This window comes from Polynucleobacter sp. es-GGE-1 (assembly GCF_018882005.1).
GTDB lineage: Bacteria > Pseudomonadota > Gammaproteobacteria > Burkholderiales > Burkholderiaceae > Polynucleobacter.
The window spans coordinates 56472-171431 of record NZ_JACVPE010000006.1 but is presented as its reverse complement, the minus strand read 5'-3'; the positions used below and the strand labels follow the sequence as shown (position 1 = coordinate 171431).

Below are 114960 nucleotides of genomic sequence, written 5' to 3'. Positions count from 1 at the left end.
TTTCACGCTATCAGCCTTTTGATGCCTTCGGTAGTTGGAAGGGTCGCACTCTTGGCTAAGGCACCCGTTGTCATTATTGGTGGGGGCATAGGTGGATTGACCTGCGCACTCGACCTCGCATCTTCTGGGGTTGAGGTGATCTTGATTGAAAAAGAATCTCAAGTTGGCGGCAAGATTCGACAACTGAATTGCTCAAAGGATCTGATCAAGCCTGCACTCATTGATTCTGGCCCAACCGTCTTCACAATGCGCTGGGTATTTGATGCCCTCTTTCAAAAGGCAGGCACCTCACTAGAGTCTGAGTTAAAGCTTGAAAAATTAAATATCCTAGCAAGGCACGCCTGGAGTAAAGATGAAAGGCTCGATTTATTTTCTGATGTAGAACAATCTGCGCAAGCCATTGCAGCATTTTCCTCTCCAGCGGAAGCAAAACGCTTTCTACAATTTTCCGATCAATGTCGCAGACTGTATAAGGCGCTAGAAAAGCCTTATATGCTGTCTGCTAAACCAAACTTTGCCGGAATGATTTCGGATTTGGGAATGTCTGGATCCAAAGTCTTATATGAAATTGGTTTGTTTAATAATCTCTGGAAATCACTCGGCAACTATTTCAATGACCCAAGGTTGCGTCAGTTGTTTGGTCGCTATGCTACTTATTGTGGATCCTCACCCTATCAAGCGCCAGCAACGCTCATGCTGATTGCCGATGTTGAAGCACAGGGTGTCTGGGCGCTGGAAGGTGGCATGTATTCATTAGTAAAAACGATTCGCAAATTAGCCGAAGCTAAAGGTGTGCAATTTTTAACCGGGCAAGCATGCGAAGAAATCTTGTTAGATCACGGTCGTATATCAGGTGTCAGGCTTACGGATGGAACTGTTCTGCATACTGAATCTGTCGTTTTTAATGGCGATCTTGCAGCACTGCAAACTGGCTTACTCAATTCAGAAGGAAGCAAAGCGCTGAGCGCAAAAATGATTCCCCCTTCACCTGCTAAGAGATCTCTTTCTGCAATTACCTGGTCGATGAATGCTAAGACAGATGGCCTCCCTTTGGTACGGCACAATGTGTTCTTTAATCAAAATTATCATGCAGAGTTTGATGATATTTTTAGCAAGAGACGTCTCCCTGTAAAACCAACAGTCTACGTTTGCGCTCAAGATCAAAGTGATGTTTATCAATCATCCTCAAATACTCAAAGGCTACTTTGCCTGGTAAATGCTCCCGCAAACGGCGATCAATCAGAATTTAATGCTCAAGAAATTGACGCATGCGAACACGAAACTTTTGGTCTTCTGCAACAATGTGGTCTCAACATCGACTTGGATAGCGCAATATGTCAACGTACAACGCCCTCCCTTTTCAACCAGCTCTTTCCGGGAACGGGGGGAGCCCTTTACGGCCAAGCCAATCATGGTTGGATGAAAACTTTTGGGCGAGCTTCAGCGCAAAGCCCGATTCCGGGCCTCTACCTAGCGGGTGGCAGCGTGCATCCGGGTCCGGGAGTGCCGATGGCCGCGCTCTCGGGACGAATGGCGGCCGCAACACTGATGGATCACCTCGGTTTGATCAAGCTGTCGGGCAGAACGCTTATCTCTGGTGGTACATCGACGCTCTAAGCGATGACGGTAAGCACGGCATAGTCCTGATTGCATTTGTTGGTAGCGTATTTTCACCTTACTATGCGTGGGCTAGAAGAGGTAATGCCACTGTTAATCCAGAAAATCATTGCTCATTGAATGTTGCCATTTATAGCCGAGGAAAAAATCGTTGGGCGATGACTGAGCGAGGAGAAAAACAAGTTTCCCGCAATGCTACTGAATTTATGATTGGCCCCAGTAATCTGCGTTGGGATGGAGAAAAATTAATCGTTCATATCGAAGAGCGCGCAGTGCCTTTTGGTCAAAAAGTTTCAGGTACGGTTGAACTCTATCCAAATACCTTATTCAACTTTAGTACGCCTTTAGATGCTGCTGGCAAACATCGTTGGGGCCCTCTTGCCCCTTCAGCACGGGTCAAGGTGCGCTTAAACTCCCCAGATTTACAGTGGGCAGGTAACGCTTATTTAGACTCAAATGAAGGTGATGAACCGATCAGTCAATCTTTTCATGAGTGGGACTGGTCCAGAGCGGAGATGAGTGGTGGTCGAACTGCTGTCATTTACGATATACGAGAAAAGAGTGCTCAAGAAAAGATATTGGCATTGACCTTTAATCCTAATGGAACGATTGACCATTTTGAACCTCCGCCAAGACAGGCTTTGCCAAAAACCATTTGGGGTATTCGAGGGCATATGCGCAATCAAAGCTCTAAAGGTTTAGAGGTAGTTCAGGTTTTAGAAAACACGCCTTTTTATACACGTTCCGTTTTAAATTCTGAACTGCTGGGTGAAAAGGTGCTTTCGTTTCATGAAACCCTCAGCGTGCCAAAGCTAACGCTGACCTCAACTCAATTGATGCTGCCTTGGAGAATGCCTCGGATTACGTGGTAATTGGCAACTGAAGTTAATACGTTTACTGTAAAGCTCTGCCACTCTTGCGAGGATTGCGACGACGTTCTTGTCTCTCCATGAGATCAACAAACCACAGCAAACGATCGTGAGCCGTTCCTTCAAAACGCTTTTCATGAGGCACTTCAATTACCGCATCTACTAAATACTGAATGGCTTTATCTGCATCCACTTTCAGCTGTCTAGAAAATATTTTAGAGATCGCTGTAAAGGCTTCAGCCAAAAGGATCACTTTTCTCTTGGAAGGCACAAAGGCTCTGGTCGAAATAGAATCCAAATTGAGTTTTTCTACTTGGCGACCAATTTCGGAATAAATGAGTCTAGCTGCCTGAATCGCTGGACGGCAATCCCAGGGCAAATCAGAAATCCCGTTCTCTGAACGCGAGTACAACACATCTGCATGCTTTAAGAGACGAGCAATCACACTAGCAATTTGGTCATTAAACTCAGGTTTACTTAACCAAACCTTGGGATCTAGCCCTGCTTCTCTTAGCCAATCTAGAGGTAAGTATATCCGCCCATTAGCAGCATCCTCACCAACATCACGAGCAATATTCGTAAGCTGCATCGCCAAACCTAACTCACAGGCTCTCGCTAAAGTTTCTGGCTCTCTGCGATCCATGATAACGCACATCATTGCTCCTACAGTACCGGCAACTCTCGCACAATAATCCAATAAGTCTTCTAAGGTATCGTAGGTTTTAAACTGAGTATCCCACTCATAGCCCTCTATTAATGCAAGAGGCAAGCTGATAGGTAAATCAAATTCCTTCACCACAATCGATAAAGCACGATCAGCAGAAATATCATCGGGACAGCCTCGATAGATTCGATCTAAGCGTTCACGCAACTTGACAATCGCATCCGGCTTTGCATCTACCGCATCAGCGACATCGTCAGTAATCCGACAAAATGCGTAAAGGGCTGTCGCGGGATCTCTGACCCTTTGAGGCAAAATTCTGGAGGCGGCAAAGAAGGACTTTGATCCATCTCGCATGGTTGCAACGCACTCTTGAAGATCACTCATATTTTGATTCATGCTTCACGCTTTGCTGTAAGGAATTTATTAAACTGATTCAATCTTTATGCAGTGACTGTTTTAGGTTCCACTACTACAGACATTAATGCTTTTGCTGAAGATAAAACACCGGGGATACCCGCACCGGGGTGGGTACCAGCTCCAACCATATAAAGACCCTGAATATCTTCACTGCGGTTATGCGGTCTAAACCAAGCACTTTGAAGCAAGAGTGGCTCAAAGCCAAAGGCAGCCCCTTTAACTGACAAGAGACGATCCTGAAAATCTTGAGGAGTCATGAGGAAGGATGTTTTGAGGTGCTTTTCAAATCCAGGCAAAACACTTTTATCTAAATATTTAGCAATCGCTTGACGATAAGGCTCAGCCTCTTTAGCCCAATCTGTGCCACTTGCTAAATTGGGCACTGGGGCTAATACATAAAATGCATCGCCTCCAGCAGGTGCCAAGGATGGATCTGTAGCGGTTGGTCTATGCAAATACAGACTAAAGTCATCTGCTAGTTTATGTTTCTTAAAAATATCTGTGAGTAATTCTTTATAACGCTTACCCAACAAGATCATATGGTGAGGAACATCGGGGTATTGATTATCTGTACCAAAGTACCAAACAAAAAGACTCATCGAGTATTTACTCTTATCAACTTTGGCGTCGGTCCATACTTTTCGATGTTCTGGCGCGATGAGTTTTTTGTACGTCCAAGCCGCATCCGCATTAGAGACCACAATATCAGAGGAAATAAATTCACCATTGGCCAGAGTTACACCTTGAGTCTTGCCATCCACCACTTCAATGCGCTTCACTTCGGAGTTCAGACGAATTTGTACTCCTCTACCTGCCAATAAGCCAGCCATGCCCTTAATTAGAGAGCCTGTTCCACCCATCGCAGAATGGACTCCATGACGTCGCTCCAAAGAGTTGATCAGCGCATAGACAGCTGTCACAGAAAAAGGATTGCCGCCAATCAGAAGCGGATGAAAACTCATCACTTGACGTATCTTGTCATTCTTTAAATGACGTGCCACTAATTTATAAATGCTCTCCCATGCCCGCATCTTAATCATCGATGGAATTGCACGAATTAAATCCCCAATCGAGTCAAATGCCGTAGAACTTAACTCTTGAAATCCAAGCTTGTAGCATTTTTCTGCTTCTGCTAAAAATCGCTCATAGCCTAGTAAGTCTTCTGGTGCAAACTTCGCGACTTCAGCGCGCATTCTAGCGGGGTCACCTGTGTAGTCAAAATGTGTTCCATCATCAAAACGAATACGATAAAAAGGGTCCATCGGGCGCAGATCAACGTCATCTGACATCTTCTTGCCACATAGCTCCCATAATTCTTCGAGTAAGAATGGTGCAGTAATGATGGTGGGGCCGGCGTCAAAGGTATAGCCATCGCGATAATGGACGTAAGCTCTGCCCCCAGGGGCATCCAGCTTCTCTATAACAATGACCCTATAACCCTTACAAGATAGCCGAATCGCAGATGCCAGCCCACCAAATCCACTTCCAATCACAATGGCAGTCGATACTTGATCTTCTTTAAATACCGCTTTTTTTAACATTTAACCAAACCAAATTTTCTACAAAAAAAATAGCGTCATATTGACCGTATGACGCTATTGGTTGCCCTCTATCTAGATCACTTCATTGCTACAGATTTTGGTGAAGGAACCGCATCCGTAGATTTCTGTGTTGTCTTGGCCGGCCCGGTCAAATAAGGATAGTCAGGCAACATCGATACCCCGTAAAGTGGCTTATAAGCACCTTGATGACAAGTTGCGCAGTTAGCTTTAGCAACATCACCAGTTGGGCCTAAACGATGGGGCGGAAATAATCCTGTAATCGGCACCATGTAATTATTATTAATGTCTTGAGCCATCCGAATGGCATACCAAGCTTTCGTTTTTTGTGGTGGGCTCTGTTCCCAAGAAGCTACAGATCGCGTGTTATGACAATAGGTGCAGTTAACACCTAAAGATCTTGAGAAATGCATCATTAATCCATAGGTACTCTCAGTTGCATTAATACTGCTCTTATTTCCTGTGGGTAATGCAGTCTCACCATTGACACGAATCTTCTCATTATTTAGTAAATACGATGCAAAGGTATTTTTCGGTAATGATGCATAGCCAGAACTATCAACTGGGGTATTTTGACCATTCTTATTTCCCAACATGCCATTACCGACCTTTTGAATAGGGTCTTTAAACCACACATTTTGTGGAATATTGTTACCGCGGTGACAGGTATAGCAAGTAACGCCTGTCTGGGCGACGTGGTTTTGCCATTGAGTATTTACACGCTGAGTCATCAGAATCATATTGCGAGCGACATTCTTTGTGTAGAGTGAATCATCAGCAAAGTTAGCAGCGTTATGACAGTAGGTACAGCCCTGCTCTGGCGCAACCCAGCTAGTCATGGCTACCATAAAGGAGCTAAATTGTGCAACGCTCAAATTATTGAGTACCTTGACATTTTGATATACGACCCCTGCTTTTGGCCCCTCCGCTGAGGCGGGACCGTTAGAGGCAGGCACTGCATTTTTTTCGGCTTGGCCAGCTAAGATCCGCGGGTTGTAAATGATATCCATGGCAGTTCCACGGTAACCATGCTGAACAGCTTCAATGGGAGGTCTCTCGCAGCCCGATAAGACTAAAGCACTGAGCAATAAAGCCGGCAATATCAGAAATTTTCTCAATTGCTTCATGGCTTAACTCCTATTCCTATGTAAGTAGGTGCAGCAGGTGGCACAAATCCAGTAGTGGCAGGATCAGGAAGTGGAGTCCCAAAAACATAAGGATAAGAGGGTGCCACGTGATGTTTGACTGCCCATAAATACCAGTTATCTACTACTGTGCCAGTAAGCAAAATACCAATACCACCAACTAAAGGAGTGAGTACTGCAAACCACCAAGCCCAACGGTGTATTGATTCCATGGTGGCATTAAAGCCCATAGTCCATCTCCAGAACAAAGCTGCTCTCTCTGAAGCAGTACCACGATCCACGATTTGTTCGATCTCGCGTTCGCCACCAAAGCGACTCACTGCCAAAATCGTTGCGCCATGCATAGCAAACAAGAGCGCTGAGCCATAGAGGAAAACAATCGAGAGCATGTGGAATGGGTTATAAAATAAATTTCCATAACGTAGTGAAAAAGCAGCAGTCCAATCTAAGTGTGAGAAGACTCCAAATGGTACTGCTTCGCTCCAGCTACCCATCATGATGGGACGAATGAATCCTAATACCAGATACAGCCAGATAGCTGCTAAGAAACCCCAAGCAATGTGAGTTCCCATACCTAGAGCAACAGCACGTCGATACATCCTTCCCCACCATAACAAAATCGATACGGTCAGAAAGAAGCCTGCCATCATCCACCAACCACCTTCATTAAGGGGCATGAATAAAGATAGGCCATGTTTTGGTAAAGGAGGATCTAAAGATAACCAAAATAATTGGCGTACAAATTGAATCGGACTCCAATTTACTGAGGCCAACATATTCCAGCCAATAATCTGAAAGGCAATTATCCCGAAAAATAAAGAAGCAATACCTAGTCGCCCTAGATAAATTGGGCCTAGCTGGGCATTACCAAGGCGGCCAAAGAGGTGATAAAGCTTAGGCTCTCCAAAACGTTCACGCTCATCATAGGGGTCTATCGACACACCATGATGTGGGGGTGCAACTACTTGGACTTGAGTAAAAAGGTTTTGATATTCCATGATTTTTATACACCCCCTTTTATCGCCAGATCGGCAGGTTCAACCACCAGCCCCACCACTCAGGCCAACCACGAGTCCAGAATGGACCACTAATCACAATACAAACTGCACTCCAGAAAACTGCTGCTAAAGCCAAAAATAATCCAAGGCGATGAATACCTAGAGTGCCGATTGAATAACCGATCGAATCTCTAAAGAAAGTATCTTCATGCTCAGGCGTTTTAACAAACTGCCCTTTCTGCGGATTGGTAGATGACAAGACTAAGCCACCATGTAATACCAAAGCAAAGGTGGTTGCAAAGAATAAGGACACAGCGATCATATGCGCTGGGTTGTAATGAAAATGTAAGTACTGATAGCCCGTATTGGACACCCAATCAAGATGGCTCAAGATGCCGTAAGGAAAACCATGACCCCAAGCACCCATAAGCACAGGTCTAATGACTACCAAAGTGAAATAAGCAAACACCGCCATTAAGTACGCGAAAGGTACATGAAGACCCATACCGAGTTTTCGGCAAATTTCAATTTCACGTAAAGCCCATGAGAAGAATGCGCCGAGAGCACATACAGTCACAAGCTGCCATAAGCCTCCTTTTAATAGGGGGGCAAAACCTAATCCATAACTAAGGTCAGGGGGCGCAATATTAATTTGCCAAGGGTTCCAGGTTGGACCCTGTGAAGCACCCCATAAAATGAGTGCGGTACCTAAAAAAGAAAAGAGGACAGTAGTAACGCCAAAAAATCCAACATAAAACGGCCCTACCCAAAAGTCGAATAAGTCCCCACCAACTAAGGTGCCGCCTCGTACCCGGTACTTTCTCTCAAAACTTAGCATGGCCATTTTTTATATTCTCCAATGAATGGATAAATAGGGTTGAGCTAACAAGTTATTTAGCCTAACCCTATTCACCATTTTTATACAAATTACTTTCCTGCTGGAACAGAAGGAGGCATTGCAGAGCCTTCTTTTGCTTCCATCGCCTTAAACTGGGCTTGGCTCAAACCATCCAACCAATTAAAACGAACACTACTCAGCAAAATCAAATGAATCATTGCTGCAAGACCAAATAGAAAAATACCTTGAACAACCATTGCTCGCAAAGGATCATACAGTTTCCAAATTCTCCACATAATCTTCTCCTAATTTAAGTAAGACATAAAACCATAAACAGCGGACTTCGTACCATCGATAAGTGATTTTTCTTCAGCTCCTGGAAGCCAAGAACTCCACTTGTTTGGCAAAATCTGGGTAAATAAAGAAATAACAAAGCACACTAAAAAACACAAAATAAAAATAAGATTGAAAGAAATAGAATCTTCTCTAATCATATTTTTTTCCCTGCTCATAACGTGATCATTTTTCATTTCATCCCCCTAAGATTGAGTCCTATTTCAGTGGAACCAAGGACGCCAAGCCCAAACCAAAATATGGGCTACTACTGCTATCGAAACAAAACCAACTAAACCTTGGACGTACAACTGGTGAAACTCCTTGGCTTCGTCATCAGTAAGGCCGGATATTGAACCTGTTCTGTGGTCGCTCATAACCTAATACCTCCTTCAAAAATAGCCTTGCGGCCGTTACCGCGCTTAACCCGCGCGACATGGGCTGTAGCGTACGGCATGCCACATTCCGTTTTCAACAAATCAATTGATTTGTTGTAGTTAACTTTTGCCAATGAAGTCATCATGCTTCGACCTCTTCAATAATTTCTTTACAGGATGACTTCACTCTGGCAGCGGTGATTCTTTCTTCGCCAGCTTTTTCTGCTTCTTGCTCTACACGATCACGCATTTCTTTAGCAGCAGAAATCTGAACCAACACTTGCCTGGTTTTAATATAGTCAGCTACCAATTTCTGAGCATCTTGATCCCAAGGCAGAGCATTCGAACGATAAGTACGCGTTAGCGAAGCATCGACCTTATCCATATCGGTACCCAAGGGCAGGATATAAAAGAGCGCATCGAATAGTCCGTTACAAAATTCTTGAATGATGTAGGTTGCGCCGGCGTAGCCCATAAATGGAGTACCGGTATGGCGACGAATAATGGCGCCAGGGAATGATGAGGGAATATAAGAGGCTTTGCTGCCGTTTTCAGCCAAATACATTCTTTCGTTATAGCTACCAAACATGACTAGCGGTGGCTTTTCTTTGGTTAACTTACGTACGTCTTGATTATTGGTTTTCTCACCAGGCTTTCGTGGAACAGCAAAGCTGCAAGGTAGGCCCATCTCATCGGATAAGAAATGACGAATGCCTCTGGTGTAAGTTTCATTAGCGACTACTGCATAACTTGCAGTACTGAAAAAGTCTTGGGTTACCGAACGCCACAAGTCCCAGATCGGTTTAATGGTGGTATGTTTCTCGCGTTCAATAAATGGCTCTGGATCTACACCAAGCAATTCACCGAGTTTGCGCAAGAATTGAGTAGTGCTATGTAAACCCAGTGGTGCTTGCAAATAAGGGCGCTCCAAAGCTTCGCAAAGCATGCGTCCAAACTCACGGTACATGCAGATGTTCACATCGGCATTGACTAAGTTCTCAACTTCAGCCAAATGGGATCCCAATGGGAAGACCATATTAATTTCAGCACCAATACCTTCGACCAAACGACGGATTTCTGCTAAATCACTCGGCATATTAAAGGTGCCATAACAAGGTCCAATAATATTGACACGTGGCTTTTCACCTTCTGCTCTGGGTTTACGCTCTGGAATCTTACGAACGCCATACTCGCTCCATAACCAATACATGGCGCGATTAGCACATTGCCATTGATCTTCATCGATGGTTCTTGGTAAGAAACGAGCAATATTCATGCCTTCAGGAGTAACGCCACCGCCAATCATTTCTGCAATGGAACCTGTCACTACGACTGCTGGTAAGTCTGGGTCTAAGGTAGCATGCGCACGCTTCATGGCGCCTTCAGTACCTTCACGCCCTAACTGCTCTTCCTCTAAGCCAGTAACGACAATCGGTAACTCGTGAGGAGGTAATGCATCGGTGTAATGCAAAACAGAAGTTACCGGTAAGTTTTCGCAACCCACAGGACCGTCAATAACTACTTGCAGACCTTTGATAGCAGTAAATACGTATACTGCTCCCCAATATCCACCGGCGCGATCATGATCGATGACAAACATTACATCATCTCCTCAGCTTTACGCTTCTTGATTTTCTTCTCTAGTTTGCGACGCACTTCAGCTTTGAACTCTGGATGATCTTGAGGAACATTCTCCCAAACACCAGACTTAAATCCAGATCCAACATCACCAAAGAATGCTTTCATCTCATCAAAACGCGCTTGATTACCAATTGCGGCATTGATTACTTGCGCTAATGAACCTGCACCGGCAGGACCCATCAACGGTCTTGCTGAAATCAAATTCGTAAAATACAGAGAGGGGATTGATGCTTGCTTAGCAGCTTGCACTACTGGGGTAGTACCAATCGCCAAGTCTGGTTTGAATTCTTTCATTGCCGCCAAATCTTGCTCCAATGAAGCGCGGAATTGAACGTGCACCCCTTTGGCCTCCAACCATTCACGATCTTCATCGCTCCATGGCGTGCGAGGACAGGCAGAGCCAACATAACGAACATCGGCACCACTCTCAATCAGCAGACGGGCTACGATGAGCTCCGAACCTTCATAGCCACTTAAGGTAATACGGCCCTTAATTGGTGCCGCAGCAAGCACGCCTTTAATGGCTGGAAGAATCTTGTTTTGTGCAGCAGCGATCAGATCCTGCGGAGTATTGGTTGATTTACCAATGGCCTCTAACCAACGCGCTGTACCTTCATAACCTACTGGAGCTGAGCCAACAATGGAACGTCCTGCTGCTTCAAACTCACGAATACAAGAGGTATAAAACGGATGTAGTGCAGCAACGGTTACACAATCGAGCGCTTGATACATTTCACGCCATTCACGAGTAGGCACTGAAGCACCAACTGCCAAGCCCATTGGCTCAATCATCATACCGATGCCAACAGGATCTGCTGGGAAAATTTCACCTAATAGAGTAATCGTTGGCTTGCTTGAGCGACCAGCACGAGGCGCTTGCACTGGACCCGACATGGCTTCATTGCGAGCGTAATTGAGCATTGCACCGGCTAGAACATCTTTTGCTTCAGCATGGGTTGGCACACCAAAGCCTGGCACATCAATCCCAATAATCCTGACACCATTAATTTCTTTTGGCAGCAACTGAAGTGGAACACCACTGGCTGTTGGTACGCATAAATTAATAATGACGATCGCGTCATATTTTTCTGGATCCGCTTCTTGGTAGACAGAGTCACGAATATCTTCAAACAACTTACCAGTCACGAGGGTCTCTGAATTAAACGGCACATAACCCACGCTACGACGGGCGCCATAAAAATGAGAAGTGAAAGTTAAACCATAAACACAGCAGGCAGAACCAGAAAGAATCGTGGCAGTTCTACGCATCCGCAAACCTACGCGCAATGCTCCAAATGCAGGGCACATACTTTGTGGTTGGTCATGCGGGCCCTTAGGATAGTCTTTGGCATATTGCTGCAAAGTCTCCGACTTACCCGCTGCTTTAGCAGCAGCGAGCATCTCTGCTTCACCGGAGTGACAGCCCAGACCATCACCTAAAGTAGGATCGGTCTTTAACTTTTCCTCGGGAGTAATCGGAATGATCGTTTTAGTCATAGCAGCAGATTGCTCTCTATCTCTTTAAGCTTGATCGTAAATAACCTCGAGTGTTTTCTTAACGACTTCGTCTTTACCCATCATGTCCTTAACGGTAGCGGGCTTCAAAACAATGTCGCGACCAGTCACTTCTGAAGAGAACAAGCCTAGTAACTCATCTTGACTTAATGGTTTAGGACGAACTGGCGGAGCTTCTGAAACATTGGTAGCCAGCTCTTCGAATAGTGGGGCCCACTGCGTGCCAGGCTGACCAATAATTTCATAGCTAGCACTCTTGCGACGAATATCTTCGTTCGCAGGAATAGCTGCTAGTACTGGAATACCAGCCTTTTCAGCAAACGCTTGAGCTTCACCGGTGAGGTCATCTTTATTGATCACCATACCTGCTACGCCCACGTTACCACCTAATTTACGGAAGTACTCCACCGCTGAACAAACGTTGTTAGCAACATAGAGAGATTGCAAATCGTTACTAGCAACCACAATGACCTTTTGGCACATATCACGTGCGATTGGCAAACCGAAGCCGCCGCAAACCACGTCACCCAAGAAATCAAGGAGCACATAGTCAAAGCCCCAATCATGAAAGCCCAATTTTTCTAAAGTTTCAAAGCCATGAATAATGCCGCGACCACCGCAGCCACGACCTACTTCTGGACCACCGAGCTCCATCGCAAATACACCATCACGAATAAAGCAAACATCGCCAATCGATACTGACTCACCAGCTAATTTTTTCTTCGATGAGGTTTCAATAATGGTTGGGCAAGCTTTGCCGCCAAATAGGAGAGAAGTAGTATCGCTTTTAGGGTCGCAACCAATCAACAACACTTTCTTGCCTTGCTGAGCCATCATGTAAGACAGATTCGCAAGCGTAAAGCTCTTACCGATTCCGCCCTTGCCATAAATAGCAATGATTTGGGTTTCTTTGGTCACTGGACCTGTGGAAACTGGATCGGGCTCAATTGCAGCCTCTTTCTTGAGGTCCATGAATTGCACTGTTGCTGTTGCTGGGATGCTTGATGAACTCATTGTAGATTTCTCCAATCTAGAACCATTTTTAAACAATCGATATTGTTGAAAGCCGTATGATAGGCCTCATTTGCATCATTAGGTGAAGAGCGATGCGTAATCAAGCCATCTAAACTTAACTTGCCCGACTCCACCAAATCTTTAATTGCAACTAAATCTCCAGGCGCCCACTGTGCTGCAATACGAATACGCGCTTCCCGCATAAATGCTTGCGGAAACGAAAAAGAAATCGTGTCATAAAATCCTGCCAAAACAATTTCACCGCCAGGAGTAAGGCAGCTGATCAATGTATCCACTAATTTCGCATCGCCACTCACATCGACAATCGTTTTGTACTTCTTAATCTGGTCGTCTTTAGGATCTATGGCGTCATAACCTACGGCGCCTTCTCGGCGCCCTGCATTGGTCTCCCAAACTACTGGGCGCTTGCCTTTAGCAACTGCAATCCTCGCAATCAAACGACCTAATACGCCATGTCCAACAATTAAATCTGGTTGCTCCTGACCAGGACCAGAGGTCACGTGATAACCAGTCGCAGCCAAAGCAAAGAGGATTGCCTCTTCGCCTAAATGATCTTGAATCGCAATCACGCGATTACTATCAACAATCACTCGTGAAGCTGCGCCACCGAACAGGCCTCGAATTTCTCCATAGCATTTAGCTCCTGGAACAAATACTCTTTGTCCCACCTTCAGATTCGAGTCAGTACCTGCTTTGACTACCCTACCTACAGACTCATAACCGGGCACGAGCGGATAACCCATGCCAGGAAAGTTGGGCATTTTTCCGGTCCACAATAATTTTTCTGTACCAGTACTAATGCCGCTCCACTCCATATCTACCAAGACATCGATGGGGGTCATGGGCGTTAATTCAAGATCAGCAAGAATGACACTTTCTGGCTTTTCTAGAACAATTGCCCTGGTTTGATACTTATCGGTCATGTCTCTTGGGTCATTCAATTTTTGATTAAATGTGTAAAAAAATATTTACACTTTAGTTTTTAATCCTTAATTGCCCACTTGTCATCTAGGGGTTTTCTCTACTAAATTGAGTATTTAGAGAGACTTCTATGGATATGTTTTTGAGGTGCGTCTTACGTACCCTAAAGAGCAGGTTTACTGCACTGCAATATTTGTGCATTTAAGGGCATATAGGAATTTAATAATTGAATACCAGTAAAACCTGCATCGCCCAGTAAGCGTCTTATTTCAATTTCAGTTCTCGGTCTGCCCCTACCCATTGCCAACAAATAAAAACCAAAATAGGCGTGACCCATTGCCTCAAAACCTTTGGTCTCAGCCATTGGCTCTGCTAGCAATAAAGTGCCGCCAGGATTAAGGGCATCAAATACATTGGCTAGTAACTGCCTTACGCGAGCATCATCATGATCAAAAATAACCCGCACCAGGGTGGCAAGATCGCACCCTCTTGGCAAGGGATCTTGAAAAAAGTTACCGCCAATCGCTTGCGCGCGCCCAGAAAGTCCAATGTCTTTGAAGTGAGCATTGGAGAGCTCTGCTACTCCAGGGATGTCAAATAATTTGAACTGCAAATGAGGGTAACGCGCGGCCAACCTTTTAATAAAGGCGCCCTGCCCACCACCAATATCAAGAACCGTTTGATGCTTACCCATAGAATAGGCATCGATAATTTCATCCGTTACCAGTGATTGCGTATGCGCCATCAATTTGGAGTAAGCGGCAACCTTTTCAGCAGACAAGTTTTCTGGTGCAGCACCCTTTTCAGAAGTGATATAGGGCCAGTATTCGTTGAGCGAAGCAGAACTGGTATCGCCCTGCAAGAGCGCGATTGGGTCAGCGAGATCACGATAAAAATCGGCATGGTGTTTAACCATATCCAAAATAGCAATATTTCCAACCAATGGGGCGCTCTTCATGCTGAGGGCATAACGATCTTCGCTACGTTTTACAAGCAACTCAATAGCAACAGCTGCATCCAATAAGCGCCTCAGGCCAGCAGGTTTTAATGGGATTTGTTGTTGCAGTTCATCAAAACTGAGAGCGCCCTTCGCCAAAATATCAAACAGGTTGATTTGAGTGCAGGCTAATAGGACTTGGGTATAAACAAACCCAGCCATTAAATCAAAAATATCGGATGCTTGTTTTTTGACTAACCAGCGAGTAAGGGGGAAGCGTGTAGCCCAGCGCTGAAAGCTGGGTGAAGCAATGAGTCGATTTCGCCAATCGAAGAAAATTTCCATGAATGGCAATTCAGAAATTAATTAAGAGTGGTAATGGGATTAAGAATGACTGGTTTGACGAAATAAAATTTTTCTTTTTGCATCTTTAAACCAATCAGAAGGCACAAGACGTTCAGATTCTTGAGTAACAAGAGCACGTAACATCTTCTCACCTTTGCAATGTGGTATAGAGGCAATAGCCTTCCTTACTAATTCATCAAAGCGTTGCACGGCACCACTAAGACCCAAATCCCTAGCAGAGCTCGGACGATCATGAGCTATATCCTGGCCAGCAGGCTTTCCTAATTCTGCTTGATCAGCTACGACATCACGTATGTCATCTGCTACTTGATAAGCCTCACCGAGCCATTCACCAAGTGGCCTCCAGGTGGCAGCATCAGCACCGGCTGCTTGTGCACCAGCAGCAGTTGCTGCCTCGAACAAAGAGCCTGTTTTAGCACGTTGATAGTCGCTCAAATCGACTTTTGGCTCACACTCCCACGCTTGACCTGCAACAATTCCATGGGGTGAACCGACACTCATCGCAATCGTATTCATGAGAGGGCCCAAGCGGAAGATAGAGCGTGTACCAGAACTAGCTAAGCACTGAAATGCCAACACAATGAGTGCATCTCCAGCGAGTACTGCAATACGCTCGCCATAGGCAGCGTGCACAGAGGGTCTGCCACGTCGTAACTCTGCATCGTCAAAGCAAGGTAAATCATCATGCACTAAAGATGCACAATGCAATAATTCAATGGCACTAGCAGCCGCATTTGATAAAGCAGGATCATCATCACCACACGCTGCAGCAACAGCTAAACATAATTGCGGACGAATTCTGGCTCCGCCTGGAAACACTGAGTAATGCATTGCCTCTTGCAAGAGCTGTGGCCCCTGTTTGGATTGAGCCAAATGCATCGCATCCTCAAGACTTTGATTAATTCGCTCTAATATGCTCATATTAAATTTTGTATTCAAGTATTGTGTTTAAGAAAGAGTTTTAGCCACTGAAAATCATTAAGCCGCTAAAGAGTTATTGTCGTAAATGCCCTCTAAGCGATCCTCTAGCTCGTCATTAGCCTCTTGCATCGCTTTGAGCATTTCTGGCTCAGGCTGCCAGTAATTTCTTTGCGACGCTTCAGTCAAACGATTCGCTAAACGAGCAGCAGCAGTAGGATTTAGTTTTGCTAAACGCTCACGCATTTCAGGGTTCAGCATAAAAGTCTCTGTTAACTGCTTATAGACCCAAGGCTGCACTTGACCCGTAGTCGCAGACCAGCCCATGGTGTTGGTGATATGCACCTCAATTTGTCGCACACCCTCATAACCACTTTCCAACATGCCTTCGTACCATTTTGGATTGAGCATCCGAGTACGAGTTTCTAGAGAAACTTGTTCAGAGAGTGTTCTGACTGCACCCTCACCTTTTGTCTGATCACCAATAAAGACTGGGACGTCGGCACCACCCTTGGCACGCTTCACTGCTCTCGTAATTCCGCCCAAGGTATCAAAGTAGTTATCAATTGTTGTTACACCTAACTCCATCGAGTCAAGATTTTGATAAGTCATTTGCACATCGGATAAAACGCTCTTTAACAAAGCGTTATTTTGAATCGGTACACCAGCGCGTCCGAAAGCAAAACCTTTTCTACGGGTGTAGGTTTCAGCTAATTCATCTTCCTCTTCCCACACGCTGTTTTCAACCATATTGCTAACGTTAGAACCATAAGCGCCATCGGCGTTTCCATAAACACGCAATGAAGCTGTTTCTAAATCACAACCATGTTCTTTTTGGTAAGCCAAAGCATGCCTACGAATAAAGTTTTGTTCCAGCGGCTCATCTTCCGCAGAAGCTGCCATAAATGCTGCCTCAGCTAGCAACTTAATTTGCAAAGGTAGTAAATCGCGGAATATGCCAGACAAGGTAATGACTACGTCAACCCTTGGACGACCCAGCTCACTTAAAGGAATTAATTGTGCGCCTGCTAGACGACCATAACTATCGAAGCGTGGTTTTGCGCCCATCAATGCAAGCGCTTGACCAATTTGACCGCCTTCAGATTTCAAGTTATCACTGCCCCACAAAACCATCGCAATCGATTCTGGAAGTGAGTTGCCATCTTCTTGGTATTTATCCAAAATGCGCTGAGCCTGTTTAGCCCCATCTTTCACGGCAAATACGCTGGGAATACGGAATGGATCAAAGCCATGTAGGTTGCGACCCGTTGGCAATACTTCAGGATTGCGCATCACATCGCCACCAGCTGCTGGGCGAATAAAGCGTCCATCTAACGCATCTAACATACCAGCCACTTCAGTCTCTGCAGACATCAACTCATTGGACTGCACCATCTTGCCAAACAAATCTTCTAATATCTCGCGAGTACCAAGCTCTAATAGCTTAGGATGAGCATCAATCACTTTGTCAAACTTCTCACCATTCGTCAGGGCTTCTACCACCGCATCTTCAACTGGATGATCCAGAGCTACATCAGCCATCGCTTTTAATAATCCAAAGCGCTCAGCTAAAGGTGGCACAGCACCAACCACATGCAAGCCATGAGGAATTAAGGTGTACTCGAGCTCGAGTAATTCATTAAAGAGATTACTGACGATATTTTGCAAACCATCTAGATCTGTTTTATCCCAGACAGGCTCGGCTTTGCATAGATCAATCTCTGCTGCTTGGGCCTGAATCAGATCTCCCAAATCTATCCGCTCCTGATTTGCATCAACATCTAAAGATCTAAAGCGCTCAATCGATGCTTTGAGATCAGCCAAGCCGGCATATAAACCGGCTTGCGTTACTGGCGGAGTAAGGTAACTAATCAGGGTTGCACCAGAGCGGCGTTTAGCAATCGCGCCCTCAGAAGGATTGTTCGATGCATACAAATAAATATTAGGCAGATCATTGATTAAACGGTCTGGCCAACATGCGCCACTCATGCCAGTTTGCTTACCAGGCATGAACTCTAATGCGCCATGCGTACCAAAGTGAATGACTGCTGTAGCAGCAAAGTCTTCCCGCAAGTAACGATAGTAAGCAGAGAATGCATGGGTTGGCGCAAAACCACGTTCAAATAGCAAGCGCATCGGATCACCTTCATAACCAAACGAAGGTTGTACTGAAATCAGTACATTGCCAAACTGCTTACCAAGGACAAAGATGGAGCTTCCGTTAGAGAGTTGCTTACCTGGAGCTGGACCCCATTGCGCTTCAATTTCTTTTAACCAAGGTTCACGCCGAACATGATCATCTACAGGAATTAAGGTGTGCACGTTTGCATCTGCGCCATACTGCTGGGCATTACCTTTTAAGATTGAATCACGCAACTCATCTACGGACTTGGGAACGTCAACGGTGTAGCCACGCTCCTTCATGCCAATTAATAAATTTTGGACCGATTGGAAGACGCTCAAGTAAGCAGCGCTACCAATATTGCCGGCATTCGGTGGGAAATTGAACAATACAATGCCAACCTTACGTTGCGCACGCTCCGAACGACGCAAGTCAACTAACTTTCCAACCCGTGCGGCCAGCATTCCAACACGCTCGGTGCAGGTAAACATATCCTGTGGATTATGGTCATCTGTAAATGAACACTGCTTATGGCAACCTGTACAGGTGGTACCAGATGCACCGGGTCGCCCACCATACACCATCGGAATGGTTGAGCCATCTAGTTCAGGGATCGCAACCATGATGGTGCTCTCTACAGGGAGCAAACCACGCTCAGAACCTCCCCACTGCTCAAGATTTTGAAACTCAACAGGGTGAGCCGCAATATAAGGAATATCTAATTTAGCCAACACCTCTTCAGCCGCATGAGCGTCGTTATAGGCTGGTCCACCCACCAAAGAGAAGCCTGTTAGAGAAACCATGACATCAATCGTTGGCTTGCCCTCTTTTGTAAAGTAATCATCAATAGCTGGGCGAGCATCTAAACCGGCCGCAAAAGCAGGCACTACTTGTAAACCTTGCGCTTCTAATGCGGCAATGACCGGATCATAGTGACCACTGTTACCAGAGACCAAGTAAGAACGCAGAACCAAAAGTCCGACTCTTCCGCGCGCTTTTGCATCTGGCACTACCTTAGGCAAATCACTTAAATTACTACTCAAGCGATTTTTCATGCGTGGGTGATACACCCCAGAATCTGGATATTCGACTGGATCAAGGGCCTTCGCATTTTTACGCAAGACCTCACGTGAACCAGCTGCATAACGATTAATCAGATTAACCATCATGTTGTACATGTTCTCTTGAGAACCACCCAGCCAATACTGCAATGACAAGAAATAAGCCCTGAGGTCTTGAGCAGTTCCAGGCACAAAGCGCAGCATTTGCGGAATCACACGCAACATCTTCATTTGCTTTGCGCCAGCAGTCGAACTCTTGCTATTGCCATCTTTGTCTTTTGCGCTTGGACGGAGCTTTTTCAGCATGGCCATCAAGCCACTGGCTGGTTGACTCATATCGAGCTTGCCAATTTTCGTTAACTTAGTAACGTCTCCTGCAGACATGGCACAAACCATGGCATCACAATGGTCTCGCCTTGCTTTAAGATCTTCCAAAATTGGTAAATAGTGATCCTCTAGGAACAACATGGTGGCAATCACGATGTCGCCACTAGCAATGTCGTCCTTACAGTGTTGTAAATGCTCTGGATTACCGGCAAATTCACTGGCTGAATGGATGCTCAGCGTTGCTCCCGGAATAGTCTTCTTGAGATCCTCATAGGCACGGTTTGCAGCGCTATTTAAATGAGTATCCATCGTCACAAGCACTAACTTAATAGGCTCATGCATATTGGAAGATTTTGTTTTGGTAAGCATTCAATAAGTGTTATTAAAAAGATTAAATTTAAAAAAATTTACTTTTTAGTTTTTACTTTCTATCTCTGATTGATTCTTGAAGAATCCTACAATACTGTCAACCAAATTAGACACCTATTTCGCCTCAAAACTATCCTTTAAGGGTATCTCCTAATAAAAACTCAATACCAGTATATTTAAAGAATTGAGCACTCATCAATTGATTTGCTGCTATGCAATAAATCAATTCATTAGGCTCGTATTAAACAATTTCAAGGAATCTGAATGGCACGTAATTACCCTTTCTCTGCAATTGTTGGGCAAGAGGATATGAAGCTGGCAATCTTGATTGCGGCACTCGATTCCAGTGTTGGGGGAGTATTAGTGATGGGCGACCGTGGTACAGGAAAATCCACGGCAGTTCGTGCACTTGCAGCATTGCTTCCGGAGATGAGCTCAGTTCAAGATTGTGTATATGCCTGTGATCCGAATGCTGCACCAGGAACTTGTCCTGTATGCGATGAATTAAGAGCCAAGCTCAAGGTTGGTGGAAAACTCAAAGCCATTAAGAAAGCAGTGCCAGTAGTGGACTTGCCATTGGGCGCTACGGAAGATCGGGTTATTGGCGCATTAGATATCGAAAAAGCACTGAGCTCCGGAGAAAAAGCATATGAACCCGGCCTTCTTGCTAAAGCACATCGAGGCTTCCTGTATATAGACGAAGTGAATCTTTTAGAAGACCACTTAGTCGACTTATTAATCGACGTTGCTGCTTCTGGAGCCAACGTGGTCGAAAGAGAGGGTCTCAGTATTCGTCACCCTGCAAAATTTGTTCTAGTCGGCAGTGGTAACCCAGAGGAAGGTGAATTACGTCCACAACTACTCGATCGCTTTGGTCTTGCTGTTGAAGTGAAGACTCCTCAAGAATCAAAGTCTCGAGTAGAAATTATCAAACGACGCGATGAGTTTGAGCGCAATCAAGCGAAGTTCATGGAGACTTGGGAAAAAGAAGATGACATCATTCGACAGCAAATTCAAGCTGGGAAAAAGAAATTGCCTTCAGTCAAAGTGGATGATGCGATGCTCGAAAAAGTAACCCAGCTTTGCAGTCACCTAGGAACTGATGGTCTACGTGGGGAGTTAACCCTGCTGCGCGCAACTCGAGCTTATGCCGCACTCTGCGGAAAAAATCAGGTAACGATCGAGCATCTGAAAAAGATAGCAGTACCCGCCTTACAGCATCGACTCAGACGCAATCCTTTGGATGACTCTAGCTCTGCCGTTCGAGTCAAAAGAGCTTTAGAAGAATTGTTTCCTGAAAAAAGTAAGTAAAAATACTCAATCAGCAAATACTGTCTTTTGGAAAATCTAGCACAAACGCAAGAGATTAGTAAGAGCACCAAACTCGAAACTTGGTTGCGGGCGCTCCAGGTTGCCCAACTCTTAGCTATTCATCCGCATGGTTTGGGTGGCGTAATTTTGCGTGCACGCTCAGGACCAGTCAGAGATCGTTGGCTAAGCTATCTCAATACCGTCGCTCAATTGGGAGGTATGCGCCTGCCTTTACGCAAAATGCCTCTTGGCATCTCAGATGAAAATCTGATTGGTGGTATCGATCTCGATCAAACACTACGCACAGGCAAAGCCGTTCTCAGGCAGGGACTCCTCGCGCAATGCGATCAACAGTTATTACTCATGCCAATGGCAGAGAGGGTTGAAGTAGGCGCTGTAGCGAAAGTGGTAAGTGCTTTGGATAATGGATTTATTGCAATTGAGCGTGATGGTCAAAGCCGCAGAATTGAAAGTCAATTTGGAGTTGTGGCTTTGGATGAGGGTATCGAAGATGACGAACAACCCAATGAAAAAATTCGGCAGAGAACCGCATTTCTGTTGAACCTCGATATTCTCGGCTGGAGAGATCTACCAGAAACTGATGATGATTTTCTGCCTGATGCCCAAACACTTCAATATGCACGTGAAAACTTCTCTGCAGTCACTGTGAGTGAAGATAGTCTCAATGCATTAGTTGGTGTTGCTGAACAGTTGGGGGTGATATCGATACGTGCCCTTAATCTGGCTATGAATACTGCGAAGTGTTTAGCAGCTTTTGATAGAGAAGATGAAGTGACTAGCATGCATTTGCAACAAGCGATTGCATTAGTTTTATCCCCACGCGCTACGAGACTGCCGCAAAGTGCTCCGCCCGAAGAGGAAGAGATTCCACCTGAACCAGAGTCAGATGAACAACCTGAAAGTGAGCAAGATCCCTTAGATCAAGAGCCGCCGCCTCCACCCGATCCGAGTGAAGACCAGGACAGGAATGAAGATGAGGGGGAGGAACAGGAAAATAATGCAGAAAATCCACAAGCGCTTGAAGATGAAATTTTAGAAGCCGCTCAAGCAGCAATCCCTGCAGACCTCTTGGCGCGCTTGGCAGATTTAGCTGACTTAAAAACACCTAAAGGTATGGGTGGCAAAACTGGCGCTATCAAAGTCGGCCGCATACGTGGTCGTCCACTCGGAAATATACCCGGCATGCCCGAGGGTGGCAAAACTCTGAGCATCATTGATACGCTGCATGCTGCTGTTCCTTGGCAAGCTGTACGCAGAGCAGAAATGAAGGCAGCTGGCAAAACAATCCCTCTTGGGAAAATTTTGATTCGCAAAGAAGATTTTCGGATTAAGCGCTATCAAGAGCGCACTCAAACCTTAACGATGTTTATCGTAGATGCATCTGGCTCCTCCGCGATGCATCGCCTTGCAGAAGCGAAGGGTGCAGTGGAATTGCTATTAGCCGAATGCTACGTAAGACGAGATCAGGTAGCAGTGATGTCATTTAGAGGTAGTGCTGCCGAACTCGTCCTCGCCCCTACGCGTTCATTAGTCAAGGCTAAACGAGCCCTCAGTGGTCTGCCTGGCGGTGGCGGGACCCCCTTATCACGTGCGATTGATGAATCTTTTGAAGTTGCTAGCGCATCGATGCGAAAAGGACTTACCCCCGCCTTAGTCTTCTTAACGGATGGCCGAGCCAATATTGCTAAAGATGGCTCTCCTGGAAGACCAAAGGCAATGGAAGATGCGCAGCAGTCAGCACGTGCTGCATCTCATTACTCTTTTAAGTCCTTATGGATTGATACTTCACCGCAAGCTCGAGACGAAGGTAAAGCCATGGCTGCAATGCTGGGGTCTATGTACTTGCCACTACCGAATGCAGGCGCTAATGAGGTTTCACAAGCGATCATGCAAGGCCTGAAAAAGGCTTAATCGCCAGACTCAGTCTTCAAGCCTTCGAGAATCAGTTGTGCCACTTTGTTCGGCTCCAGCTCATGCATGATGTGACCACCTTCCCATTTCACAATCTCTGCAGCAGGAAAATAATCCAGAATAATCTTTTCTAAAGGTTTTACTGGAATCCACGCATCCTGATTACCTAAGACGCAAATTAATTTACCGCGATATAAATTTGCTTCAACTAAAACTTTGTGAATATCTGCTGCTGCCATGAAATTCATGGAGCCGCGTACATGTTCTGAACGCTCAAAGAGTTTACGGTAATAAACTCTGCGAGTCTCCGGCAAAATCGTATTCGTTGAGTCTAGCAGCTTATCGACCATTCCTAAACTAGGTGAAAGTGAAGCAAGCAAGCTAGAAAGCGTTGAGGATCGGGTAATGGGACCTAAGAGTGGTCCAAAGAAACTAGTGTACACAGTTGGCGGCGGTATAAAAGAGGGATTCAAAGCAATCACTAGCTTAGGTGGCTTTGATGAACCTACGGCAAAACGCAATGCTAAAGGTGCGCCAGCAGAATGCCCGACTACGATCGAGGGTGCTTCAATCCCTAATTGCTCAATGAGTAGCTGTAAAGAGTTTGCTATTTCATCAAGTGTTAAGTCTTCTAATTTTGCGCCTAAGGTAAAAGCATGTCCTGGTAAATCCGGCACTAAGACTTGTGCATCGGCTTCTAACAGAGGAATCAGATCAGACCAAGAATGGGTTGAGCTACCAGTACCATGCAATAACAAAACAACAGGGCCCTTACCAGTGAGTTGCACATGCCAATCTAAACCTCCAACAGAGACGGTACTACTATGTTGTCGATTGGGCCAATCTGAGGGTATTCGTTTCATTGCTTATAAGAACTCTTTGAGTGCCTGAAGTCCAATTGTAGGTTGCTCTTCTTGTGGCAAGTGGCCAATATTAGGCAAGGATACTCTCTTCACATTAGGCATTACCTTCAAGTAATCGTTTGAATTTGCAATCGGGATAAAAGCATCTTGCTCACCCCAGATCAATAAAGTTGGTGCTTTGATATTGGTCAAAGAGGGCACTGGATCTTGTAAGACAGTTTGCTGCATACGAGCCAAAATGGCACCTCTTACCCCAGGGGCTAACATCAGGTCGTAGTAACGATTTACTAAAGCATCATTTAATGTTTTTGGATTCGCGTAAGCTGGTTCAAGGTTCATTGCTAAAAAAGTTTTAGAAAAGAAATAGCAATAGAGCTGAGCAATTGCAGGGACTTCAGTCTTTTTGCCGTACTCAATTCCTAGGCTAGCATACCCATCCGGTGAGATGAGCACCAACTTCGCAACCTGATCCGGATACCGCGCGGCAAATTGCCAAGCAAACTTGCCGCCCATCGAATTGCCTACCAACACCACCTTTGGAATTTGTAGCGCTTTCATGAAAGCCTCAAGCACCTCTACACTTCTCTCATCGGTATAGACGCCACTTGGATCTTCTCCGGTAAGACCAAATCCTGGCAAGTCTACAGAAATCACACGGTAGTCCTGACTTAAAGCTTCTGACCAAGCATCCCAAGTCTGCAAACTTGCACCAAAGCCATGCAAAAATAGAATGGGTATCGGGTTTTTGGAAGGGCCAGTATCTTGATAATGAATGTTGACTCCCAATGCACTGACATATGCATTTTTAGGAGAGCCATACATTTTTTCTAACTCTGTTTTAGACTTATCGGGAGCCCATAAATAGAGGGCTGCAAAAAAGATGAAGGTTGTTAATACCAGAGCAATGATCTTGAACGCTTTGAGGAGCATCGATTTCTAGCCTTAAAATAACAATGATGAATTTCTACCAAAACTAAGACTGTAATAGAAAAATGCCTGCCAATACTACTCAACCCCTTGCCATTATTACTGGAGCCTCATCTGGAGTTGGCTTATATGCCGCCAAAGCTCTGCTGGCTCGTCATTGGCGACTGATACTGGCAGTCCGAGACCCTCAAAAAATGGAGTTAACCGCCAAGGCACATCAATTTGATCCAAGCCAATATGAAATCTGGCAACTAGACCTTGGAAATCTCGATAGCGTTAAAGCATTTGTCCAACGCTTTAATGAAAGCGGTCAAAAGCTTAACGCTTTGCTCTGTAATGCGGCGACTTATTTACCACTCTTAAAAGAACCTGCCCGCTCTCCTCAAGGATTTGAAATTAGCGTAGCAACGAATTATTTTGGGCACTACGTTCTGAGCAGAATGCTGCTGGACAAGTTAATCCAAACTGCCAAACAATATGAGCATGCACGTCTGATTACCTTAGGCACTGTGACCGCCAACTCAGAAGAATTCGGCGGCAAAGTACCTATTCCTGCCCCCGCAGATATTGGTGCTTTAGAAGGTCTCATGTCTGGCTTTAAAGCACCGATTGCCATGATCAATGGAAAACCCTTTAAACCTGGCAAGGCATACAAAGATAGCAAGCTATGCAATATGGTCATGAATCGAGAGCTACAAAAAAGATATCACGCTAGTACTGGCGTGATCTTTAATACCCTATATCCTGGATGTGTAGCTGAGACGGCGCTCTTTAGAGACACTCCGCCACTCTTTCAAAAAATATTTCCCTGGTTTCAGAAAAACATTACCAAGGGTTATGTGAGCCAAGAGCTTGCTGGAGAACGTGTTGCTCAAGTGGTTGCAGATCCACGCTTTACCCAATCAGGCGTTCATTGGAGTTGGGGCAATCGCAACTCAGCTATTAGAGAGCCTTTCGCCCAAGAGCTTTCTATGAAAGCCAAGAGCGAAAAATTAAGCAAAGATCTCTGGGAAATTACAGCCAAGCTCGTTGGCATGCCCAGTAATTAACTAAGCAGATTAATCAAAGCCAAGTAAATCAAATATATCTCTGTCCTTCATTGGTATTGAAGGCAAGGGATCTGCTCCGGCCCAAAGTGCTGCAGCTAAACGCATGTACTCTTGCTGGACTTTTTCAAGCTCAGGAGAGTACTCCATCTCAAATAAAGTTGACTTTTTAAGACGACTACGACGAATCACATCCAAGTCAGGGAAGTGAGCCATCGTTTTTAATCCAACCTGTTCATTGAATTTGTCGATTTGATCGGTATCCTTACTGCGATTCGCAATCACACCACCTAAGCGAACGTTATAGTTTTTCGCTTTTGCACCAATAGCTTGAATAATGCGATTCATCGCAAAAATAGAATCAAAGTCATTGGCAGTCACGATGAGCGCGCGATCAGCATGCTGCAGTGGCGCAGCAAAGCCACCACAAACTACGTCGCCCAAGACGTCAAAAATCACGACATCGGTATCGTCCAGTAAATGATGTTCCTTCAGAAGTTTCACAGTTTGCCCAACCACATAGCCTCCACAACCTGTTCCTGCTGGAGGTCCGCCTGCTTCTACACACATCACGCCGTTATAACCTTCATACACAAAATCTTCGATGCGTAACTCTTCGGAATGAAAATCCACTTTCTCCAGCACATCAATTACCGTAGGCATCAGCTTTTTGGTGAGGGTAAATGTTGAATCATGTTTAGGATCGCATCCAATTTGGATGACGCGTTTTCCTAATTTAGAGAAAGCAACCGATAAGTTAGATGAGGTAGTGCTCTTACCAATCCCACCCTTACCGTAAATCGCAAAGACCTTCGCTTTACCAATTTTCAAATTGGGATCTAGCTGAACTTGAAGGCTTCCTTCACCATCAGGTGGTGGACTGCGAAAATCTGAAACGGGTATGTTAATTGCTTTCATTTTGGATTGCTTTCACTGTTTTTGACTAGATGTCACTATTTAACTTTTAAAGTGTGCCTTTGCATCATACAAAGTTTCTAAGGTAATACTCAAAAGTCCTTGCTCAACTGCATAACGCTCTGTATTTCTTCTGGCCTTGCCTCTCACAAAAAATGGGATTTTATTGAGTTCTTTTTCAGCATCATTTTCCCAGGAAGGCGCTCCATTCTTGACAGTAATCATCGAAGGGGCATGCTCTGAGGCCTCTTTTGCGGGAGTCGAATGTCCAAGATGGGATGGCATCGCGCCATCATGAAACTCAAAGTCTCCTTTGAACATGCCAATTAAATGTTCTTCGAGACCCATCATGAGAGGATGAACCCAAGAATCAAATAATACGCAGGCACCTTCAAAGCCCATTTGCGGAGAATAACGAGATGGAAAATCTTGGACATGCACTGGAGACGAAATGACTGCACAAGGTATTTTTAAGCGCTTGGCAATATGACGCTCCATCTGGGTTCCTAAGATCAACTCTGGCTGAAGTTCAGTAATCTTTTCTTCAACTTCTAAATAGTCGTCCGAAATGATTGCCTCAAGCCCGAATTCAGCAGCAGCCTCACGTACTTCACGAGCTAATTCACGGCTATAGGTGCCTAGTCCAACTACTTTGAAGCCCATTTCATGAGCAGCTACTTTTGCTGCAGCAATAGCATGCGTTGCATCACCAAAAATAAAGACTCTCTTGTTGGTGAGATAGGTTGAGTCTACCGATAACGCATACCAACGTGCTCTAGATGATTGACTTAATTTTTCAACATCACACTCAATACCTGCTAACTGGCAGACTTCAGTAATAAAAGCTTGAGTACCCTTAAATCCAATCGGAATCGTTTTAGTCGAAGGCTGACCAAAGCTTCTACTCATCCAAGTGACTGCAGTGTTTGCTGTCTCTGGGTATAAATTGACATTAAAGTCGGCTTCATGCAAACGCGCAATATCTGCAGGGTTAGCGCCTAAAGGTGCAACCACATTGACTTCAATTCCTAAATCACGCAATAAACGAGAAATTTCTTCGACATCATCGCGATGCCGGAAACCGAGAGCCGTAGGCCCTAAAATATTACAACTCGGCTTTGCATTGGCTGCACGGGCTGGACGTTGTTGGCCTGGAGGCAGAATAAATGACTGCCCTAATAGGCGAACCATCTGATAAAAGGTTTCTGCTGCGCCCCAATTTTCTTTCTTTTGATATGCCGGCAATTCCAGTGGCAAGATCGGTACAGGCAAATCAAGCGCGGCGGCTAAGCCACCAGGGTCATCTTGAATCAACTCTGCTGTACAGGAAGCGCCCACCATCAATAAATCAGGCGTAAAACGGGCATAAGCTGATCTAGCAGCATCTTTGAATAACTCTGCAGTATCGCTACCTAAATCACGCGCCTGGAAAGTGGTGTAAGTGACCGGCGGTCTCTTTTTCATCCGCTCAATCATGGTGAAAAGGAGATCGGCATAAGTATCGCCTTGCGGAGCGTGCAGAACATAATGCACCTTCTCCATTGCGGTAGCAATGCGCATCGCTCCGACATGGGGTGGTCCTTCATAAGTCCAAAGCGTTAATTTCATACGGTCTCCGCCATCATGAGCTTATGTTTTCTCGTTAAAGGGCGAGCAAATAATTCCGCAAGATCAGCTGCTTGGTTAAATCCTTGAATAGGTGTGAAGACAAGCTCAATCGACCACTTTGTAGTAAAGCCCTCGGCTTCCAAGGGATTCGCTAATCCCAAGCCACAGACAACCATATCTGGCTGTTGCGCGCGACAACGGTCTAATTGATTTTCTACATTTTGACCTTCAGATAATTGCGTCTGAGAATCCAACATAGTTAATTCTTCCGCCATATGCTGACGATGCAAATAGGGAACGCCGACTTCCATCAATTTCATACCAAGCTCTCTATTTAAATAACGAGCCAAGGGTATCTCTAACTGTGAGTCAGGAAAGAAGAAAATGGATTTTCCTTGCAGGATCTCACGATGCGGCGCAAGTGACTTATTGGCACGATCACGTTGGGGTGCAATGACCTTCTCAAATATATCTGGAGGCACACCTAATTCCTGGGCGGCGGCTGCAAACCATTTTTCCGTTCCCTCTACACCCAATGGGAAAGGTGCAGCAATTCTCTGAGCCCCTAAATTTTCCAAGAATCTAGCGGTATCGGTCAAAAATGGCTGAGCCAATAAATACTTTGTCTTTGGACCAACAACGATTTTTTGCGTCGACTCCCTAGGCGGGAAAAAAGCAAAAGACTTGAGACCCAGGTCTTTAAAGATGCGACTAAATTGATCTTCAACCACATCAGCCAAACAGCCGACCACCAATAAATCAACTTCATCAGATTGATTAGACTTGGGTAGATCTTGCACTAACGCAGCTAAACAAGCGTCTTCCCCTTGGGTAAAAGTTGTCTCAATACCGCTGCCAGAATAATTCAGAATGCGTACATTTGGCGCAAATGTTTTACCAAGGCGTTGTGCTGCCCGCGACAAATCTAACTTTATGACTTCTGACGGGCAAGAACCCACTAGAAATAATAGTTTGATATCAGGACGACGCTCTAGCAATTGCTTTACAACCTTGTCTAACTCATCATTAGCATCTGCAAGACCAGCTAAATCACGATCATCAATGATTGCTGTTGCAAAACGTGGTTCGGCGAAAATCATCACCCCAGCGGCAGACTGAATTAAGTGTGCGCAGGTTCGAGAACCAACCACCAGAAAAAATGCATCTTGAATTTTTCGATGCAACCAGATAATCCCAGTCAGGCCACAGAAAACTTCTCTTTGGCCACGCTCTTTTAAGGGCTGGAAATCCATCTTCACTTCATTGGCTACAGAATTCAATTCTTACCTCAGACTTTGATGAACGAATTGAATTGGGAATGGAGGACCATCGAACCAATTTCAGACGGGGCACAGAAAAAAGTAGTCATACAGTCATACGCAAATCAATAGATGCCTTAGTAAAAGGCTCTTGAGGGCTTTTAGATATAAGTGTTTATACCCATAAAAAGCCTATCCCTAAAAGGGGAATATTGCCAAGCCAAAGAAAAAGCCCCAAATATTAAGCAACTTGGGGCTTTTAATTGAGTGAAGTTTGAACCTTATCGTTGCGACTTTAGCAATGCTTTAAAGGTAAGCACGCTGAGAGATACCGCAATTCCTAGCGAAACTAAAAACATGGCAAATTTAGACTGGGTCTGGCCCGCAGGAAAGATCAAGTAGAAAGCAACGGTAATGCTGACGACCATTCCAAAAAATCCTGCAATTTTAGAAATCCGGTCTTTCATATCATGGAATTTAAACATGCTCTGTATCCTTTCAGGTTTTATATCTTGTGCGCATAAGAACATCAATGGATGATTGCTAATTGATGTCGAAAACTTTAAACCTCGTTTTTGGTAGAGTCAAGACACTAGGGTAAACCCTCTAAAAATTAACAGCTTTCTCCATCTCCAGCATGCCATCTTCGATGGAATAGATTGGTTCATAAGCTAACTGATCTTTGGCTTTCTGAATCGAGACAGAAAAAGGGTACGCCATTAAATGGACCATCTCCCTAATTAACGGGGGTTCGCCACGAAGCGGTAAGTATTTCCAACCATTTTCTGTAAACCGAGCCAACGGCCTAGCCAAGGAGCGAGGTATCGATAAAGATGGCACCTTGTAATGACCGGCTTTGAGTCTCTTGGTCATCCATTGCCTAAATGGAACTGCTTGCCCATCGCTGATAAAAAAACTCTCTTGGGTTGACTCTGATAAAAGCGCTTTATTTACCGCTTCGCAAAGATTTTGAATGTAGCATGTTGAGAAGGGGTAGCCACCCTGATCAAACCAGCCAAACTGATTCAGATCAGCAGCCTTGCCCAAGCTCTGGTCGACCAAATCACCTTTACCCCAAATGGATGCAGGTCGAAGGCTTATCGTTCGGAACTCTTCATTTCCAGCATCAAGCACCAACTGTTCTGCTTGGGACTTGCTATGACTATAGGGAAAGTCATGCAGCGCTGGTAAAGATTGAGATTCTAAAAGATTCAGATTTTGCCTCAAGGGATCTTTAGCGATCGATGCATCACTCATGTAAATAAACTGCTTTACACCGGCCAGCTTAGCTGACTCTAAAACATTTTTTGTCATCAGCACGTTAGTCTCAAGCAAAGCTTGCTCTGAATTCCAAAGCCTCATCTCTGCGGCACAATGAATCAGGACGTCAAAATCCTGAAGTCTCTTCGTTAAGCTTTGGATATCGTTTAAGTCTCCCGACCAAATCTCAAGATTATGCGAAGGTTTGCTATGAATAACATGCGGCGTACGAAAGTGGCAGATGATTTCGTGCCTGGCAGCATTTAAGGACTCAAGCAAATGACTTCCAACAAAACCACTAGCTCCAGTTAAAAAGATCTTCATAGAACGAAAGAGTTAGTCACTTACTAAACCTTTGCCCAAGAAATAGAGCTGATTTTCCATAGTAATAGGCGGTGGCCAACAATATCTTTGGTGAGAATGCGATGATGGAAATCAGAAGCAAGGGAATGAAAGACCAATGTTGAGTTGATCCATAAGCACCCAATATGATGAGTGCTAAAAATATAATCTTACGCACTCCACCACGAGGTAGCCAGGGACTTCTTTTATATATGGGTTCTTTATGAGTCGCGGGGCTGTCGTCTGCCATCTTCCTAGTATCACTAAAAATACACATCCAATCTAAGTGAACTATCATAGATAATTATTAGGGATTCTTCAATGACCAAGCTAAGTAACAAGACAAATCCCCGTGGGTTGCGTACCTTAGCAGCACTTCTTCCCTTTTTGAAGCCATATAAAAAACAATTTATATTGGCAATCTTTAGCCTAGTACTTGCCGCTAGCGCAACCTTAGCCGTTCCCTTCTCTTTTAGGCAAATCATTGATTTAGGTTTTAACACGGATAGTGGCAACCAAATCAATATCACTTTTTTAACCCTATTTATTGTTGCTGCCTTAGTAGCACTGGGAACCTCTCTCCGTTTTTACATGGTGTCCTGGTTGGGAGAAAAAATTACGACTGATATACGCTCAGCTGTCTACAGTCATGTCATCAAACAAAGCCCCGAGTTCTTTGAATCTACACATAGCGGCGAAATACTCTCGCGCCTCAATACAGATACCGTTCTGATTCAGACATTAATTGGTACTAGTGTCTCTATGGCGATCAGAAACATTCTTTTACTAGCAGGCGGTCTGGTGATGATGTTTATCACTAGTCCAAAATTATCTGTACTAATTTTTGCAACCCTACTGCTCACAATTATTCCAACGATGATCATGGGCAGGCGAGTCAGAAAGCTCTCCCGAAATTCGCAAGATAAGATTGCTGATGCCTCAGCTTTAGCAGGGGAGAAATTAAATGCCATCCCCACTATTCAGTCATTTACCAATGAAACAATAGAAATTCAACGATTTGATCAATCCATTCATACCGCTCTTGATGCGGCTATCCATCGATCACAAGCTAGGGCCTTACTGACATTTGTTGCTATTTTGTTTGGCTTCACCAGTATTATTTTGGTTCTTTGGCTTGGTGCCTATGCAGTGATGGATAAGCAAATTACTGCCGGAGAATTATCTCAATTCATTTTGTATGCTGTGATTGTTGCGGGAGCAATCGCTGGCATCTCAGAAGTAATCGGTGACACCCAAAGAGCGATTGGTGCAAGTGATCGCTTGCTGGAACTCTTAAACGTTCAATCTTCTATCCAAGCCTCAGTAATTGTGGAATCAATACCTCAGGTCAATGCCGCAGGTATTGGCGTAGAAATACAAAATCTCTGCTTTCAGTATCCATCCAATCAAAATCAGGTTTTATCAGACGTCTCTCTAGAAATTAAACCTGGGGAAAGAATTGCCATTGTTGGCCCATCAGGCGCCGGCAAGACGACGCTCTTTCAACTCCTGCAACGCTTCTATGATCCCACTAGCGGAGAAATTCTTTTTAATAACATCAACATTCGCAATCTGCGACTTGAAGCACTTAGAAAAATGATCGGTGTTGTTCCGCAGGATATTGTGATTTTTTCAGACAACGCCATGGAAAATATTCGTTTTGGCAGAATGGATGCGACTGATGAGGAGGTGATATTAGCAGCGCGTCTTGCCATCGCTGATGAATTCATTTCTAAATTACCAGAAGGTTATCAAAGCTTCTTGGGAGATCGAGGTATCCGCTTATCTGGTGGGCAAAAACAGCGGATTGCGATTGCTAGAGTATTGTTAAAGAATCCAGCCTTATTACTCTTAGATGAAGCTACTAGCGCCTTAGATGCTGAGTCTGAATTACTTGTTCAGCGCGCGCTTGAAGCTGCGATGGACCACCGGACAACGATTGTGATTGCTCATCGACTGTCTACCGTAAAGCAGGCAGATAAAATTCTTGTGTTGGAAAATGGACGGATCATAGAAACTGGAACCCATGCCGATTTGATTCTACGAAGTGGTCTTTATGCCCGCTTAGCGAAACTACAATTTACTGACCAATAATTGAGAATCCCTCAGACTCAATAAATCAGCATCAGTCATGCTTTAGATTTTAAATACTCACCAAATGAAAATACTGAGTTAGGGCCTAAGCGAGGCTTCAGCTTCTGAGGTTCTTTCTTGGATTTTGCTGCCACAGGAATTTTAGGGACTGCATTAAGTCTTACTTGACCAAGACCTTGTGTAGATTGCTCAAGGACAATAGATGATCTTTGAAGAGCGTCAGATAATGTAATTTGCTTCATCTGCAGATCCATATAGGCATCTAGGTTGGCCCAAAGAGATACACCTAAATCCTCATAAAGTGGCTCTTGTCCGTTCATCAGACTAAGCACATCATATAAAGAAATATCTTCAGGCTTTTTGGCTAAAGAATAGCCTCCTCCAGGACCGCGATGACTACGAATGAAACCCGCATCTCTCAGCTGACCAAAGATGACTTCTAGATAGGAGTGAGAAAGCTGATGCCTGCGACAAACTAAAGGCACAGAAATGGCACGACCTTGGGCTGTGTGAGCCGCAATGTCTAATAAGATATTAAATGCGATTTTGCTCTTGCTGAAAATTCTCATAGCTTTAATGTACAGCCAAAGATTCCGAAATGAAAGTACCCGCCCCTTTTTACATTAAAAAGGCGTTTTTTGAGCGGAATTATTGGCTTTGGGTCTAGGGAATAACCCATAGAATAGGCTTTATCTCAAGCGATCAAGAGTAAGCTCTCCATGGCAATAAAAGCTAAAAATATGGAGACAAAATGAAATTCCTATACGTTGCTACCGCATTTTTTATTTGCACCTCACTGGCAGCGCAGCCAAAAGTGAACCCTACAGATCCTCAGCCAACTTGCTACATGTGTCCGGGCACCTTTATTCCCGTGGATGAGCTGAATGCCTATACCAAAAAAGCCATTCAAGAACGTCACATTGATCAACAGGTGCGTGATATTGATATTGGTAAAGCAAGGGTGGGAATTGGCATGGTTTATCGCGGCAAGCTTGATGCCCCAAATCCAGACTCAGTAGCAGAGCATGATCAGATTAGCGAGGTCTATCACATCATCTCCGGCTCCGGAACATTAGTTCTTGGACCAGACATCACCAATCGTCAACGTAGACCAGCCACCCAAAAAACGGTGGTTGAATTCAACGGCCCAGGAAATAATGGCAGCGAAATTCTGAATGGCATCTCACGCAACCTCCAGCCGGGAGATGTGGTGGTGATACCCGCAGGAACAGGGCATTGGTTTACAGAAATTCCAGACCATATCAATTACCTGATGATCCGATTCGATCCAGATAAGGTAACACCGCTAAAAAGCGAAGCTCAGTCACTCAATTACCTCTCAAAACCAGCAAGCCGTTAAGGAGATTACTATGAAAAAAATGATTCGTTGCGGACTTGTCATCGCGTTAGTAGCTGTAAGTTACAGCACATTCTCACAAGGCCAATCATCTGCGAAGGCCCCAGAATATAAGGTAGATGCATCCTGGCCAAAAGCATTACCCAATAATTGGATATTGGGTCAAGTAGCTGGCGTAGCTACCGATAAAAATGATCATGTATGGATTATTCATCGCCCATTAACCATTACGGATGATGAAAAAGGTGCAACGCTCACTCCTAAAAGATCAAAATGTTGCATCCCAGCCCCACCCGTTCTTGAGTTTGATAAAAAAGGTAATTTATTGCAAGCTTGGGGTGGTCCTGGCAATGGCTACAACTGGCCAAAAAATGAACATGGAATTTATATCGACCCAAATGGAAATGTTTGGGTTGGTGGCAATGATCAAGCTGACCATATGATTTTAAAATTCACCCAACAAGGGAAATTTCTTCTGCAGATTGGGTCGCCTAGTGCAAGTCTTGGTAGTAACGACACAACTCAGCTTGGTCGTCCTGCACACATGAATGTAGATCCGATTGCAAATGAAGTCTATATTGCTGATGGCTACTTAAACAAACGAGTGATTGTGTTTGATTCTAATACTGGCAACTATAAGCGTCACTGGGGTGCTTATGGCAACATGCCCAGTGATGAAAAGATCCCAAACTTTAATCCGACATCAACGCAATTTGCTAATCCAGTTCATTGCGTTCGCCTCATGAAGGACAACACCCTATTTGTTTGCGATAGAGCAAACAATCGCATTCAAGTCTTTGAGAAAAGCGGAAAATTCATTCGAGAAATGGCGTTTGAGACTGACACTAAAGGATCTGGCTCTGTATGGGACCTCATCCCTGCAGATAGCAATCAAAAGTACATCTTAATTGCTGATGGCACCAACAATGAAATCACAGTGATTGAGCGCGAGACTGGCCGCAAGCTCAGTTCATTTGGAAGAAGCGGTAGAAATGCCGGTGAATTTCATTGGGTGCATAACATTGCCGTTGACTCCGAGGGTAGCGTCTATACCACTGAGGTAGATACTGGAAAACGTGCCCAAAAATTTATGAGAACTAAATAAATTTGAGACCTCGCTTGAGACCTTACTTAAAACTTCTCTTGGTATGCGCACTTTCTTTCCTACTGAGCACTCCCGCAATGGCCCAGCTTGAGGTTTTAATTTCGGGAGGCTTTCAAGGTCCTTACAGCCAAATGCTGCCCTCTTTTGAAAAGATGACTGGCATTACAGTCATCACTAAATCAGGCGCCTCACAAGGCTCCGGCCCAAAGACGATCAAAGCACAACTAGCCACTGGTGTTACTGCTGATGTGGTCATATTGTCACGCGAGGGTTTAGCCGAACTCATTGCAGAAAATAAAATCGTGCCAAATTCAGATGTTGATTTAGCACAAGCCCCACTTGGCTTGGCTGTACCTACAGGCAATGCTAAGCCTGACATCTCCAGCGCCAAAGCGTTTGCAGATGCTTTAGTCAAGGCTAAAAAAATTGTTGTTCCCGGAAGTACCAGTGGCATTTACTTAAATAAGGAACTCTTTCCTAAGCTTGGCATTAGCGAGCAAATCTCAGTAAAGATCACCGAGCGAGGCTCTCAGGCCACCGCCGCCTTAGCTGCGCGCGAAGCCAATATTGCAGTCCAGCCCAGCAGCGAACTCGTGAATATTTCGGGCATTGATTATGTTGGCCCCCTACCCAATAGCATTCAACTCATTCAAACCTTTGCTGCAGCAAGAGTGATGAACTCACCCAATTCTGAGGCTGCAAAAAAATTGATTGAATATCTAAGCTCACCAAACGCAGCCGAATCCATTAAAAATGGCGGAATGAATCTAGTTCGCTAGCAATACTTATTGGAATATTACCTATGAATAATCGTAGATCATTTTTAAAAACCTCCGGTAAAGCACTGGGTGGATTATTTTTTTGCGGCTGCGGTCTCGCACATGCTGCAGAGAATCAAACAAAACGGGTAACCCCTGTTTTGATTAACGGTAAACGTATCAAAACAATTGATGTGCATGCCCATTGCATGTTTCAAGATGCAATTGACTTAATGGGAGATGAAGCTAAGTCAGTTCCACCTCCAACTAAAGGAGTGCCAGAACATTTCATCAAAATTAATGAGCGCATTAAGGCAATGGAAGCTCAGGGCATTGACATGCAAGTTCTCAGCATCAACCCCTATTGGTATCGTAAAGATAAGGAAACCGCTGCAGAAATCTGCCGCCTGAATAACCTGCATTTAGCCGAACTATGTGCGCTAAGACCAGATAAGTTTGCAGCCTTTGCTTCACTCAGTATGCAATTTCCAGAACTTGCTGTGGAGCAACTAGAATACGCTGTAAAGCATCAAGGTCTACGCGGTGCCGCCATTGGTGGGAGTGTTGTAGGACAAGATTTTTCAGATCCTAAATTTCACCCAGTATTAGCAAAGGCTCAGGAACTCAATGTCACACTCTTCATTCATCCTCAGAGCACCCCTCAACTCGCGCAACGCTTCAAGGGAAATGGCTGGATGTCCAATGTCATTGGCAATCCACTCGATACAACCATTGCACTGCAGCATCTCATCTATGAAGGGGTGTTAGATAAATACCCACAACTCAAGGTACTAGCAGCTCATGGTGGGGGCTTCTTGGGATCCTACGCACCCCGCATGGATCACAGTTGCTTTGTCTCTCCACAAAATTGTGATCCCAACATTGTGCTCAAGAAAAAACCTTCTGAATACTTAAAGCAGCTTTATTTTGATTCTCTTGTTTTCACGCCGGAAGCCCTAGGATATTTAGTCTCGCAGGTAGGCGCCAGTCAAGTGGTCATTGGAACCGATCATCCTATCCCGTGGGAAGAATTTCCGGTAGAACGAGTCATGCAGACTAAAGGATTAAGTAACGCTGATCGTGTTGGAATTTTGGGTGGAAATGCAGCGCGCCTACTCAATCTAAAACTGGGTTAAGCAAGCCAAGTTGTAAATTCTTCTGCAGTAACACGGGGTGTTCGGAAGGTGTTAACAATCTCTTGTTTATCCGCATAGCCGAGCGCCATGCCACATACCAACATCTCATGATCTTGAGCCCCGATGAAGGGCAAGATGATTTTGGTATAAGCATTCCAGGCAGCCTGTGGGCAGGTATCTAAACCCTCCCCCTTTGCTGCAACCATGAAATTCTGGAGGAACATCCCATAGTCCAGCATGGAGCCCCTACCCAATTCTTTGTCGATGGTAAAAAAGATTCCCACAGGTGCACCAAAAAATTGAAAGTTTTTGCGATGCTGTGCATGCATCTTATCTTTATCGCCTTTAGTGATACCAAGCAATCCATATAAGCTCCAGCCGTTCTCACGACGTCGATCAATGTAAGGGCTAAACCATTTGCTGGGGTAATAGTCATAACCTGGTTGGTATTCTTTTTCTAATTCGGGATTAGCTGCAATGCTGTCATAAGCATCACATACTTGTTTGCAGAGGCCTTCGAGTTTTGCACCCTCGAGTACGTAAGCTTTCCAAGGCTGAGTATTGGTTCCTGAGGGGGCTCTAGCTGAGAGATTTAGAATCTTCAAAATCTGCTCTTTTGAAACCGGTTCTTTTGTAAATGCGCGCACTGACATTCTTGACTGAATAGCGTCTGCTACAGAATTCATATTTCCTCTCTTTTATCTTTCAATACTATTGAGCCATGCTATTTTGATGCAATAAGAAATTGTCTTTCCCATCCAACAATAATGCACTATCAAGGTGCGTGAAATACCCAATACCTATATAGGATTCCCCTAAAAATCAGCTTTCGAGGCACTCTGAGCGCTATTCCCAAAACACCCAAATGGTGCATCTGATTTTCTAAATTGTGCAGGGCGGTAATTACTACTAAATTTTGGAACCTATGATGAGGCATGCGTATCAAAATTACAAAAAGCTTGGTGCTCAATGCCCAAATTCATAATACGGAGACCGTTCCGCAAGCCTTATTTCCGGAGGGGGAGTATCTCGCCAACCTGACTCCAGATGGCAAGATTGAGGTCGTCAACACCAAATCTATTAAGGCGCTATTTTCCTTTTCTCAGTTCAGAGAAAAAGTATCACAGGGCGACTTTGTGGTCATGGAAGCTTAAGGCGTTTAGTGATCGAGATCTAAGCTCTGCACTAGACTCGCCAACTTCACAACCGATTCAAATGCATTAGAGTCACTAGCCTCTACATCTACATTCTCCCAATTAAATTCCAAGGAGAAATGTGCAGACTCAACAATCAACTCATAACTGGAAGAGGCCTTATTACTTGGATTGGCTTCCATCTCCTCAGTCACTGGAACCTTCAATATCTCAATGGCCTTTAGGAGCAGTTGTGTCTCTGCTGCCGAGAGCTCTCTAGTGTGCAGCACATCATCTGTCCTCTTCACCGAAATCTTAGAGACGCCATCAATAGTGACCTCATATTGATTGAGTCCCAAATCAAACCAGACGGTTAATTCAATTGCGATAGGATATGTTTTCATTTAATCGACCTCGTCAGCGTGGGGCTCATCAAAATGTTCGGTATGGGGCTTGAGCTTAGCTTCCAATTGAACCCATTTACTCTGCTGTGTACGGTATGTGCAATCCTCGGCATGATTTTCTAATAAACCAAAAATGACCGTGGTTGGAATTTTGCAATATGCACATCGATAGGTATGTTGGTGCTCTTCTATTTTTTCCTGTGGATAATCAATATAGAACGGCTTCACCATCAACTCCTTTGACTTTTAGGTCTTACTACTTCAATAAATATCTTACACCCCATCTATTTCAACTGAGGGTCAAATATCGCCAAAAAGGGCAGATGAGTTGATAATGGGATATTCCATTTAATAAAGTCTTGAATCTGATGTTGCCCTGCGTCGAACTCGAAACCTCCCCCAATCCAAGCGCTGCTGTTATTTGGCTCCATGGCCTAGGCGCTGATGGCAATGATTTTGTACCCATCATTCCAGAGTTACGCCTCGAGGGATGCCCTGGAATTCGGTTTATTTTTCCAAGTGCGCCCAGCATGCCGGTCACCGTTAACGGTGGCTATGTCATGCCAGCCTGGTACGACATCATTGGCAGAGACCTCATGGATCAAGAAGATGCCGCAGGCATCCATCGCTCAGCTGCAGCAATTAGTGAGCTGATTGAGCGTGAGGCGAGTCGCGGCATTGCTTACGAGAATATTGTTCTAGCGGGTTTCTCGCAAGGCTGCGCAATGGCTCTGCATATTGGTCTGCGCTTTCCGCATCGTTTAGCAGGCATCATCGCTCTTTCTGGGTATTTGCCTTTAGCGATATCGCTCCATACTGAAAAACAAGCAGCTAACCAAAAGACACCCATTTTTATGGCGCATGGTTTATATGACGTAGTAGTGATTCCTGAAAGAGCCGAAGCATCCTATGCCATGTTAGAAAAAATGGGCCATCAAGTCAGCTGGCATGAATATCCAATGGAGCACTCAGTCAATCACGAAGAACTCATGGATATTTCGCGATTCTTACAAAGCATCTTAATTAAAACTGAGAGCTAGATGAGCCCATCAATCAATAATTTAACTCCAGCCACTAGCAAGAAAAATCGTACGATACGGTAGTACCACCGAACAGGAATATGTTTTGCCAGGTAAAAGCCAAAATACACACCAACAGGTACGCAGGGAAAAATTAAAACCGAAGTAGTCAAATAATCTAATTTGATTAAATCCAAATAGGCATATGGGCCTAACTTCGCAAAATTCATGCAAGCGAAAAAAATTCCCAAAGTAGATGTATAGACTATTGGCGACAGTTTTTCTCTCAACATATAAGCGGTAATAGGAGGTCCTCCGTTATGGGCAACAAAGGAAGTCACCCCTGAAAGTAAGCCCATCACCATCCCGACCCAAGGCGATAACTTCGCTTCTTTTGCATCTAAATAACTCATGACTAAATCTTGAAGCAAATAAAGCAAAATAAAAATACCAATACACAGTGTTAACACTTTAGGTTCAATCACTGTGAAAAAGACCATGCCAACCAGAATCCCACAGATAGCAGGTGGCAATACGAGGGTCAAAATTTTCCAATTGGCATTACGCAGAAAACGTCTTAACCCGACCAAATCAATTGCAATCAGCAGAGGCAACAAAATAGCTAATGCTTCTGCAACACTCACCTGACTCGCCAACAAGGGTAACGAGAGGGTTCCTAAGCCAGCACCAAAACCGCTCTTAGAGATGCCCACCAGCAATACACTAATAGTGGCGACAATAAAAAACGTCAATGTATGCGCATGAAAAGCTTGGGTTAATGGGGCTAATAATGAATCAGACATCTATCCATCTTACCAAGATGACATTACCTTAAGCTACAAACATATAGACCGCGGCTATTGCCATAAACAGTGTTGCAAGCCAACCCAGTATTTTCAGAGGCAATGAAGCTACATGCGAGCCCATCACAGATGACCTACTTGAGAGAATCATGATCGCCACCATTAAGGGAACTGCAACTACACCATTGAGCACCGCACTCCAGAACAGCGCTTTCATTGGGCTAATGGGAGAATACTGAATTGCTAAGGCGCCAAGGACACTGAAAGTGATAATTAAATAAAACTTGCCAGCCTGCCGTGCACTATCTTCAAGACTAGAGCGCCAACCAAAGACTTCGGATAAGGCATATGCTGCCGAACCTGCTAAGACTGGAACGCCCATTAAGCCTACACCCAGAATACCTAAGGCGAACAAGAGAAAAGCAAATTCTCCTGCTAGCGGTCTTAAGGCAGATGCAGCCTCTGCAGCAGTATTGATATCGCGAATTCCAGAAGCATGCAAAGTTACTGCGGTAGCCAAAATAATGCAATAGGCCGCTATATTGGAATACAACATACCACTCCAGGTATCCCAAGAAATTCTGCGTAACTCAGAGTGAATTTCCCGCTCTCCCGCTTCGCCAACATCTTTCAGCAAACTGAACTCATGACGCAAATTCATATCTTCCACTTCTTGAGAAGCTTGCCAGAAAAATAAATAAGGGCTGATCGTTGTACCAAAGACACCCACTACTACTGCTGCTGAATCTGCATTCAAAGTGACCTGGGGAAAGAAAGTACTCCAAACGACCTCTGTCCAAGGAACATGAACGGTGAATAAAACAGCGCCATAGGCCAGCAATGAGAGTGACAACCACTTTAAAAAAAATACGTAATGCCGATAAGGAATCAATATTTGCAATGCCAGGGTAAGCAGAACAAAAAAGCCCGTCATGATATGCCAATTAATTCCTGTAACCAGTTGCGCAACCTCGCCCATTGCTGCAATATCAGCGGCAATATTGAGAATGTTCGCAATCAATAAAATGCTGACTAATAGGATCAACACCAGCGGAGGAAAAGCTAACTTCATATTGGCAGAGAGACCTCTGCCTGTTACCCTACCAATACGCGCGCACAATACCTGAATGGTAGACATCAATGGATAAGCAAAAGGCATTGTCCACAACATATTGAAACCAAATTGCGCACCGGCCTGAGAGTAGGTCACGATTCCACTTGGATCATCATCTGCGACACCTGTAACTAAGCCAGGCCCCACTCTAGATAATGGATGCTGTTTAATACGCACCCAAATGGCAGAGAGACTGATCATATTTGCAAATAGCTCTTAATCATCACCTTAGTGTAGTGCGTATAGAGATGTAAAAAGAAAAAGGGCTCTGCTGAGCCCTTGATCGGAGAGCGCGGTGAATACTTACAGCTTTTTATTGAAGCTATATTGAGCAAAAGCCTGCTCTGCAACCCCAAACCACTGGGCTTCCATGTTTCTAAAAACGCGATAGTCATCAAAGATCTTTTTAAACTGAGGATTCTTAGTAGACTCTTCTGCATAAGTTTCCTGACTGGCTTTAAAGCAAGCATCCATGATGGAAGTGTTGAACTTGCGTAAAACAGCGCCATTTTGAATGAGACGCTGCAAAGCAGGTGGATTGAGTGCATCGTATTTTGCGCACATGTCAGCATGAGCTTCATAACAAGCCGCTTCCCATGCGGCTTGATAAGAAGGTGGCAGTGCATCCCATTGTTTCTTATTGACTAAGAAGGAGAGTCCAGCAGCGCCCTCCCAAAATGCAGGGTAATAGTAGTTTTTGGCAACTTTTGCTAAGCCCAACTTTTCATCATCGTAGGGACCAACAAACTCAGCCGCATCAATCGTACCTTTTTCTAATGCAGAGTAAATTTCACCAGCAGGCAATTGTTGTGGCACTACGCCTAATTTGGCAAGTACTTGGCCAGCAAAGCCAGCAATACGGAATTTCAAACCCTTTAAATCTTCTGGTGATTTAATTTCTTTGCGGAACCAGCCGCCCATTTGCGTGCCAGTTTGACCGCCAAGAAAGTTGACGATGTTGTAACTTGCATAAAGCTCACGCATTAACTTCATACCATTACCATGAAGCATCCATGCAGATTGCTGACGCGCAGTCATACCAAATGGCGCTGCAGTATCAAAAATGAAAGCGCTATTTTTTCCTAAGTAGTAATAGCTAGCGGTATGTCCACACTCAACCGTACCATTTTGAACAGCATCCAATACCTGCAATGCCGGAACCACTTCACCCGCAGCAAATACTTTGACGTTGAACTTACCATCAGTGGCTTTACGCAATGAATTTGCAAAAACTTCAGGGGTGCCAAAAAGCGTATCTAAAGATTTAGGAAAGCTAGAAACCAAGCGCCAGTTGAGCGTAGGTAAGTTTTGCGCAAGCGCTGGTGCACTCAGGGCAGCTACTCCAGCACCGACAGTTGCCTTCTTCAGAAATGAACGTCTTTGCATCACCATCCCCCTCTAGTATTAATAGATATGTATACAGATTCTGTCATTGAATTCTATAGCGAGGTTTATTTTCCGCCAACTGTCATAGAACCGAGCAGAATCGAGCCAGTTTCTTTGGCACCCCGAATTAAGGAATCGCTTCCTATCAACTCAATATCTAAGAGCATATCGCGTAAATTACCTGCAATCGTTACCTCTTCCACTGGATATTGAATCTCACCATTCTCAACCCAATAACCAAATGCGCCACGTGAGTAATCTCCCGTTACATAATTCACGCCCTGCCCCATCAACTCAGTTACCAATAAACCAGTACCCATTTCTTTTAATAAAGCAGGTAGACCGCCTTTAGGTGTTTTCTTGCTTTGCAGAGTCAAGTGGTGTGAGCCGCCTGCATTACCAGTAGTTTTCATTCCCAATTTACGCCCTGAATAGGTCGACAGAAAATAACCCTGCAAAACACCTTTATCAACTACAGTACGCGCGTTGGTCTTTACGCCCTCTTCATCGAATGGTGCGCTACCGGACATGGCTTTGAGATGGGGATTCTCAAACAGACTGACGTGCTTAGGCAATACCTGCTTACCCAAACTATCGAGCAAAAAACTAGAGCGACGATACAGAGCACCCCCAGATACTGCCTGCACCAAGCTGCCTAACAAACCCGCAGCCAAAGGAGCTTCAAAGATGACCGGGCAGCGCCGCGTAGTCAGTGACCTTGCCTTTAAACGCGATAAGGCGCGCTGGGCAGCATACTGACCGATAGCTGCAGGATCAGCTAACTCTGTTGGTATACGCGAACTCGAATACCAATCGTCTCTTTGCATAGGAGATTTTTTTCCGCCCTCACTTGCAATCGGCGCACATGAAATATAGTGGCGTGAAAATGGATAACCCCCCATAAATCCAAGAGAGGTACCCATCATGAAATGTGCGTGATGTGCAGATACTGAGGCGCCATCACTATTTTGAATTTGCTTGCTCACTGCAAATGCCGCGCCCTCCGCAATCCGTGCAATTTCTACAGCGCGTCCTGCATCAAGATCCCAGGGGTGAAATAAATCAAGATCTAATGGATTTTTTTCTAGTAACTCTGCTTCGGCTGGTCCAGCGCAATTGTCTTCTGCTGTGTGTTGGGCAATGTGATACGCAGCATCAACGGTCGCCTTCAAAGACTCTTTTGAAAAGTCACTCGTACTGGCATTGCCGCGGTGGTGCCCCAAAAATACCGTCACCCCTACTTGCTTGTCCAAGCTTTGTTCAATGGTTTCGACTTCGCCTTTACGAACGGTTACCGAGAGGCCTTGACCCTCCGATACTTCGGCTACTGCATCCGAGGCGCCCCTTCTTTTGGCCTCTTTGAGCATGAAATTGATAATTTCTTGAAACTGGCTAGATGAATATGTAAACATGCCCTAATAATAGCTAGAATAGAAATATGAAGCATACCGAAACCTCAAAGCGTAATACCCCAAACGAAGTCAAAATTGGTCTAATCTCGATCTCAGATAGAGCCAGTAAGGGTGTTTACCAAGATGAAGGCATTCCAACCCTGCAAACCTGGCTGATGAAAGCCATGAGTAATCCCTGTGTTTTTCATGAACGTCTGATTGCCGATGAGTCTGAGATCATTACTGAAACCATTGTGGAGTTGGTTGACGAGATGGGTTGTGACCTAGTCCTCACCACCGGTGGCACCGGCCCTTCGCGTCGCGATGTCACCCCAGAGGCAACCCTAGAGGCGGGAACCAGAGAAATGCCTGGATTTGGTGAGCAAATGCGTCAAATAAGCCTCAAGTTTGTACCAACGGCTATTTTGTCTAGACAGACAGCGGTCCTGCGTGAAATCGAAGGACATGCGGCTCTCGTGATTAACTTACCAGGGCAACCTAAGGCGATTGCTGAAACCCTAGAGGGCCTCAAAGATGAGAACGGCAAATCAATCGTGCCCGGAATCTTTGCTGCGGTGCCTTACTGTATCGATCTGATTGGTGGACCGTATATCGAGACCAATGAAGAAGTCATTAAAGCCTTTAGACCCAAGAGCGCTATTAAAAAATAAATTTCTTAGGGCAGCGGTACGATAAATTTATCGCGGTAATACTTCAGCTCTTCAATCGATTCTTCAATATCCGCTAAGGCAGTATGAGCCTGTTGCTTGGTGAAGCCTTTCACCAACTCTGGATGCCAACGTTTACATAACTCTTTCAGAGTGGAGACGTCGACATTTCGATAATGAAAGTAGGCTTCTAACTTGGGCATGTACTTCGCCATAAAGCGACGATCTTGACCAATAGTATTTCCGCACATCGGAGCAATACCCGCTTTGATGTACTGCTTTAAAAAGGCAATGCATTCTGCCTCTACTGTCGCCTCATCCAGTGTCGATGCCTTAACCTTATCAATCAGCCCCGAGCGCCCATGGGTACCTTTATTCCAAGCATCCATGGCATCTAAAAGTGCATCATCCTGATGCACCACCCAAACAGGTGCCGTAGCAATGGTATTGAGGTGGGCATCGGTCACAATAATGGCGATTTCTAGGATACGCTCAGTTTCTGGATCTAATCCAGACATCTCCATATCCACCCAGATTAGGTGCTCGCTAGCTGGTGCCGTCTTTGCTGCTGCAGTATTCGTTTGTTCGCTCATATCTATAATGATCTCATGACATTCACAATTATTTTCCTAATCGCTTTTATTGCCAGTTTTGGCCTGCGCCACTGGCTCTCCCAACGTCAAATTCGCTATGTTGCCCAGAATCGAGATGTGGTCCCGACAGAGTTTGCTGAAAAAGTCACTCTAGCCGAACACCAAAAAGCTGCTGACTACACGATCGCAAAATTGCGCTTAGCGATTTTAGAAAACGGGGTGAGCGCCGTCATTTTAATTGCCTTCACATTGTTGGGCGGATTAGAAATCCTCAATCTTGTTCTTCTACAATTACTTGGTGAAGGTATTGCACAACAAATTGCACTGCTAGTATCGATTGTCATCATCTCCGGAATACTGGATCTACCTTTCTCTTGGTACAAACAGTTTTATCTTGAAGAGCGCTTTGGCTTTAATCGCATGAATAAAAAATTGTTCTTTAGCGACATGGTCAAAGGTTTGTCGGTAGGTGGCGCCATTGGCATTCCCTTGCTATGGGTCATCCTCACACTCATGCTCAAGGCTGGCGATCTTTGGTGGCTCTGGGCGTGGGCTGTACTTTCGATATTTAGTCTGTTGATGCAGTGGATCATCCCAACCTTCATTGCACCCTTATTTAATACGTTTCAAGCATTAGAAGAAGGTCCACTTAAAACCCAAATTGAGGCCTTACTAAGCCGTTGCGATTTTGCTAGTCAAGGCTTGTTTGTCATGGATGGTAGTAAGCGTAGCGCGCATGGCAATGCATTCTTTGCCGGCATGGGTAAAGCCAAGCGCATTGTGTTCTTTGACACCCTCATTGAAAAACTCAATCCTGGTGAAGTAGAAGCAGTGCTCGCGCATGAGTTAGGTCACTTCAAGTGCAAACATATTCGTAAGCGTCTCATCGTTTCCTTTGCCTTAAGCTTTGCTATGTTTGCATTACTCGGCTGGATCAGTACGCAGGTTTGGTTCTATACCGACCTGGGTGTAATGCCTAATCTGAATGGCTATAACGGCGGCCTGGCTTTAGCACTATTTATGCTGGTCTCGCCCGTATTTAGCTTCTTCTTCACCCCACTAGGAAGTCTTGCTTCGCGTAAACATGAATATGAGGCCGATGGCTTTGCCGCAGAAAAATCTTCAGCAAAAGATTTGATTTCTGCCCTAGTAAAGTTATATCAAGATAACGCTGCAACACTGACGCCAGATCCAATCTATACCGCCTTTTATAGCTCGCATCCACCTGCGCCACTGCGTATCGCAAACCTACAGCGCCTTAGCTGATTGCAATTATCGGCATGGAACAATTTCGCGCGCTACTGACTGCTTCCTACGGAAGACATTATTTAGCGCAGCGCCTAGTAGCAGATACCGCAGGGAAAGAATCCCCAAGCGGTCCTTTAATTCAAGTGAGCACTCCCGCTAAGCAGCATATTGGTGCTGTGGGTGATCGTATGTTGCTGGAGATGACATCTGCAGATCAAGCGCGCATTATTGAAATTGAGCCTCGTGAAAATATTCTTTACCGCTCTGATGCTTTTAAAAGCAAAATCATTGCCTCTAACGTCGATCAAATTCTGGTAGTACTAGCAACCCAACCCGCCTTCTCTCCTGACCTCCTGGGCAGAGCGGTCGTGGCGGCTGAGGCTAATCAAATTGGCTTGCATATTCTGCTCAATAAATCTGATCTCCAAGATAACTTAGCGCAAGCGCGCAAAATCATTGAACCCTATGCGCGCATGGGCTATCCCGTCAGTGAGGTCTCCGCCAAATTTGACCCCGCTTCGATTGATGCACTTCGTCCTGCCTTAGCCGGTAAGGTATCCGTCTTTGTTGGTCAATCCGGCATGGGTAAATCTAGCCTGCTCAATGCCTGGGTACCCAATGCTGCTGCACTTACCCAGGAATACTCCGTGCGCTTAGATACCGGTAAACACACCACCACCGCCTGTCGTTATTTTGAATTACCGGAATCTTGGGGGAGAGATGGGGTCGGCAAATTGGGTGCATTAATTGATTCACCAGGTTTTCAGGAGTTTGGTTTAGCACATATGTCTGTGAGCGAGTTACAGCATGCCTTTAGGGAATTTAAAGACTTGCTCGGTAAATGTCGCTTTCATAACTGTGCTCATCAATCCGAACCTGATTGCGCGGTACGTGATGCGGTAGACAGAAATGAAATAGCGCCAGAAAGATTGGCGCTATTTAGACAGTTGCGTTCAGATTCGAAAACAGCAGATACGCAAATTCAGGGAATTAGCCAAGCCAAAGAGCGATGGTCAGCATTAGCAACAAAGCCATCCAAGCGATAACTAAGCGCCATACCAAGCCAACCGCGGAGCGCATCGTGCGCTCAGTAGGCTCAAGACCCACTTCATAGATTAAAGGTTCACCGGCCTCAGCCATACGCAGTGCCTCATCACTTTCAGGCTCGCTTAAGGGCTCACCGAGTCGCACGCCTAAGGCACCACTACCTGCAGCCAAGATCACAGCCGATAATGAATCAGACCATTTTTGGGTGAGATAGCGCCAACCATATACTGCACCCTCAAAGTTTCCAACAATCGCAAAGCCCATTGCCGTGATACGCGCTGGAACCCAATCCAATACATAAAAGAAATGACGCGCTGCTTCACTTAAGTTGAAGTCACGCTCAGACCAACGCTGAGCAGCAATATCAGCCAAACGATACAGCACCACACCTGCGGGACCCATTGGCATCATGAACCAAAACAGCACACCAAACACATGGTGATGTGAACCAATAATGGCTCGCTCTAGCGCTAATGAAATCACTTCTGTCTCAGAAAGATTGGCAGTATCTAACTCTGGGCCATACCATTCACCCAGTGCTGCCCGCGCAGCTGGTAGATCATGCGCTTCAATTGCTTCATGCACCAAAGTAAATGAGTGGCTGAATTGACGGAAGCCGAAAAATAAATACGCAATGACGACGTTCCATAAGAAACCAAGAATGGGATAAGTCAACATGCAGGTGACATACACCATAAATACCAAAAAGGTAGGTAGCACAAAAGCAACCAAGCAAGCCATGCGTGCGCCAATGGGACTTGCACCTTCTTCAGACTTGCCACCGAATTCACCAGCGACCCAATCTAACCAACGAGCGCTCATACGCGCAATCCAATGGCTAGAGGTTACTGGGCGATATTGCTCAGCAATGAGGGCGAAGAGAATAGAAAAGAAAGTCATACTTTTAATAAATGATATAGGTTCCGCAACATTCCCGCAGTAGCGCCCCAAATAAAGCGGTTCTCATAAGGAATCGAATAAAAACGACGACCACCCTGCTCGCTTTGCCATAGCCTGATCTGATGGTTGGCTGGATCTAGTAAAAAATGTAGCGGCACTTCAAAAACATCCGCCACCTCAAACTCATCTAAAACATATTCTTCCTGAGCTTGCACCAATCCCACTACTGGTGTGACGCTATAACCAGAAACAGTCAAATACTGCGGAAGATAGCCAATAATTTCTACCCGTTTAGGATCAAGGCCAATCTCTTCCTGACTCTCCCTCAATGCAGTGTCATCGGGACTAAGATCTTCTGGATCCATCCGTCCACCCGGAAAGCTAATCTGCCCTGCATGATCACGCAAATGATTCGTTCTTTGCGTCAGCAATACTGAGAGGCCGTTCTCTTTTAATAACAAAGGGATCAATACCGCTGCTCGCGTTATCTTGCCAGCAGCTTGGCGCTTAGCGATGATATCGGTAGCAATCACATGACGATTCTCATCGGTAATCTCTGGTTGCCACTCCGGTGGATATTGAAGACGGTTCTTTAAGCCCACTGGCTCGAGAAATTCAGGCGCTACTTTTTTGTCATTGACGCAAACCTCATGAATCGGAATGGCTTCGGCATTAAATCCTGGGGGCGCAGCGACATTGATTGCGTCTTCTTCAGGCTGAGAGGTCTTGGGCATAGTCATATTTTAAGGCAATAAAAAAGGCGACCTAGGCCGCCTTTTTTATTGCATCAAAGCAGCAATTATTCAGCAGCTGGAGCAGCCACTGCCTTAGTGCGAGCCTGAAGCTTTTCTTTAATACGTGCAGACTTACCAGAACGATCACGCAAGTAGTACAACTTTGCACGACGGACATCACCACGACGCTTTACTTCAACGCTAGCGATCAATGGTGAGTATGTTTGGAAAGTACGCTCAACGCCTTCACCAGAAGAAATCTTGCGCACGATAAAGCTAGAATTAAGTCCGCGATTGCGTTTAGCAATCACAACGCCTTCAAAGGCCTGGGTACGCTTACGTGTACCTTCAACCACATTTACGCTAACAACCACTGTATCGCCAGGCGCAAAGCTTGGCAAAGTTTTATTAGCACTCAAGCGAGCAATTTCTTCTTGCTCAATTTTTTCAATTAAATTCATTTTTAATCCTTAAACATCGTATTAGCGTTTAATCCCGAGACCTAAATCAACGGACCTAATAGAGGATGTAGTTAAAACAATTTCACTAAACCAAAAACTAAACCACTCATTCACAACTGCGCACCACTAAAAGTATTCACAGCGAGCGAAGAAATTGTTCATCTTCTCGGGTTAGCAACCCATTGGCTCTAGCCGATTCAATTAAATCCGGCCTTAACCTGAACGTCAGCTCTAAAGACTTCTGCCGACGCCAATCTGCTATTTTAGCGTGATGTCCGCCTAAAAGCACGTCCGGCACCGATAAATTTTCATAAATCTCAGGCCTGGTGTAGTGCGGATAGTCCAAAAGACCATTCATAAAGCTATCCTGGGTGGCAGATTCGCCATCTCCGAGAGCCCCAGGAATAAGCCTAATAACCGCATCCATGATGGCCATAGCAGGGATTTCGCCCCCAGACAGCACAAAATCGCCTATGGATATCTGTAAATCGACATTGCGATCCACAAAACGTTGGTCTATGGCCTCATATCGACCACAAACCAAGCTCAGATTGCCGTCATTTAAGATATCTGAAGCCATTTTTTGGGAGAAGCGCTCTCCTTGGGGCGCCAACAAGCAAATAGGGCCCGCTTGAGTTCCAGCAGCCTGATGAGCCGCCTTAATCCCTGCAATAGTGTCTTCGAGGGGCTTTGCCATCATCACCATGCCTGGACCGCCCCCATAGGCACGATCGTCCACTGTCTTACGCGCATCAGAACAAAAGTCTCGTGGATTCCACAAATGAACACTCGCTAATGATTGCTCACAGGCACGACCAGTGACACCCCAATGTGTGAGTGCAGTAAACATCTCGGGAAATAAGGTCACGACATCAAAGCGCATGGGTTGTTTCTTGAATATGGTTTAGTTTTATTGCCAGTCTAATTGCCAATCAAGCGTAATCACTTGATTTGGTAAGTCGACGTTTTGCACTACTTCTTTGACAAAGGGTACAAGATATTTGATCTCTTTAGAGGCGGAATCACCAATAGCAATCACACCATGAGCACCATTTTCAGTGACATCGAGCACTTCACCTAGCGCCTCATGTTGCAAATTGATTGCCTGGCAACCAATCAGATCGACCCAGTAATAAGAATCACTATCCGCTTTTGGAAATGCATCACGGGCCACTAATATGCGCGCACCTTTTAATGCCAGGGCCTGATCACGATCAGTAACACCATCTAATGCAAGCACGACATTACCGCTGTGCATCTTGGTGCTTTTTACTTTGTATTGCGTCAAAGAGGCTTGTTCTACAGACACAGAAACGCCAGTATCCCGACGTGGGATCAAGGACAACCAAACTGTCTTAGAAGAGAGAAGTGCTACAGGGTCTGATGAGTGAGGTCTAACCTTCACTTGCCCCTGCAAACCTTGCGCCTCAGAAATGGCGCCAAGTTCAATCAAATCATTTAGGGAAGGTGTGCTCATTTGCAAGTCACCTTATTTTCCCAAAATAAACCACCAACAATTTCGCCACTAAATGCATCATCTCAAAGATGAAGCATTTAGCAACAGAATATTAAGCAGCGGGATTGTTCTTAATTAAACGAACAACCGTTGGAGATACTTGCGCACCAACGCCAGTCCAATAAGTCAAACGATCTTGAGCAATGCGCATGGCTTGCTCAGATTCAGCTGCTTGTGGATTGAAGTAACCAATGCGCTCGATAAAGTTCGAGTCGCGACGGTTGCGCTTATCAGTAGCAACAATGCTGTAAAAAGGGCGCTTCTTAGAGCCGCCGCGTGCCAGTCGAATGACGACCATACTTATTCCTTAAAATCTAAAAATGAAAACAGGTTGATTACAACCCAATGAAATTTCTACAAAAATCTTGGGCTCCAGCTCACCAACTAAACGTACGGTAAAGCGGAAAACCTCATATTCTAGACGAAAACCCCTACTTCTTCCACCTATTTAAGTGCCCAAGACAGTAGAATAGAATCCAAATCAATATAAAAAATACATATAAATCAATTACTTATACCGATATGTCCGATAAAACAACACGATCCACCCACAATCGTGGCTCTTTAAATCGCCTCTGGATCGCACTTTCTTGCGTAGGACTAGGGCTTTTGAGCGCTTGCGCAAATGTGATTCCGCCTTGTGGCGCCAAAATTAGTCCTCCGAGCAGCGAACTGCGCAATACCCGGTGGGAGCTCACTCGCTGGAACTTACCCCCCAATAGCAATGGTGAAGTTCGTGCACGCCAAATTCCACAGGGGGAAGCGAGCAACCCTATTCAAATGAACTTTGATGCGAATGGGCAAAGGGTTAGCGGATCTACTGGATGCAATCGCTTTACTGCGGAGCTGAATGAAGATGCACGAGGCTTTAGCTTGAGCAAAATTGCTAGCACCAAAATGGCCTGCACTCCGCAACGCATGGAATTAGAAAATGATTTCCTTTATGAACTCAATGACTATCGCAGCATCGTTCGCAATGGCGATCAATTACTCATGATCGGCACCGATCGTGAAGTGCTGAGCTTTACCCAACGGCCTGTTACCAATAAATAAAATAAATGAGTATTGATATCTTGATGAAAAAATCCAAACTTCTTTTTTGTGCACTCGGATTATTTTTTCCAGGCACTGGCCTCAATTGTTTTTACTTGCAGGGACTCAAATCCTTCTGGGCCTGGACACAGTTACTCGCATTGTTTGGAGGCTTTGTTGGCTGGGGTCTACTCAAAGATGCGCACTTTCATTCAGGACCTGGCTGGGTACTGCTGACCTTTGGTTTTATTGCGATTGAGGCCAGCTGGCTCACTACGATTACCTTTGGTTTACGCCCCGATGAAAAATGGGATGCGCAATTTAATCCCGGCATTGCAGAACCTGAGCGCAGTCAATCGGGTTGGCTAGTGATTCTTACTGTCATCTTTTCCTTAGTACTGGGTGCGGGTGTCATGATGACCTTTTTGGCTATAGCCTTTGAGCAATTCTTTATTTCTCAACTCCAAGAAGCCAGAAAGCTATCCCAGTAATAGCAAATAGCTTTCGTGATTTACGAATTGCCAATATTTTAGAACTGCTCAAGCTCTAGTGCATTGGTAGAGTAACCACCTTCAATAATCGAGGTGGCTAAGGCCTGTGCCTGCGGTAGCAAGTTTTCCGCAAAGAAGCGCGCCGTTGCAATCTTCGTCTTATAGAAAGTTGGATCGCTATCGCGCAAACGTTCGGCTGCTAATAAGCCACGCGCCATTTGCCATCCTCCGAAGACTAAACCTGATAAACGTAAGTAAGCAAAGCTACCGGCGTATACCGCTTTAGTGTCCGTCTTTGCATGCGCCAAAATATAAGCAACCGCTTCATCGAACGCAGCACGCCCAACAGTCAATTGCTTGAGAACTGCTTTCGCATCAGCACTAGCACTAGCTGCTAACTCTTTTTCCGTTTCGGCAATTTTTTGTGACAGTACTTTTGCAATAGCACCGCCATCACGGACAGTTTTTCTACCGACCAAGTCATTTGCCTGAATGGCTGTCGTCCCTTCATAAATCGTCAGAATACGAGCATCACGATAGTGTTGTGCAGCACCAGTCTCTTCAATAAAGCCCATACCGCCATGGACTTGTACACCCAGGCTCGCCACCTCAATCGACATCTCCGTAGAGAAGCCCTTCACAATCGGCACTAAGAATTCATAGATTACTTGATTTGCTTTACGCACTGCTGCATCTGGTGCAGCATGCTGTGCATCGTATGCAGCAGCAGCATAGTATGCCAAGGCACGTGAAGCTTCTACATAAGCGCGCATAGTCATCAACATCCGTTTCACATCAGGCTGATGAATAATCGCTACAGGACCAGGAGAGCCAGCGAGATCACGACTTTGAACGCGATCTTTAGCATATTGCACGGCCTTTTGATAAGCGCGCTCTGCGACCGCAACACCTTGCATCCCCACTGCAAAACGCGCAGCGTTCATCATCACAAACATATATTCCAGACCGCGGTTCTCTTCACCAACTAAATAGCCGGTGGCGCCACCATGATCGCCAAACTGCAGTACCGCGGTTGGGCTCGCCTTAATTCCGAGCTTATGCTCAATCGATACACAATGCACATCATTACGCTCACCTAATGAGCCATCTGCATTGACTAAGAACTTCGGCACCACGAATAATGAAATCCCTTTAACACCCTCTGGTGCATCAGGCGTCCTAGCCAAAACCAAATGAGTAATGTTCTTGGCCATATCATGATCACCGTAGGTGATATAGATCTTGGTCCCAAAGATCTTATAGCTACCATCGCCCTCAGGTACAGCCTTAGAACGCACCATCGATAAATCAGAACCTGCTTGGGGCTCCGTCAAACACATCGAGCCTGTCCATTCCCCAGAAATCATGCTCGGGACAAATTGCTCTTGGAGTTCTGGGCTTGCTGCTGTGAGCAATGCCTCAATAGCACCATCAGTGAGCATCGGACATAAAGCAAAAGAGAGGCTGGCTGAGTGAACCATTTCAAAGCAGGCAGTAGCAATGAGTTTTGGCAAACCTTGACCACCAAATTCTGCCGGATGAATGACGCCCTGCCAACCAGCAGCAGCAAATTGTTCAAATGCTTCTTTGAACCCAGGAGTCGTAGTCACTACGCCATCTTTGAATGAGCTTGGCTGTTGATCGCCAGGCCAATTGAGTGGGGCAACGACATCCTGATTAAATTTTGCAGACTCTTCTAGAATTGCTGGCGCAAGATCAACATCAGCACCTGCTTCTGCATAGGATGGGTAAGCCACTACATCTGATAGCCCCGCAAGCTCATTCATTACAAACAACATGTCTTTCACGGGGGCTACATATGGCATGACAACTCCTATGGATTCGAATCAGGTGGGCTATTCAAAATTACGAGAGTGCTTTCGTCAATTCTGGAACAGCAGTAAAGAGATCGGCAACCAAACCATAATCAGCAACACCAAAAATCGGCGCTTCTGGATCTTTGTTAATGGCCACGATCACTTTAGAATCCTTCATGCCAGCCAAGTGCTGAATAGCGCCAGAGATACCTACGGCAACATATAACTGGGGAGCGACGATCTTGCCAGTTTGACCGACTTGATAGTCATTGGGTACATAGCCCGCATCTACGGCAGCACGTGAGGCGCCTAAGGCAGCGCCTAACTTATCAGCCAAAGGCACTACTAACTCTTGATACTTTTCGCCAGAGCCTAAACCACGGCCGCCAGATACGATGATCTTGGCTGCAGTCAGTTCTGGACGATCTGATTTAGTCAGCTCACGACCGACAAAAGCAGATTTACCTGCGTTATCAGTAGCAGCCACTTTATCAATCGCAGCAGACCCACCAGAAGCAGCAACAGGATCAAAGCCCGTCGTACGCACAGTAATCACCTTGACTGTATCACTCGACTGAACAGTAGCAATAGCATTACCCGCATAGATCGGACGCTCAAAAGTATCAGCGCTCACGACTTTAGTAATGTCAGAAAGCTGCGCAACATCTAACTTTGCAGCAACGCGTGGCATGACATTCTTACCACTAGCAGTAGCAGGTGCCAATAAGTGGCTGTAGTTACCAGCTAGCGACAAAATCTGCGCAGCTAAAGGTTCTGCTAATTGATCCGCTAGATTTAAGGCATCAATCTGGATCACCTTGCGGACACCCGCTATTTTGGATGCGGCTGTAGCTACAACATCAGCACCGTTACCAGCAACTAGCACGTCTACTTCGGGAGAGCATTGCAAAGCAGCTGCAACTGCATTGAAGGTAGCCGCCTTTAATGATTGATTATCGTGTTCAGCTATAACAAGAGCAGCCATTTAAATCACCTTCGCTTCATTTTTGAGTTTTTCAACAAGAGCAGTTACATCAGCAACCATCACACCAGCGCTGCGCTTAGGAGGCTCTTCTACTTTGAGAGTTTTGAGGCGAGGCGCAATATCAATACCTAAGTCTTCTGGCTTCACAATATCAATCGTCTTCTTCTTTGCCTTCATGATATTAGGCAAGGTCACATAGCGGGGTTCATTGAGACGAAGGTCAGTCGTGATGACTGCCGGCAATGACAGTGCAATCGTTTCTAAGCCACCATCTACTTCACGAGTCACAGTAGCTTTGCCATCCGCAATCACCACCTTAGAGGCAAAAGTTGCTTGCGGAATATCTAATAAGCTTGCCAACATCTGACCAGTCTGGTTGCTATCGTCATCAATCGCCTGCTTACCGAGAATAATAATTTGTGCTTGTTCTTTTTCTGAAAGCGCCTTGAGAATCTTGGCTACTGCCAAAGGTTGCAACTCAGTATCAGCCTCTACCAAAATAGCGCGATCCGCACCAATAGCTAAGGCTGTACGCAAAGTTTCTTGGCATTGAGTTACGCCTGCAGTCACCACTACAACTTCAGTAGCAATACCAGCTTCTTTGAGTCTGACTGCTTCTTCTACTGCGATTTCGTCAAAGGGGTTCATGCTCATCTTGACGTTCGCAATATCGACACCAGAATTATCTGACTTCACACGTACTTTGACGTTGTAATCAACAACGCGTTTCACTGCAACTAAGATCTTCATCTGACTTTCACAATCCTCAAACGCTTCAAAAACGATATTTATCTAAAAAATCGGGTAACCCTTATTTTACCGCCCTCTCTATTGAACTAGACATCAATAGCAGTGGCCGAGCCAGCCTGCTTGCGCAGCTCGAACTTCTGGATTTTTCCAGTTGAAGTCTTCGGCAGCTCTCCAAAAACAATCGCTTTCGGAACCTTAAAGCCTGCTAAGTGCTGTTTGCAATGGGCGATGATGTCAGCCGGGGTTACCTCGACACCAGGCTTGATTTCTAAGAAAGCGCAAGGGGTCTCACCCCACTTTGGATCGGGTTTTGCTACCACTGCCGCAGCAATCACGGCTGGATGGCGATAGAGCACGTCTTCCACCTCAATCGAAGAAATATTCTCACCCCCAGAAATTATGATGTCTTTGCTACGGTCTTTGATCTTGACATAACCATCGGCACTCTTTACTGCTAAGTCACCTGAGTGAAACCAGCCACCCTCGAAGGCTTCTTGCGTAGCTTTCTCATTCTTCAGGTAGCCCTTCATTGCAATGTTGCCCTTAAACATAATCTCACCCATCGTCTCACCATCAGCGGGAACAGGCTCTAGCGTTTCTGGATTGAGTACATCGATCGCTTGTTGCATGTGATAGCGCACACCTTGACGGGCATTCAAACGGGCACGCTCGCTGATATCCACATCATTCCATTCATCTTGTTTAACGCAAACAGCAGCAGGGCCATACACTTCTGTTAAACCATAGACATGGGTTAGATCAAAGCCTAACTTCTCCATACCTTCAATAATCGAAGCAGGTGGCGCAGCCCCAGCAATAAGACCTTTGACGCCCGCTGGCACTCCAGCCTTAAGCTCATCTGGGGCATTGACCAAGAGGTTATGCACAATCGGTGCTGCGCAGTAGTGGGTCACGCTATGCTCTTTGATAGCAGCAAAGATATGTTGCGCATCTACGCGACGCAAACACACGTTAATACCAGCACGAGCAGCAATCGTCCAAGGGAAACACCAACCATTGCAATGAAACATTGGCAAAGTCCACAAATAGATGGGATGCTTATTCATATCCCAATCGAGTACATTTGAAACAGCATTAATGGCTGCGCCACGATGGTGATAGACCACTCCCTTAGGGTTACCTGTAGTGCCGGAGGTGTAGTTCAAGCAAATCGCTTGCCACTCATCAGCAGGTACTTGCCACGCAAATTGAGGGTCTCCTTCTGCCAGTAATTGCTCATAAGTAAGCTTGCCTAGCCTCTCACCTGCAACGTCGTGCTCTTTTTCTTCGACATCAATGACTAAGAATTCACGACCACTATCTTTCTTGGCAATCTCTAAAGCTTTCTTCATTACTCCTGAAAACTCAGGATCTATAATCACGACCTTTGCTTCGCCATGATTCAACATGAAGGCGATGGACTCTGGGTCTAAGCGGGTGTTTAAGGCATTTAATACTGCACCTGCCATCGGAATACCGAAGTGCGCCTCCACCATCGGTGGCGTATTCGGCAACATGACAGCAACAGTATCGCCAAGACCAATGCCATGCTTTTGTAAGGCGCTAGCCAAGCGGCGGCAACGCTCGTAGGTTTGCGCCCAAGTTTGACGTAACTTGCCATGGATAACGGCAACCTTCTTCGGATAGATCTCGGCAGATCTTTCTAAAAACAAGAGTGGAGTAATAGGGGTGTAATTTGCAGGATTACGATCTAAACCTTGCTCATAAATATTTGCCATCTTTTGCTTTCAATCTTTGAATAACCGTTTTTCTTGTAACGCTTTAAATATCAGCCAAGGCTTTAACATGAGCAACAACGCTTCGACCTAAGGCTGATAAGTTATAACCACCCTCTAAGCAACTGACAATGCGATTGTTAGCATATTCATGCGCAATCTCCTTCAAGCGCTTGGTGATCCAAACATAGTCATCCTCAACCAAACCCATTTGACCAAGATCATCTTCGCGATGCGCATCAAATCCAGCTGAAATGATGATGAGTTGGGGCTCAAAGTTGCGGAGCACTGGTAGCCATTGCTCTTCCACAATCGAGCGCACCACGTCTCCACGAGTCGCTGCCGGCAAAGGTACGTTCACCATATTGTCAGCACGATCAAGACCGCTATAGGGATAAAACGGATGCTGGAAAAAGCTACACATCAAAACACTCGGGTCATTGAAAAATGCGGCTTCTGTGCCATTGCCATGGTGCACATCAAAATCAATAATGGCCACGCGTTCAAGACCGTAGGCTTCCATGGCATAACGAGCGGCAATAGCCACGTTATCAAATAAGCAAAATCCCATTGAACGGGTAGGTTCGGCATGATGCCCTGGGGGTCTTACTGCACAAAAGACATTTTCAACCTCACCCTTCATGACAGCATCTACCCCGGCAATCGCTGCCCCAGCAGCACGCAAGGAAGCCTGCCATGTATGGGGATTCATGATGGTATCGCCATCGAGCATGGCATACCCACTTTGGGGAGCTTTCTCTTTGACGAAAGCAACGTGATCAGGACTGTGCACCAGTTCTAGTTGATCTTCGCTAGCCAATGGCGCATCGAGGTGATGCAAGAAGCGATCTACCCCACTACGAATCATCTGGTCATTGATAGCTTGAATCCTTTCAGGGCACTCTGGGTGATGACTACCCATCTCATGTTTCAGAAAGTCTGGGTGAGTTATGTATCCTGTTGTCATTAGCTGTAATCCTTAATAGCAAAACTGTATTTTTTATACTCTAATTAATGGTGCTTAATTCTCAACAATCCTTGCTCTGGCGCATGAACTTACGGGTCTGCCACCTACTGCTCGCACTGTTACTTGGGGCCTGCTCGAGCAGTCCTTCGCAACAAAGTAATACCCAACAACCCATCGTAAACCAAGCCGATGATGCGATCACCGAAGCACGTTACAGCCAAAACCTGAGTACCCTATTAAACCAAGTCTCACAAACCCAAGAAATCCCGCTGCAGACCCTAGAAAACGGCTTTCTTGATGCTAAAACGATTCCCTCTATCCGCAAATTGGTATTACCCCCATCGGGCACTTTTAAGAAAAATTGGCTAGCGTATCGCAAACGCTTTATTGAGCCAGTGCGCCTCAAGGCTGGAAAGGCCTTTTGGGATGAAAACCGCGCCTTTTTAAGTCAGGTAGAGCAAGACTCAGGGGTGCCAGCAGAGATGATTGTCGCCATTATTGGAATTGAGACTATTTATGGGCGTCAGACTGGTAATTTTCGAGTCAAGGATGTGTTGTCAACACTCGCCTTCAGCTATCCCGATACCCCTAATAAGCCTGCCCGCGAGCAGCTTTTTAAGGATCAACTTCAAGAACTGATCCTGCTGTGCTGGACAGAAGCTGGCGGTAAGTTGCCAGCCAAAAATAGTATCCGAGGCGTAAATGTGACTCGCTTTAATACCTGCCTCAATCAAAACAGCTCTTATGCTGGAGCGATTGGCTTGCCACAATTTATGCCCAGCAGTATCCGCAGTTTTGCTGTTGATGGTGACGGCGATGGACGCATTGATCTTAAACAAAGTCCTAAAGATGCGATCGCGAGCGTAGCGAACTTTATGAAGCAACATGGTTGGCAAGCAGGCATGCCGATTTCTTTTCCTGTACAAGAAAACGCAATACCAGTTGCAAAGCAATGGGCTGATGGTGAACCACAACTGAAATACACCGTTGCAGAACTAATTGAGCAGGGCATCCTATTGCCTCAACAAGGCGATCTTCAAAGTGGTGGGGTGGAACCCCAAAGTAAAGCCTTGATTGTGGATCTGCCCTACCCCTACAAAGACGGACTCGATCAAGCACAGTATTTTGTGGGTTTAAATAATTTCTTAACCATTGTTCAGTACAACCGCAGTTATTTCTACGCTCAGAGTGTGGCAGAGTTTGCAGAAGCACTAGGTTATAAGAACCAAAGCGTAGTACCAACTACCTTATCAAATGAAGCACTAGCGAAAGCAGCAGATCAAAAAAGCTCTGCAGATAAATCAAAGGTTAAGAATTCAAAGAAATCTAACGCCAAAAAAAAACTAAACCAAATTAAGCAGGGAATACGCCTGTCGATAAATAGCGATCACCGCGATCGCAAACTATGAAAACGATAGTGGCGTTTTCCACTTGGCGTGCAATGCGCAAAGCTACCACTAGCGCTCCACCTGCCGAGATGCCGCAGAAGATTCCTTCTTCCACTGCCAAGCGTCTTGCCATGTCTTCTGCGTCTGCCTGCGTGACATACTCAATACGATCAACCCGATCGCCCTGGTAAATCTTTGGTAAATACTCTGGCGCCCACTTCCGAATACCGGGAATCTGTGAGCCCTCTTCAGGCTGGGCACCAATAATCTGAATGGCAGGATTCATTGACTTGAGATAAGTCGATACACCAGTGATTGTGCCGGTGGTGCCCATCGCAGAGACAAAGTGAGTGACTTGCCCATCGGTATCGCGCCAAATCTCTGGGCCCGTAGTTTCAATATGGGCTCTGGGATTATCCGAGTTGGCAAATTGATCTAATAATCTACCACGCCCCTCGCGCTGAAGTTGGAGCGCGTAATCTCTTGCAAACTCCATGCCACCAGATGCAGCAGTCAAAATGAGTTCTGCACCGTAGGCCGCCATACTTTGACGTCGTTCAATACTTTGGTTTTCAGGCATTACCAAGACCATCTTGTAACCCAGCATGGCTGCAGTCATTGCTAAGGCTATACCAGTATTGCCACTGGTTGCCTCAATCAAGGTATCACCAGGTTTAATTTCGCCACGCTCTTGTGCGCGCATGATCATCGACAGCGCAGGTCGGTCTTTTACCGACCCGGCTGGATTGTTGCCTTCTAGCTTACCTAAAATGACATTGTTACGATTCTCGTTTTCTAAACCGGGAATACGCTGCAAGCGCACCAATGGGGTGTTGCCAACAGTTTGTGAAATCGTTAGGTAAGAAGGTTTGCTCATGAGCCCATTTTAGCCATAAGCAAGCCTACACTCTGAAGGGCTTAATTTCGGCGATGTGGCGTCGTACGCTCCGGCTGATTGCGGCTACCAGCTTGATGACGCGAATTGCGTCGGCCAGAGGCTCCGCCATCCTTCTTGGTACGACCATTAGGCTCCCGAAAGGAACCAGGGGCTTCAATAGTTAAACCGTTATCCACCATTTTTTCAACGGATTTCATGCCAATGCCGCGGACTCGCTTCTGTAAATCATTAGCATCTTGAAAATGACCGCCATCGGTACGCTCGCTAATAATCGTTCTTGCTTTAGATGGACCAATTCCTTTAATACTTTCTAATTCAGATTGGGTTGCTGTATTGACATTAATGGGTGAAGCGTTAGCAAGCCCTAGGGAAGTCATTGCTAAAACTGCAGAAACCAAGGCAGATCTCATCAAGCCAGCACTTCTTATATGAAAACTTTTCGTCATATATTCTCCGTAGTAAACAAAAAATCCACGGACACAAAGTGCACGTGGATCGCTTATAACGAAGAAAAAAGTATTGGGTTGACTAGCTTACAGTGGGTTGGCTAAGAAACCAGAATTGGCTTCCAACCACTCAATATAACGACTGACACCTTGCTCAACATCTAGGAAGGGTTCTTTGTAGCCAGCAGCGCGCAGTTTTGTTAAATCTGCTTGAGTAAAACACTGATACTTACCTTTGAGCGCATCCGGAAACGGAATGTACTCAATTGCTTTTTCCTTGACCAACTCTTGTAGGCTGGCAGGTTTTGCCTTATCCAGCTTGCGCATTGAATTTGCAACTGCATGTGCCACATCATTAAATGGCTGAGCACGACCACTACCCAAATTGAAGATGCCACTGATTTCTGGATGATCTAAGAAAAATAAATTCACTTTGACGACGTCTTTAACAGAAACAAAGTCACGACTTTGTTCGCCTGGACCATAACCACCGTATTCGCCAAAGAGTTTGACGTGGCCGTTAGCTTTGTATTGGTGGTATTGATGAAAAGCTACTGAAGCCATACGGCCTTTATGCGATTCACGGGGACCGTAGACGTTGAAGTAACGGAAACCAACTACTTGGGCGGTATTAGCATTTTCAGCAAAGCGCTTACGCATCACTTGATCAAACAAGAATTTAGAGTAGCCATAGATATTGAGTGGCTTCTCATGTTCGCGACTCTCAACAAAAATATCGGATCCACCGTAAGTGGCTGCTGAAGAGGCGTAGAGTAGTTGTACTTTTTGCGCTGTACAGATGTCCAACAAATCCATGGTGTAGCGATAGTTATTCGCCATCATAAAAATGCCATCAGTCTCCATAGTGTCCGAGCAAGCACCTTCATGAAAGACTGCCTTTACTTTTCCGAACCGACCACTTCTAAAAGCTTCTAGAAATTCATCTTTATCAAGGTAATCAATAATGTCTAGATCGGCAAGGTTGCGATACTTATCAGCAGGACGCAAATCATCTACAGCGATGATGTTTTTCTCGCCACGGGCATTAAGCGCTTGAACAATATTGGCCCCAATAAAACCAGCAGCGCCAGTTACGATAATAGTCACTGTAATTCCTCTGAAGTAACGGTAGCAGTACCGAGCTTACCAACCACAATACCACCAGCACGGTTGGCTAAGGCCATCGCCTTTTCTAAAGGCCACTTCGCAGCCAAAGCAACCGCTAGAGTTGCAATCACAGTATCTCCAGCACCCGATACATCAAATACTTCACGTGCTTGAGCCTTAACATGACTAACACCTGCTTCGGTATATAAACTCATCCCCTCTTCAGAACGCGTCAAGAGAAGTGCCTGTAAATTAAGTGATCTTCTGAGATCTTGCGCTCTGCGGGTGAGGTCTTCCTCACTCGTCCACTGACCAACCACTTGGCGCAACTCGCTGCGATTCGGAGTTAAGACCGTGGCACCACGATATTTTTCATAATCTTCGCCCTTAGGATCAACCAAGATCACTTTATTTTGCGCTCTAGCTTGCTCAATCATATGCGCTACTTGACCTAAGGCGCCTTTGCCGTAATCAGAGAGGATAACGACGTCAGCAGAGCCAACCAACTTCTCAAAACGCTCTAATTTATGCGCTAAAGCTTTTTCACTCGGCGTTTCTTCAAAATCTAAACGAATTAACTGCTGCTGTCGCGCAATGACACGCAACTTCACAATCGTTGGCGCTTTAGGGTCAATCTCTAATTGACTATCAACGCCACCAGACTTGAGTAAATCAATGACTCGGTGACCTGGCTCGTCTTGACCAACAATACCGAGAATAGTGGTTTGTGCACCTAAAGCAGCGACGTTACGAGCGACGTTTGCAGCACCACCCAAACGTTCATCAATCTTACCCACCTGCACCACTGGGACAGGCGCCTCAGGAGAAATGCGATTCGTATCACCAAACCAATAACGATCTAGCATCACGTCACCGACTACTAGCAGGCGTGCTTTAGAAAACTGTTCGCGATTGACTTTTTCCATTTGAAGACTTGATATTTTTTGATTTAGCTCAATTATGTCGCCCAATGCCATGGTATTCAATACCTAACTCATCCATGGCTTGTGGTTCATAGAGATTACGTCCATCAAATATGATTGGGTGAACTAATTTTTGCAGAACGGCATCAAAATCTGGACTGCGGAATGCCTTCCACTCGGTAACGATCACGAGTGCATCACAACCATCTAAAGCAGCCATTGGATCGGCAACCATTGATACTTTCTTTAGACCCTCTGGATTTCCTTTGAAATCCACCTCTAAGCAATGCTTTGCTTCTGGCATCGCTACTGGGTCATGGGTAACCACAGTTGCACCACGCTTCACCAACTCTTGAATGATCACGCGACTTGGTGCTTCGCGCATGTCATCAGTATTGGGCTTAAATGCAAGGCCCCATAAAGCAAATTTCATCTTAGAAAGATCTTTACCGAAGCGCTTTTCAATCTTCTCAACCAAAACATACTTTTGAATCTCATTGACTGCCTCAACCGCATCCAAAATCTTGAGATCACGTCCGTGCTCTTTGGCAGTCTTAGATAAAGCTGAGACATCTTTTGGGAAACAAGAGCCACCATAACCAGTACCTGGATATAAGAAACCAAAGCCAATGCGTGAGTCAGAACCAATACCTTGACGAACTGCTTCAATATCCGCACCAACCAAATCAGCCAAGTTAGCCAATTCATTCATAAAAGAAATGCGAGTTGCTAGCATCGCATTAGCAGCATACTTTGTTAATTCTGCACTTTTGACGTCCATGTAATAGGTACGCTCATGATGGCGGTTAAAAGGCGCATAGAGTTTACGCATTTGCTCTTTGGCACGCAAACCTGCTGGGGTATTTTCAGTGCCAATCACAATACGATCAGGGCGCATAAAGTCTTCTACGGCGGCACCTTCTTTTAAGAACTCTGGATTCGAAACAACCGAGCAGAGTTCAGCAGACAAACCTCTTTTCTCTAACTCTTCTGTAATCGCTGCCGATACTTTATCTGCCGTACCGACCGGCACCGTAGATTTATCAACAATCACCTTAGCACTGCTCATATGACGACCAATATTGCGCGCAGCAACAACAACATACTGTAGGTCAGCAGACCCGTCCTCATCTGGCGGAGTGCCTACTGCAATAAATTGAACATCTCCATGTGCTACAGAAGCAGCGATATCCGTAGAAAACTGCAGGCGGCCAGCAGCGCGATTGCGCTCAATCATTTCCTTTAAGCCCGGCTCGTAAATGGGTACACCACCAGAATTGAGGATTTCAATCTTCTTCGGATCCAAGTCTAGGCAAAAAATATTATTACCTTGCTCTGCAAGACAAGCGCCGGTAACCAAACCTACGTAACCACTGCCTATGATCGTAACTTTCAAAATAGCTCCAACTTTTCTTATGTTTATTGAACAATCATCATTGAACTATAACTTGATGACGATTCCATTAATCTTTACATGGAAGGACCGCTAGGTGCGACACCTTCAGAACGCCTTGGGGAATAAGCCTCCCAATGATTACAACCAGGACACTGCCAATAAAATCTCCGGGCACGGAAACCACAATTGCCGCAGGTATAGCGCGCCAAACTCGTCGTGCGTTGACGCAAGAGATTGAGGATGGATTGCAACTCAGCAAGTCTTTCTGGTTTGGCACTGCCCTCCTCCAAGGCCAAACGGGTCTCAGCTAGCTTAGATAAAGCACTCAAACTAGGTGAATACTGCATCACTTCAGACAACATCGCATCAGCTGCTTGCGGGCCCCGTATTTTCATGACCTGCTTGTGAACAATATCCAAGAGCTCACCAGAAGCTTGCGTCTTCAGCAATTCACAGAGGCGCTCAAGCCCCTCGTTTTCTTTACCAAGAGCAGCATGTGCCACCATCCAACGATCTGCCAATAAATGCATGTAAGCAGGATGAGATGCAGCAACCAAACTCCACGCTTCAATAGCTTGCGCTAGACGCTCTAAGGCCATTAAGTAATCGCCCTGCAATATCAAAGCACGAGCGTGATTAGGCACAGCTTGTAGAGCGCGCTCAATCGACTGCTTACTATCAGTGAGGTCTTTACGACGCAAGGCGTCTTGCCCCAGTTCGCAATGGAACTGAGCAATCTCAGTTTGATGCGATTTACCTTGCAAGCCCTCAAGCTCAGTAGCGGCGATGATAGCTTTTTTCCAATCACGCTCTACTTGATATATCTCTAAAAGACTTTCCTTGGCAGGGACCGCAAACTTACCATCACCAACACGATTGAGTGATGCCTCAGCACGATCCAGTAAGCCTGCACGCAAGAAGTCGCGCCCCAACTCATAGGCAGCGTGATCACGATCGCGGGGCTTTAAATCATCCCGATTGGCTAAATGTTGATGAACTTTGATGGCTCGCTCAGTTTCACCGCGCCGACGAAATAAATTGCCCAGTGAAAAATGCAATTCCACCGTTTCGGGATCTAATTGCGCAATCTTTACCAATGTTTCAATCGCTTGATCGGGCTGCTCATTCAGCAGGAGACTTAAGCCCTTAAAGGTGGAACGTTGCTGCAGCATGCGCTCACGCTCATCCATGCGATTCTCAAGGCGCAAATCCCAACGCGATGCTAACCAGCCAATGCCAAACATCACAGGCAGAAGCAATAACCAAGATGTCGCTATCTGAATCATGGCGTACAGAATCTAAATAAAAAAATGGTCCGTATGGACCACTGAGGATGAGCCAGAATACTAGGCACCAGAACCCTCTTTGGGGCCCGCCTGTTTTAATGGCTTGTAATCTACTCGCTCACGCAACTCTTTGCCAGGCTTAAAGTGCGGAACGCGTTTTTCTGGAATCAATACCTTCTCGCCAGACTTTGGATTACGACCAGTACGTGCTGGGCGATGATGAAGTACAAAACTTCCCACACCGCGTAACTCAATACGCTTACCCTCAGCCAATGCTTGAGTCATTGTGTCCAACAACGTTTTTACTGCCAACTCCACATCCCTAGGCAGAAGCTGCGGGAACTGTTCCGCAAGGCTCTCCACGAGTTCGGAGCGGGTAATCGCTTGTTGCTCTTGATCTGTCATGATCTATCAATAAAAAACCGCCGCTCTCCTCATGGAAAGCGGCGATATTGATTTAGCCATGATTGTCCATTTTTGCTTTCAACAAAGCACCCAAATTGGTTGTGCCAGACTGCGCATCACCTTGGAGCTTGTTCATTGCATCTTGTTGATCAGAGCTGTCTTTTGCCTTGATTGAAAGATTGATGGCACGTGACTTACGATCAATATTAATGATCATTGCAGTAACGCTATCGCCTTCTTTCAATACATTGCGTGCATCCTCAACACGATCTGTTGAGATCTCAGAAGCGCGCAAATAAGCTTCAACTTCATCAGCTAAGTGAATGGTTGCACCTTTAGCATCCACGGCCTTGACAGTACCAGTGACTAAAGCACCTTTGTCATTCACAGAGGTGTAGTTGTTAAATGGGTCACCAGACAATTGCTTGATACCGAGAGAGATACGCTCTTTCTCAACATCAATTGCCAATACGGTGGCTTCAACTTCATCACCTTTTTTGTATTTCTTAACAGCTTCTTCGCCTGGCTCATTCCATGAGAGGTCTGAGAGGTGAACTAAACCGTCTATACCGCCAGGCAAACCAATGAACACGCCAAAGTCGGTAATAGACTTGATTGCGCCAGAAAGCTTGTCGCCTTTTTGTTGTGAACGTGCAAACTCTTCCCATGGATTTGCTTTGCACTGCTTGATGCCCAAGCTAATACGACGCTTGTCTTCATCGATATCGAGAACCATGACTTCAACTTCGGTACCCAATGCAGTTGCTTTGCTTGGAGCAACGTTCTTGTTGGTCCAATCCATTTCAGAAACGTGTACCAAACCTTCGATACCAGATTCGATTTCTACGAATGCGCCGTAATCAGTCAAGTTAGTAACTTTGCCAAATAAACGGGTATTTGGTGGGTAACGACGCGCGATACCAACCCATGGATCATCACCAAGCTGCTTCACGCCAAGTGAAACACGGTTCTTCTCTTGATCGAACTTCAAGATCTTTGCGGTAACTTCTTGACCAACGGTCAACATCTCGCTTGGGTGACGCACGCGACGCCATGCCAAATCGGTAATGTGCAAGAGGCCATCGATGCCACCGAGGTCAACGAATGCGCCGTAATCCGTAATGTTCTTCACGAGGCCAGTAACTACTGAACCTTCTTTTAAGTTAGACATCAACTTAGCACGCTCTTCACCTTGGCTCGCTTCAACCACCGCACGACGTGATAACACAACGTTGTTACGCTTACGGTCAAGCTTGATAACTTTGAACTCCATGGTCTTGCCCTCGTAAGGGCTAGTGTCTTTAATTGGACGTGTATCAACGAGTGATCCAGGCAAGAATGCGCGGATACCGTTCACCATCACAGTCAAGCCACCCTTAACCTTACCAGTAACAGTACCGGTAACGATCTCAGCTTGCTCAAGCGCTTTTTCCAAGTTCAACCATGATGCAAGACGCTTAGCCTTGTCACGAGAGAGGATAGTGTCGCCATAGCCGTTTTCGAGTGCGTCAATAGCAACAGAAACGAAATCGCCAGGAGCTACTTCAATCTCGCCAGCGTCGTTATGGAATTCTTCAACAGGAATAAACGCTTCAGACTTTAAGCCAGCGTTAACAACGACGAAGTTATGGTCGATGCGAAGAACTTCAGCCGAAATAACTTGGCCGGTCTTCATATTCGAGCGGGTTAATGATTCTTCAAATAATTCTGCAAATGATTCAGACATGTGTATTCACTTTGTGCCGTCAGAAGGCCCGACGGGTTAGGTTAAAAAAGCCTTAAAGAAACACGCTAATGAAATAATCGCGTTGTGGAGTTTCTCAAGACGCCAAAACTACTACTTACTTCTCACTACTTTTACTGCTTACAAAGCTAAGCAATCGCAGATTGATACCAATCTAAAACCATCTTAACTGCTTGATCTATCGATAAATCTGACGTTTCAAGCACTTTTGCACCATCTGCAATTAGCAAGGGTGCTGTACCTCGACTACTATCCCGGGCATCGCGCTCCTGCAAATCCTGCAGTAAGTCTGAGAGTTTAGCAGAAATTCCCTTAGCTATCAATTGCTTATAGCGACGTTCCGCTCTGGCAGCGGCGGTAGCAGTCAAAAAAACCTTCAAAACTGCATCCGGGAATATGACGCTGGCCATATCTCTACCATCCGCCACTAGACCAGGGGCCTGGCGAAAACTGCTCTGCAGACCCACCAAAGCTGATCTGACCTCAGGATGAATAGCCACAGCGGAAGCCCTCAAACCGATACTTTCGGTACGAATGGCGTCCGTCACACCCTCACCATTCAAGAAAATTTGCCCATTTTTAAATGAAATCAATAACTTAGGGACTAAAAGGCCTAATTCAGGGCCATTTTTAACGTCTATCCCCTGTTGTTCACTCGCCAAGGCAACTAGGCGATACAAGGCCCCGCTATCCAAATAATGAAAGCCTAACGTTTCTGCCACCAAAGCAGCAACCGTGCCCTTACCTGAGGCAGTAGGCCCATCGATCGCGATGACTGGGTAATTGCTCATAAAATCAATCTTGAATTAACTGACTACTTTCGCAAATTCAGCGAAGTAAGTAGGAAAAGTTTTGGCTACACAATTAGGGTCATTAATCTTGAGCGCGTTTGGACCAAACGCCGCAAGCGAGAAACACATCGCCATCCGATGGTCATCGTAGGTATCAACACCTTCGGTGGGTGACTTCCAATCATTTGATGATGCTGGCGCCTGAACAACAATGTAGTCAGCGCCTTCTTCAACAATTGCACCAAGCTTTTTTAATTCTTTTGCCATCGCGGCGATGCGATCGGTTTCTTTGACACGCCAACTGGCAATGCTATTTAAACGAGTGGGGCCTGCTGCAAATAATGCAGCTACCGCCAAAGTCATTGCAGCATCTGGAATCTCAGTGCAATCCATCGTGATGCCATTGAGCTTGCCGTTTGCATTTTTAACGCCAGCGACCTCAATCCAATCTTCACCAGCGGTAATATTGGCACCCATCAAAGCCAGCGCATCCGCAAAAGCAACATCCCCTTGAATACTCTCTTTACCCACGCCCAGTACTCGCACAGGTCCGCCACCAATGGCACCAAGGGCCAGGAAGTAAGAAGCAGAGGAAGCATCCCCTTCAACAGATAATTGACCTGGACTTCTATAAACCACATCAGACGTTTTTGCGGGAATGACAAATGATTGTGGATTTGGACAAGCAACAATCACGCCGAAGCGCGCCATGAGTTTTAAGGTGATATCAATATATGGACGGGAGATCAGTTCGCCAACGACTTCAATTCGGACAGGCTGGCTCGCTACCAAAGGTAAAGCCATCAATAATGCTGTCAAGAACTGACTTGAAACATCACCGCGCACCTTAACAACATCTTTAATCTGAATATCCGCCGCCAAGATTTTGATTGGGGGATAGTCTTCTTGTAATTCGTATTCAATCTTCGCGCCCATTTGACGTAAACCATCTACTAAATCTCGAATGGGTCTTTCATGCATCCGTGCAACGCCAGATAAACGATAGTTACCACCTTGCATCGCTAGCGCCGCTGTTAAAGGGCGTATTGCTGTACCAGCATTACCCATAAAGAGGTCGGCATCGCGCACTGGAAATTTGCCACCACAGCCTTCCACCACGCAAACCTTATCAGCCTGATCAGTGACAGACAGGCCAAGCTGACGCAAGGCATTACGCATCACTTGCGTATCGTCCGCATCCAACAAATTCTTGAGCGTAGTTGTGCCGGTAGAAAGCGCTGCTAATAATAAGGCGCGATTTGAAATGCTCTTAGAACCTGGCAACACAATCGAACCTTGTGCTTGCTTAAATGGGCCAATACTAATATCAGGCAAACCACTCATTCAATAGCATCCAAATCTTGACGGGCTTTACTCGCCTTGTTAAATAATTTTTCTAGACCAGCACCATCATTTTCAGAAATCAACTTGCGCATATGATTGACGATCAATAAATACTGATCCAACTCTTTCAAAATAGCAGTGCGATTACCCAAGCAAATATCTCGCCACATCTCTGGGCTAGAAGCTGCAATGCGCGTGAAATCTTTAAAGCCTGCGCCAACATGACCGAGCTTTTGATCAGCATCTTCAGAATTCACTACGCTAGCCATCAAGGCATAAGACAAGAGGTGTGGCAAGTGAGAAACAGCTGCATAAATGGCATCGTGCTGAACAACACCAATCTTTTTCACTTCGGAACCAACGGACTCCCAAAAGCCGGTGATCAACGCAGTATCTTCGGGAGAGTTTTCTTGTAGAGGGCAAATGATGGTTTGCCTGCCTTTGAATAAATCTGCCTTGGCAGCGCTAGCACCATGCTGAGCACCACCTGCAATGGGATGGGCTGGTACAAACTGACACGCCTTTTTTCCTAATACTTCTTTAGCAGCCAGAATCACATCGCCTTTAGTGCTGCCGGCATCGGTAACCATCGTGCGGGGCTCAAGATGAGGCTCCATCAATTCAAACGCTGCGCGCATTTGCGCTACTGGAACACAAAGCACAATCACATCAGACTGCTTGGCTGCTTCAACTAAATCCACCACACTGTCGATCGCACCCATCTTCAGCGCTTGATCTACATTTTCTTTACTGCGACCGACACCTAAGACTCTGGTAACCACACCAGCTTTTTTTAGCGCCAATCCTAATGAAGCACCTATCAAGCCAACACCAACAATGGTGACGGTGCCGTAATTACTTGCAGGATTGATGATAGTCATTAGTATTTTTTAAATTCCGATTTTGCTATCACTTCAGGATCGCTTTTAAGGCATTAATAAATGCCGCATTTTCTTCTGGCAATCCGATGGAGATACGCAGCCATTGTGGCAAACCATAGTTACCTACTGGGCGAACAATGATGCCTCGCTTGAGTAATTCCAAATTGATGCGAGCGCCAGCTTGATCGTCATCACCCACTTTCACCAAGACAAAGTTGCCAGCAGAAGGCAAATACTGAAGACCCAGTTGATCGAATGCTTTAGTCAGTTGTTCGTAACCGGCGCAATTGAGCTCAAAACCTTCTTGCAGAAATGCTTTGTCTTGAAACGCGGCAATCGCTGCAGCCTGCGCCAAACTATTGACATTAAACGGTTGACGAATGCGGTTAAGCAAGTCGGTTAAATGGGGTTGGGCAACGCCATAACCAATCCGCAGGCCTGCAAGGCCATAAGCCTTGGAGAAGCTACGAGACAAAATCATATTGGGGAAACGCTTCACCCAAGTAATAGCATCATACCGCTGCTCAGGTGTTAAGTACTCGTTATAGGCCTCATCCAATACTACGACTACATGTGATGGCACAGCCATCAAGAAGTCTTCAATGTCTTTTGCACTGAGATAACTACCTGTAGGATTATTTGGATTAGCCACAAATACTAGCTTCGCTTTATCACCAGCTGCTTTCACTGCAGCTAACATCGCTGGCAGATCGTGCCCATAAGTAGCAGTTCCCGACACCTCTACCGCCTTGGCACCAACAGCTTGCGTAGCTAGGGGATAAACCGCAAATGCATGTTTAGAGAAGATCACCTCATCACCAGCTTGCGCAACTGCGCGGGCAGCCAACTCTAAAATGTCGTTACTACCATTACCTAGAGTAATCCAATCGCTTGGCACACCCAAGGAGGTAGCAAGAACATTCTTTAACTCAAAGCCATTGGAATCTGGGTAACGACCTAAATCGCTTGCTGCCTTAAGCATTGCATCTTGCGCAGACTTGGGCATACCCAATGGATTTTCATTGGAAGCCAACTTCACAATCTTGTTTTCATCTAAGCCATATTCACGTGCAACCTCGCTGATGGGTCGCCCGCCAACGTAAGGTGCAATGGCATGAATGTGTTTTAGACCAATCTTAGAAGTCATTTGGATTTAATAATGTGTTTACTAAATTTGCGCTGAATCTTTAACTCGATTAAGCAGAATGTGGGTAAGAGCCGAGGTTCTTGTAAAAAGCTGCAACACCCTTGAGCTCATCCAAAGCTTTGATTACCTTTGCATCATCGGCATGGCCAGCGATATCAATATAGAAGTGATATTCCCAAGTGCCCTTGCGTGCCGGGCGAGATTCAAAACGATTCATGGATACACCATGTTTTGCTAAAGGCGCCAATAAGCGATGTACAGCACCCGGTTGATTATCCACAGAGAGCACTAAAGACGTTTGGTCTTTACCAGTTGGCTGACACGCATAGTTACCCACCACTACAAAACGGGTACGGTTATGCGGATCGTCCTGAATTTGTGCAGCAACTGCCTGCAAACCATATGCCTCCTGAGCTGGATCGCCAGCAATTGCAGCCACGCTTGGATCAGCGGCGGCCAAGCGAGCGGCTTCTGCATTGCTGCTCACGGCTTGTCGTTTGAGTTGTGGAGCATGCACACTCAACCATTGCTGGCACTGTGCCAATGCTTGTGCATGAGCACAAACCGTTGTGACGCCATCTAAATTACCACTCTTGGTTAGCAAATGATGACGAATAGGTAATACCACTTCGCCACTAATACGCATCGATGAATCCAATAGTAAATCTAGTGTGCGAGAGATCGCACCTTCGCTCGAGTTCTCGACTGGAACAACGCCAAATTGCGCCGCGCCCTTCTCAACCGCTTTAAAAACTTCATCCAAACTTGCGCAAGGCAAAGCAGCAATCGAATGACCGAAGTAGGTCTGCGCTGCTTGCTCTGAAAAAGTTCCGACTGGTCCAAGGTAAGCAATCGTTTGGCGCGCCTCTAGCGCTCTGCAGGCAGACATCACTTCACGCCAGATGGCAGCAATACCATCTGCAAGTAAAGGACCCTGATTGATCTCCTGCAAGCGAGCAACAACCTGACGCTCACGCTCAGGACGAAAGACTGGAGAGGAGAAGCCGCCTTTTACATGACCAACCTCTTGTGCAGCTTTAGCACGCTGAGTCAGTAAATCTAAAATCTGCGCATCGAGCGAATCAATTTTTTCCCGCAAGGGAGCTAAGCGCTGTTCTTCAGTACTCATTAAGCCCGCCTTTCAAAATCGCGCATAAATTCAATCAAGGCTTTTACACCTTCAATGGGCATTGCGTTGTAAATACTAGCGCGCATACCACCAGCGGCTTTGTGACCTCGCAAAGCAACCAAACCAGCAGCATTAGACTGCGCCAAAAACTCTGCGTTCAGGTTCTCATCTTTTAAGAAGAAAGTCACGTTCATCCGTGAACGGTATTCTTTGGTGACGCGGTTTTCATACAGACTGCTTTGATCTAAGAAGTTGTAGAGCAATTCAGCCTTTTCTTGATTACGCTTCTCAATTACCTTCACGCCACCTTGCTTTAACAACCACTTAAAGCCTAAACCAGCCATGTAAATCGAGAATGTCGGCGGAGTATTAATCATAGATTGGGTATTAGCTTGAATAGCCCAATCCCAGATCGTTGGAGTAATACTCATGCTGTGTCCGATTAAGTCTTTACGGATGATCACGATGGTGACCCCGGAAGGACCGATATTCTTTTGGGCTCCAGCAAACCATACAGCACACCGATTGATATCCATCTCTTTAGAGAGAATGTTGCTAGAAATATCGGCAACGAGAGGAGTGCTACCAACATCCGGCACATCTGAAAACTCAACACCACCAATGGTTTCATTAGCACAGTAAAGAACATAAGCAGCATCATTCGATAGTTTCCAAGTACTTCTTAAAGGAATCGTATTGAACTTTTCTGCAGCAGATGTTGCAGCCAGATTGGCTATGCCGTACTTCTGGGCTTCTTTATAGGATTTTTCTGACCATATGCCAGTAACGATGTAATCCGCCTTTGGACCATTCTTGGCCAGAGGCATGAGGTTCATTGGGATGGCTGCGTTTTGGCCGAGCCCACCACCTTGTAATAACAAGATTTCGTAAGCATCTGGAATATTCATCAAGGTACGCAAATCTCGCAACACCTCTTCATACACTTCCATGAACTCTTTACTGCGATGGCTGATTTCCATCACACTGGTGCCCAGTCCACGCCAATTGAGCATTTCATCAGCCGCTTGCTTTAACACCTCTTCGGGTAAAGTAGCGGGCCCCGCAGCGAAATTGAAAATGCGGCGGTCAAAAGTCATAGTGTTACTAGTCTTGTGATGACGCCTTAAGCGTCACCTGCCGCATCAGAATTGGTGTCAGTTGCTGGATCTGAAGATACATCACCCTCTTCTGCATCATCAACATCATCGTCCGAATCGCTCTCAGCAATGCGTTGCAAACCAGATAAACGAGTACCTTCATCTACATTGATCAAAGTCACGCCTTGCGTAGCGCGACCCATCTCCCGAATTTCAGATACCCGAGTACGAACCAAGACGCCACCAGTGGTGATCAACATAATTTGATCTTCCGGTGATACCAATGCTGCTGCAACAACCTTACCGTTACGTTCGGTTGTCTGAATTGCAATCATGCCCTTGGTACCGCGACCATGACGAGTGTATTCAGCGATTGGAGTCCGCTTGCCATAACCATTCTCAGTAGCAGTTAAGACGCTACTTGGAATCGCCATGTCATTCGTATCAACAACTACCGCTTCAGTACCCTCAGCAGCTTCTGCTGGGGCAACCAGCATAGCAATAACCTGATGGTCTTCACCTAAGTTCATGCCACGCACACCACGTGCAGTACGACCCATTGGACGCACATCATTCTCATCAAAGCGTACCGCCTTGCCAGCGTCAGAGAACAACATCACATCATGCTGACCATCAGTAATCGCTGCGCCAACCAAGAAGTCGTTCTCATTGAGATCGACCGCAATAATGCCGGCCTTACGTGGATTAGAGAAGTCAGACAAACGGGTCTTCTTCACGGTACCCAAGCTCGTTGCCATGAAGACGTATTGATCATCTTGATAGCCTTTGATTGGAAGAATCACGGTGATCTTTTCACCTTCAATCAACGGGAACATGTTGACGATGGGCTTGCCACGAGAGGTGCGGCTTCCTTGCGGAACTTCCCACACCTTCAGCCAGTACATACGACCACGATCCGAGAAGCACAGAATCGTATCGTGTGTATTCGCTACGAATAAAGTATCAATCCAATCTTCATCTTTAGTAGCTGCAGCTTGCTTGCCACGACCGCCACGTTTTTGTGCGCGATATTCGCTGAGAGGCTGACTCTTCATGTAACCAGTATGCGAAAGCGTGACCACCATATCTTGTGGAGTAATTAAATCTTCTGTGAAGAGTTCGGTTGCGTTCATTTCAATAAATGAACGACGACCACTATCACCGCCAGCTTTACCAAACTCTGCTTGGACTTCTTTTAATTCAGTCTCAATTACAGAAGTAACGCGCTCTGGTTTGGCCAACAAATCGAGCAAGTCAGAAATCTCTGCCATGACTTCTTTGTATTCATTCACAATCTTGTCTTGCTCAAGACCAGTCAAGCGTTGCAAACGCATCTGCAAAATTTCTTGCGCTTGGCTATCTGACAAGCGATACAAGCCAGTCGTTTGCATACCGTACTCGGGCAACAAACCTTCTGGGCGATAAGCGTTACGACCGCCCGGTGTATCCGTCTCAGCGCGCGCTAACATCTCACGCACCATCGATGAATCCCAAGCCTTACCCATCAACTCTTGCTTCGCAATCACAGGATTTGCAGCAGCTTTAATAATCGCGATGAATTCGTCGATATTTGCTAATGCAACAGCAAGACCTTCTAAGACGTGGCCACGCTCGCGTGCTTTGCGCAACTCGAAAATAGTGCGACGTGTCACCACTTCGCGACGATGTTGTAAGAAGTACTCCAGCATTTGCTTCAAGTTCAACAAGCGTGGTTGGTTATCTACCAATGCCACCATGTTCATACCGAAGTTATCTTGCAGTTGTGTGCTCTTGTACAAATTATTGAGAACGACTTCAGGCACTTCACCGCGCTTGAGTTCAATCACAACACGCATACCGGATTTATCCGACTCGTCACGCAAATCAGAAATACCTTCTACTTTTTTCTCATTCACCAACTCAGCAATACGCTCGAGTAAGTTCTTTTTATTCACCTGATATGGCAACTCATCAACGATGATGGCTTGGCGGGCACCTTTATCTAGGTCTTCGAAGTGAGTCTTTGCTCTCATCACTACACGTCCACGGCCGGTGCGATAACCCTCACGGACGCCTTGAACCCCGTAAATGATGCCGGCGGTCGGAAAATCAGGAGCTGGAATGATCTCAATCAGCTCATCAATTGAGCATTCAGGGTTGTGGAGAACGTGTAAACAGGCTGAAATCACCTCATCCAGGTTGTGAGGGGGGATATTGGTCGCCATGCCTACCGCAATGCCTGAACTGCCGTTAATCAATAAATTAGGCACTTTTGCGGGAAGAATCAGGGGTTCTTTCTCGCTACCATCGTAATTTGGCCCAAAATCGACGGTTTCCTTGTCCAAATCTGCCAAAAGCTCATGGGCTATCTTGCGCAGACGGATCTCCGTATACCGCATTGCAGCAGCGTTATCGCCATCTACGGAGCCAAAGTTACCCTGGCCGTCAACCAGCATATAGCGCAGAGAGAAATCCTGGGCCATCCGAACAATCGTGTCATACACCGCAGAATCACCGTGCGGATGGTATTTACCGATGACATCGCCAACTATACGGGCAGATTTTTTGTAAGCCCGGTTCCAATCGTTGTTTAATTCATACATTGCGAATAAGACCCGGCGGTGAACCGGTTTGAGGCCATCACGCACGTCTGGCAGGGCTCTGCCGACAATGACGCTCATTGCGTAGTCCAAATAGGACCGCCGCATTTCGTCTTCTAGGGATATTGGTAGTGTTTCTTTAGCGGCTTGTTCCATCTAGAAATAATATCATTTTGATGACAGAGGGGCGCTATGCTAAGATTCTGTCAGTTTGTACGAAATTGAGATGTGTCGCTTTGCGGTTTTTTGCTTCAAAGTAGGGCGAATTACATTTAAGTTTGACTTTAATTAAAAAAGAGATTTTTGAGGACTAAAAATGAACAAAACCCTAAAACTGGTACTTGCTGGCGTAATTTCTATTGCTGCTACTGCTACTTCTGCTCAAAAGGTTGACAACTGGGTCAACTCAACTGGTACATCTTGGAAAAACGGCAACGACACATTGTGCTGGCGTGACAGCAGCTGGACTCCAGCTACTGCTGCTAAGGGTTGCGACGGTGCTTTGACTGCTGCTCCTGCTGCTGCCGCTTCTGGCGTAAGCCAAAGCAAGATTACTTTGCAAGCTGACACACTGTATGACTTCAACAAGTCTGATTTGAAGCCAGAAGGCAAAGCAACTTTGGACAAGATCGCTAGAGATTTGGGCAAGATCAAGTTAGAAGTAATTATCGCTGTTGGTAACACTGATAGCGTTGGTTCAGATGCATACAACATGGCCCTCGGTCAGCGTCGTGCGCAATCCGTTAAAGCATACTTGGTAAGCAAGGGTGTTGACGGTAGCCGTATCTACACAGAATCAAAAGGTAAGAGCAATCCAGTTGCAAGCAATGCAACTGAAGAAGGTCGCGCCAAGAACCGCCGTACTGACATCGAAGTTGTTGGTACAGCTGCTAAGTAATTCTTTTTACTTGTAAAAAAGCCCGCTTCTAGCGGGCTTTTTTATTTCCACTATATTCATAAACTTCACAAACAGTCTCACACTGAATGAACCCAATATGAACGTCGATCAATCTGAAATCGCTAAATTTAGCGCCCTAGCCCATCGTTGGTGGGATCCCAATAGCGAATTCAAACCCTTGCACGCAATCAATCCATTACGCCTCAATTGGATTCAATCCATCGTCAATCTTGAGGGCAAGAAGGTAGTCGATATTGGTTGTGGTGGTGGCATTCTGGCGGAATCAATAGCACAATCAGGCGCCGATACTACTGGTATCGATTTATCTGAAAAGGCATTAAAGGTTGCAGAGCTACACGCATTAGAAGTGGGCGCTAAGCTCACCTATCGCTCTATCTCAGCAGAAGCCTTGGCTGAAGAACATCCCGAACAATACGATGTTGTTACTTGCATGGAAATGCTCGAACACGTTCCAGACCCAGCTTCCGTAGTACGTGCTTGTGCCAAGCTCTGTAAACCTGGTGGCACATTATTTTTCAGCACCCTCAATCGCAATCCGAAGTCCTACTTATTTGCCATTATTGGCGCAGAGTACATCCTCAAACTACTGCCTAAAGGTACTCACGAATACGCTAAATTTATTAAGCCATCTGAGTTGGTCGCTTTTACACGACAGGCAGGCTTGGAGATGCTTGGCATGAAGGGTATGACTTACAACCCGCTCACACAAGTCTATAGCTTGAATGATGATGTAGATGTGAACTACATGATTGCAGTGCGAAAGTGATTCAGAGCGTGAATCATTTGTCGAGTCCTTACGAGGGAGTCTTCTTTGACCTAGACGGCACTCTGGCAGATACTGCGCCCGACTTGGTGGCTGCAGTGAATCAACTCGTCCTAGCACGCAAGGCATCGCCAAAACCATATGAACTGCTTCGCCCTTATGCCTCTGCTGGTGCCCGCGGGCTAATTGAAGGTGCATTCGGAATGAGACCCGATCACCCCGATTACCTCTCTTTGCGAGATGAATTTTTAAGTAATTACCAAAATGCGTTGATGGTGAATAGCACTTTATTTGATGGGATAAGTCAGGTGCTAGATCAACTCGAAGCCGCCAGCATTCCTTGGGGAATTGTTACCAACAAACATGAACGATTTACTAAGCCCATTACTGAACAAATGGGTCTACATCAAAGGGCCATATCGACAGTCTCGGGTGACACTACAGCGCATGCAAAACCCCATCCTGAGCCGATATTGCATGCCGCAAGGATCGCCAGCATTGACCCTGCAAAATCTATTTACATTGGCGACGATATTCGGGATGTGATTGCAGGCAAAGCAGCGGGCATGCAAACTGTTGCGGCTGCCTATGGCTATTGTGGCTGCAAAGAGCCTCCTGAGGCCTGGGGCGCAGATTTCATTATCAATTCCCCACTCGAACTAATAAAAATCATCTTCCCCAATCAGGGTTAAGTCAAAGATATTTAACAATTTAAGGCCAGCGGCTTTAAAATAGACCTTCCTATGCATGAACTCTGGGGTCGACATGGTTTCGACGTGGATTACAAAGCATCAAGGGCATACCGAGGACCCGTTATCTCGTAAATCAATGGGAATGTAATAACTGCTAACGACGAACGTTACGCACTAGCCGCTTAATTGCGGTTGCCCCTGAACTGATTCTCTCTTGGGTCAGGTAGCGCAAGCTACATCAGGGTCATATACAAGAGATAAGACTATTTTGTGTCACGAAGAATAGTACGAAAACCTAGTGAATCGTCAGCGAGGAACGTGTCAATCCGTGCCTAACTGATTAAATCAAACGATATGACTAAGTATGTAGAACTTGTTGTGGAGGATTTGCGGACGCGGGTTCGATTCCCGCCGACTCCACCATTTTGAAGTATGTAACAGTCTAACGCCACCTACTAGGGTGGCGTTTTTCTTTGCAGTCAAGGCAGGTTTATAAGTCTATTGTGGTAAAAAACCTTTGTTCTTATAGAAATTTGGTACCTATAGGTATTAAATTAGTTTTATTATTGATACCTATAGGTTACAATTATGATTATTAATTAATACCCATAGGTATCAATATGAATAAGAAATTCGCTAACCTACAGCTCCATCAAATGGAATCTACCCTTACTAAGTTAAGGGAAACTCACCTTCCAAACCGCCCAGGTAATGGGTGGGCTAAAGCCATTCGAGAATCCTTAGGCATGTCAGCATCTGCATTGGCTCGTAAGCTGGGTGTTACACCCCATAGCATCGCCAAGCTAGAAAAAGCTGAGATAGATGAAAAAATCACCTTGGCTAGTCTTAGAAAACTGGCTGACGCTTTAGATTGTGAATTGCAATATACCCTGGTGCCACGCAAGTCATTAGAGGAAATCCTAGAAGATCGTGCCATTTCGGTTGCGCGGGAGCGCTTGCGCCCCATTTCTCACTCAATGAGTCTTGAAGATCAGGCGGTGGACAAGTCTGCCAGTGAAAAGCAACTCCAACTACTGGCAAATGAGATTCTGGATGGTCCCAGAAGGAATCTGTGGTGATTCGTTTTGAATATCCGCTAGGGGCTACTCCGATTGATCCAGATGAAGCCCTTGGTCTCATTCCAAAACACATTAGTACGCAAGCTGATTTAAATGCTTGGGAAGAATTGAATATTGTCGAAGGCGCAAATTGGATCGCGCGTCAAAAGATTATTAAAGGCTTGAATGAAGGGCTCGTACGTGAGCTACATCGCCGTATGTTTAACCAAACATGGCTCTGGGCTGGCACATTCAGAAAGAGCGCTAAGAATATCGGTATTGACTGGACCCAGATTGCTGTTGCCCTTAAGAATCTCTTAGATAACACTAGCTATCAGATTACAAATAAGGTGATGTCCATTGATGAAATCGCAGTACGCTTTCATCATCAACTTGTGCTAATCCATGCGTTTCCGAACGGTAATGGTCGACATGCTCGCCTGATAGCAGACGCACTCATTGTCAATCTTGGTGGCAAGAGATTTTCTTGGGGTAGTAATACTGCAATCGCCAACCTAGATGTTGTCCGCCAAAACTACTTATCAGCACTGCGCACTGCAGATAAGGGCGATATCACGCCGTTAATGTATTTTGCTAGACAATAAAACGAAATTCCTGGGTTTCCAGTAAATTAAAGAAAAATCAAGATACTGGAGACTGAAGTTGGCCAACAATCAATTGCCTACCTACCAATACCTCACCGTTGAGGGTGCGGACTTGGTGCGAGTTACTTTAAACCGACCTGAAGTACGCAATGCTTTTAACGCGGGTTTGATTGGCGAGTTGCATGATGTCTTTACAAAGTTAGGGGCTGATGATCACTGTCGAGTGATTGTGCTTCAAGCTATGGGTAAAAGTTTTTGTGCGGGTGCTGATCTCAATTGGATGAAGAACATGGCCAACTTCACCAATGAAGAAAATATTGCTGACTCTAGAAAGATGGCGCTGATGCTCAATGCCATTTATTCCTGCCCAAAACCAGTAATTGCCAAAGTACAAGGCGATGCCTATGCTGGTGGCGTCGGATTAGCTGCAGTATGCGACATCGTAGTTGCCTCCTCACAAGTTCGCTTCTGCATATCGGAAGCTAAATTAGGTTTGTTACCAGCAACAATCGCCCCTTATGTCATTAGAGCGCTAGGTGAACAAGCATCACGTAGATATTTTGTTACTGCAGAAGTCTTTACTGCTGCTCATGCAAAGGATCTAGGTTTTGTCCATGAGCTAGTTGACCCAGAAGCACTTGACAGTAAAGTCAATGAGATCTGCCAAAGCATCATCAGTAATGGTCAAATGGCGGTGATGGCGTGCAAAAAAATTGTGCAGGATATTTCACATCAAGCCATTACAAATCCTTTAATTGAGGAGACCGTAAAACGGATCGCCAATATTCGCACTAGTGATGAAGCGCAAGCTCGCATGAAAGCCTTTCTCGAGAAAAGCAAATGAAGTCATCACCAAATCTTCCTAAAAAGGTCAAGATCGTTGAAGTAGGCCCTAGAGATGGCTTGCAAAATGAAAAAGAGTTTGTGCCCATTGAGATCAAAGTTGAGCTCATCAATCAACTCTCCAATGCAGGCTTCCCCAATATCGAAGCAGCCTCCTTTGTATCGCCTAAGTGGATTCCACAAATGGCAGGCAGCGCTGAAGTGATGGCTACGATTGCCAGGAAATCAGGCATCATCTATTCGGCCCTCACCCCCAATATGAAAGGATATGAGGACGCATTAGCAGCAAAAACAGGTGAGATCGTCATCTTTTCTGCTGCCTCCGAAGCCTTTGCTCAAAAAAATATCAATTGCAGTATCGCTGAATCGGTTGAGCGTTTTATTCCTGTAGTCCATGCCGCCAAACGTGATCATATTCGGGTTCGCGGCAGCATCTCATGTTCATTTGCTTGCCCCTATCAAGGTTTAGTAGAGCCTAGGCAAGTTGCTGAGGTAGTTAAAAGAATGATGGATTTAGGTTGCGATGAAATCGATATTGCAGATACGATTGGAGTGGGCACTCCCGGACAGGTTGCTGCAGTATTTGAAGAAATACTGGCATTTGCTCCTAAAGAATTATTCTCTGGGCACTTTCATGACACCTATGGGCAATCGCTTGCCAATATTTATGCTGCCATGGAAATGGGTATCAGTATTTTTCACTCCTCTATTGCTGGATTAGGTGGCTGCCCTTATGCCAAAGGTGCAACTGGCAATGTCGCTACCGAAGATGTCTTATATATGCTCAAAGGGTTGAGCATTGAAACAGGTATAGACTTTGATGCTGCTGTAAACATTGGCGAATACATCACTAAAAAAATTGGTAGGCCCAACGCTTCTCGTGCTGGACGCGCCATTACTGCTAAAAAATCAACCGGAGATTAATATGAATAGATTACGTACACTCTTTGCACTCGCGCTTACCGCAGGCTCATTACACTGCGCCGCGCAAAGCTATCCGTCTTCGAATATCACGATGGTTGTACCTTTTGCAGCTGGTAGCGGGACAGATGGGGTCGCTCGTGTGATGGCAACCAAGATGAGCAGTATCTTAGGACAGCCCGTCATCATTGATAACAAACCTGGTGCGAGCGCACAGATTGGCGCTCAACTTGTAGCCTCAGCCAAGCCTGATGGCTATACCTTGTTGATGACTACCAATACTTCGCACTCAGCCAACCCTTGGTTATTTCAAAATCTAAAGTACGACCCCATTAAAGACTTCACACCGATTGCACGCGTTGGTGAACTACCATTCGTGCTTTGTGTGAACAACGACCTCCCTGTTAAAACCGTCCAAGAACTGATTGATTACGCCAAAGCCAATCCTGGCAAACTATCTTATGGCACACCAAACAGTACTTCACTAGTGACAACCGAAACGATCATGCATTTGACCAAAATTAGCATGACACAAATTCCTTATAAATCTAGCCCACAAGCGCTGACGGATCTTATTGGAAATCAAATTCAGGTATATGTGGCAGATACAGGTTCAGGGATGGCGATGATTAAAGCAGGTAAAGTACGTGCCATTGGTTTAACTGGTAACAGACCTTATGCACAATTACCGAATGTTCCGCCTATTGCGAAAACCATCGCCGGCTTTGATCTTGTGTCATGGAATGGAGTCTTTGGTCCGGCCAATCTTCCTAAGCCCATCATAGACAAAATCAATGCTGTAATTCAAGAGGCTACTAAAGATAAAGAAGTGCAAGCCAAATTAGCACAACTTGGCTTTGTCATTTGGCCATCCAAGAACCCACAAGACTTTGCTCAATACGTTAGTGATCAAATGGCCTACTGGGGTAAGTTGATTATTCAATCAGGCATTAAGTCTGAACTTAACTAATTCGTAGATTCTCAAGGAATATGATGGGCCCATTAGCTGGCGTTCGCATTTTAGATTTGACCTCAGTCATATTGGGACCTTTTGCGACTCAAATATTGGCATCCATGGGCGCAGAAATTATTAAGATTGAAACCCCTGAGGGTGACAATATGCGCGATGTTGGCCCCATGAGAAATCCAAAGATGGGCCACATCTTTTTACAAGCCAATCGCGGTAAAAAGAGTATCGTTTTGGATCTGAAAGATCCCGAATCCAAGCAAGCCACATTAGATCTTGCGAAAACGGTAGATGTCTTTATTTCTAATATCAGACCTCAAGCGCTCGATCGTCTTGGTTTGGGTTATGCAGATGTAAAAAAGGTAAATGAGAAAATCATTTATGTTTCCTGCTCAGGATTTGGCTTGAATGGACCATATGCAGATAAACCTGCTTACGATGACTTGATCCAAGGCGCCACAGGTGTACCCTGGTTAATGCAAGAACATGGGGTACACGAACCTCGCTATGCCCCGACTACTCTGGGAGACAGGGTCACGGGTCTTCATTCAGTATATGCAGTGACTTCAGCCTTATACGCCAGAGAAAAAACAGGTAAGGGGCAACACGTTGTAGTTCCCATGTTTGAATCGATTGCCCAGTTTATTTTAGGAGATCACCTAGGCGGAGAATCCTTCATCCCCCCGATTGGTAAATCGGGATATGCCCGACTTCTATCCCACTACCGCAAACCATATGCCACACAAGATGGCTATATCTCCATCCTGATCTATAACGATAAACATTGGAAAAGTTTTTTTGAGGCCATTGGCCAAGCAGAGCGACTACAGGAAGAAATCTTTTGCACGCACACGAATCGCGCCAACAATATCGACCGGGTCTATAGCGAGGTTGAGAAAATCATTCAAATCAGAACTACTTCGCAGTGGCGTCAACTTCTGGATCAGTACGACCTACCAAATCAGCCTATGAATTCGATTAGCGATTTAATTCAGGATGAGCACCTCAATCAGACTGCCTTCATCCATACTGAAAATCATCCGAGTGAAGGACAAATTCGGGTCATGAATAGCCCCGTATCTTGGTCTGAAACGCCTGCAGAAGAAAACCTCAGTCCCGCCCCCACACTCGGTCAACACACTGCCGAGATTTTGCGGGAACTGGGTTACGCAGAAGATGCTATTGCATCCTTAATCCGTTCAGGAATGAAAAAATGAATTTTCAGTTCACGCCAGAGCAGCTGCAAATTCAAGATGCTATTGAAAAACTGTGTAAACCATTCGATGCAGACTATTGGCTTAAAAAAGACCATTTGGGCGACTTTCCCTTTGATTTCCATCAAACACTAGCCGATGCTGGCTGGTTGGGAATAGCAATGCCCCAAGAATACGGTGGTGCAGGTCTAGGCATTACAGAAGCCGCCTTAATGATGCGCACTATCTCAGGAAGTGGCGCAGGCTTATCCGGGGCCTCTGCAGTGCACATGAATATTTTTGGTTTGCACCCAGTAGTCGTATTTGGTTCAGATGAACAAAAGCAACGCTGGTTACCGCCATTGATTGCAGGCAAAGATCGCGCCTGTTTTGGGGTGACAGAACCTAATGCTGGCCTCAATACCCTAAAGCTTTCGACTAAAGCTGAGAAACAGGGAGATCACTACCTTGTAAGCGGACAAAAGATTTGGATTTCGACCGCTCAGGTTGCTACAAAAATTTTACTGCTAGCACGTACTACGCCTGTTGAAGACGCGAGGGGCACTGAAGGTCTATCTCTGTTTTATACCGACCTCGATCGCTCCTGTATTGATGTGCGTGAAATTGAAAAAATGGGTCGAAAATGTGTCGACTCTAACGAAGTGTTTATTGATCAGCTAAAGATTCCAGTACAAGATTTAATTGGGGAAGAGGGTAAAGGCTTCTCTTATATTCTGCACGGCTTAAATCCCGAAAGAATTTTGATTGCGGCTGAAGCCATTGGTCTTGGCCAAGTAGCCTTAGCTCGTGGAGCTCTGTATGCAAAAGAACGGATTGTGTTTGATCGACCTATTGGTCAAAACCAAGGCATTCAACACCCACTAGCTAAATCTTGGATGGAATTAGAAGCTGCTGACCTCATGGTATTTAAGGCTGCGAGTTTATATGATGCAAAACTGTCTTGCGCCGCAGAAGCAAATGCTGCTAAGTACCTAGCAGCAGAAGCCTGTTTTCATGCTTGCGAGAATGCCATCATGACTCATGGTGGCATGGGTTATGCCAAGGAATACCATGTAGAGCGCTATCTTCGAGAGTCATGGATTCCACGTTTAGCCCCGGTTAGCCCACAACTCATTCTTTGTTTTATTGCCGAAAAGGTCTTAGGCCTGCCAAAATCTTATTGATATTTATTTAGAAAGCACATCGATGAGCAATACTAAATCCCGTTACTTCGTTAAGGCTGGAGAAGTTGAAGGCTATCACCCAGCAAACCATCATGGGACCGTTAATCGTCGACTCATCGGTAGTGAGACTGTTGGCGCAAAACAGCTAGAAGTACTTCATGGCACCATTGAAAAAGGTAAGGGCGCTCTACCCCATGCTCACCCTGGAATAGAACAGGTCTGCTATATGCTCGAAGGGCGCGCCAGAGCTGAAGTGAATGGCGAAGTCTGTGAAATGGGCCCAGGTGATGCCTGTTTTTTCCCTGCAGATGCAATGCATGTATTTACCGTCATCAGTGAAGAACCAGTGAAGGTCTTGGTCATCTACTCTCCACCTTATGAAGAGAACCCCAAAAGAGTTATCAGACCAACCTGAGGCAAATGCCACTCACAAGAGTGGCATTTTTCTATCTAGTTAATTGAACTGATAACTCATGCCCGCTTGGAAATTAAGGGGCGCCCCTGGAAAGATTCCATCTGGGCTACGGCTAGCGATATAACGCTTATCGAATAGATTATTCACCACGCTAAATACTTTCCACTCTTTATTGATAGCGTAGTTTGCACTCCAGTTAACCGTTGCGAAGGCAGGAATCTCACCCAGCGTTCCAATTGCATTTTGTGTAACTGTATTTGCTGCATCAGCGTATTGAGCAGAAATATAATTGACTGAGACTAAAGTATTGAAGCCATTTTTTTGATAATTGATACCTAAGTTAGAAGTGAGCTCGGGCGTGTAAGGAATTCGTTTGCCATCCCTTCCCATTGAGCTCGTACCAACAAACTTAGCAACTGGTATATAGGTTGCATTAGTGTTGAGACTCCAGCCTCGACCCAGCTCATAGCCTAAAGCCAATTCAAGACCTTGATGCAGACTCTTTCCGCCATTTGCTTTTGATATTCCTGAGGCAAGACTCTGATTGACGATCTGATTACTGAAATCCATACTGAAAACAGCAGAGTCATAAGAAAAAGCTCCCGAGCGGCCCCTCAGCCCAAGCTCCATATTCGTGGAACGCTCTGGAGTAAGCTGTTGATCTACTCCTTTATCATCAATTGCTGTAGCTAATTGAGCTGGAGCAAAGCCCTTATAAATGCTGCTATAAATCTGTGCCTCTGGAATGAGTTGCCAAGTGGCGCCAAGCTGGGGAACAGTTTCAATATTCTTGGCATTACCACTTTTACCTGAAATCACATTAGAACGATTTTGGTTATAGCTTTCAATTCGGACTCCAGGAATCAGGGCAAAGTTTTGAGTAATTGAGAATCGGTTTTGAGCGTACATTGCAACTGAGTTAGCCTTATTTTCCTCATGCAATGAAAGCCGTCCAGAATGTGCAAAGGTTTGTGAAGTCACAACTTGATTAGACTGTGACTCTGTATGCAGGCGAACACCAAACTCAGCCTCATTAGAGATACCTAGAGCTTCATAGGCATGTGAAACACGGGAATCTATCCCTAGCATTTGAAACTCTCGATTGCGACCTGCCAAACAATCTGCCCCAACATTACAGGGCTTAAAAACTGTTGCATCCTGGGTGCGATCTGCAATAGACTGCCTCCAGTAATCTCGCCCCAGCCTACTCCAATACACCAATGTATTGACCTTGGTATCAGAGTCAATCTCCAAGGAATGGTTAATGTCTACTGCATTTCTTTGCGTAATAAAGCGATCGTTAGGGGCTGGATTAATGCCCGAGTTCGCTACAAACTGATTTGGGCGTAGACCAACATAAGAGGTATTGATGTTGTTGTCGTAGTGGCTATATTTCAGACTTAACCACTGATTCTGAGCAACTTGCATACCTCCTTTGAGCAAGATGTCATACATCTTGAATCCATTATTTTGATAACCATTCGACTCAGCTTGGATGACATTAATCCCTCCAATCATCCCATTGGAATCAGATTTTCCGCCAGCCTCTATTTCTGCCAAATGGTATCCATAATTACCAAGCTTGCCGGTTAATTTAAAACCCGAAGCGGGAGTTTTACTCAGGTAATTGATCACACCACCGATGTTGGATGGGCCGTACTGAAGTCCAGAAGCACCCTTTAAGATCTCAATACTACTAATGCGTTCGACTGGAGGACTATAGTACGAAGCATTGGAAATAAATAAGCTGGGTTGAATGGGTGCCCCATCCTCTAAAAGCAGGACTTTAGAACTGCGACTGGGGTTCAGTCCGCGAATACCAATATTGGGAATAGATCCAAGACCGCCCTCGTCTCCGCGAACGTTTACACCTGGGACTGTTTTTAATACATCTTGAAGAGAAAGTGGCTGAAGTAATTCAATTTGCTTTTCAGTCACAACGTCAACCGTTCCGGGAATCTGACGAGAAGCGCCCTCCTCTTTTGCCACAATATCGATTCTAGGTAATTCAATATCCTTGGCTTTTGCTAAATTTGAAAGTGCACTTCCAAACACTAACGCGATAGATGAAAACCAAACAATCTTATTGCAGGCGCTTCCAATGACGTGATACTTCATATACAACCTCCAGTGATAACAACAAAAAATCGCTGGCTATTTGCATATGAAAATGCTCTTGCTGGCTACTAATTAACTTTTTATTTTGTGAGAATGAGCTTCCTCAATTTGGTGATACGTAATTGATATCGATGCCCATCATGCTCAATGAATATCAGTTCTTTTGGACCCAGTAAAGTTTTGCTGGAAATAATTTGAGGTAGATCTCGACAAGATGCGTTGGGCTTTAGCTCAGAATTAGCCATACTGTTATCCATTGAGATTAAGCCTCTAAGGTAAATTGCACTGGCAAACGGAAACAGTCAACTGCATTGCTATCAAATGAATCCGCAGAAGATGCAAACTTCCATTTTGCTAATGCATTCAATGCCGAATTATCTAAACTTGGATATCCAGAGCTCCTAAGAACATCGACTTTTTCTACCGTGCCCCTTGGGTTAACGCAGAGTTTCACTAGAACGACGCCCTCCTGCTTAAGACGCCTACTAATTAAAGGGTAAGTAGGTTTTGAACCATCAATTTTTTGTCGACCGATGGCGCCAGGTATTAGGGCATCTTGGGCAAGAGGAAGAGAGGCTTGCTTCCCAGGAGAATCTGATTGAATACTGGTAGATGATGTATTTGATGTGCTGGCTTGTAGTGTTATCGCGGATTTTCGCTGCAGCGATGAACCCTGATCTGAATCTCGTAAATCCATAATCATCAGTTCAGAGGGTAATTTCAAACCTCTCGAAGAATAAGGGATAAATGAGCCAACCAACAAAAGGGCATGAGCAATCAGGACAAATAAAATAAGATAAAAATTTCTGATTTGCAAGCCGCAATACACATTTCTTCCTTAAAAACCAATGGGCAGAACATCACAATATATTTACTGACGATTGTGTAAAACACATCTCAAATAAAAGTAGTACCGAATGATTTTAGGGATGAAGCTTGCTATTAACAACCCTGACGTAAATGAGGATAGATGCTGTAGGGATATTTTTACTAATGAGTATTGCCAGATATTGCTAGACGCCAGAGAGATGTGGTCTCTTGAGATCGGGCCTTATATAATGCATCCGTCTTATCAAACACCTTTTGATGTTGTGGCTTGGTATCCAATCGAGCAATCACCTTGAGTCCAGCAGCTTCAATCCAAGCAAGTAACTCTTCTCTGGTACGTAAGCCTAAGTGCTCGGCTAGATCTGAAAGAATTAACCAACCCTCACCTTTTGGGAGTAAGTGATCTTTCAATTGACTTAAGAAACCCTTGAGCATCTGACTATCTGGATCATAAACCGCATGCTCCAGAGATGAACTTGGTCTTGCTGGTAGCCAAGGTGGGTTACAGACAACCAAGGCCGCGTTTCCTTCAGGAAATAAATGCCTTTTTTGAATTTCAATCTGATTGTCCAGATTCAGGCGATCAATATTTTCCTGTGCACAAGCAATGGCGCGATCATCTTGATCAGTGCCAATGATCTTTTTGATTTCTCGCATTGCTAATACTATTGATAGGACGCCTGTACCCACACCGATATCAAAAGCAGTCGAATTTTCTTTGAGGGTGCTTGGAAGTGGTGCCTTGAGAACAAGCTCAATATATTCCCCGCGAATTGGTGAAAAAACGCCATAGTGTGGATGAATGCGAATCTCTTCATCATCTCTTGCCAAAATCGGCACGCCCTTCTTCCGCCACTCATGCGCACTAATAACACCGAGCAATTCTCGTAAGGAGATGACATACGACTCATTCTGACCTCCATATGCCTCAAGACAAGCTTGCGCCACATCTGGAGCACGCCTTAAGGAAATGGTGTGATCTGCATTCACTTGAATGAGCAACATTCCTAAAATACGAGCACGCTGTGATTGAGAGAGACGATGCAAATTGAAAGTATCTAGAGAACTTTTTGTTTTGTCTTTTTCGATACGATCCACCCGTTTAGATTTTTTGGATGGCTTACCTACTCTTCTGACTAAAGCTTGCAGTAACTGGCGTGCATTCTGAAAGTCGCCTCTATAGAGAATTGCAGTACCTTCGCATGCCATACGGTAAGCAATATCTGCCGTTAGCGTATCGTCGCCAATCTGAATTTTTTTATGCGGAGCAATACCATTTTCGGAATGCCATTTAGCAGCGCAAGATTGACCCGCCTCGTCCCAATGGATCATCACGAATGAATCATTCAAGAGGTCACAAAGCGATTGTTTTGGTAATCGTCGATGGCCTGCTCAATCTCAGAGCGTGTATTCATTACAAAGGGGCCGTATTGAACAATCGGCTCATGCAAAGGTAGTGCTGCAAGCACAATAAACTGGGCGCCTTCAGCACCGGCTTTCGCCTTGAGTAAATCACCATCACCTAATACGATCGCAGCCTGCTTGGGCGCAGCCTTCATGGGACCACCAAGCTCAAGGTTGCCCTCATAGATATACACAAATGCGTTGAGTTCCTTGGCAACGCGATGCTCAAACTCTGCATTAGGAGGCAAATGTACATCTAGAAATAAAGGCGTAGTAGTAATCCCCTGAATAGGCCCTTGAATACTTGCAACCCCGTCCTCATAAGAGCCTGCAATCACCTTCACAGATCCACCATTCAGCAACGATGTCCTTGGAATATCTTCCACTTGAATGTCTTGATAGCCAGCTGGCTTCATTTTTTCTTTAGCGGGTAAATTAATCCATAGCTGAAAGCCTCGCATTGCGCCGCTTACTTGCTGTGGCATTTCTGAGTGGATGATTCCGCGTCCTGCCGTCATCCACTGCACTCCGCCTGTTTTGAGATGCCCTTGATTGCCCAAGTGATCCTCGTGCAACATGTGCCCTTCAAGCATATAAGTCACCGTCTCAAAACCACGATGAGGATGCGCTGGAAATCCTGCCACATAATCATTTGGATCATTCGATGAAAACTCATCCAGCATCAAGAAGGGATCAAGCCTGACTTGCTGTTGACCCCCCAAGCTGCGCCGCAACTTCACGCCTGCGCCATCAGTAGTAGCGATGCCTGGAATAATCGTTTGGATATTGCGGATCATTGAAGAATTGTTATCTTCGCTTCAGGCTGGTGGATGATCTTCAGGATTCACATCCAAAGCAATCAAAAAGCGTGACACCATGTTGTAAGCAGCAATCACTGTTACTAATTCGACTGTATCAGTGCTACCCAGCTCTTTTTGCAAACGCTTCATCAATTCAGAATCTACTTTGATATTACGAGTCATTTGGAAAGTCAGGTCTGCAGCATCATTCTCCACCTGGGAGAACAGATTTCTAGGGAAGCTAGACTGACCAATTAAACGCAAAGCCTGAACTTGTTCTTCTGTACCACCGGCTTTCTTAAAAGGGGGTGCATGATGAAAGAACTCATATTCAGCGCCGTTCAATACCGCAACACCACACATCGCCAACTCACGCAACTTGGGATCTAGTGAAAGATTGTTCCGAATCTCGCCGATGAAATGATTCCAACCCTCGGCAACCGGCACGCTATGCAATAGCATACGATCCAAATTAATAAACTGACCGCCACGACGCTGACGAATGGCGGCAACTAGCTCAGCTGGTTCAGCCAAGTCCATGGGCTGATAGGGAATTAAACGTTCTGACATAAATACTTTCTATTGAGTAGTTTCTTTAATATTGTTTTCAATCACGAACTTACCCCAGATACCAATTTGCTTGCCAATAAATTCGCGCGCAGTTTCAGGAGTGCCGCCAATGATTTCAATGCCTTGAGATTTAAATTTCTCAGCTACAACTGGGGTCTTTAAGGCTTTATTCAAAGCCTTATTCATCGCATCCACAATGGCTGGTGGTGTTTTGCCTGGCGCCAATATTGCCCACCATGCTGGCGCACTAAAGCCAGGGAAACCACTCTCAGCAATGGTTGGAACATTTGGCAAGGCTGGAGATCTCTTTGCAGTAGTAATCACCAAAGGAATGACGCCGCCACTTTCAATGTGCGGCTTTACCAAGAACTCTGAACCAATTGCTAGCTCAACTTGACCACCCAAAACGTCTTGCATTAAAGGACCACCGCCACGATAAGGAATGTGGTTCCAATCAAAGCCTGCCTGCTTTGCCAAACGCGCCATCGCTAAGTGCCCTAAGCTACCTATACCAATAGAACCGTAGCTAAATTTCTTACCTGCTTTAGATTGCTCAACAATTTGTTTAAAACTGGTAATGCCGGAGTTTTTGCTAGCAACCAGCACCATTGGCGAAGTACCTACCAAAATGATCGGCGCAATATCTTTAATCGTGTCGTAGGGGAGCTTATCTTTGAGACTCGGGTTCACGCCATGGGTATCAAAAACTGCTGCGAAGGTGTAGCCATCAGGATCAGAGCGTGTCATGGCAGATGTACCAATCACGCCTGAAGCACCGCCGATGTTTTCAACGATCACATTTTGTTTTAGTTCGGCCTGTAGTGCAGGAGCCAAAATTCGGGCTACCTGGTCTACAGATCCACCAGGAGGAAAAACAGCAATCAAGCGAATAGGTTTCTGGGTTGGCCAAGCACCGGTGCCCGCAGTTTGTGCCAAGGCATGGTTACTGGCCCCGAGAGCTAATAAAGCCAGGAACAGGACTCTTTTAGCCTTTTTTGCCATATCTAGCATGGATTCGTCTCCTTTGAATAAGACCTCAAGATTACCACCCTCAAGCCCTATTTGCTCGATAATGCTGGGGTAGCTTGAAGAGAAAAAACATGAAGTCGATTTTGAACATTGCCGCCTATTTATTTGTCAGCCTAGATGAGCTGCCAGAACTGCGCGCCAAAATGCTCGATGAATGCAACGCCAGAGAACTCAAGGGCACCATTCTGCTCACTGGCGAAGGCATCAATTTATTTCTCGCAGGTAAAACAGATGCCTTACGTGGATTTTTAGATTGGCTACGTACCGACTCTCGCTTTGCACCTTTGCAGGCAAAAGAAAGTTGGTCGGATGAGCAGCCGTTTAAAAAAATGCTCATCAAACTCAAGAATGAAATTATTCGCATGAATCATCCAAGCATTCAGCCAGAGAAAGGTCGAGCGAATTTTATTTCCCCAAAAAAATTACAAGAGTGGTTAGATCGAGGCACAGATGATTTAGGCCGCCCTGTAGTGATGGTCGATACGCGCAATGCATTTGAAGTGGACTACGGCACTTTTGAAAATGCCCTGCACTTTAATATTGAGAAGTTCACCGAATTTCCTGCGGCCATCTCTGCGCATAAGGAAGAGTTGGCCGATAAAACCCTAGTCAGTTTTTGCACTGGCGGAATACGTTGCGAAAAATCAGGACTCTACATGCGAGAAATCGGCATGGAGCATAGCTACCAACTGGAAGGTGGAATCCTCAAGTACTTCGAAGAGGTTGGTTCTGCCCACTATCAGGGCACCTGCTTTGTGTTTGATGAGCGTGAAGCGCTAGAACCCAATCTAGACACTATACCCTTAGAACAATCGATTCGGAAAAAGCTCAAAACTGGCTGACTTGATAGCCAGTTTTGAACATCGATAGTAAAATGATCTACCTGCATTACCTTAATAAGTAACAATCATTCGGACTTGAGACATGTCTAAATCTATTTATCGGCAAACGCCGATTTTTTTATCTTTTCTGTTTGCTTTGATCGGACTCACAACGAGTCTTAGCATTCAAGCGCAGACACCCGCTTATCCGACTAAGCCGATCAAGTTGATTGCACCAGTTGCTGCCGGTGGTGGGCTCGATAACATTGCTCGGGCTGTTGCAGAAAAATTGTCTCGCTCGATTGGTCAAACTATTGTGGTTGAAAATATGGGTGGTGGTGGTGGCACCATTGCTTCTCAAGCAATCGCCAAGGCGCCTGCTGATGGCTACACTCTGATGATTGCCTATGTGGGGACTCATGGCACCAACCCAGCAGTTCGTCGTCTGCCTTATGACGCCATTAAAGACTTCACCCCGATCGGCATGATTGGCGCAACACCAAACGTACTAGTGATTAACTCTGATTTACCGATTAAAAACTTTAAAGAGTTTGTTGATTACGCTAAAAAGAACCCTGCCAAGTTAAGCTATGGTTCTGCTGGTCCAGGAACGTTAACTCACCTCGGAATGGAGCAACTGAAATTAGCAGCTGGGATCTTTATGGTTCACATTCCTTATCGCGGGGTTGGTCCTGCTTACACCGACTTGTTAGCAGGCCAGACACAAGCCATGCTCCCCACCCTGTTTGCTGCTTTACCTTATATCAACACAAATCGTGTTCGTGGACTGGCGGTAACAGGCGCCAAACGCAGCTCCGCTGCCCCCACCATTCCGACTTTTAAAGAGCTAGGTTTCAGCGGTTTTGATGGCCAACAATGGTATGGACTAGTAGGGCCCGCGAATTTGCCACCTGCGATCGTCACCAAGCTCAATAATGAACTTAACAAAGTTCTCGCCCTGCCTGACTTCTCAGAAAAAATGACGAGCGAGGCGATGACTTTGATGCCAATGACACCGCCCCAGTTTACAAATTACATCAAAGAAGATATTGCACGCTGGGCTAAGGTTGCAAAAGATCGTCATATTGAACTCGAATAAAAAATAACCCATTAAGAATAGGAAATCATATGTCTCACGCTATTGCTGCAGCAGCCGATTTAAATGCACCACCCGTTACCAAAATATTGGCAGAGTTTGTTACCTCCCATCCCAGCCAAGGCTGGACACCAGAGGTAGATCACGAAGCTCACCGGACTTTTCTCAACTGGCTAGGTTGTGCTATTGGCGCTGCCAATCATGAAAGTGTTGAATCGTCTTTAGCCGCTATTCGCGAATTCCAGCCAGCACCGCAAGCCAGCATCTTAGGTCGTAAAGATAAAGTTGATATGGGTGGCGCTGCCTTAATCAACGGCATCAGCTCACATACTTTTGATTTTGATGACACTCACCTCAAAACCGTGATCCATCCTGCAGGTCCAGTAGCTTCTGCAATTTTGGCATTAGGCGAACACATCAATGCCAGTGGTCGCCAAATTATTGACTCTTTAGTTTTAGGTATCGATGTTGCTTGCCGCGTTGGTAATGCGATGTATCCAGATCACTACCACCGTGGTTGGCATATCACTGGCTCAACCGGTATGCTCGGATCTGCTGCAGCTTGCTCACGCTTAATGGGTCTTGATCTACAGAAAACTACCATGGCACTGGGTATTGCCGCATCACAACCAGTTGGAATGCGTGAGCAATTTGGCACAATGACAAAGCCATTTCATCCAGGTGGTGCAGCACGCGCAGGGCAACTCTCTGCATTACTTGCTAAGCATGGGTTCACTTCGAGCCCGAAAGCATTAGAAGCGGGTCGCGGCTATATGCAAACTGTTTCTACGAAATGTGACTGGTCAGAAATTGATCGCGCCCTCGGAAAATCATTTGAGATTTCTTTAAATACTTACAAGCCCTTTGCTTGTGGCATTGTGATTCACCCTGCGATTGATGCTTGCGCACAATTACGCGCCCAAGGCGTTAAGGCAGAGGAAGTGGAGCGTATTGAATTACGTGTGCACCCTCTGGTCTTGGAGCTCACTGGCAAGAAGACTCCGAAAGATGGTCTCGAAGGGAAATTTAGCGTGTACCACGGCTGCGCTGTTGGCTTAATTTTTGGTCAAGCGGGTGAAGGTGAGTATGCTGATGACATCGTCAATCGCGCAGATGTCGTGGCCTTGCGCGCCAAAGTAAATGCTACTACCGACACTTCTATTGACGAAGCTTCAGTTGATGTCAAAGCGTTCTTAAAAGACGGTAAAGAAGTACATGTATTTGTGAAGAATGCTATTGGCTCTGTCGAAAATCCAATGAGTGATGCTAATTTAGAACAGAAATTCACAAATTTGGCTGAACCCATCATCGGTAAAGAAAAAACCCGTCAACTCATTTCAGCATTATGGAAACTTGGCAATGCATCAGATCTCAAGCAAATCCTGAGCCTTTGCACACCTGACTAAATTTAAAGAAAGTATCGAGTTATGGCCTCATTACCAAACATCGTCATCCTTGGCGACTACGAACGCGCTTTGGCTCGCTTTTCTGACTGGGGGAAGTTAGAGCAGCAAGCAAGCCTTACCTTTCATCATGAGCCCCTGCGTGATGAGGCGCTCTATGAAGCCGTTAAAGATGCTGATGCGATTGCAATCGTGCGGGATCGCTCCCCATTTAATGAAGCCATGATTGCGCGCTTGCCTAAGCTGAAATTTCTCATGTTTACTGGTGAACGTAATGGCACCTTGGATGCTTCAGCATTAATCGCACGCAATATTCCGATAGCCTGCTCGCCCGGCGGCCCATCCAAAGAAACTACTGCGGAACTCACATGGGCACTCATTCTTGGGGCTTCAAAGCGCCTGATTGAGGAAAACAAACTGATTGCCTCTGGTGGTTGGCGTGATCAACTATCGGTTCTTCCCATGCTCTCAGGTGAGCGCTTAGGCATCATGGGTCTTGGTGCCATTGGTAGTCGCGTTGCACGCGTAGGCGCCGCCTTTGGTATGGAAGTCGTTGCGTGGAGCCCGCGCATGACTCCTGAACGAGCTGCTGTAGAAAATGCAAAAGCAGTGAGCCTAGAAGAATTACTTTCCACATCGAAGATTGTGTCAATGCACCTAGTAGCTGGTCCTGGAACCAAGGGGCTGATTAGTGCAGATCAATTGGCTTTAATGCGCCCTGACTCTATCCTGGTAAATACTTCACGCTCTGCGCTCATCAATATGAACGATCTGCAAAAAGCATTGGCAGCTGGCAGGCCAGGGCAGGCAGCTGTCGATGTCTTTGACATTGAGCCCCTCCCAGAAAAAGATCCTTTACGTAATACCCCCAATCTTTTAGTAACTCCCCATTTAGGATTTATTGCAGAGCCAATTTTTGCTAGCTTCTCAAAAGGCATTACTGAAACTCTAGATGCCTGGTTGAACAACAAACCCATACCTCATCCTTTTAAGCTACAGTAATTTTGAAAACACTCACACCTCTCGAGCTATTTATTAGCTTTAGCAAAATCGGGATGTCTGGGTTTGGTGGGGTCTTACCTTGGGCCAGAAGAACCTTGGTTGAGCGCGATAAGATTTTGACCTCTGAGGAATTTAGCGCCATTCTGGGCATCTGCCAAATTGTTCCTGGGCCTAACATTGTCAACCTCGCAGTGTGTATTGGCTCTCGTTTTGGCGGCGCCAGAGGCGCTATTGCCGCCGTATTGGGTTTAACTCTAGGGCCCATCTCGATCGTCATGGTGTTAGCCCTTTTGTATGAACACTATCGATATCTTGACTCCGTCCAAGGTGTACTTCGAGGAATATCGGCCGTGGGTGTTGGCTTGATTGCGTCTACAGGCTTCAAAATGCTCAAGGATGAGTTTCGATATCCAGCGATGTTGATTGTGGTCATTGTCACCATACTTGCCGCTAGCTATTTCCATCTTGGCTTAGGTTGGGTGGTACTCATCTCCTCGCCATTAGCATTGGTCTTAGCCTGGAAAAAGGCCCATACAGAATGAGTATTCTCATCAGTCTTTTTCTAAAACTGTCTGCATTCTCTTTGATTGCATTTGGTGGGGTGAACGCCCTGCTTCCGGTGCTATTTAACTTGGCTGTAAACCAAGAGCATTGGGTTGATGTGCAAACTTTCTCAGACTATTTTGCAATCGCCCAAGCAGCACCCGGCCCCAATTTTATGACCGTCACTCTATTGGGTTGGCATATCTATGGTGTCATTGGTGCACTCGTTGCCACCTTTGCTATTGCATGGCCATCTTCTATTTTGATCTTCTACTTACAGCGGCTCATTATGGGCATCAAAGATCCTCTGAAAAAGAAATCGATTCAATATGCTGCGGCAGCGCTAGCCATTGGCTTGGTACTTTCTTCAGCCTGGCAAATTTCTTTACAAATCAATCAAAGTGTTGCGGCTTATATATTGACGATGACTACGATTGCGATTACCTTCTTTACACGTTGGCACCCTCTGTACCTGATAGTCATCGGAGCCGCACTAGGTTTATCAGGTGCCGTCTAATAAGGATCAAAATGAAACTGACCCATTTTCTTCTAAGCGTAATTGGCTTAACTAGTCTCTTGAATACTGGCATGACACAGGCACAATCTAGCTACCCTAATAAGCTGATTAATTTTGTAGTGCCTTACGGTGCTGGTGGTGGTGCAGATTCTCGTGGCCGTCAGATTGCACAAAAGATGAGTGTCATTCTGAAGCAGCCGATCGTTGTTGATAACAAGCCCGGTGCCGGCGGTAATATTGGCACTGAATTTATTTCTCGTGCCGCTCCAGATGGTTACACCATTGGTATGGGCAACTTTGCACCTATGGCAGTAAACAAAACATTGTTTGGTAATTTACGCTACGACCCTGAAACTGATATCACCCCAATTGTGTTGGTTGAAAAAGGTCCTTTGGTATTAGTAGTCAATCCAAGCTCATCTTATAAAACCATCCAAGATATTGTGGCTGCAGCCAAAGCGAAGCCAGGTGAACTCACATTCTCATCCGGTGGTATTGGTGGTAGTCACCAGCTTTCTGCAGAACTCTTTGAGCAAAATGCCGGTATCGATATGATTCACGTGCCATACAAAAGCGGCTCTGCTGGTCTCACCGATCTGATGGCAGGTAATGTCACGATGATGTTTGATCAAATGTATTCGGCTATGCCAAGCATCAAAGCAGATAAGCTCCGTCCAATTGCCATTACCAGTAAGAAGCGTTCTCCGCTCCTACCCAATGTGCCAAGCTTTGCTGAGAATGGCTACCCCAAGGTTGAGGTGCTGAATTGGCAGGGATTAATTGCCCCTAAAGGCACACCGAAGGCCATCATTGACAAACTCAACGCCGCAGCCAATGAAGCCTTAAAAGATCCTCAATTACGAGAGCTCATGCTTTCACAAGGAAATGAAATCGGTGGCGGCAGTCCTGCAGACTTTGCAGCGCTGATTAAATCAGAATCCATCAAGTGGAGTGCCGTCGTCAAGACGGCTAATATCAAGCCAGAGTAATTTACTCTAGACTCACTTGAGGGCTTGGTAAGTCAAGATACCCAAGAAGGTTAGTACCAATGAGCCAATCAGATGCAGTAGTGCTGTGCCCAGCGCCCAAGTAAATTCTCCGCGCTGAATAAAACTCACTACTTCCGCGGAGAAACTAGAGAAAGTAGTGAGACCCCCAAGGAAACCTGTAATCACAAAAAGTTTCCATTCCGGTGAGAGTTGTGGATTGCTACCAAAGAACGCTACTGCTAAACCAACGAGGTAGCCACCGACCATATTCGAGATCAAGGTACCTAAGGGTATGACTGAGGCTGCACTCACGGTCAAAATATTAAAGCCTGCCCGCAACAAAGCACCAAGACCAGCGCCAAAGAAAATTGCAAGAATAGAGAGCCACATAATTTTTCTTTATTGAACAGAAAAGCTGAGCATACTGATCGAACGCATTTCGATACCATCAACAAATACTTTGGCATGCTCACCGTCTTGTTGTAATGCTAGGGTATATAAAGCAGGCCAGTAGTGCTCTGCAGTCGGAATTGATAGATGGGCAGCCTCACCATACTTTTCCCAATCGATCAGAGGTTCATGGCGATTGGCAAGAATCTCGGTAGCAAAGAATTCACTAAATTCTTTCGCCCACGGGTAAGGTTGCGCATTCTCTTGCCAATGAATCGTGCGCAAGTTGTGCACCACATTCCCGCTAGACAGAATCAGAATATTTTCATCACGCAAAGGTCTTAACTGCTTTGCTAATTCATAATGCTCGCGCGCTGACATAGACCCATCTAAACTCAATTGCACCACTGGCACATCTGCATTGGGATAGAGGTACTTCAAAACAGACCAGGCGCCATGATCAATGCCCCATTCATTCTCTTCAAGTACTACGGGTATATTGAATAGCTCTTGAACGCGATCCGCGAGAGCAGGACTGCCCACTGCTGGATATTCAATTTCAAAGAGTGCTTGCGGAAATCCGCCGAAGTCATGAATGGTTTTAGGTTTTGCCATTGCGGTAACCCAAGTACCTCGAGTGACCCAATGCGCCGAAATCACCAAAATGGCGTCAGGACGTTTGAGTGATTTTCCTAGAGCAGCCCAAGCCGCAGTAAAACGATTGGGCTCTATAGCGTACATCGGACTGCCATGGCCAGCAAATACAGCAGGTTGGCGATGGCTAGTCATGAAGACTAATTAACCGAATACGTAACCAGTATGAGCAGCTACCAATGCAAACAAAATCGCCAAGCTAGTTGCAGCAGCCAACATCACGATCAAAGTAATGATCTTTTTGTTAACTTCTTCTTTAGATTCGTTGTGCCATTCGTTCATGCTAAATCCTCTGTATGCGCATTAATAATGAGTGCAATTATCCACTATCGACCGCGGCCGGCCTTGCGCATCATCCCTTTTCCGCCGCCAAAGCCTGCCTGAGGCCTACCAGCAGGTCCAGATGGGCCTTTTGGTGCTGGTGGACGGGCTGGGGGTTTAGCCACTACAGGTTTAGCTGGGTTTTTTGGGTCGGGTTTTTTATCGTCAGTCACTTTGAGCTCCTATGGATATCATATTGCCATGATTACTGACTATTCTATCCAAGCCGTCGCCATTAATGCGATTCCCCTCATTTTTGCTATCACCATCCATGAGGCAGCCCATGGGTATGCAGCCCGTAAATTTGGCGATAACACCGCCTATATGCTTGGCCGAGTGAGCCTCAATCCCGCCAAACATATAGATCCCGTTGGCACGATCTTGATTCCCTTGGTCCTTATTTTGACTGGATCGCCCTTCTTGGTTGGCTACGCCAAACCCGTGCCTGTGAATTTTGGACGCTTGCGAAACCCTAGAATGGACTCTATTTGGGTTGCCTTAGCGGGACCTGGCTCAAACTTTTTTCAAGCCCTGATTTGGGCGATCTTGCTTATCCTATTGTTAGGTTTTGGCATGAATGAGAAATTCTTTATCTCAATGGCTCAAGCCGGTATTACCTGGAATTTGGGTCTCCTGGTATTCAATCTTTTTCCTTTGCCACCCTTAGATGGTGGACGTATTCTTTCCAGTCTGCTCCCCGCCCGTCAATCGATTGCTTTAGGCAGACTAGAGCCTTGGGGATTTTTTATCGTTCTCGGGCTGGTCTTTACTGGAATCATCGGTAGCCTCTGGATGGAACCCTTGATGGCTTTTTTCAAATGGATCGTTTACCTGCTGACGATCCCGCTCCAAATGATCTTTTCATAGGACGGTCAAACAAAAGTCATCATTCTGGAGTATGCTAATTTCACAGTAGGCGGTCTCCATTAACGAATATATCTCAAGAGGTTCCCATGAAGCTACAGAAAATTATTTTAGCGAGCACGGCAGTAGTCTTGGCAATTGGTGCCGGCGCTGCGATTGCACAATTTCAAAAACCAGAAGATGCCATTAAGTATCGCCAAAGCACCTTCACTGTTATAGGCAACTCTTTTGGAAAAATCGGCGCTGTCGTTAAAGGTGAAGCTCCCTATAACAAAGATGAAGTCGCTAAAAATGCTGCGATCGTTGCTATGCTTTCTACCTTACCTTGGCAAGCATTTGGCCCAGGTACTGAGGGTGGTAAAGCGCAGTCTGATATTTGGTCTGATAACGCCAAGTTCAAAGCTGCTTCTGAAAAAATGCAACTAGCAGCAGTCGATCTCAATAAGGCTGCTCAGTCTGGTGATTTAGAGAGTATCAAAAAAGCATTTGGCGCCGCTGGTCAAACCTGTAAAGGTTGTCACGACGATTTCAGAAAAAAATAATCTGCTTATTTAGTAATGAAATAAGCTACCGCAAGGGCTATAGCACTAACAAGCACCAAGGCTAGAGTACGTTGCAAGCCTCCATCTTTGGAGGGTTGACCCAAGTCAGAAAGCATATATTTTGCTTCCTCGCTTGGGTCGATTTCTTTATCGCCGCTCAGCATAGGTTTAATTAAGTCTTCATTTTTGTATTTCCTGTAAAACCAAATGGCAGCGATATGAATCGTAATCAAGGTATAGATCACGACTTGATTGCCTTCGTGAATTTGAGATAAAAAAGAAACTACTGCATTGGGCACATATTTAGACAAGGGTCCTTGAAAGGCGATCTCATCATCAACAAATAAACCCGTTAATACTTGAACACTTAAAACCAAGAGCAACGCAAAAACGGAGAGAGCGCCTACAGGGTTATGCCCCAAAACGCGGAGAGACTTTCCTTGTAGGTAGTCGAAAATAGCAGCACGCTTAGGAAAGAAGTTGGCAAAGCGGGCATGTCTAGATCCCACAAAGCCCCAGATGACTCTAAAAATCAATAAACTCAAAACGCTGTAACCAAAATAAGCATGCCATTCAATAGCGTTACCACCGAGGTTAACGCTAATCAGACTGCCGGCAATGCAAAGCACTAGCAGCCAGTGAAATAAGCGGATTGGTAAATCCCAAACACGAATTGATTTCTTCATAGCATGAAGAATAAAGCAGAAACTCCCTTAAACTCATTAAAAATGAACCCAAGTAAAGCCTTTAGAACCCTGCTGCTCTACCGTATTGGCGCAACACTCAGTTACCAAATTACGATGGTGGCGGTGGGTTGGCATATTTATGAGATTACCAATAGCGTAGTTTCCTTAGGTCTCATTGGCTTAGCTGAATTGGTACCGTACTTTCTGCTGGCACTCTATGCGGGCCATGCGGTAGATCACTACTCTCGCAAACTCATCGCAGCGATTGCCTGTCTCATTCATATTGGGGTCGCTTTATTTCTGACGGCGATTGCGCTTGGCTGGGTGGCACCACCCGTTCCTTTAATTTACACCGCGATTGCCTTGATTGGTGCAGGCCGCGCCTTGTTAAGACCCGCCTATACCGCTATCTTTGGACAAATTATTCCTAGAGAGCATTTACCACGCTATACCGCCTACGCATCTTCTGCATTTCAAATTTGCGTAGTCGCTGGTCCTGGCTTAGGCGGTCTGATGATTGGGTTTGCAGGACTAGAGTGGACCTATCTTCTCGCTGGGCTTTGTGGGGCTATTGGTTTGTATGGCATCACCTACATACATGCACCACAAGAAAAAATGAGCCAGCTCTCAGGACATTTCTTTAAAAGCTTCTTAGAGGGGTTTGATTATGTTCGTAAGCATGAACTCATCTTGAGCATCATGGCATTGGATATGTTTGCCGTATTGTTTGGTGGTGCTGTTTCAATCCTGCCAGCTTTTGTAAAAGAGGTTTTGGATGCGGGACCAGAAGCTTTAGGCATTCTGCGCGCTGCGCCAGCAGCGGGCGCAGTCATTACTGGCATCTACTTGGCTAAGCGGCCATTACTAACAGATTCAGGCAAGCACTTGTTGCTCTCAGTAGGAGGCTTTGGTTTAGCCATTATTGCTTTTGGTCTTTCCAGTGATCTATGGGTTTGTGCCGTCTTCTTATTTATTTCGGGCTGCTGTGATTCAGTCTCGGTCGTGATTCGCGGCAGCATTATGCAACTCACTACTCCGGATCACATGCGCGGTCGAATCAGCGCCATTAATGGGATCTTTATTGGGTCCTCAAATGAATTAGGCGCGCTAGAGTCAGGCATCGCAGCGAGCATGATGGGCTTGGTACCATCGGTTGTATTTGGGGGGGTTGCGACCATTGCAATCGTACTGATTACCTATCGACTCGCACCACACCTCAGTAAACTCCATCTCAAAGATATTTCCTAAAGATGGAGTTTGGTTTAGCTAGGCTTATTTGATTTCTGGTAAATCTTTTTGAATAATCTTCAGGCCTTCACGCAAGGCATCTTGATATCGCTCACGTTCGGCTTTAATAGATTCAGCAGTCCATGAATAAAAACCTTCACCCGTCTTCATGCCAAACTTTCCACTCTCCACCCGCTCGCTTAAGCACTTAGCAATCGTAGTTGAATTATTTAGCGTGGGATAAATCGTCGCTCCACCAGCAGCATGAATCTCTAGACCCGCATGGTCTCTTTGCATTGCCGGTCCAGCGGCAATATAACGGAAGCCAAATCCATAGCGTACTGCCTTATCAATATCTTCTGGAGTGCAAATACCAGCATCGACCATCGAAAATGCCTCACGCGATAAAGCATGTTGCAAACGATTTGCTAAGAAGCCAGGCAAATCTTTTTTGACCGTTACAGGCACCATGCCACATGCAGTCATCAAACGAGTCAGGCTATCGCCAACTAGGGGTGAAGTTTTTGCACCGTAGATCACTTCCACGCAAGGAATCAAATGGGCCGGCATAAAAAAATGTAAACCAATCATGCGCGCAGCTGTTTTTAATCCGCTAGCGATTTCGCTAATTGGAAAACTCGTACTATTGCTAGCCAATACTGCTTCTGGCTTTGCGTACTTCTCTAGCTTGGCAAATAATTCACGCTTAATATCTAGACGCTCCGGAACACACTCAATTACCAGGTCAATCTCTGCCCAATCGACCTCTTCCAGAGATCCAGCAACAGACAACAAGTGAATACGATTTTCATAACCCAAATCGGTCATGGTGTTCACAAAGTAATCTGGTAACAGGGCACGACGCTCTGTGGTCGGCTCGACTACTTGCACAGCACAACCACCACGCGCGCAGACTGCGGCGACATCGGCCCCCATCGTTCCGCCGCCGACGACAACTACTTTGGTTTCAGCTGGGGTAAACAACATGACATATTCTCCTAGAGGGGAGGACTTTTCTGCAAAAATCCTCATACAATGGAATCATTATTCCAATAAAAAATAGAGACAGACATGATCCCCGTCAATTCGGTGCTGCAGGTCGGCCATTTTCCTGAGATTATGCAGGCGGAAATCGATCGCCGCTTTACGCCAACCCGACACCCCGACATTAATGCGGCACCCCCCGCTGGAAACTTCGAGGCTATCTTGATTCGGTCCAATACCAAATTACCTGAAGCCCTGGTCAAACAAATTCCCAGTATTAGACTGGTATCCACCTGCGGCGTGGGTTACGACAATCTCCCCCTAGGCTACCTTCAGGCACAGGGAATCAAGGCCACCAATACCCCTGGCGTTCTGAATGATGCCGTTTGTGAGTTGGCGATTGGCATGATGCTCAGCCTCATGCGGCGCCTTCCTGAATCTCAAGAGTATGTCAAAAGCAATGCTTGGGCTAAAGCCCCGTTTCGCTTAACCACCACCTTGGCAGGCAAACGGGTTGGGATCGCTGGTATGGGTCGCATCGGCCAAGACCTAGCCAAACGTTTAGAGCCATTTAAGGTCGAGATTGCGTATTCTGGGCCAAATCCAAAGCAGGTTCCTTATACCTATTTCAAAGAGATCACAGATTTAGCTAGGGCTTGTGATGTTCTGTTTTTGGCCTGCCCAGCAACACCTGATACGGATAACTTGGTTGACACTGCCGTTTTAGAAGCACTTGGACCCTCGTCATACTTAATCAATATCGCTCGCGGAAGCGTGGTTAACGAAGCCGCTCTTTTATATGCACTGCAGCATAAACAAATTGCTGGCGCCGCCCTGGACGTGTTTAATAATGAGCCCTGCCCTAATCCTGCCTTTCTGGATCTGGATAATGTTCTACTGACACCCCATATCGGTAGCGCTACCTTGGAAACACGAGTAGCTATGACGAACTTAGCAGTAGATAATTTAGAAGCTTTCTTTACACAACAACCACTTCTTTCAGAAGTTCATTATTAATTGGAGTCAGCATGACCATTTCTTTACATCCCTCTACTTTGCCAGCGGTGTTATCACCAGTTTTGACGCCATTCAAAGCAGACGGTAGTCCAGATGCCCAGAAATTACTAAAGCAATGTCAATGGTTAGAAACCAATGGCGTAGGTCAAGCCATCTTTGGTACAAACTCAGAAGCAAATTCTATGTCTGCTACGCAAAAGATGAATACGCTCACTGCGCTGATTGAAGGTGGTTTAAATCCAAAGCATATGATGCCCGGTACTGGTTCTACCTCGATCGAGAGTACTTATCGGATGACTGCTCATGCATTGAGCTATCAATGTGCAGGCGTATTAATGTTGCCACCCTTCTATTACAAAGACATTAATGATGATGGTCTGTTTGCTTATTTCTCTGAAGTGATTCAGAAGGTAGGCAGCTCAGGATTACAGATTTATATCTATAACATTCCGCCAGTGACTAAAATCAACTTAAGCTTGTCACTACTCGAGCGCTTGACAAAAGAATATCCAAAGACAGTCGTTGGGATGAAAGATAGCTCGGGCGATTGGGAATATACAGAGTCCGTGATTAAGCTCTTGGCGCCACATGGCTTCCGCGTCTACGCTGGTAGTGAAGTATTCTTGATGCGCACGCTGCGCGCCGGTGGCGTTGGCTGCATCTCTGCTACTGCAAACGTTAATCCACAAGCGATTGCTGACCTTGCGACACATTGGAGAGAATCTAATGCAGATGAACGTCAAGCAGCCTTAGATAAAGTGCGTAGCGTCTTTGCAAAATATCAAATGATTGCCGGTATGAAAACAGCAGTAGCACACTACAGCAATGATCCAGAATGGTTGCGTGTACGCCCACCACTAATGCAATTGAGTGCGGAACAGCAAGCTCAGCTGCTCAGTGAGTTAAAGCAAATTAACTTCAGCATGCCAGGTCTTTAATCAATACCTCTTCATAAGATCAATAGGAGACACCAATGAAATTACTAAAGCTCATTGCCTTATCGCTCAGTTTTATATGGGCTAGCGCATATGCACAAAACATCTCGATTGCAACCGGTGGTACTGGTGGCGTTTACTACCCAATGGGTGGCGGCCTTGCTGCCATGCTCTCAAGTAAAGTACCGGGTATGTCAGTTACGGCGGAAGTCACTGGTGGCTCTGTGGATAACTTAAAACTGGTTGGCACTGGCAAGCCTTACGTTGCCTTCTCTATGGCTGATGCCGCCAAAGATGCATCAGTGGGTGACGATAAATTTAAAGACAAGCCAGTCGATTTACGGACCTTGCTCATACTGTATCCAAACCTCATGCACGTCGCTACCGTTGAGTCTACTGGCATCAAAACCATGAAGGATTTGAAAGGTAAACGCGTTAGTACAGGTGCCCCAGGAAGCGCCACTGAAGTCATGGCCTTCCGCTTGCTAGAGGCTGCAGGTCTAGACAAAGATAAAGATGTAAAACGTGAGCGCTTGAGCGTTGCTGAATCTGTCAATGCAGTAAAAGATCGCAAGATTGATGCTTTCTTTTGGGTGGGTGGCTTACCCACTGCAGCTGTTACTGATTTAGCGAATAGCCCAGGCATGAAAATCGTGATGGTTGATACCGCTGCTGAAGTTCCTGCTATGAACAAAAAATATGGCAACCTTTACTTCCCGGCTGTGATTACCAAGCAAACCTACAGTGGTATGGCGAAAGATAATAATGTTGCCGCCGTTGCAAATCTGCTGGTTGTAAACTCATCTATGCCTGATGCAGAGGCATACAAAATCGTCAAGGCTATTTTTGATAATCAACTTGAACTAGTGCGCTCACATGCGGAGTTCAGAAATATTAAATTAGAGAGCCAAAAATCTAATGCAACACCAGTTGCGTATCATCCAGGCGCATTAAAGTACCTTAAAGAAAAAGGTGTCAAGGTAAACTAAGCCATATCGGGGTGAGTTAATCTCACCCCTTCTGCTTTTAAGTGGTACATCAATATAGGTTGAAGCATGAATCAGAACGTCATCGACAATGAAACCCAAGAGAAATTAGACGCTTTTATTAAGCAAGAGGAAGGCGACTCTAATGACTACAAAGGCTTATTGGCCAAGTTCATTACTTTAGTTGCTGTCGGTATGTCTTTGTTTCACCTGTATGCCGCCTACTCGATTGTTCCAACTCAACAGTTACGGGTTATTCACGTTGCCTTAGTGTTGTTCCTGGTGTTCTTAAGCTTTCCGCTGGCAGCTCGCTTTAAAAATAAGTTGATGTTTTGGGATGTTTTGTTTGCCCTAGGATCAGTAGCTATTTCTTATTACATCCTGAGTGGTGGTGATGACTTCATGGATCGCAATACCGCCCCAAATCCTACTGACGTCATCATCGGGATTGGCCTCATTCTATTGATCCTAGAAAGTGTGCGCAGAACAAACGGCATGGTTCTAGTGACCGTTACAGTGCTCTTTTTGCTTTATGCCCTCTTTGGCAACTATCTGCCTGCGCCATGGACACACAAAGGCTATGGCCTCGATCGTCTAGTTGGTTACATGTATATGAGTCTTGAGGGAATCTATGGCACTGCGGTCGATGTCTCTGCAACCCTCATTATTCTCTTTACGATTTTTGGCGCCTTCCTGCAATTTACTGGGGCTGGCAAATTCTTTATCGATTTCTCTTTTGCTGCAATGGGTGGCAAATCCTCTGGTGTAGGCAGAACCATTGTTCTCTCTTCTTTCTTAATGGGTGGTCCATCAGGATCCGGTGTTGCAACTACCGTTACCGTAGGCTCTGTTGCCGCTCCCATGCTGGATAAAGTTGGTTACGAAAAAAATGCTGCGGGCGGACTGTTAGCTGCTGGTGGACTTGGCGCGATCATCTCGCCACCCGTTTTGGGTGCCGCAGCGTTCTTGATTGCAGACTTCCTGAAAATTTCCTATTTGGATGTTTTGCTCATGGCAACCATCCCCACCATTTTGTTTTATCTTGGTTTATTTGTAATGGTCGAAATTGATGTTCGTAAATATGGCATGAAGAACATCCATTTTGAATCTGCCGAATCTGCTTGGGAATTAACAAAAAAATATTGGTTTCACTTTTTCTCGCTGATCTCGATTGTGGTGTTTATGATGTTTGGCTTCTCACCAGTCATGTCGGTATTTTGGGCCACCGTAGTGTCCGCCTTCTCCAGCATGTTGCGAGAAGATACAGCCATCATTCCTTGGGCTTGGTTTAAAGGCAAGGAACCTATCTTGGCAGGACTGTATAACTCCAACCTCACCAAGGCCCTGGCCTCAGGCTCCACCGGCGTATTGGCCATTGCTGCAACCTGCGCTGGTGCTGGCCTGATCGTAGGTACAGTCACCTTAACGGGTTTAGGACTGAAATTTAGTTCGATTGTGATTCAGTATGCAGGCGGCTCTTTATTGCTCACCGCCATCTTCACCGCCTTAATTGTTTGGATTGTGGGTCTGGCCGTTCCAGTCACTGCTTCTTACATTATTTGTGCAGTGATTGCCGCGCCAGCCTTAATTAATTTAGGGGTGCCTGCATTTGCTGCTCATATGTTCATCTTCTATTACGCTGTTCTCTCTGAGGTGTCTCCTCCAACTGCTTTATCTCCGTTTGCAGCCGCCGCTATTTGTAAAGGCAATCCTTATAAGACAACATTACAAACCTGGAAATATGTTGCTCCAGCCATTCTGGTGCCATTCATGTTTGTTTTAGATAAATCTGGTGTGAGCTTGCTCTTGATGGGATCAAGCAGCGCCCTCGAGCAAGCAGACTGGATGCAGATTGCGTGGATTTCCTTCACTGCAGTGGTGGGCATTATCTGTTTAGCTGGTGGCCTACAAGGCTGGTTTATTGAGAAAACCAAATCCTTCGAACGTATCATCATGGTGATCTCTGGCGTGGCTTTAGCTTATCCATCCACTGAGGCAGATCTGATTGGCTTTATTGGTTTTGGCTTGGTCTTGGTTACCCAAATGATGACTTATTACAAGCTCAATCGAAAGCCTTCCTAAACACTGTTGAGCATCAATATGAATACCCTAGTTTCATTTATAAAGCCCGCAATTGCGGGCTTTATTTTTACTCAGTGTATCTAGCTTACTTTAATGTGACTAAGCTTAAGAGATCTTGGTCCAAGGTGTTTTGCCAGCATATTTCTGAACTGCAGCTTCATCAAACTCAAAACCCAGTCCCGGAGTCTTGTGCAAAATCAAATCGCCATTCTTAAATGTTAGTTGCTTATTAATTAAGCGGCGAAAGTTCAGCACTTGATCATCCAAGAAAAACTCAACAAAGCGAGCATTGGGTGTTGCAGCTACAAGAGGAGCATGGAGATCATGCATCCAATGAGGGCAAACAGTGATGCCCTTAACATCGGCATAAGCAGAGATACGGCGCCACTCCGTAATACCGCCACAAACCGCTGCATCAGATTGCAAAATCGCTGCACCACCAGCATCAATCAACTCTCTAAAGCGCCAACGACCTGCCTCCATCTCACCGGTCGCTACATTAATCTTGGTTTGACGTGCTAAAGCAGCATGCAGATCAATCGCGTCAGGTGAAAATGGCTCTTCAATCCAATAAGGGTTGTAAGCCTCAAAGCGTCTGACATACTCCAGCGCAGTAGGCAGATCACGCCAAGCATTATTCGCATCCAAAGTCAGCAGAATGTCATCTCCAATTGCCTTGCGTGCAGCCTTCACGCGCGCTTCTTCTTCAGCAGGAGAGAGGCGCCCTACTTTCATTTTGACTGCTTTAAAGCCCTGCTTAACGTAGGATTCCATTTCCTTACCAAGTTTGGCAGGGGTCTTACCTTCTAAGTAATAACCGCCGCTGGCATAAGCGGGTACGCGATCATCTACTACTGAGCCAAGATAATGATGCAAAGGCAAACCGGCAGCTCGAGCATTGAGATCCCAAAGTGCTGTATCTAAAATAGAGATCCCGCGCATCACAGCACCAGTGCGTCCCTGCAAAATGGATTCGTTATACATATCCATCCACAGGCCTTCGCTCCGATGACTATTTTGACCAATCAACTTGGGCGCAAGTAATTGCTCAACAGCAATCTTCGCAATATCACCGCCAGCGCTACCAACATAGCAAAAACCAATTCCCTCATTACCATCCTTACCGCGAACTTTAACTAAGCAATAGTGACGCTCAGAGACGGCCCGGGTTGAAAATGAGGTGACTTTATCCAAAGGTACAGCCACTGAGGTGACTTGCACAGACTCGATGATCGGCATCCGAACTCCTTCATAAAAAAAATATTGTAGCCAGTATTGAAATACTGGGTTTACGTCATTTGTGGGGTTAATTTATTGCAGCACAACAAAATTATCAGAGTGGCAGTCCACATTATTAGATAATTGCATAGTGAATAAAAAAGTAAGCGCTCATTACCGCCTCGTCAAAGGGATAGCGCTCCTACTGGGAAATAGCTTACTCAGCCTCTCTATTGGATTGAGCCCCATAGTACATGCGCAGACTAGTCAGACCCAAAAGTCAAATCAAAGCCGTACCAAAGTGTATGTTCAAAACACGAAGCAAGTAGGATTTAAAGATAAATCCGCAGGGTCTAGCTCAAAGATCAATAGCATGAGCTTAAATCCATCGGTCATCCAAAGAAAAGATCCTAGTGAACTCATGCTCGATAGCGATGCCAACTTGGACTATCGAGTCATACAGGGATGTCTGCGGCGCAGCTTTAATGATGCTAATTTGCCATCAAGCATCGGTATTGATAATCGCCAATTTTCTGAGTTCTTTAAAAATCAGACTAAAGGATTTTTTGACAAGATGCGGGGCGATTGCATTCCGTATGCAGTGGCATTTACAACGCGCAATCGTTTTGACTCATTAAGTATCATGAATGGTCCTGTACAGGATGATAAAACGGAAGTTTGGACATTTACACCATCTGCTTTTGGTGGATTCTTAGTACAACAAGATCTTCTCAGAAATGAATCCAAAAACCTGACAGAAATTCGGGTGCCTTTAAGAGAAGTTTTATATGACCCACGCAAACTAGGCGATAAGTTACCAGTGGAATTAGTCTGGGAGCTGAACTCCATCATCAAGCAGATTTACCCAGAGGACAATAATTCGCTTGAAAATACTAATAGCGTTGTGCGACTCATTATCGACTTTGGTGACCGCGAAAGATGGGCGCAGATTTGGGCTGTTGAGATTATCGATCCCAATAATAAAGAAGTATTTGCTAGCGCCTTTTGGGTCGAACGGAGTGATATACCTGGCGGCTTCTTTACCAGTGGCGGTGAATCCCTTGAGCGCTCTTTCTGGACTAACCCACTAAGCTATCGACGCATCTCCCGCGGAGTGGGTATGGTACGCGCCGGCAAAGCGAAACGCCCCAAGAGTAATACTGCCGTTGTCCAACCAGCACCAGCCAAGCAGCGCTATCGCACCCATATGGGAATTGATTACGCAGCGCCGATTGGCACACCAATCTTTAGCGTAGCCAACGGTAAAGTAGCGCATCTTGGCTATAACGGCGCATTTGGCAATCTGATTGTTTTAGAGCATCCGGGTGGCTATCGCACTTTCTATGCGCACTTAAGTAATTACAATCCAGAACTTGAGTTAGGAAATGAAGTGCGTCGTGGCCTTGAAATTGGCTACGTTGGATCTACCGGGCGATCAACTGGACCCCATCTCCATTTTGAACTGAGAAAAGATGGTGTTTACATTGACCCCTATTCAAGCAAAACACAACTCGATCTATGGTCAATGCGGGATAGCGAAAGTGGACAACTCACAAGAGAGGTTTTACTACTAGGCAGCCCACTTGCTTATCAAGCCAAGTAATCCTTAGCTCCGCAAATAAATAGGGCCCAATGGGGCCCTATTCTTTTGACAATATTTGAGTTATTAACCAAGC

At 45.5% G+C, this 114960-nt stretch carries 116 protein-coding genes, 1 other RNA gene and 1 pseudogene (2 of these 118 running past the window's edge); 46 read left to right on the top strand and 72 right to left on the bottom strand.

The features are described 5' to 3' along the window. From ICN35_RS05765 to ICN35_RS05755, 3 genes are all read left to right on the top strand, one after another. A protein-coding gene (locus ICN35_RS05765) for a spheroidene monooxygenase (RefSeq protein ID WP_215295314.1) crosses the window boundary here: on the top strand, positions 1 to 59 show its end. 628 nt of this gene lie to the left of the window's left edge; 59 of the gene's 687 nt are visible here — the last part of the coding sequence; its start codon lies off the left edge, out of view; it ends in the stop codon at positions 57 to 59. Then, complete coding sequence (gene crtD / locus ICN35_RS05760) at positions 22 to 1617, top strand: 1-hydroxycarotenoid 3,4-desaturase CrtD (RefSeq protein WP_216125094.1); 1596 nt, start codon at positions 22 to 24, stop codon at positions 1615 to 1617. Before ICN35_RS05765 ends, crtD begins: the two co-directional genes overlap by 38 nt. Before the next feature lie 116 nt (positions 1618 to 1733). Then, the gene (locus tag ICN35_RS05755; protein ID WP_251372025.1) at positions 1734 to 2489 is read left to right on the top strand and encodes a carotenoid 1,2-hydratase; all 756 of its coding nucleotides are present in this window, start codon (positions 1734 to 1736) and stop codon (positions 2487 to 2489) included. A gap of 22 nt (positions 2490 to 2511) precedes the next feature. On the opposite strand, the gene ICN35_RS05750 is transcribed toward ICN35_RS05755, so the two are convergent. The 15 genes from ICN35_RS05750 to ICN35_RS05680 all read right to left on the bottom strand — a co-directional run bounded on the left by ICN35_RS05750 (position 2512) and on the right by ICN35_RS05680 (position 20029). Further along, entirely contained in the window at positions 2512 to 3546 is a 1035-nt protein-coding gene (locus ICN35_RS05750; protein ID WP_216125092.1) for a phytoene/squalene synthase family protein, read from the bottom strand. Positions 3547 to 3590: 44 nt separating this feature from the next. Continuing rightward, entirely contained in the window at positions 3591 to 5108 is a 1518-nt protein-coding gene (locus ICN35_RS05745) for a phytoene desaturase (protein WP_216125090.1), read from the bottom strand. A gap of 77 nt (positions 5109 to 5185) precedes the next feature. Next, a complete protein-coding gene (gene pufC, locus ICN35_RS05740) occupies positions 5186 to 6253 on the bottom strand; it encodes a photosynthetic reaction center cytochrome PufC (RefSeq protein WP_216125082.1) in 1068 nt (355 codons plus the stop codon). Continuing rightward, positions 6250 to 7269 carry a photosynthetic reaction center subunit M gene (gene pufM / locus ICN35_RS05735; RefSeq protein ID WP_216860819.1) on the bottom strand — a complete coding sequence of 340 codons (1020 nt, stop codon included), beginning with the start codon at positions 7267 to 7269 and terminating at the stop codon, positions 6250 to 6252. Before pufM ends, pufC begins: the two co-directional genes overlap by 4 nt. 19 nt (positions 7270 to 7288) lie before the next feature. After that, on the bottom strand, positions 7289 to 8113 hold the full coding sequence (pufL, locus tag ICN35_RS05730) for a photosynthetic reaction center subunit L (protein WP_216125080.1): 825 nt from the start codon (positions 8111 to 8113) through the stop codon (positions 7289 to 7291). 83 nt (positions 8114 to 8196) lie between these two features. Further along, positions 8197 to 8403 carry a light-harvesting antenna LH1, alpha subunit gene (gene pufA, locus ICN35_RS05725; RefSeq protein ID WP_216125078.1) on the bottom strand — a complete coding sequence of 69 codons (207 nt, stop codon included), beginning with the start codon at positions 8401 to 8403 and terminating at the stop codon, positions 8197 to 8199. A 9-nt stretch (positions 8404 to 8412) separates the two neighbouring features. Next, a complete protein-coding gene (locus ICN35_RS05720; RefSeq protein ID WP_216125076.1) occupies positions 8413 to 8637 on the bottom strand; it encodes a hypothetical protein in 225 nt (74 codons plus the stop codon). Positions 8638 to 8664: 27 nt separating this feature from the next. After that, positions 8665 to 8817, bottom strand: a complete 153-nt coding sequence (pufB, locus tag ICN35_RS05715; RefSeq protein ID WP_215295328.1) for a light-harvesting antenna LH1, beta subunit — start codon at positions 8815 to 8817, stop codon at positions 8665 to 8667. Positions 8818 to 8959: 142 nt separating this feature from the next. Further along, positions 8960 to 10417, bottom strand: coding sequence for a chlorophyllide a reductase subunit Z (gene bchZ / locus ICN35_RS05710; RefSeq protein WP_216125074.1), 1458 nt, complete (start codon positions 10415 to 10417; stop codon positions 8960 to 8962). Continuing rightward, positions 10417 to 11955: a chlorophyllide a reductase subunit Y gene (bchY, locus tag ICN35_RS05705; protein ID WP_215295331.1), complete on the bottom strand. Its 1539-nt coding sequence runs from the start codon at positions 11953 to 11955 to the stop codon at positions 10417 to 10419. The genes bchZ and bchY overlap by 1 nt, the downstream gene beginning before the upstream one ends. A gap of 24 nt (positions 11956 to 11979) precedes the next feature. Next, positions 11980 to 12987: a chlorophyllide a reductase iron protein subunit X gene (locus tag ICN35_RS05700; protein WP_215295333.1), complete on the bottom strand. Its 1008-nt coding sequence runs from the start codon at positions 12985 to 12987 to the stop codon at positions 11980 to 11982. After that, on the bottom strand, positions 12984 to 13931 hold the full coding sequence (gene bchC, locus ICN35_RS05695) for a chlorophyll synthesis pathway protein BchC (RefSeq protein ID WP_216125071.1): 948 nt from the start codon (positions 13929 to 13931) through the stop codon (positions 12984 to 12986). The genes ICN35_RS05700 and bchC overlap by 4 nt, the downstream gene beginning before the upstream one ends. Before the next feature lie 161 nt (positions 13932 to 14092). Continuing rightward, complete coding sequence (locus ICN35_RS05690) at positions 14093 to 15211, bottom strand: methyltransferase (protein ID WP_216125069.1); 1119 nt, start codon at positions 15209 to 15211, stop codon at positions 14093 to 14095. A gap of 39 nt (positions 15212 to 15250) precedes the next feature. Beyond that, positions 15251 to 16153, bottom strand: a complete 903-nt coding sequence (locus tag ICN35_RS05685) for a polyprenyl synthetase family protein (protein ID WP_215318464.1) — start codon at positions 16151 to 16153, stop codon at positions 15251 to 15253. A 57-nt stretch (positions 16154 to 16210) separates the two neighbouring features. Continuing rightward, positions 16211 to 20029: a magnesium chelatase subunit H gene (locus ICN35_RS05680; RefSeq protein ID WP_216125067.1), complete on the bottom strand. Its 3819-nt coding sequence runs from the start codon at positions 20027 to 20029 to the stop codon at positions 16211 to 16213. A 264-nt stretch (positions 20030 to 20293) separates the two neighbouring features. Here ICN35_RS05680 and bchI point away from each other — a divergent pair, with 264 nt between their 5' ends. Both bchI and ICN35_RS05670 read left to right on the top strand, forming a co-directional pair. After that, positions 20294 to 21340: a magnesium chelatase ATPase subunit I gene (gene bchI / locus ICN35_RS05675; protein WP_216125057.1), complete on the top strand. Its 1047-nt coding sequence runs from the start codon at positions 20294 to 20296 to the stop codon at positions 21338 to 21340. Positions 21341 to 21367: 27 nt separating this feature from the next. Further along, positions 21368 to 23272, top strand: coding sequence for a magnesium chelatase subunit D (locus ICN35_RS05670; protein WP_216125055.1), 1905 nt, complete (start codon positions 21368 to 21370; stop codon positions 23270 to 23272). Here ICN35_RS05670 and bchO read toward each other — a convergent pair. Further along, positions 23269 to 24135, bottom strand: coding sequence for an alpha/beta fold hydrolase BchO (bchO, locus tag ICN35_RS05665; RefSeq protein WP_216125047.1), 867 nt, complete (start codon positions 24133 to 24135; stop codon positions 23269 to 23271). The genes ICN35_RS05670 and bchO overlap by 4 nt on opposite strands. Before the next feature lie 3 nt (positions 24136 to 24138). Next, positions 24139 to 25065, bottom strand: coding sequence for an alpha/beta fold hydrolase (locus ICN35_RS05660; protein WP_216125044.1), 927 nt, complete (start codon positions 25063 to 25065; stop codon positions 24139 to 24141). 62 nt (positions 25066 to 25127) lie between these two features. On the opposite strand from ICN35_RS05660, the gene ICN35_RS05655 reads away from it, so the two are divergent. Then, a complete protein-coding gene (locus ICN35_RS05655; RefSeq protein WP_216125042.1) occupies positions 25128 to 26111 on the top strand; it encodes a protochlorophyllide reductase in 984 nt (327 codons plus the stop codon). A 9-nt stretch (positions 26112 to 26120) separates the two neighbouring features. Here the strand turns inward: ICN35_RS05655 and bchL are convergent, their stop codons facing one another. The 5 genes from bchL to ICN35_RS05630 all read right to left on the bottom strand — a co-directional run bounded on the left by bchL (position 26121) and on the right by ICN35_RS05630 (position 31474). Then, positions 26121 to 27026 carry a ferredoxin:protochlorophyllide reductase (ATP-dependent) iron-sulfur ATP-binding protein gene (gene bchL, locus ICN35_RS05650; protein ID WP_215295351.1) on the bottom strand — a complete coding sequence of 302 codons (906 nt, stop codon included), beginning with the start codon at positions 27024 to 27026 and terminating at the stop codon, positions 26121 to 26123. A 39-nt stretch (positions 27027 to 27065) separates the two neighbouring features. Then, complete coding sequence (gene bchB, locus ICN35_RS05645; RefSeq protein WP_216125040.1) at positions 27066 to 28631, bottom strand: ferredoxin:protochlorophyllide reductase (ATP-dependent) subunit B; 1566 nt, start codon at positions 28629 to 28631, stop codon at positions 27066 to 27068. Next, positions 28628 to 29911 (bottom strand): ferredoxin:protochlorophyllide reductase (ATP-dependent) subunit N, encoded by a 1284-nt coding sequence (locus tag ICN35_RS05640; protein ID WP_255535726.1) that lies wholly within the window; start codon positions 29909 to 29911, stop codon positions 28628 to 28630. Before ICN35_RS05640 ends, bchB begins: the two co-directional genes overlap by 4 nt. Before the next feature lie 260 nt (positions 29912 to 30171). After that, positions 30172 to 30375, bottom strand: a complete 204-nt coding sequence (locus ICN35_RS05635) for a hypothetical protein (RefSeq protein WP_215295355.1) — start codon at positions 30373 to 30375, stop codon at positions 30172 to 30174. A gap of 121 nt (positions 30376 to 30496) precedes the next feature. After that, positions 30497 to 31474: an NAD(P)-dependent oxidoreductase gene (locus tag ICN35_RS05630; protein WP_216125038.1), complete on the bottom strand. Its 978-nt coding sequence runs from the start codon at positions 31472 to 31474 to the stop codon at positions 30497 to 30499. 339 nt (positions 31475 to 31813) lie between these two features. Between ICN35_RS05630 and ICN35_RS05625 the strand changes: the two genes are divergently transcribed. Next, positions 31814 to 33586, top strand: coding sequence for an ABC transporter transmembrane domain-containing protein (locus ICN35_RS05625; protein WP_216125025.1), 1773 nt, complete (start codon positions 31814 to 31816; stop codon positions 33584 to 33586). A gap of 35 nt (positions 33587 to 33621) precedes the next feature. Here the strand turns inward: ICN35_RS05625 and ICN35_RS05620 are convergent, their stop codons facing one another. Continuing rightward, entirely contained in the window at positions 33622 to 34155 is a 534-nt protein-coding gene (locus tag ICN35_RS05620) for an Rrf2 family transcriptional regulator (protein ID WP_215295361.1), read from the bottom strand. Positions 34156 to 34337: 182 nt separating this feature from the next. Between ICN35_RS05620 and ICN35_RS05615 the strand changes: the two genes are divergently transcribed. From ICN35_RS05615 to ICN35_RS05600, 4 genes are all read left to right on the top strand, one after another. Continuing rightward, on the top strand, positions 34338 to 34946 hold the full coding sequence (locus tag ICN35_RS05615; RefSeq protein ID WP_216125023.1) for a hypothetical protein: 609 nt from the start codon (positions 34338 to 34340) through the stop codon (positions 34944 to 34946). A gap of 10 nt (positions 34947 to 34956) precedes the next feature. Continuing rightward, entirely contained in the window at positions 34957 to 36048 is a 1092-nt protein-coding gene (locus tag ICN35_RS05610; protein ID WP_216125021.1) for a two-component regulator propeller domain-containing protein, read from the top strand. 77 nt (positions 36049 to 36125) lie between these two features. Continuing rightward, positions 36126 to 36827, top strand: a complete 702-nt coding sequence (locus ICN35_RS05605; protein WP_216125019.1) for a substrate-binding domain-containing protein — start codon at positions 36126 to 36128, stop codon at positions 36825 to 36827. A gap of 23 nt (positions 36828 to 36850) precedes the next feature. After that, a complete protein-coding gene (locus ICN35_RS05600; RefSeq protein WP_216125017.1) occupies positions 36851 to 37942 on the top strand; it encodes an amidohydrolase family protein in 1092 nt (363 codons plus the stop codon). On the opposite strand, the gene ICN35_RS05595 is transcribed toward ICN35_RS05600, so the two are convergent. Next, positions 37939 to 38628, bottom strand: coding sequence for a nitroreductase (locus tag ICN35_RS05595; protein ID WP_216125008.1), 690 nt, complete (start codon positions 38626 to 38628; stop codon positions 37939 to 37941). The genes ICN35_RS05600 and ICN35_RS05595 overlap by 4 nt on opposite strands. Positions 38629 to 38877: 249 nt before the next feature. Here ICN35_RS05595 and ICN35_RS05590 point away from each other — a divergent pair, with 249 nt between their 5' ends. After that, on the top strand, positions 38878 to 39096 hold the full coding sequence (locus tag ICN35_RS05590; RefSeq protein ID WP_216125006.1) for a hypothetical protein: 219 nt from the start codon (positions 38878 to 38880) through the stop codon (positions 39094 to 39096). Between the two features lie 5 nt (positions 39097 to 39101). On the opposite strand, the gene ICN35_RS05585 is transcribed toward ICN35_RS05590, so the two are convergent. Both ICN35_RS05585 and ICN35_RS05580 read right to left on the bottom strand, forming a co-directional pair. Beyond that, complete coding sequence (locus tag ICN35_RS05585) at positions 39102 to 39479, bottom strand: hypothetical protein (protein ID WP_215295373.1); 378 nt, start codon at positions 39477 to 39479, stop codon at positions 39102 to 39104. Then, a complete protein-coding gene (locus tag ICN35_RS05580; protein WP_216124999.1) occupies positions 39480 to 39707 on the bottom strand; it encodes a hypothetical protein in 228 nt (75 codons plus the stop codon). Positions 39708 to 39847: 140 nt separating this feature from the next. Between ICN35_RS05580 and ICN35_RS05575 the strand changes: the two genes are divergently transcribed. Further along, positions 39848 to 40519, top strand: coding sequence for an alpha/beta hydrolase (locus tag ICN35_RS05575; RefSeq protein ID WP_216124997.1), 672 nt, complete (start codon positions 39848 to 39850; stop codon positions 40517 to 40519). On the opposite strand, the gene ICN35_RS05570 is transcribed toward ICN35_RS05575, so the two are convergent. The 4 genes from ICN35_RS05570 to pmbA form a co-directional block, all read right to left on the bottom strand. Continuing rightward, on the bottom strand, positions 40516 to 41301 hold the full coding sequence (locus ICN35_RS05570; protein ID WP_216124995.1) for a sulfite exporter TauE/SafE family protein: 786 nt from the start codon (positions 41299 to 41301) through the stop codon (positions 40516 to 40518). The genes ICN35_RS05575 and ICN35_RS05570 overlap by 4 nt on opposite strands. A 28-nt stretch (positions 41302 to 41329) precedes the next feature. Then, positions 41330 to 42616, bottom strand: coding sequence for an NRAMP family divalent metal transporter (locus ICN35_RS05565; protein ID WP_216124993.1), 1287 nt, complete (start codon positions 42614 to 42616; stop codon positions 41330 to 41332). Between the two features lie 102 nt (positions 42617 to 42718). Next, positions 42719 to 43801 carry a TRAP transporter substrate-binding protein gene (locus ICN35_RS05560; RefSeq protein WP_216124991.1) on the bottom strand — a complete coding sequence of 361 codons (1083 nt, stop codon included), beginning with the start codon at positions 43799 to 43801 and terminating at the stop codon, positions 42719 to 42721. A 65-nt stretch (positions 43802 to 43866) separates the two neighbouring features. Further along, positions 43867 to 45213, bottom strand: a complete 1347-nt coding sequence (gene pmbA / locus ICN35_RS05555; RefSeq protein WP_216124984.1) for a metalloprotease PmbA — start codon at positions 45211 to 45213, stop codon at positions 43867 to 43869. 26 nt (positions 45214 to 45239) lie between these two features. Between pmbA and mog the strand changes: the two genes are divergently transcribed. After that, complete coding sequence (gene mog / locus ICN35_RS05550; protein WP_215318512.1) at positions 45240 to 45863, top strand: molybdopterin adenylyltransferase; 624 nt, start codon at positions 45240 to 45242, stop codon at positions 45861 to 45863. Between the two features lie 5 nt (positions 45864 to 45868). Here mog and orn read toward each other — a convergent pair whose 3' ends face one another. After that, positions 45869 to 46453, bottom strand: a complete 585-nt coding sequence (gene orn / locus ICN35_RS05545) for an oligoribonuclease (RefSeq protein ID WP_215318514.1) — start codon at positions 46451 to 46453, stop codon at positions 45869 to 45871. A gap of 15 nt (positions 46454 to 46468) precedes the next feature. Here orn and ICN35_RS05540 point away from each other — a divergent pair, with 15 nt between their 5' ends. Further along, entirely contained in the window at positions 46469 to 47719 is a 1251-nt protein-coding gene (locus tag ICN35_RS05540; RefSeq protein WP_216124981.1) for a M48 family metallopeptidase, read from the top strand. A 14-nt stretch (positions 47720 to 47733) separates the two neighbouring features. Next, the gene (gene rsgA, locus ICN35_RS05535; RefSeq protein ID WP_216124974.1) at positions 47734 to 48747 is read left to right on the top strand and encodes a ribosome small subunit-dependent GTPase A; all 1014 of its coding nucleotides are present in this window, start codon (positions 47734 to 47736) and stop codon (positions 48745 to 48747) included. Here rsgA and ICN35_RS05530 read toward each other — a convergent pair. The 6 genes from ICN35_RS05530 to rpsP form a co-directional block, all read right to left on the bottom strand. Next, positions 48692 to 49648, bottom strand: coding sequence for a CobD/CbiB family protein (locus ICN35_RS05530; RefSeq protein WP_215295435.1), 957 nt, complete (start codon positions 49646 to 49648; stop codon positions 48692 to 48694). The two genes, rsgA and ICN35_RS05530, sit on opposite strands and share 56 nt — an antisense overlap. Further along, positions 49645 to 50382, bottom strand: a complete 738-nt coding sequence (locus ICN35_RS05525) for a CoA pyrophosphatase (protein WP_216124972.1) — start codon at positions 50380 to 50382, stop codon at positions 49645 to 49647. Before ICN35_RS05525 ends, ICN35_RS05530 begins: the two co-directional genes overlap by 4 nt. Positions 50383 to 50447: 65 nt before the next feature. Then, entirely contained in the window at positions 50448 to 50843 is a 396-nt protein-coding gene (gene rplS, locus ICN35_RS05520; RefSeq protein WP_215318522.1) for a 50S ribosomal protein L19, read from the bottom strand. Positions 50844 to 50979: 136 nt separating this feature from the next. After that, positions 50980 to 51726 (bottom strand): tRNA (guanosine(37)-N1)-methyltransferase TrmD, encoded by a 747-nt coding sequence (trmD, locus tag ICN35_RS05515; protein ID WP_216124970.1) that lies wholly within the window; start codon positions 51724 to 51726, stop codon positions 50980 to 50982. 27 nt (positions 51727 to 51753) lie between these two features. Further along, positions 51754 to 52320 carry a ribosome maturation factor RimM gene (gene rimM, locus ICN35_RS05510; RefSeq protein WP_216124968.1) on the bottom strand — a complete coding sequence of 189 codons (567 nt, stop codon included), beginning with the start codon at positions 52318 to 52320 and terminating at the stop codon, positions 51754 to 51756. A 91-nt stretch (positions 52321 to 52411) separates the two neighbouring features. Next, positions 52412 to 52657 carry a 30S ribosomal protein S16 gene (rpsP, locus tag ICN35_RS05505; RefSeq protein ID WP_068948964.1) on the bottom strand — a complete coding sequence of 82 codons (246 nt, stop codon included), beginning with the start codon at positions 52655 to 52657 and terminating at the stop codon, positions 52412 to 52414. A 224-nt stretch (positions 52658 to 52881) separates the two neighbouring features. Between rpsP and ICN35_RS05500 the strand changes: the two genes are divergently transcribed. Continuing rightward, positions 52882 to 53412 (top strand): META domain-containing protein, encoded by a 531-nt coding sequence (locus ICN35_RS05500; protein WP_216124966.1) that lies wholly within the window; start codon positions 52882 to 52884, stop codon positions 53410 to 53412. Between the two features lie 5 nt (positions 53413 to 53417). Then, positions 53418 to 53882, top strand: coding sequence for a hypothetical protein (locus tag ICN35_RS05495; protein ID WP_255535725.1), 465 nt, complete (start codon positions 53418 to 53420; stop codon positions 53880 to 53882). 38 nt (positions 53883 to 53920) lie between these two features. On the opposite strand, the gene ICN35_RS05490 is transcribed toward ICN35_RS05495, so the two are convergent. The 5 genes from ICN35_RS05490 to ICN35_RS05470 form a co-directional block, all read right to left on the bottom strand. After that, positions 53921 to 55708: an acyl-CoA dehydrogenase gene (locus ICN35_RS05490; RefSeq protein WP_216124964.1), complete on the bottom strand. Its 1788-nt coding sequence runs from the start codon at positions 55706 to 55708 to the stop codon at positions 53921 to 53923. A gap of 40 nt (positions 55709 to 55748) precedes the next feature. Continuing rightward, on the bottom strand, positions 55749 to 56684 hold the full coding sequence (locus ICN35_RS05485; RefSeq protein ID WP_216124962.1) for an electron transfer flavoprotein subunit alpha/FixB family protein: 936 nt from the start codon (positions 56682 to 56684) through the stop codon (positions 55749 to 55751). Beyond that, positions 56685 to 57434: an electron transfer flavoprotein subunit beta/FixA family protein gene (locus ICN35_RS05480; protein ID WP_216124960.1), complete on the bottom strand. Its 750-nt coding sequence runs from the start codon at positions 57432 to 57434 to the stop codon at positions 56685 to 56687. 86 nt (positions 57435 to 57520) lie between these two features. Continuing rightward, a complete protein-coding gene (locus tag ICN35_RS05475) occupies positions 57521 to 59173 on the bottom strand; it encodes an acyl-CoA synthetase (protein ID WP_216124958.1) in 1653 nt (550 codons plus the stop codon). 43 nt (positions 59174 to 59216) lie between these two features. Beyond that, positions 59217 to 60137 carry a histone deacetylase family protein gene (locus ICN35_RS05470; protein ID WP_216124950.1) on the bottom strand — a complete coding sequence of 307 codons (921 nt, stop codon included), beginning with the start codon at positions 60135 to 60137 and terminating at the stop codon, positions 59217 to 59219. A gap of 50 nt (positions 60138 to 60187) precedes the next feature. On the opposite strand from ICN35_RS05470, the gene ICN35_RS05465 reads away from it, so the two are divergent. Further along, the gene (locus tag ICN35_RS05465) at positions 60188 to 61546 is read left to right on the top strand and encodes a lytic transglycosylase domain-containing protein (protein WP_370625664.1); all 1359 of its coding nucleotides are present in this window, start codon (positions 60188 to 60190) and stop codon (positions 61544 to 61546) included. Here the strand turns inward: ICN35_RS05465 and cysM are convergent. From cysM to gyrA, 15 genes and pseudogenes are all read right to left on the bottom strand, one after another. Then, positions 61491 to 62402, bottom strand: coding sequence for a cysteine synthase CysM (gene cysM / locus ICN35_RS05460; protein WP_215318539.1), 912 nt, complete (start codon positions 62400 to 62402; stop codon positions 61491 to 61493). The genes ICN35_RS05465 and cysM overlap by 56 nt on opposite strands. Positions 62403 to 62443: 41 nt before the next feature. After that, positions 62444 to 62869: a helix-hairpin-helix domain-containing protein gene (locus tag ICN35_RS05455; protein ID WP_216124948.1), complete on the bottom strand. Its 426-nt coding sequence runs from the start codon at positions 62867 to 62869 to the stop codon at positions 62444 to 62446. Positions 62870 to 62956: 87 nt separating this feature from the next. After that, positions 62957 to 63976 (bottom strand): ADP-glyceromanno-heptose 6-epimerase, encoded by a 1020-nt coding sequence (gene rfaD, locus ICN35_RS05450; RefSeq protein WP_216124946.1) that lies wholly within the window; start codon positions 63974 to 63976, stop codon positions 62957 to 62959. After that, positions 63973 to 64902, bottom strand: coding sequence for a D-glycero-beta-D-manno-heptose-7-phosphate kinase (rfaE1, locus tag ICN35_RS05445; protein ID WP_216860818.1), 930 nt, complete (start codon positions 64900 to 64902; stop codon positions 63973 to 63975). The genes rfaD and rfaE1 overlap by 4 nt, the downstream gene beginning before the upstream one ends. Positions 64903 to 64930: 28 nt before the next feature. Beyond that, positions 64931 to 66295, bottom strand: a complete 1365-nt coding sequence (locus ICN35_RS05440) for a UDP-glucose/GDP-mannose dehydrogenase family protein (RefSeq protein WP_216124944.1) — start codon at positions 66293 to 66295, stop codon at positions 64931 to 64933. A gap of 74 nt (positions 66296 to 66369) precedes the next feature. After that, on the bottom strand, positions 66370 to 67581 hold the full coding sequence (lapB, locus tag ICN35_RS05435) for a lipopolysaccharide assembly protein LapB (RefSeq protein ID WP_216124943.1): 1212 nt from the start codon (positions 67579 to 67581) through the stop codon (positions 66370 to 66372). A gap of 66 nt (positions 67582 to 67647) precedes the next feature. Further along, positions 67648 to 67986: pseudogene (locus ICN35_RS05430) on the bottom strand (integration host factor subunit beta); the annotation flags it as partial. 52 nt (positions 67987 to 68038) lie between these two features. Continuing rightward, positions 68039 to 69712 (bottom strand): 30S ribosomal protein S1, encoded by a 1674-nt coding sequence (gene rpsA, locus ICN35_RS05425; RefSeq protein WP_216124935.1) that lies wholly within the window; start codon positions 69710 to 69712, stop codon positions 68039 to 68041. A gap of 146 nt (positions 69713 to 69858) precedes the next feature. Beyond that, entirely contained in the window at positions 69859 to 70521 is a 663-nt protein-coding gene (gene cmk, locus ICN35_RS05420) for a (d)CMP kinase (RefSeq protein ID WP_216124933.1), read from the bottom strand. A 15-nt stretch (positions 70522 to 70536) separates the two neighbouring features. Beyond that, the gene (gene aroA, locus ICN35_RS05415; RefSeq protein WP_216125400.1) at positions 70537 to 71856 is read right to left on the bottom strand and encodes a 3-phosphoshikimate 1-carboxyvinyltransferase; all 1320 of its coding nucleotides are present in this window, start codon (positions 71854 to 71856) and stop codon (positions 70537 to 70539) included. Positions 71857 to 71861: 5 nt separating this feature from the next. Then, positions 71862 to 72746: a prephenate dehydrogenase/arogenate dehydrogenase family protein gene (locus ICN35_RS05410; RefSeq protein ID WP_216124925.1), complete on the bottom strand. Its 885-nt coding sequence runs from the start codon at positions 72744 to 72746 to the stop codon at positions 71862 to 71864. A 28-nt stretch (positions 72747 to 72774) separates the two neighbouring features. Further along, on the bottom strand, positions 72775 to 73893 hold the full coding sequence (hisC, locus tag ICN35_RS05405; RefSeq protein WP_216124923.1) for a histidinol-phosphate transaminase: 1119 nt from the start codon (positions 73891 to 73893) through the stop codon (positions 72775 to 72777). A 49-nt stretch (positions 73894 to 73942) separates the two neighbouring features. Next, positions 73943 to 75022 (bottom strand): prephenate dehydratase, encoded by a 1080-nt coding sequence (pheA, locus tag ICN35_RS05400; RefSeq protein ID WP_216124919.1) that lies wholly within the window; start codon positions 75020 to 75022, stop codon positions 73943 to 73945. Continuing rightward, positions 75022 to 76119, bottom strand: a complete 1098-nt coding sequence (gene serC, locus ICN35_RS05395; protein WP_216124918.1) for a 3-phosphoserine/phosphohydroxythreonine transaminase — start codon at positions 76117 to 76119, stop codon at positions 75022 to 75024. The genes pheA and serC overlap by 1 nt, the downstream gene beginning before the upstream one ends. Before the next feature lie 26 nt (positions 76120 to 76145). After that, a complete protein-coding gene (gene gyrA / locus ICN35_RS05390) occupies positions 76146 to 78854 on the bottom strand; it encodes a DNA gyrase subunit A (protein WP_216124917.1) in 2709 nt (902 codons plus the stop codon). 160 nt (positions 78855 to 79014) lie between these two features. Here gyrA and ompA point away from each other — a divergent pair, with 160 nt between their 5' ends. From ompA to ICN35_RS05330, 12 genes are all read left to right on the top strand, one after another. Then, entirely contained in the window at positions 79015 to 79596 is a 582-nt protein-coding gene (ompA, locus tag ICN35_RS05385) for an outer membrane protein OmpA (RefSeq protein WP_216124916.1), read from the top strand. A 97-nt stretch (positions 79597 to 79693) separates the two neighbouring features. Next, positions 79694 to 80383 (top strand): bifunctional 2-polyprenyl-6-hydroxyphenol methylase/3-demethylubiquinol 3-O-methyltransferase UbiG, encoded by a 690-nt coding sequence (gene ubiG / locus ICN35_RS05380; protein WP_215318564.1) that lies wholly within the window; start codon positions 79694 to 79696, stop codon positions 80381 to 80383. Continuing rightward, complete coding sequence (locus tag ICN35_RS05375) at positions 80380 to 81072, top strand: HAD family hydrolase (RefSeq protein WP_370625663.1); 693 nt, start codon at positions 80380 to 80382, stop codon at positions 81070 to 81072. The genes ubiG and ICN35_RS05375 overlap by 4 nt, the downstream gene beginning before the upstream one ends. Positions 81073 to 81136: 64 nt before the next feature. Next, positions 81137 to 81495, top strand: a transfer-messenger RNA (tmRNA) gene (ssrA, locus tag ICN35_RS05370). Positions 81496 to 81692: 197 nt separating this feature from the next. Beyond that, positions 81693 to 82151: a mobile mystery protein A gene (locus tag ICN35_RS05365; RefSeq protein WP_216124915.1), complete on the top strand. Its 459-nt coding sequence runs from the start codon at positions 81693 to 81695 to the stop codon at positions 82149 to 82151. Then, positions 82148 to 82735: a mobile mystery protein B gene (locus tag ICN35_RS05360; protein WP_370625662.1), complete on the top strand. Its 588-nt coding sequence runs from the start codon at positions 82148 to 82150 to the stop codon at positions 82733 to 82735. The genes ICN35_RS05365 and ICN35_RS05360 overlap by 4 nt, the downstream gene beginning before the upstream one ends. A gap of 58 nt (positions 82736 to 82793) precedes the next feature. Continuing rightward, positions 82794 to 83579, top strand: a complete 786-nt coding sequence (locus tag ICN35_RS05355; RefSeq protein ID WP_370625661.1) for an enoyl-CoA hydratase/isomerase family protein — start codon at positions 82794 to 82796, stop codon at positions 83577 to 83579. Beyond that, positions 83576 to 84502: a hydroxymethylglutaryl-CoA lyase gene (locus tag ICN35_RS05350; RefSeq protein ID WP_216124913.1), complete on the top strand. Its 927-nt coding sequence runs from the start codon at positions 83576 to 83578 to the stop codon at positions 84500 to 84502. The genes ICN35_RS05355 and ICN35_RS05350 overlap by 4 nt, the downstream gene beginning before the upstream one ends. 1 nt (position 84503) lies before the next feature. Continuing rightward, the gene (locus ICN35_RS05345) at positions 84504 to 85469 is read left to right on the top strand and encodes a tripartite tricarboxylate transporter substrate binding protein (protein WP_255535723.1); all 966 of its coding nucleotides are present in this window, start codon (positions 84504 to 84506) and stop codon (positions 85467 to 85469) included. 20 nt (positions 85470 to 85489) lie between these two features. Further along, on the top strand, positions 85490 to 86683 hold the full coding sequence (locus tag ICN35_RS05340; RefSeq protein ID WP_216124911.1) for a CaiB/BaiF CoA-transferase family protein: 1194 nt from the start codon (positions 85490 to 85492) through the stop codon (positions 86681 to 86683). Further along, the gene (locus ICN35_RS05335) at positions 86680 to 87843 is read left to right on the top strand and encodes an acyl-CoA dehydrogenase family protein (RefSeq protein WP_216124909.1); all 1164 of its coding nucleotides are present in this window, start codon (positions 86680 to 86682) and stop codon (positions 87841 to 87843) included. The genes ICN35_RS05340 and ICN35_RS05335 overlap by 4 nt, the downstream gene beginning before the upstream one ends. A 22-nt stretch (positions 87844 to 87865) precedes the next feature. Next, on the top strand, positions 87866 to 88258 hold the full coding sequence (locus tag ICN35_RS05330) for a cupin domain-containing protein (protein ID WP_215295491.1): 393 nt from the start codon (positions 87866 to 87868) through the stop codon (positions 88256 to 88258). A 39-nt stretch (positions 88259 to 88297) separates the two neighbouring features. Here the strand turns inward: ICN35_RS05330 and ICN35_RS05325 are convergent, their stop codons facing one another. The 7 genes from ICN35_RS05325 to ICN35_RS05295 form a co-directional block, all read right to left on the bottom strand. Beyond that, positions 88298 to 90376 (bottom strand): TonB-dependent receptor domain-containing protein, encoded by a 2079-nt coding sequence (locus tag ICN35_RS05325; protein ID WP_216124907.1) that lies wholly within the window; start codon positions 90374 to 90376, stop codon positions 88298 to 88300. Between the two features lie 80 nt (positions 90377 to 90456). Next, positions 90457 to 90621 (bottom strand): hemin uptake protein HemP, encoded by a 165-nt coding sequence (locus ICN35_RS05320; RefSeq protein ID WP_215295494.1) that lies wholly within the window; start codon positions 90619 to 90621, stop codon positions 90457 to 90459. 17 nt (positions 90622 to 90638) lie between these two features. Then, the gene (locus ICN35_RS05315) at positions 90639 to 91100 is read right to left on the bottom strand and encodes an energy transducer TonB (protein ID WP_216124905.1); all 462 of its coding nucleotides are present in this window, start codon (positions 91098 to 91100) and stop codon (positions 90639 to 90641) included. A 266-nt stretch (positions 91101 to 91366) separates the two neighbouring features. Continuing rightward, entirely contained in the window at positions 91367 to 92536 is a 1170-nt protein-coding gene (locus ICN35_RS05310) for a class I SAM-dependent methyltransferase (protein WP_216124902.1), read from the bottom strand. Between the two features lie 14 nt (positions 92537 to 92550). Continuing rightward, positions 92551 to 93405: a pirin family protein gene (locus tag ICN35_RS05305; protein WP_216124900.1), complete on the bottom strand. Its 855-nt coding sequence runs from the start codon at positions 93403 to 93405 to the stop codon at positions 92551 to 92553. Positions 93406 to 93426: 21 nt separating this feature from the next. Continuing rightward, positions 93427 to 93978 carry a carboxymuconolactone decarboxylase family protein gene (locus ICN35_RS05300; RefSeq protein WP_215295499.1) on the bottom strand — a complete coding sequence of 184 codons (552 nt, stop codon included), beginning with the start codon at positions 93976 to 93978 and terminating at the stop codon, positions 93427 to 93429. A 9-nt stretch (positions 93979 to 93987) separates the two neighbouring features. Then, positions 93988 to 94989, bottom strand: a complete 1002-nt coding sequence (locus tag ICN35_RS05295) for a tripartite tricarboxylate transporter substrate binding protein (RefSeq protein ID WP_216124898.1) — start codon at positions 94987 to 94989, stop codon at positions 93988 to 93990. An 89-nt stretch (positions 94990 to 95078) separates the two neighbouring features. Between ICN35_RS05295 and ICN35_RS05290 the strand changes: the two genes are divergently transcribed. From ICN35_RS05290 to ICN35_RS05260, 7 genes are all read left to right on the top strand, one after another. Beyond that, on the top strand, positions 95079 to 95849 hold the full coding sequence (locus ICN35_RS05290; protein WP_216124896.1) for a sulfurtransferase: 771 nt from the start codon (positions 95079 to 95081) through the stop codon (positions 95847 to 95849). A gap of 82 nt (positions 95850 to 95931) precedes the next feature. After that, entirely contained in the window at positions 95932 to 96927 is a 996-nt protein-coding gene (locus tag ICN35_RS05285) for a tripartite tricarboxylate transporter substrate binding protein (protein ID WP_216124894.1), read from the top strand. A gap of 29 nt (positions 96928 to 96956) precedes the next feature. Further along, positions 96957 to 98330, top strand: a complete 1374-nt coding sequence (locus tag ICN35_RS05280; protein ID WP_216124892.1) for an MmgE/PrpD family protein — start codon at positions 96957 to 96959, stop codon at positions 98328 to 98330. A 21-nt stretch (positions 98331 to 98351) separates the two neighbouring features. Continuing rightward, a complete protein-coding gene (locus tag ICN35_RS05275) occupies positions 98352 to 99329 on the top strand; it encodes a D-2-hydroxyacid dehydrogenase family protein (RefSeq protein WP_216124890.1) in 978 nt (325 codons plus the stop codon). A gap of 2 nt (positions 99330 to 99331) precedes the next feature. Then, positions 99332 to 99871: a chromate transporter gene (locus ICN35_RS05270; RefSeq protein WP_216124888.1), complete on the top strand. Its 540-nt coding sequence runs from the start codon at positions 99332 to 99334 to the stop codon at positions 99869 to 99871. Continuing rightward, positions 99868 to 100389, top strand: coding sequence for a chromate transporter (locus tag ICN35_RS05265; protein WP_216124887.1), 522 nt, complete (start codon positions 99868 to 99870; stop codon positions 100387 to 100389). The genes ICN35_RS05270 and ICN35_RS05265 overlap by 4 nt, the downstream gene beginning before the upstream one ends. Before the next feature lie 11 nt (positions 100390 to 100400). Further along, positions 100401 to 101378: a tripartite tricarboxylate transporter substrate binding protein gene (locus ICN35_RS05260; protein ID WP_216124885.1), complete on the top strand. Its 978-nt coding sequence runs from the start codon at positions 100401 to 100403 to the stop codon at positions 101376 to 101378. A 12-nt stretch (positions 101379 to 101390) separates the two neighbouring features. Here ICN35_RS05260 and crcB read toward each other — a convergent pair whose 3' ends face one another. From crcB to ICN35_RS05240, 4 genes are read right to left on the bottom strand one after another with little or no spacing between them, the layout of a single operon-like run. Beyond that, positions 101391 to 101768: a fluoride efflux transporter CrcB gene (crcB, locus tag ICN35_RS05255; RefSeq protein ID WP_215295513.1), complete on the bottom strand. Its 378-nt coding sequence runs from the start codon at positions 101766 to 101768 to the stop codon at positions 101391 to 101393. A gap of 9 nt (positions 101769 to 101777) precedes the next feature. Then, positions 101778 to 102557, bottom strand: a complete 780-nt coding sequence (gene ygiD, locus ICN35_RS05250; protein ID WP_216124882.1) for a 4,5-DOPA dioxygenase extradiol — start codon at positions 102555 to 102557, stop codon at positions 101778 to 101780. Positions 102558 to 102566: 9 nt separating this feature from the next. Next, positions 102567 to 102704 carry a hypothetical protein gene (locus tag ICN35_RS05245; RefSeq protein WP_172793433.1) on the bottom strand — a complete coding sequence of 46 codons (138 nt, stop codon included), beginning with the start codon at positions 102702 to 102704 and terminating at the stop codon, positions 102567 to 102569. 44 nt (positions 102705 to 102748) lie between these two features. After that, positions 102749 to 102916 carry a hypothetical protein gene (locus ICN35_RS05240; protein ID WP_215318599.1) on the bottom strand — a complete coding sequence of 56 codons (168 nt, stop codon included), beginning with the start codon at positions 102914 to 102916 and terminating at the stop codon, positions 102749 to 102751. A 28-nt stretch (positions 102917 to 102944) separates the two neighbouring features. Here ICN35_RS05240 and ICN35_RS05235 point away from each other — a divergent pair, with 28 nt between their 5' ends. Together ICN35_RS05235 and ICN35_RS05230 are read left to right on the top strand one after the other, a co-directional pair. Further along, positions 102945 to 103610: a site-2 protease family protein gene (locus tag ICN35_RS05235; RefSeq protein ID WP_215295519.1), complete on the top strand. Its 666-nt coding sequence runs from the start codon at positions 102945 to 102947 to the stop codon at positions 103608 to 103610. Between the two features lie 86 nt (positions 103611 to 103696). Next, positions 103697 to 104149, top strand: a complete 453-nt coding sequence (locus tag ICN35_RS05230; RefSeq protein WP_215295521.1) for a cytochrome c — start codon at positions 103697 to 103699, stop codon at positions 104147 to 104149. A gap of 5 nt (positions 104150 to 104154) precedes the next feature. Here the strand turns inward: ICN35_RS05230 and ICN35_RS05225 are convergent, their stop codons facing one another. Beyond that, on the bottom strand, positions 104155 to 104835 hold the full coding sequence (locus ICN35_RS05225; protein WP_216124881.1) for a cytochrome b/b6 domain-containing protein: 681 nt from the start codon (positions 104833 to 104835) through the stop codon (positions 104155 to 104157). A gap of 42 nt (positions 104836 to 104877) precedes the next feature. Between ICN35_RS05225 and ICN35_RS05220 the strand changes: the two genes are divergently transcribed. Beyond that, entirely contained in the window at positions 104878 to 106083 is a 1206-nt protein-coding gene (locus ICN35_RS05220; protein WP_216124880.1) for an MFS transporter, read from the top strand. 24 nt (positions 106084 to 106107) lie between these two features. Here ICN35_RS05220 and ICN35_RS05215 read toward each other — a convergent pair whose 3' ends face one another. Further along, positions 106108 to 107049: a 3-hydroxyacyl-CoA dehydrogenase family protein gene (locus ICN35_RS05215; RefSeq protein WP_216124879.1), complete on the bottom strand. Its 942-nt coding sequence runs from the start codon at positions 107047 to 107049 to the stop codon at positions 106108 to 106110. A gap of 84 nt (positions 107050 to 107133) precedes the next feature. Here ICN35_RS05215 and ICN35_RS05210 point away from each other — a divergent pair, with 84 nt between their 5' ends. The 4 genes from ICN35_RS05210 (at position 107134) to ICN35_RS05195 (ending at position 112066) form a co-directional block, all read left to right on the top strand. After that, complete coding sequence (locus tag ICN35_RS05210) at positions 107134 to 108063, top strand: 2-hydroxyacid dehydrogenase (RefSeq protein ID WP_216124878.1); 930 nt, start codon at positions 107134 to 107136, stop codon at positions 108061 to 108063. Between the two features lie 11 nt (positions 108064 to 108074). Next, a complete protein-coding gene (locus tag ICN35_RS05205; protein ID WP_216124876.1) occupies positions 108075 to 109001 on the top strand; it encodes a dihydrodipicolinate synthase family protein in 927 nt (308 codons plus the stop codon). Positions 109002 to 109036: 35 nt separating this feature from the next. After that, positions 109037 to 109987, top strand: a complete 951-nt coding sequence (locus tag ICN35_RS05200) for a TAXI family TRAP transporter solute-binding subunit (protein WP_215295533.1) — start codon at positions 109037 to 109039, stop codon at positions 109985 to 109987. Positions 109988 to 110053: 66 nt separating this feature from the next. After that, positions 110054 to 112066 carry a TRAP transporter fused permease subunit gene (locus ICN35_RS05195; protein ID WP_215318609.1) on the top strand — a complete coding sequence of 671 codons (2013 nt, stop codon included), beginning with the start codon at positions 110054 to 110056 and terminating at the stop codon, positions 112064 to 112066. Positions 112067 to 112171: 105 nt separating this feature from the next. On the opposite strand, the gene ICN35_RS05190 is transcribed toward ICN35_RS05195, so the two are convergent. After that, complete coding sequence (locus tag ICN35_RS05190) at positions 112172 to 113305, bottom strand: mandelate racemase/muconate lactonizing enzyme family protein (protein ID WP_216124874.1); 1134 nt, start codon at positions 113303 to 113305, stop codon at positions 112172 to 112174. A gap of 352 nt (positions 113306 to 113657) precedes the next feature. Here ICN35_RS05190 and ICN35_RS05185 point away from each other — a divergent pair, with 352 nt between their 5' ends. Beyond that, positions 113658 to 114887: a M23 family metallopeptidase gene (locus ICN35_RS05185; protein ID WP_255535722.1), complete on the top strand. Its 1230-nt coding sequence runs from the start codon at positions 113658 to 113660 to the stop codon at positions 114885 to 114887. Between the two features lie 63 nt (positions 114888 to 114950). Here ICN35_RS05185 and ICN35_RS05180 read toward each other — a convergent pair whose 3' ends face one another. Continuing rightward, on the bottom strand, positions 114951 to 114960 hold the end of the coding sequence (locus ICN35_RS05180; RefSeq protein ID WP_215295537.1) for a universal stress protein. 431 nt of this gene lie beyond the right edge of the window; 10 of the gene's 441 nt are visible here — the last part of the coding sequence; its start codon lies off the right edge, out of view; the stop codon is at positions 114951 to 114953.

What these genes read in the sequence shown, in the direction of transcription:
- crtD (WP_216125094.1), top strand. Translation starts at nt 22, where the DNA reads ATGCCTTCGGTAGTTGGAAGGGTCGCACTCTTGGCTAAGGCACCCGTT.
- ICN35_RS05750 (WP_216125092.1), bottom strand. Translation starts at nt 3,546, where the DNA reads ATGAATCAAAATATGAGTGATCTTCAAGAGTGCGTTGCAACCATGCGA.
- ICN35_RS05745 (WP_216125090.1), bottom strand. Translation starts at nt 5,108, where the DNA reads ATGTTAAAAAAAGCGGTATTTAAAGAAGATCAAGTATCGACTGCCATT.
- pufC (WP_216125082.1), bottom strand. Translation starts at nt 6,253, where the DNA reads ATGAAGCAATTGAGAAAATTTCTGATATTGCCGGCTTTATTGCTCAGT.
- pufM (WP_216860819.1), bottom strand. Translation starts at nt 7,269, where the DNA reads ATGGAATATCAAAACCTTTTTACTCAAGTCCAAGTAGTTGCACCCCCA.
- pufL (WP_216125080.1), bottom strand. Translation starts at nt 8,113, where the DNA reads ATGGCCATGCTAAGTTTTGAGAGAAAGTACCGGGTACGAGGCGGCACC.
- pufA (WP_216125078.1), bottom strand. Translation starts at nt 8,403, where the DNA reads ATGTGGAGAATTTGGAAACTGTATGATCCTTTGCGAGCAATGGTTGTT.
- ICN35_RS05720 (WP_216125076.1), bottom strand. Translation starts at nt 8,637, where the DNA reads ATGAAAAATGATCACGTTATGAGCAGGGAAAAAAATATGATTAGAGAA.
- pufB (WP_215295328.1), bottom strand. Translation starts at nt 8,817, where the DNA reads ATGAGCGACCACAGAACAGGTTCAATATCCGGCCTTACTGATGACGAA.
- bchZ (WP_216125074.1), bottom strand. Translation starts at nt 10,417, where the DNA reads ATGTTTGTCATCGATCATGATCGCGCCGGTGGATATTGGGGAGCAGTA.
- bchY (WP_215295331.1), bottom strand. Translation starts at nt 11,955, where the DNA reads ATGACTAAAACGATCATTCCGATTACTCCCGAGGAAAAGTTAAAGACC.
- ICN35_RS05700 (WP_215295333.1), bottom strand. Translation starts at nt 12,987, where the DNA reads ATGAGTTCATCAAGCATCCCAGCAACAGCAACAGTGCAATTCATGGAC.
- bchC (WP_216125071.1), bottom strand. Translation starts at nt 13,931, where the DNA reads ATGACCGATAAGTATCAAACCAGGGCAATTGTTCTAGAAAAGCCAGAA.
- ICN35_RS05690 (WP_216125069.1), bottom strand. Translation starts at nt 15,211, where the DNA reads ATGGAAATTTTCTTCGATTGGCGAAATCGACTCATTGCTTCACCCAGC.
- ICN35_RS05685 (WP_215318464.1), bottom strand. Translation starts at nt 16,153, where the DNA reads ATGAGCATATTAGAGCGAATTAATCAAAGTCTTGAGGATGCGATGCAT.
- ICN35_RS05680 (WP_216125067.1), bottom strand. Translation starts at nt 20,029, where the DNA reads ATGCTTACCAAAACAAAATCTTCCAATATGCATGAGCCTATTAAGTTA.
- bchI (WP_216125057.1), top strand. Translation starts at nt 20,294, where the DNA reads ATGGCACGTAATTACCCTTTCTCTGCAATTGTTGGGCAAGAGGATATG.
- bchO (WP_216125047.1), bottom strand. Translation starts at nt 24,135, where the DNA reads ATGAAACGAATACCCTCAGATTGGCCCAATCGACAACATAGTAGTACC.
- ICN35_RS05660 (WP_216125044.1), bottom strand. Translation starts at nt 25,065, where the DNA reads ATGCTCCTCAAAGCGTTCAAGATCATTGCTCTGGTATTAACAACCTTC.
- ICN35_RS05655 (WP_216125042.1), top strand. Translation starts at nt 25,128, where the DNA reads ATGCCTGCCAATACTACTCAACCCCTTGCCATTATTACTGGAGCCTCA.
- bchL (WP_215295351.1), bottom strand. Translation starts at nt 27,026, where the DNA reads ATGAAAGCAATTAACATACCCGTTTCAGATTTTCGCAGTCCACCACCT.
- bchB (WP_216125040.1), bottom strand. Translation starts at nt 28,631, where the DNA reads ATGAAATTAACGCTTTGGACTTATGAAGGACCACCCCATGTCGGAGCG.
- ICN35_RS05635 (WP_215295355.1), bottom strand. Translation starts at nt 30,375, where the DNA reads ATGTTTAAATTCCATGATATGAAAGACCGGATTTCTAAAATTGCAGGA.
- ICN35_RS05630 (WP_216125038.1), bottom strand. Translation starts at nt 31,474, where the DNA reads ATGAAGATCTTTTTAACTGGAGCTAGTGGTTTTGTTGGAAGTCATTTG.
- ICN35_RS05625 (WP_216125025.1), top strand. Translation starts at nt 31,814, where the DNA reads ATGACCAAGCTAAGTAACAAGACAAATCCCCGTGGGTTGCGTACCTTA.
- ICN35_RS05620 (WP_215295361.1), bottom strand. Translation starts at nt 34,155, where the DNA reads ATGAGAATTTTCAGCAAGAGCAAAATCGCATTTAATATCTTATTAGAC.
- ICN35_RS05615 (WP_216125023.1), top strand. Translation starts at nt 34,338, where the DNA reads ATGAAATTCCTATACGTTGCTACCGCATTTTTTATTTGCACCTCACTG.
- ICN35_RS05610 (WP_216125021.1), top strand. Translation starts at nt 34,957, where the DNA reads ATGAAAAAAATGATTCGTTGCGGACTTGTCATCGCGTTAGTAGCTGTA.
- ICN35_RS05605 (WP_216125019.1), top strand. Translation starts at nt 36,126, where the DNA reads ATGGCCCAGCTTGAGGTTTTAATTTCGGGAGGCTTTCAAGGTCCTTAC.
- ICN35_RS05600 (WP_216125017.1), top strand. Translation starts at nt 36,851, where the DNA reads ATGAATAATCGTAGATCATTTTTAAAAACCTCCGGTAAAGCACTGGGT.
- ICN35_RS05595 (WP_216125008.1), bottom strand. Translation starts at nt 38,628, where the DNA reads ATGAATTCTGTAGCAGACGCTATTCAGTCAAGAATGTCAGTGCGCGCA.
- ICN35_RS05590 (WP_216125006.1), top strand. Translation starts at nt 38,878, where the DNA reads ATGCGTATCAAAATTACAAAAAGCTTGGTGCTCAATGCCCAAATTCAT.
- ICN35_RS05585 (WP_215295373.1), bottom strand. Translation starts at nt 39,479, where the DNA reads ATGAAAACATATCCTATCGCAATTGAATTAACCGTCTGGTTTGATTTG.
- ICN35_RS05575 (WP_216124997.1), top strand. Translation starts at nt 39,848, where the DNA reads ATGTTGCCCTGCGTCGAACTCGAAACCTCCCCCAATCCAAGCGCTGCT.
- ICN35_RS05570 (WP_216124995.1), bottom strand. Translation starts at nt 41,301, where the DNA reads ATGTCTGATTCATTATTAGCCCCATTAACCCAAGCTTTTCATGCGCAT.
- ICN35_RS05565 (WP_216124993.1), bottom strand. Translation starts at nt 42,616, where the DNA reads ATGATCAGTCTCTCTGCCATTTGGGTGCGTATTAAACAGCATCCATTA.
- ICN35_RS05560 (WP_216124991.1), bottom strand. Translation starts at nt 43,801, where the DNA reads ATGCAAAGACGTTCATTTCTGAAGAAGGCAACTGTCGGTGCTGGAGTA.
- pmbA (WP_216124984.1), bottom strand. Translation starts at nt 45,213, where the DNA reads ATGTTTACATATTCATCTAGCCAGTTTCAAGAAATTATCAATTTCATG.
- mog (WP_215318512.1), top strand. Translation starts at nt 45,240, where the DNA reads ATGAAGCATACCGAAACCTCAAAGCGTAATACCCCAAACGAAGTCAAA.
- orn (WP_215318514.1), bottom strand. Translation starts at nt 46,453, where the DNA reads ATGAGCGAACAAACGAATACTGCAGCAGCAAAGACGGCACCAGCTAGC.
- ICN35_RS05540 (WP_216124981.1), top strand. Translation starts at nt 46,469, where the DNA reads ATGACATTCACAATTATTTTCCTAATCGCTTTTATTGCCAGTTTTGGC.
- rsgA (WP_216124974.1), top strand. Translation starts at nt 47,734, where the DNA reads ATGGAACAATTTCGCGCGCTACTGACTGCTTCCTACGGAAGACATTAT.
- ICN35_RS05530 (WP_215295435.1), bottom strand. Translation starts at nt 49,648, where the DNA reads ATGACTTTCTTTTCTATTCTCTTCGCCCTCATTGCTGAGCAATATCGC.
- ICN35_RS05525 (WP_216124972.1), bottom strand. Translation starts at nt 50,382, where the DNA reads ATGCCCAAGACCTCTCAGCCTGAAGAAGACGCAATCAATGTCGCTGCG.
- rplS (WP_215318522.1), bottom strand. Translation starts at nt 50,843, where the DNA reads ATGAATTTAATTGAAAAAATTGAGCAAGAAGAAATTGCTCGCTTGAGT.
- trmD (WP_216124970.1), bottom strand. Translation starts at nt 51,726, where the DNA reads ATGCGCTTTGATGTCGTGACCTTATTTCCCGAGATGTTTACTGCACTC.
- rimM (WP_216124968.1), bottom strand. Translation starts at nt 52,320, where the DNA reads ATGAGCACACCTTCCCTAAATGATTTGATTGAACTTGGCGCCATTTCT.
- rpsP (WP_068948964.1), bottom strand. Translation starts at nt 52,657, where the DNA reads ATGGTCGTCATTCGACTGGCACGCGGCGGCTCTAAGAAGCGCCCTTTT.
- ICN35_RS05500 (WP_216124966.1), top strand. Translation starts at nt 52,882, where the DNA reads ATGTCCGATAAAACAACACGATCCACCCACAATCGTGGCTCTTTAAAT.
- ICN35_RS05495 (WP_255535725.1), top strand. Translation starts at nt 53,418, where the DNA reads ATGAGTATTGATATCTTGATGAAAAAATCCAAACTTCTTTTTTGTGCA.
- ICN35_RS05490 (WP_216124964.1), bottom strand. Translation starts at nt 55,708, where the DNA reads ATGCCATATGTAGCCCCCGTGAAAGACATGTTGTTTGTAATGAATGAG.
- ICN35_RS05485 (WP_216124962.1), bottom strand. Translation starts at nt 56,684, where the DNA reads ATGGCTGCTCTTGTTATAGCTGAACACGATAATCAATCATTAAAGGCG.
- ICN35_RS05480 (WP_216124960.1), bottom strand. Translation starts at nt 57,434, where the DNA reads ATGAAGATCTTAGTTGCAGTGAAACGCGTTGTTGATTACAACGTCAAA.
- ICN35_RS05475 (WP_216124958.1), bottom strand. Translation starts at nt 59,173, where the DNA reads ATGGCAAATATTTATGAGCAAGGTTTAGATCGTAATCCTGCAAATTAC.
- ICN35_RS05470 (WP_216124950.1), bottom strand. Translation starts at nt 60,137, where the DNA reads ATGACAACAGGATACATAACTCACCCAGACTTTCTGAAACATGAGATG.
- cysM (WP_215318539.1), bottom strand. Translation starts at nt 62,402, where the DNA reads ATGAGCAAACCTTCTTACCTAACGATTTCACAAACTGTTGGCAACACC.
- ICN35_RS05455 (WP_216124948.1), bottom strand. Translation starts at nt 62,869, where the DNA reads ATGACGAAAAGTTTTCATATAAGAAGTGCTGGCTTGATGAGATCTGCC.
- rfaE1 (WP_216860818.1), bottom strand. Translation starts at nt 64,902, where the DNA reads ATGGAAAAAGTCAATCGCGAACAGTTTTCTAAAGCACGCCTGCTAGTA.
- lapB (WP_216124943.1), bottom strand. Translation starts at nt 67,581, where the DNA reads ATGATTCAGATAGCGACATCTTGGTTATTGCTTCTGCCTGTGATGTTT.
- rpsA (WP_216124935.1), bottom strand. Translation starts at nt 69,712, where the DNA reads ATGTCTGAATCATTTGCAGAATTATTTGAAGAATCATTAACCCGCTCG.
- cmk (WP_216124933.1), bottom strand. Translation starts at nt 70,521, where the DNA reads ATGAGCAATTACCCAGTCATCGCGATCGATGGGCCTACTGCCTCAGGT.
- ICN35_RS05410 (WP_216124925.1), bottom strand. Translation starts at nt 72,746, where the DNA reads ATGACTATCATCAATCCTGCAAGTAATTACGGCACCGTCACCATTGTT.
- hisC (WP_216124923.1), bottom strand. Translation starts at nt 73,893, where the DNA reads ATGACTTCTAAGATTGGTCTAAAACACATTCATGCCATTGCACCTTAC.
- pheA (WP_216124919.1), bottom strand. Translation starts at nt 75,022, where the DNA reads ATGAGTACTGAAGAACAGCGCTTAGCTCCCTTGCGGGAAAAAATTGAT.
- serC (WP_216124918.1), bottom strand. Translation starts at nt 76,119, where the DNA reads ATGACTTTTGACCGCCGCATTTTCAATTTCGCTGCGGGGCCCGCTACT.
- gyrA (WP_216124917.1), bottom strand. Translation starts at nt 78,854, where the DNA reads ATGGAACAAGCCGCTAAAGAAACACTACCAATATCCCTAGAAGACGAA.
- ompA (WP_216124916.1), top strand. Translation starts at nt 79,015, where the DNA reads ATGAACAAAACCCTAAAACTGGTACTTGCTGGCGTAATTTCTATTGCT.
- ubiG (WP_215318564.1), top strand. Translation starts at nt 79,694, where the DNA reads ATGAACGTCGATCAATCTGAAATCGCTAAATTTAGCGCCCTAGCCCAT.
- ICN35_RS05365 (WP_216124915.1), top strand. Translation starts at nt 81,693, where the DNA reads ATGAATAAGAAATTCGCTAACCTACAGCTCCATCAAATGGAATCTACC.
- ICN35_RS05350 (WP_216124913.1), top strand. Translation starts at nt 83,576, where the DNA reads ATGAAGTCATCACCAAATCTTCCTAAAAAGGTCAAGATCGTTGAAGTA.
- ICN35_RS05345 (WP_255535723.1), top strand. Translation starts at nt 84,504, where the DNA reads ATGAATAGATTACGTACACTCTTTGCACTCGCGCTTACCGCAGGCTCA.
- ICN35_RS05340 (WP_216124911.1), top strand. Translation starts at nt 85,490, where the DNA reads ATGATGGGCCCATTAGCTGGCGTTCGCATTTTAGATTTGACCTCAGTC.
- ICN35_RS05335 (WP_216124909.1), top strand. Translation starts at nt 86,680, where the DNA reads ATGAATTTTCAGTTCACGCCAGAGCAGCTGCAAATTCAAGATGCTATT.
- ICN35_RS05330 (WP_215295491.1), top strand. Translation starts at nt 87,866, where the DNA reads ATGAGCAATACTAAATCCCGTTACTTCGTTAAGGCTGGAGAAGTTGAA.
- ICN35_RS05325 (WP_216124907.1), bottom strand. Translation starts at nt 90,376, where the DNA reads ATGAAGTATCACGTCATTGGAAGCGCCTGCAATAAGATTGTTTGGTTT.
- ICN35_RS05320 (WP_215295494.1), bottom strand. Translation starts at nt 90,621, where the DNA reads ATGGCTAATTCTGAGCTAAAGCCCAACGCATCTTGTCGAGATCTACCT.
- ICN35_RS05310 (WP_216124902.1), bottom strand. Translation starts at nt 92,536, where the DNA reads ATGATCCATTGGGACGAGGCGGGTCAATCTTGCGCTGCTAAATGGCAT.
- ICN35_RS05305 (WP_216124900.1), bottom strand. Translation starts at nt 93,405, where the DNA reads ATGATCCGCAATATCCAAACGATTATTCCAGGCATCGCTACTACTGAT.
- ICN35_RS05300 (WP_215295499.1), bottom strand. Translation starts at nt 93,978, where the DNA reads ATGTCAGAACGTTTAATTCCCTATCAGCCCATGGACTTGGCTGAACCA.
- ICN35_RS05295 (WP_216124898.1), bottom strand. Translation starts at nt 94,989, where the DNA reads ATGCTAGATATGGCAAAAAAGGCTAAAAGAGTCCTGTTCCTGGCTTTA.
- ICN35_RS05290 (WP_216124896.1), top strand. Translation starts at nt 95,079, where the DNA reads ATGAAGTCGATTTTGAACATTGCCGCCTATTTATTTGTCAGCCTAGAT.
- ICN35_RS05285 (WP_216124894.1), top strand. Translation starts at nt 95,932, where the DNA reads ATGTCTAAATCTATTTATCGGCAAACGCCGATTTTTTTATCTTTTCTG.
- ICN35_RS05280 (WP_216124892.1), top strand. Translation starts at nt 96,957, where the DNA reads ATGTCTCACGCTATTGCTGCAGCAGCCGATTTAAATGCACCACCCGTT.
- ICN35_RS05275 (WP_216124890.1), top strand. Translation starts at nt 98,352, where the DNA reads ATGGCCTCATTACCAAACATCGTCATCCTTGGCGACTACGAACGCGCT.
- ICN35_RS05265 (WP_216124887.1), top strand. Translation starts at nt 99,868, where the DNA reads ATGAGTATTCTCATCAGTCTTTTTCTAAAACTGTCTGCATTCTCTTTG.
- ICN35_RS05260 (WP_216124885.1), top strand. Translation starts at nt 100,401, where the DNA reads ATGAAACTGACCCATTTTCTTCTAAGCGTAATTGGCTTAACTAGTCTC.
- crcB (WP_215295513.1), bottom strand. Translation starts at nt 101,768, where the DNA reads ATGTGGCTCTCTATTCTTGCAATTTTCTTTGGCGCTGGTCTTGGTGCT.
- ygiD (WP_216124882.1), bottom strand. Translation starts at nt 102,557, where the DNA reads ATGACTAGCCATCGCCAACCTGCTGTATTTGCTGGCCATGGCAGTCCG.
- ICN35_RS05245 (WP_172793433.1), bottom strand. Translation starts at nt 102,704, where the DNA reads ATGAACGAATGGCACAACGAATCTAAAGAAGAAGTTAACAAAAAGATC.
- ICN35_RS05235 (WP_215295519.1), top strand. Translation starts at nt 102,945, where the DNA reads ATGATTACTGACTATTCTATCCAAGCCGTCGCCATTAATGCGATTCCC.
- ICN35_RS05230 (WP_215295521.1), top strand. Translation starts at nt 103,697, where the DNA reads ATGAAGCTACAGAAAATTATTTTAGCGAGCACGGCAGTAGTCTTGGCA.
- ICN35_RS05225 (WP_216124881.1), bottom strand. Translation starts at nt 104,835, where the DNA reads ATGAAGAAATCAATTCGTGTTTGGGATTTACCAATCCGCTTATTTCAC.
- ICN35_RS05220 (WP_216124880.1), top strand. Translation starts at nt 104,878, where the DNA reads ATGAACCCAAGTAAAGCCTTTAGAACCCTGCTGCTCTACCGTATTGGC.
- ICN35_RS05215 (WP_216124879.1), bottom strand. Translation starts at nt 107,049, where the DNA reads ATGTTGTTTACCCCAGCTGAAACCAAAGTAGTTGTCGTCGGCGGCGGA.
- ICN35_RS05210 (WP_216124878.1), top strand. Translation starts at nt 107,134, where the DNA reads ATGATCCCCGTCAATTCGGTGCTGCAGGTCGGCCATTTTCCTGAGATT.
- ICN35_RS05205 (WP_216124876.1), top strand. Translation starts at nt 108,075, where the DNA reads ATGACCATTTCTTTACATCCCTCTACTTTGCCAGCGGTGTTATCACCA.
- ICN35_RS05200 (WP_215295533.1), top strand. Translation starts at nt 109,037, where the DNA reads ATGAAATTACTAAAGCTCATTGCCTTATCGCTCAGTTTTATATGGGCT.
- ICN35_RS05195 (WP_215318609.1), top strand. Translation starts at nt 110,054, where the DNA reads ATGAATCAGAACGTCATCGACAATGAAACCCAAGAGAAATTAGACGCT.
- ICN35_RS05190 (WP_216124874.1), bottom strand. Translation starts at nt 113,305, where the DNA reads ATGCCGATCATCGAGTCTGTGCAAGTCACCTCAGTGGCTGTACCTTTG.
- ICN35_RS05185 (WP_255535722.1), top strand. Translation starts at nt 113,658, where the DNA reads ATGAGCTTAAATCCATCGGTCATCCAAAGAAAAGATCCTAGTGAACTC.